This is a genomic window from Lyngbya aestuarii BL J (assembly GCF_000478195.2).
GTDB classification, from domain to species: Bacteria; Cyanobacteriota; Cyanobacteriia; order Cyanobacteriales; family Microcoleaceae; genus Capilliphycus; species Capilliphycus aestuarii.
Window position 1 is genome coordinate 1 of the sequence record NZ_AUZM01000009.1, and the last position, 115,343, is coordinate 115,343.

The following is a 115,343-nucleotide window of genomic DNA, read 5'->3' on the forward strand; positions in this document are numbered from 1 at the left end:
TGAGTAATCTTGAAACTTCTATGATCATTTTCTGCTCACTCCACCATTACCAATAGGCGCAAAACTGAAGTTCATTCTATATTTAGGGGGGATGAAACGGTACTACAGATTGTAGAGACTGTAAAGTTGTCATAGGGTAGGCGTACAAGATGCACATAACAAAGACCTTTGGGTTGAGTTATTACCATTGTGTATATCACAGTTGTGAAGCTGCAATGACTCTGCTGAAGGGAAGTTGAGGTGACTCTAGCAAGCAGATCTTAACAGAACTTTATAGAAGTCACTTGAAGTTGGGTGAAGTTTTTGCGTACAGTAGTAATAAATAAAAGCGCATTGGGGAATGCTCAACTCAACTTATGAATCTAGAAGAACTTGATATCTGGTTTTCTGGGGATCAGCGCCGAACTTTGACTTCTCTGTTGAGGAAGCGAGTCGGTTTAACTCGTATTAGAGCTGAGTATTTTGTGCGACTGTGGGTTTATTTATTAGTTAAACAAAAACAAGAACATCAACCTCACCTTAAACCCCCGCTGGCTGAGTTAGAATTTCCCCAAGAAGCGATCGCCTGTACTCAAAGAGAAGCAGCGAAATTATTTTATTGCGACTCAGAACGAGGAAGCGATCGCGCCGCAGGAATGATGTTAGATAAATTAGAACGACTAGGACTAATTAAAAAGTTTTTTGATGGGACAACCACTTGTATTGAAATTCAACCGATGTTGGATGTGATGAGTTTGTCTAATCCTCGACAACAACAACCACAGCAACCCGTTCAGGTTCAGCCAGATGCTTTTGATCCTCGTTGTGATACTATTCCCATCGCCAACCAATTAGCGCCCTATTACAACTGGATGTATGGAACAACGGATGCTGTTCCTCATCGTTTGGCTCAACATCTGCGTCATTTTGCTCAACAATATTCTACCGGAATGCGAGTATTGCGTCGTAGTGATAATTTACATCCAGTCGGTTTTTATCTATTATTTCCCACTGCGAAAAAATCTGAAAATTTGTTTTTTACTCCACCCAGTCGCAGCATTAGTTTAGCCTTTTCGGATGTGGATGCGTTTGAGATGGCAAAACCGGGTGATGAAAATTGTTTATCTATATTTATTCGGAGTTGGATGATTGATCGCGTCTATCAGCAAGATTATCAAGTCATATTTTTGCAAGATGTTCAGCAAGTTTTGGTCAAGATGCAGCAAGATTTTCCGAATATTTGTGATTTGTATGCGTTGTTAATTCATCCGAGTTTTGAAGGATTGATCCAAGCTTTGGGTTTTCAAAAATTGGGAGGAGATTCTCAATCTTCGATTAGTTGGATTTATTTACCTGTGGATCGCTTTTTAGCGTTGGATATTCAGCAAACATTAAAATCCTGAAACGCAGTTCATCAAGATTTACATCAATTCTATGAAGATTAGAAAATAAATATACGCCGAAAGTGAGTATTTTACTTGCAGTTACCAGAGGGAAAATACAACATTTGTACAAACTCTCTGGCGTTGAACGGGTTGCCGATTTCGGTGTTAGAAGAAACGTTAAAACGACTGGGCGAGGGAACTAATACCATTGCAGCCGCTTGGTTTACTCAACAAGTTGTTAACTGATCGAGTCCGAACAGTTAAAATAATAAACTGCGATGCCTTCTCTATTATTACTGTTAATGTTGGGGCGATCGCAATTTAAGTCTGATTCTCATTTAATACAAACTGCTATAATCAATTAAGTAAACTGTTCAGGAGATACAATCATGCAGGCATTTGAAGTCATGGGAACCGTTGATGAAAAAGGGCAATTGGTTTTAGATCAGTCCCTAGAAATAGGTCAGAAAAGTCGGGTGAAAGTCATTGTTTTAGTGACTCAAGAGGATGAATCTGAATCCGATCCGGATGATACACCTGTCGAAGAAATTAAAGCCAGTTTAAGACGCGCGTTAAAGGAAATGAAATCTGGACAAAGAATTCCTTTAGAAAAAATGTGGGAGGGGATAGATGCAGAATAATTCATCATTTGTTAGTATTGATTTAACGCCGGAGTATAAACGAAATTTAAAAGAGTTAGCCAAAAAATACCGAAATATTCGTTCTGATACTCAGTCCGTTATTACAGAACTACAAAAGGGGAATTTTCTAGGCGATCGCTTATCTGGCTTTGGGGAAAATTATTTCATTTATAAAGTCAGAGTGAAAAATAGTAATATCAAAAAAGGGAAAAGCGCAGGCTATCGATTAATTTATTGTGTTGAATCTCCCACTTCAGTTTTATTGTTAACAATTTACAGTAAATCTGAACAGGAAGATATTGGCGTTAATGAAATCAATTCTATTTTATATGAATTTGAATCTAATGAAATATCTGAACAATGAAAAAATCAAAGTACAGCTACTTGGTTTACTCAACAAATTGTTAATTTATCCAACCCTTCGCGATCGCCATATTTCATCAAGCAGGTAATATAGTTAAAGAGAGATAATGCTATCACAAAGTTGGAAATGAGGAGATGCGAACAATGGCTACAGACAAGGCATACCGCGAAGCAGAACAACGCATTGAAAAGGCACGGCAAGAGGGTGCAACCGAACTCGATCTTAGAAATCTGGGACTGACTGAGTTACCCGAGGCGATCGGTCAACTCTCCCAATTGCAGACGCTTGACCTCAATGACAACCAACTGACAACCCTACCGGAAGTGATCGGCAACCTCTCCCAATTGCAGTGGCTTAACCTCGATAACAACCAACTAACAACCCTACCGGAAGTAATCGGCCAACTCTCCCAATTGCAGTCGCTTAACCTCGATAACAACCCACTAACAACCTGACCGGAATCTTTCGGCAACCTCTCCAACATTAACTCAGACAGTCTTTGGATCAAGTGAAAGGTATTTACTTAATAATTCCAATGACTGCACTTACAAAACTGATTATTGCTACTATCGCACTTATAACTGGGTTCTCTTTGATCAATTCAACAAATGCTGCTAAATAATTTCCATAAATGTCTTTCCAGTTAGACTTAGTTTTAAGTGAGCCATCATCAACACGCTCAACGATTTTAGCAATAACATCTACTTTTCTCAAAGTCGATTGATGAAGTTTTACATATTCTTCATTGTCAAAAGCCTCAGCTTCGGCTTTTCCCTCTAAGAAGTCTTCACGTAACATTGAATTTTCTTCAGCTAGGCTTTTTAATCGAGGAGGTGGAATATAAGCATCACCATAGATATCTTTGAGTAATCGGGATAAGTCAACTAATTTGCTTTCATTAATTGGTTCAGGTTGACCACCGAGAACCTTGTAGCGATGAGCGATTGCAGGAAAACCATAGTTTATATCTCTCATCTTCCAGTGTAGCCAGATATAGGAACCATGACGGCGTACATAATCATAAAAATTATCCAACATTATTTTTTCTAGTTGATTATAATGTTGCCCTAAACCACTTGCTGAATATCCTTCGATTTCCGCTACTTGATGAATGGAAAAAGAGGTCGTCTGACCGGATTCTAGATTCCGAACGGCAATCGAAGTAATTCTTGGTGATGAGCCATCAGGTCTATCGTAGAAACTTTCACAAGAGTAGTGAATAACGATGACTTGATCCACTTTAGCCATCAAGTTATAAAGCTTACGTTTTGCCTGTCTATGCTTCTGTACTTTCTTCCAAGCCTGACCCATTGTTAGTATTTATCTTAAATTATTTTAATACATACTTTAACACAAGCTAAACGTTAGCGATTACTAAGAAAACGGATTATGGTCAAAGCTTATCACTGGCACTTGGAGACGGACTAGCTATTGAAGTAGCACCTGCTTTAAGTCAATAAATCCTCGGACAATAATCTTCCTTCAAGGGGTTCATATTCGTCCTCTAATAGCCACAATTTAGCACTTTCATAATTTTCGCTGGTAAAAATGACTTGATAACCTTTAGCGGGGTCATAGATTTGACATTTTCCCATTGCATCAGCTAACAGCAGTAACACATAGGGAGGCGTTAACATCGGATCAATCCAAACCTCAGTAAATTGCCAGTCATTCTGTACTAGGTTTTGTTCTTGGGATAACGTGATATTGGTCATGTTCATCTATTATCAACAGATATTTGTAACACAATTTGCCATCTAAATAACGAAATTTCTCTCAGTATGGAGAGTTGCGAATATTTCCACAAGAGAAAATAACCGTATTCCTGGCATCTACAAAGTTGGGGGGTTTATCGATACCATAATCAAAGATACCTATATGGAGAACATCAACTATGCTAGAAGCCTACCGTCAACACGCAGCTGAACGAGAAGCTTTAGGGATACCGCCGTTACCCCTCAACGCCGAACAAACCTCCGAACTCTGCGAACTCCTGAAAAACCCGCCAGAGGAGGAGAAAGAATTCTTAATGGACTTGCTACGCGATCGCATTCCGCCCGGAGTCGATGAAGCCGCCTACGTCAAAGCGGGATTTTTAACCGCCGTCGCCAAGGGAGAAATTAACTGTCCTTTATTATCCCATCAGGGGGCGATAGACTTGTTGGGAACCATGATCGGGGGTTATAACGTTCAATCTCTGGTGGATTTCCTCAAATCCTCTGATTCTAATACCGCCAGTGAAGCCGCCACCGCCCTCAGTACAATCACCCTAGCTTTTGACGCTTTTAACGATGTTCTCGCCCTTTCAGAAGTCAATCCCTACGCCAAACAAGTGATTGATGCTTGGGCGGAAGCAGACTGGTTTATTCGTCGTCCAAAAGTTCCTGAAACCATTACCGTTACTGTTTTCAAAGTTCCAGGCGAAACCAACACTGATGATTTATCTCCCGCCCCCCACGCCACCACTCGCCCCGACATTCCTCTCCATGCTTTGGTGATGTTAGAGTCGAGTATGCCGGAAGGAATTCAAACCATTGCTGAACTCAAACAAAAAGGTCATCCGGTGGCTTATGTTGGTGATGTTGTGGGAACAGGTTCATCACGGAAATCAGCAATTAATTCGCTATTATGGCATATTGGCGATGATATTCCTTGTGTTCCGAATAAACGGGCGGGCGGTTATATTTTAGGTGGAAAAATTGCCCCCATTTTCTTTAATACTGCTGAAGATTCTGGCGCTTTACCGATAGAATGTGATGTCACTTCTCTAAATACCGGAGATGTGATTACGATTCATCCCTACAAAGGCGAAATTACCAACGAATCGGGAGAAGTTATTTCCACTTTTGCGTTAAAGCCCGAAACCATATTAGATGAAGTTCGCGCCGGCGGACGAATTCCCCTATTAATTGGACGCAGTTTAACCGATAAAACTCGCGAAGCTTTGGGTTATCAACCCTCAACTTTATTCACCCGTCCAACGATGCCAGAAGATACCGGAAAAGGCTTCACTCTCGCCCAAAAAATGGTCGGAAAAGCTTGTGTTTTACCTGGGGTTCGTCCAGGAACTTCCTGTGAACCGATGATGACAACTGTGGGTTCTCAAGATACGACTGGACCGATGACGAGAGATGAGTTAAAAGAACTCGCCTGTTTGGGTTTTTCTGCCGATTTAGTGATGCAAAGTTTCTGTCACACTGCGGCTTATCCCAAACCGGTTGATATCAACACTCACAAACAATTACCCGATTTCTTCTCCACTCGCGGAGGGGTTGCATTGCGTCCCGGTGATGGGATTATTCACTCTTGGTTAAACCGGATGTTGTTACCCGATACTGTCGGAACTGGGGGCGATTCTCACACTCGTTTTCCGTTGGGAATTTCTTTCCCCGCAGGTTCAGGTTTAGTGGCGTTTGCTGCGGCTTTGGGCGTCATGCCGTTGGATATGCCAGAATCGGTTTTAGTGAAGTTTTCGGGCGAATTACAACCCGGTGTAACGCTGCGGGATATTGTCAATGCTATTCCTTGGGTGGCGATGCAACAGGGTAAGTTAACCGTTGGAAAAGAGAACAAACAAAATGTGTTCAACGGTCGAATTATGGAGATGGAAGGGTTGCCGGATTTAAAAGTTGAACAGGCTTTTGAATTGACCGACGCCACAGCAGAACGTTCCTGTGCGGGTTCTACAATTAAGTTAGGTGTAGAGACGATTTCTGAATATTTGCGGTCAAATATTGCGTTGATGACGAATATGATTGCCCGTGGATATCAGGATTCTAAAACCTTAACTCGTCGGATTGCTAAAATGGAACAGTGGTTAGCGAATCCCGAGTTAATGGAAGCCGATAACAATGCAGAGTATGCTGATATTATCGAAGTGAATTTGAATGAAATCAAAGAACCGATTGTTGCCGCACCGAACGACCCGGATAATGTTAAGTTAATGTCCGAATGTGCGGGGGATAAAATTGATGAGGTGTTCATCGGTTCTTGTATGACGAATATCGGCCATTATCGGGCTGCGGCGAAGGTGTTGGAAGGGGAAAAAGTGAAGGTTCGCCTGTGGGTTTGTCCTCCAACACGTATGGACGAACAACAGTTAAGAAATGAGGGGGTTTACGGTGTATTTGCCGCCTCGGGTGCAAGAACGGAAATGCCCGGATGTTCGCTGTGTATGGGGAACCAAGCAAGGGTTGAAGATGGCGCTACGGTGATGTCTACTTCGACTCGAAATTTCAACAACCGCATGGGTAAAGATGCGCGAGTTTATTTGGGTTCGGCTGAATTATCTGCGGTTTGTGCGTTGTTAGGACGCATTCCAACGGTTGAGGAATACAAGGAGATTATTACCAAGAAACTTGACCCGTTTGCTGCGGATTTATACCGTTATCTCAACTTCAATGAAATTGAAGGTTTTGAAGATGAAGGGCGCGTTATTCCGGTTGAGGATATGCCAAAAATTGAGGATATTTTAGGGATTCCTGCGTTGACCTAAACCTTCTAATCCCCCTCCTTATGATAGAATAGGGAGGGGACTTTAATTTTAGAATGGCTCTGTTTCAGTTGAGGTAGAAAGAAGAATGTTTTATCTTGAATCTATACAAAAAAGAATTATAGATATGTTGACAGTTTTGGAAGTTTCTCTAAGAAATAGAGGGTTTCTTAATCTTCACGATCAAAATATTTTTTCTCAACGATTCATCGCCGAATTGTTAAATATAGTATTTGGGTATAAGTTAGTAAATTTGGACTATCAAAAGAAAAATTACACAGCTATTGATTTGGGAGATTGGGAAAGAAAAATTGCTTTTCAGGTTACAGTAACAAAATCATCTTCTAAAATCAAAGATGCAATCACTAAATTTATACGTTCTCAACAATATGTTTACTTTGAAAACCTAAAAGTTTTCATTTTAGCTCAAAAGCAGAAAAGCTATCGTTCTAATTTTGAAACAGAAGGTAAATTCAACTTTGATCCTAAAGTTGATATAATTGACATTCCCGATATAATTAAGAGAGTTCCTTCCTTGTCTCCAGAACAATTACAAGAAATAAACTCATTAATTAATCATGATTTTTTTGGATATTCATCAAGTGATGATAGTAAACCTTTAACTAGAGAGACAAATACACAAAAAGAAAATTATCAAGTCTTAAGGACTGTCTATCGTACAGAAGTGCCTCTTTACTCCGATCCCGAATGTCAATGTATTAGATCAGGGGTTTCAGGTGTAATTCTTGAAATTAGAGAGCAACCAGGTAATATTCTAAATGGATACACAATTCATCCGACGACTCGCAAACATTTTAAAGCAGGAATACAGGTTGCTTGGGAATGGAACATACATAACCGTTTTGATAAGTTATGGTATCGTGATCCAGAGACAGGAGAAATACGTTCTGCTTGGACTCAATCAGCAGAATTTGTAGGTCGAGCAATCAATAATTGAGATCATCTTCAGTTAAATCAGTATTCCTCAGAATAACTTTTAATGTATTTTCATTGATTTTATCACAATTAATCTGAATTGGCATGGAGTTTAAAAATGTTGGGTTTCACTGCGTTCAACCCAACCTACAGGTTAATGAGTATAATGAGCTAAGAGCAATCATTATTTGTATCAACTTATGCTAAAAACGGTTGAAGGGTTTTATCGAGATGGACAAATTCAATTAAGTGAACTACCGCAAGACATTAGTAATACCCAGGTGCTTGTAACCTTTCTCGATCCCGACAAAATTGACCCGGTTAAGTTACGCCAATTGATTGAACAGTTGGAAACAATAGCGGGAATTCAACAAGGCTTTGAGGAAGTCAACAGGGGTCAAACTCGCCCAATGGGTAATTTTATCCAAGAAATGCAACATTTGAAGTAAGAGGTAAATTATAATTAAACTTAATCGGGAGTTTTTGAATAAAAATAGCCTCTTTAACCATTTCGATTAAATATTGGTAACTCTCACCCCAAGTATAAAAACCCGGTAACTCTTACGCGCACCGGGTTTTTTAATCGGTATTTAATCGTTGATTACAAACCGTTGAAACCTTCAAAATCTGGCAGGTTGAGAATAGAGCTACCGTTTAACAGCTGCATATCATTGCTGTCAAAAGTTTCGTCAGCGCTAACATACCAACCGCCGTCGCCATCTTCGATCAGATATTCATCCCCAATGGCTGCAACTACACCGGGTTGGTCTGAACCTCCTGCCATGAAATCAATATAATCCTCAACGCTTTCAGCTTCGGACTGATTGCCAATAGCGCCACCGAAAATCAACATATCATCGTTGTCAACGCTTTCGTTAGCGCTAAGATAAAAACCGCCTTCACCATCGCGAACAATATAGCTAGGACCAATATCTGCGACAGTACCCGGTTCATTGAAATCTTGGGGGACAGAATCAATCAAGCCTTCAATTCTTGCTTCCATAGAATCAACAAAATTGTCGATATTAAACCCAATTTCACCTGTAAGGCTGTCAATTTGACTAACAGGATTGCTAGAACCTTCGGGCGCTTCGGTTTCACCAAAAGGATTGCTAGAACCTGAAGAAGTTTCGGTTTGACCAAAGGGATTACTAGAACCTGAAGAAGTTTCGGTGCCAAAGGGATTACTAGAACCTTCGGGCGTTTCTGTGCTGGTTGTTGGTTCGTCTCCTTCACCAAAAGGATTGCTATCGGTAAGCGGGTCCCAGTTAGCAAAGGGATTACCGCTACCTACACCACCGCCACCGAAGGAACCGTTTCCACCACCGGCGCCGCCGACGTTACCAAAAATATCCTCAACGCCATCAACGCCATCAATATCCAACAAAGGACCAAAAGGACTGTTTCGCAGTTGGTCTAAAAGGGCGGAATCATCGGAACTCATATCGCTGTCAGAATCGGCTTGACCCTCTGTAGATTCTGAGGGTTGTTCCATCATACCTTCTGGGGAAGACTCTCCCATCATGTCGGGGATATCGGAGTCAGTAACCTCGTCTGGGTCTGATTCTTCAGATAATTCGCTCGTTGGGGTTTGTGTCGAAGACTCTCCCATCATGTCGGGGATATCGGAGTCAGTAACCTCGTCTGGGGCTGATTCTTCAGATAATTCGCTCGTTGGGGTTTGTGTCGAAGACTCTCCCATCATGTCGGGGATATCGGAGTCAGTAACCTCGTCTGGGGCTGATTCTTCCGACATTTCGCCGGTTGGGGTTTCTGTAGAGAACTGTTCGCTTTCGACATCCTCAACGTCAACATCGGACATCTCTCCAGAGGTTGGGATAAAATCTTCGGGGGTAAATGTCTCCGTGACGGGTGTGGAGTCGGCGCCGGAGTCGGAGTCGGTTTCTGTTGAGAAGGTCGCCATTACCCCGCCAAAACCTACATCACCGGTGTTAATCTCTGGGGAGTCACTACCCTCTAAACCGCTAAAGTCATAAGTGTAGTTGGGATCGCGAGCGGACGGATCGTCAACAAGTATAGTATTACCGTCGCTATCGGTTTGGAAATAGCGATCGCCGTTTCCATAGATACTTACATTATCTGCTGAGGTACTGACTCGGTTGCCTACAATGGTGGTACCAGTACCGGTTGGGCGATTGCCGTTTCCGGTAATGGTGTTTCCACTGCCGCTCGGACGGTTGCCGTTTCCGTTAATATTGTTGTTATCTCCGAAACTCCAGTTACCGTTACCTTCGATGGTGTTGTCGCCGCCGAAATTCCAGTTTCCGTTACCGTTGGTTTGATTGTTGCTGCCGAAATTCCAGTTACCGTTACCGTTGGTTTGATTGTTGCTACTTTCTTCTAAATCTTCAATATCAATCGGTACGCCCCCTTCTGGCGCTGGTGTACCGCCACCGGCAAAGACGGGATTGTTTCCGCCAATTGATCCGAGATCGATGGGAACATCGCTTCCGCCTTCGGACGGTTCTAACGGATTTTCTCGACCTTCAAAAATTTCGTTAAAACCCTCGCCGCCTTCGCCGAAGGAGCGGTTACCGTTACCTTCTGTTTGGTTGTTGCTGCCGAAGTCGGTGTTACCGTTGCCATTGGTAGAATTGCCATCCCCAAAAGCGTTGTTACCGTTGCCTTCTGTTTGGTTGTCGCTGCCAAAAGCAGAGTTACCAGTACCTAAATTTTCGTTATTTTCGCCTGTATCGATGTTACCGCCACTGTTGGGGGTGTTGCTACCAAAGCCACCGCCGCCGCCTGAGTTCCCGCCGCCGAAGGAATTTCCACCGCCGAAGCCGTCTGAGTTCCCGCCGCCGAAGGAATTTCCACCGCCGAAGCCGTCTGAGTTCCCGCCACCGAAGGAATTTCCACCGCCGAAGCCGTCTGAGTTCCCGCCACCGAAGGAATTTCCACCGCCGAAGCCGTCTGAGTTCCCGCCATCGGGTTCAACAGGCATGGGGGCATCATCATCAGAGTCAACAGGTACTTCGGAATCTTCGTCCATGTCGTCCATTCCACCGCCGAAGCCGTCTGAGTTCCCGCCACCGAAGGAATTTCCACCGCCGAAGCCGTCTGAGTTCCCGCCACCGAAGGAATTTCCACCGCCGAAGCCGTCTGAGTTCCCGCCACCGAAGGAATTTCCACCGCCGAAGCCGTCTGAGTTCCCGCCATCGGGTTCAACAGGCATGGGGGCATCATCATCAGAGTCAACAGGTACTTCGGAATCTTCGTCCATGTCGTCCATTCCACCGCCGAAGCCGTCTGAGTTCCCGCCACCGAAGGAATTTCCACCGCCCTCTGTCGGATTACCTCCGAAGGGGTTATCTTCTGGATCTAGATCTCCAAAGATGTCACCAAGATCATCAATATCCCCAACCCCAATTAATGGATCAAACGGGGTCTGAGGAGTCTCTGAATCGCTGCTGAAGTCGTACTCGTAGCCTTCTGCCGGGGCAAGTGGATTACCATTACCCATTCCACCTCCTGCTTGAGTCGTCTGATTGGACATATTTAGATCTTCAGTTGATGTATTTTCGGATGTTGCCATGGGATCTCTCTAAGTTTTACAGATGGAATAAAAAGCTTAAATTTTTACTGCGACAATTTTTCAGCGCAGACTAACACATTGGGTTTATTACCCAATAATTACGCTGTTAAAGTGAAAAGTTTTTTGCAGGCAAAAGCAAACGTTTTGAAAACGTATTACTACCCGCTCTGCATATAGATTAAAAAGATTTACTAATATTTGCTATGAATATTCTTTTGAATATCACACCGATCTTTCGCAGTCTGCTGATTGATATTATTTTTGGTTGATTAATTTTGTTATTGGGTAAAGTGGGTTTATATCAGTCAAAGATTACTCCGCCGTGAAACGACGGAGTAATCTTTGACCGTTGGTCTCCTCGGAACCCGTCGCCGGTGTTGGGACGGGTTCTTCCTAAAGATATATTTTTCCAAAAATTAGTTAAATCAACCCACCCAGACTAAAAATTTTTCTCTAATTATGATAGAAATAAACTATTTTTGTTGCAAATAGTCGAGTTTCTTTTTGAGGCGACTTCCTGCGGCTGCTATTGCTAATATACTGAGGCTAACCAGGAAAGAAGGTTCGGGGACGCTTGCCATTTTGTCGGTGATTTTTTCACCATTCAGGAGTGTGTCTGTTAGATTAACTCCAATCAGGTTAATTCCTGCTAGGTCAACTCCGGTGAGGCTGGCTTTACTGAGATTAACTCCTATAAAGTTACTGTCGGTGAGGTTAACTCCGGTGAGGTTGGCTTCACTTAAGTTGACTCCCACAAAGTTACTTTCGGTCAAATTACCCCCTAAAAAATTAGCCCGTATCAGGTCAACTCCGGCAAAGTTTGTATTGCTGAGGTTGACTCCCACAAAGTTAGTCTCGGTTAAATTAGCCCCGAAAAAATTAGCATCTATTAGGTCAACTCCGGCAAAGTTCGTATTGGTGAGGTTGACTCCCACAAAGTTAGTATCGGTGAGATTAACTCCAAAAAAATTAGCACCTATGAGGTCAACTCCGGCAAAGTTCGTATTGCTGAGGTTGACTCCCACAAAGTTAGTATCGTTGAGGTTTACCCCTTGAAAATTCGCCCCAATTAAATCAACTCCGGCGAAGTTAGCACCACCTAAGTTAACGCCAGAAAAGTTAGTATCGCTGAGGTTTACCCCTTGAAAATTTGCACCACCCAGGTTAAGCCCCGCGAAGTTCGCTCCAGCGAGGTTACACCCTACACAGTTATTCCCGTTTAAGACTCGCTCTAAGTCGGCGGGGTTAAAAGCGTGAGCGGGGGCAAAAAGCCCACCAATAAGGACAGAAAAAACTGTCGCTGATGCTGTTAGTATATTTTGCAGCTTCATTGATTTTATTAAGAAACTTCATCTGGGAATTTTTCAGACCAATCCTTGAAAATTTACCGAAATTTTCCCGATTGTTCAAGAGGTCTTTCTGAGTATAACTAAATTGGGGAAATTTGGCAATATAAAAAAATCGGGGCGTTCATTTTTACCCCGAATTTATATCTTTAGATAGATGATCGCACCCAAGACGATATATCAATTTTTTTTGTTTAAATGTGGGTTAATTAGTTAAAGATTTCTTTAAGAATCAGTTGGCTAATGTCTGTAGGTAACAGAGGGTTTTCTTCTGAAGGTTCTGCTTTTTGAGTAATAAAAACAGGATGATCACAGGTATTCGGTGGAATACAACCGTGAGAACCTTTCACGAGGTTAGCATCGAGTGGAATAACGTCTAGTAAATAACGAAAACCTAATTGCTTTCTTAACAACGTCGAGGCTATTTTTAGCTTGGGTAAAGGGATTTTTGGGTCGATAAACAGTTCAACGGGGTCAAAACCGGGTTTGCGGTGAATATCAACGGTGCGAGCAAAATCTGGGGCGCGTTTATCGTCTAACCAATAGTAGTAAGTAAACCAAGCATGAGGATCAGCGATCGCAACTAAATCACCGGATCGGCTATGATTAAGATGAAATGCTTTTTGATCTTCCTTGTCTAAAATGTAGTCAATACCATCAACATTTTCGAGGATTGATCGCACTTTAGAAATATTAGCATCAGATCGCACATAAATATGAGCAATTTGATGATCGGCGACAGCAAAAGCCTCACTAGCACCCATATCGAGCAATTCCAAACCCAATTCTTCTCGGACGGATAATAAACCCTTTTCCCTCAATAATCGATTCAGATGAATGGGCTGAGAAACTGGAGTAATACCATATTCTGACAATACCACAATCTTGGCATTTTTTGCAGTGTAGTAGTCAATTAAATCTGCACAAACTTGATCGATAGCTTGTAAATCTTTTTGAATTTCTTCGGGTTTTGTTCCCACACTTTGCAAACAGTAATCAAGATGAGGAAGATAGATCAATGTTAGCGTCGGATCTTGGCGAAGATCAACCCATTTTGCAGAATCTGCTATCCATTGGCTAGAGGCAATTGAAGTCGCTGGCCCCCAAAATTTAAACAGCGGAAACTGACCTAAATCGGATTGAATTTGCGATCGCAAATCACCGGGCTGAGTGTAAATATCGGGAATTTTTCGACCATCAGCCGGATACATGGGTCGAGGGGTAATTCCATAGTCTACCGACGAATTCATATTGTACCACCAAAACAGATTGGCGGTCGTACAATTGGGGGTAATTTCTTTAGCCATCTCCCAAATTTTCGGCGCCTGTACCAAACGGTTAGACTGTCGCCAAAACTTAATTTCATTTTCATCACGAAAATACCAACCATTACCAACAATACCATGTTCACTCGGCCATTTTCCGGTTAAATAGGTTGTCTGAGCCGAACAAGTCACCGCAGGTAATACAGGTTTAATGGTATTAACTTGTTTCGCCCATTTCGACAGGTTTGGCATTGCTTTTAACAACGCAGAGGTCAGACCGACAATATTAATAACTACTGTTTTTTGCATGGATTAATTGAGAATAAAACTACAATCTTCAAAAGAGATTAACTTGAAGCAGAAGAAACAGTCTGGTGTTGGTTTGAATAGAGATTAGAATGATCTTGGTAATGCTGAAGTACCCATTCATACTCTCTTTGAATAGAAGTGAGTAAATCAGTTTTGAGGTTTTCAGGAAGAACTTGAAACGTATAAGTTTCGATCTCTAGATGTTGACAAGGATAATCTTTCAACAAATCTAATACCGTTAAAATATCATCTTGGGTAGACTGTAAAACGCCGTAAGTTTTGTTAAATATCGGAATGTGAAAATGAGTCCGCCATTCTTGAGCCGTTGTTTCTCTTAACTCTTGAAGTGCTTCGGGTAAATCAATATAGGATTGTAAAATACCGTCTGCATGAGCAGCAACGACTTGATGAAGATAAGTAGAATCAACAAATTTCTGTAAATATTCAGCGAGGTAATCACGTTTAGATTGCTCTTGAGGAAGCTGATTTTTAATCGCTGCACTAATTTGAATTTTGCCAACTAAAATTCCGGCTTGTTTAAACTGTTCAAATACCTGAGATGGCTTTTCATAAACAACAGAAAAATGGCAAGTATCATAACAGATTTGAATATGTTGTCGCAGAAGTTTCTCGGCTGTATTCAAATCAAGACTCAGTGTATCAGCGAGTTGTTTTCCACCGACAGGTAACAGCCAGTTCTCAAAAAAATCAATCACTTCGGCTGAATTCTCAATTAACCCATTAGGTTCGGGTTCAAGGTCAACATGAATAAATTTACCCGTTTTCTGATGTAGTTTAATGAGTTCAATAACAACTTTAACCAGGTTAATTGTACTGTGTTTAAACACCTCATTGATATCAGATGAACTGTCAAACCAAGGCTTATAAGAAAGAGGCAGCGTTGAAATACTCCCATTTACACCTTCCGGTAACAGTTCGGCTAATATATAAGCAAGGTGCTTAGTGTAGTTAGTTCGTTCGGGTGTTGTCCAATCTGGTGCATAAACTTGATCTTTCACCACCTGATTATGAAACCCTCCATAGGGAAATCCATTCAGGGTAAAAACATAAAGATTATGTTTGGCTAACCAAGCCTTAAATTCACTCATTTCTAAGGCTTTAAGTTGCGTTGTTGCCTGATGAGAAAGTCTTAAACCAATCCCAAAATATTCAGTCTTCAAGCGACTTTTTAAAGCTGGAATATATTGTTTTAAGTTGTCAAAAACTTCGGGCCAAGATTCACCAGGATGAATATTTGTACAGTAGGTTAAGTGAGCGTTATTTTCAGTAAGCTGCATTATAAATCAGCCTCCTTTAACATCATAATAGCGAGGCGATATTTATCTAAATCAACTTGGTGAACTTCTAAGCCTTGACCAATGGTTGCGAGCAGCATTAAAGTCAACTCTCCGCCCAAATGTTCTTGAAATTCACTTAACCCTCGAAACAGAGAACGGGAATGTTCAGGTGAAGTGAAGTGAGAAGAAAGTTCAGCATCATAAAGACGAAATCCCAATGCTTTAAACAGGTTCAAAATTTCATTCAATTCTTGCTTGGTAATCAAACCTGACAAATAAGAATAAGTGCTGTCAAGACAAATTCCAATCGCCACAGCTTCTCCATGATAAAGACGGTAATTGCTGAGGTATTCTATCCGGTGTGCTGCCCAATGACCAAAATCTAGAGGGCGAGAACTTCCCATTTCAAACGGATCTCCGCCAGCAATATGATCAAGATGCAACTTAGCACAACGGTAAACAATTTGCTGCATCGTATCTAAATCTCGGTTGACTAATGCTTCTGTATGATTAGCAATAAAATCAAAAAAAGCAGCATCTTTAATCAGTGCAACTTTCACCGCTTCAGCAATACCGGATCGCCAATTTCGATCATCTAATGTGGTTAAAAAATTGGCATCGTTTAAAACCAAAGTTGGGGGTGCAAACGTTCCTAAAAAGTTCTTTTTACCAAAAGCATTAATCCCATTTTTTACTCCCACTCCCGAGTCACATTGTCCTAAAACTGTTGTCGGAACCCGAATTAACCGAATCCCTCGATGGGCTGTTGCTGCGGCGTAGCCCACTAAATCTAACATTGCACCGCCACCCACCGCAATCACATAAGAATGACGACAAAGTTCGGCATCTGAAATCAGTTTTTGTAAGTTTTCAACGAGTTGAGGATTATTTTTCGCCGCTTCTCCCCCGGCAATTAAAGTTGAACCAGGTTTGAGGTTTAACGCATAGGAATGGCATTTACTATAGGCTTGAATTTGAGCCAGAATTTCAGTCTGTTGAGGGAGTCCACTATCTACAAATGCAATTGCTTTTTTTGTTCCTTCTCCGGTTGCGAGTAACACCTGTGCGAGTAAAGGATTATCGGGGTTAAATAAATCCCGAGTAAAATGTACATCATAGTTAAATGTAACTTTTACCTCTTGTTTGAGAGAAGCATACTCAGTGGATGAACTCTTGGAAACAGCAGGTTGAGAAGCGGGCTTAGAAAGTGTAAAAGTCATTAAATTTTATCCTTTTTTATCTATTTTTTTATTGCCTATTACCTGTAATATTAAGTCATTGCAAACAAACGCACTAATCCCATTGACAAAAGCAAGAGTGCTAACACTAGCAAACCGTAAAGTCCGCCAGCAAAGCAAGAAGCAAGTGTTGCATTGACAATTACTAAAGATAATATTCCGGCTTGAACCGCACTGCGAATATGGTTAGCTTGGGGATGAGTCGCCGCTCGAACAAATGGGGGAAAAATGCGCCAAGTTAGTAACGCAACAAACAATAAAGCGCTAATCATATGAGCAGATGTAATTGCACAGCCCAACAAAATAGCAATAACAACACCCATCAGTACAACCGAAATTTGTCCGGTGCGACGACTTCCCCCATACACTTCACCTTGACTAATAGCGGTAATTGCACCAATGTACAAAATCGGAATAATGGCGAGATAAGTGGGATGAATTAATGAAAATCCATTCTCGAAAATATTGCTAAATACTGTCGGTAAAACGCTAATACCAAGTAATAAATTCCCCGCCCGACAAAACCCCATTGTTAACGGGCCGAACAAAGCGTGATGTTTTGCTATACTGTCGTAAATTAGGGTCGCCGCAGCAATTAGACTCGCCAATACTAGACTCAACCCCGAAACCTGGCTGGCTGCAAAAACTCCAACCGTTAACAAAAAACCGCCCAATATTGTCGCTTCTTGAGATGAAACTGTACCCCGAGGAATTGGCCGTTCCGGGCGTTCTTCTGCATCTAACTCGGCATCAAAAACATCATTGAAAACAACCCCGCCCCCATAAAGTCCAGTTGTTGCTAGGAGTAACCACAATAAAGAACTAATAGAGGCGCTACTCCCCGCAATGGCATATCCGGCTAGGATATCCGCCCAAGCTGTGGGAATATTGGGGGGACGCATCAGTTGAAAATAGCCTGCTGTACGATTGCTTAAAATTGTTGTATTCAAATCAATTCCCTTTTTGCTAGGATGAATAAATCTATATTTTTGGGGTTAAATCGGTTGTTTTTTGCATGAATCAATTGATATGAACCCGCCTCTACAATTGATGACGATTCAATCTGTCTCTACTGAATCACAACCGAATCACGCAGGGTTTTTGCATCTGGATTTTGCCCTCGCAATACGCTATTACCATCAAACTGTGCTGTATGATCAACAGGTTTAGGTGTTAACCAATCGCTTTCTTTAAATTGACCGCTTTGACTGTAAGCTTTGAGTGCATTTTGATAACAAACTGTTCGCACATCTGTCTCAGAAATGCCTTCATCAAGCATCAATTGAGCGGTTTTTGGTACGGCTAACGGATCACTTAATCCCCAATCAGCACTACTATCAACAATAATGCGATCAGTACCGTATTTTTTAACAACTTCTACCATCCGAGCATTACCCATTTTCGTCATTGGGTAAATCGTAAATGCAGCCCAAAATCCTCGCTCTAGAACTTCTTCAACGGTTTCTTCGTTGTTATGATCGATAATCACTTGAGACGGATCAAGACCATGTTCAATACAGCGATCCATACTGCGACTTGTACCCGCTTTTTTGTTGCGGTGCGGTGTATGAATCAGTACCAACATATCGAGTTCTTTGGCTAAAGCAAGTTGATCTTGAAAGTATTTATCTTCGGTTTCTGTCATGTCATCGTAGCCAATTTCACCAATGGCAACAACACCTTCTTTACAGGCAAATATCGGCAATAAATCCATTACAAGTTCAGCAACAGCCGAGTTATTAGCTTCTTTTGGGTTCAAACCAATCGTACAATAATGAGCAATGCCAAACTGAGACGCTCTAAACCGTTCCCAACCCACAAGACTGCTAAAATAATCTTTGAAACTGCCGGGGTTTGTGCGAGGTTGACCCAACCAAAAAGAAGGTTCAATCACGGCAACAATACCATACTCTCGCATCACGAGATAATCATAGGTTGTCCGTGCAGTCATGTGAATATGCGGATCGATAAACATGAGATTGGTAGATTCCATAGTGATAAAAATGTAGATGTCGGTATCTGTTTCTAGTTGGCTGTATTCGTGTTATTAGAATACAGATGATGTAATGTCCAAGTTTCCCAAGTCTGGGGTTTCTTACTCAGCATTTTAGGGCGAGACTCTAGCAACGACTTGATTTTTTCCGAATGGGAACTCATACAGGCTAAAGCACCTGCTTGTTGTTGCATCGGATCGGGGTGATCTAGCACTCTCTCCAAATCTTCCGTCATGCTGTCAGTCGTGAAAGCCCCCATCGCCCGCCAAAGTTCGGGGGTAACACTGCGATCGGCGGCCCAACGTTCGTGGGCGTAGTCGAGCAGCATTTGGGATAAATTGGGGTTAGTCCGAGTGTCTAGACCGATAATTTTGTGCAAGGGACTATCGATAAAAATCGCTTTCAAAACCATTTGGTTCCAGGCAAGTTCGGAAAGATAATTCGCCGGATAGGGGTTATGAAGTGCCACTGCATTGAAGACAACTGACATATTTGTGCGTATCCCTTCGGCTGCACGATCTTGGTATTTTTCCGGTGAGGGAAGTAGCGGCAACGTTTGATAAAGGGCGACTAACTCATCAATATCAGCAGCAGAAAAAAGCTGATCAAGAATGCTTTGATAGTCTTCGGAGTTGCCTTGAATTAAGGATAAAACGAACAATGTTCGAGCCAGCCCGTCAACTCGCCAGTGTTGAGGATGCCAACCCGGGCAAATTTCTGTTGCTGCTTTTAAATCTTCATCAGCTAACACCGAATTTGCTTTACCTAAACGACGAGGAACTAAGCTGAATGCGATGAAAAATGATCTCTGGGTTGCTCCCTTTAACAGTTCAGACTGCTTTTGGGTTAGCCAAGCAAGCTGTTCGTTATCGAGTTGATTTGAGAGCCACTCAAAGATTAGATTGATCGTCCGATTTAACTGAGTTGATTGATTGATAGATGCAAGAACCATGTCGCTAAATTTATTGATCGCTGTTCATCTTATTGTCTATTGTACAAAACTTAACAGCTTTATTTCAAGGTGTTTTAATGTACAAAATTTTTAACTTCAATGAATAAACATCAAGCTGTTTTTTTACTTAATTTTGACAGTTTTACCTACCTAAAAAGACGAGAATATTCTTAGGTAAAAAGATATTTTTGAACATTTGCACTTGACAAAATACTGCTTTTAACAGTCGTCTTACGCTTTTCTTAATATCAAGTTTTAATCTCCAAATAGCCTTCGGCGATTATTAAATGATTTAGTTTTTAAACTGTTAAACCCTGCCCTGTTTGTACAGTTGGACAATTAGTTTTGACTTCCCCAGACTTAATATAGATATTAACAGTTTTTTTAGATGCTAGCTAGAGATGCTATGTGCCTACGCTATTATAAACAAAGTTTATTTGAACAACAAATAAATTGCTCAAAAGCCCACACAATCAAGCGGATTGAGGGTGAGTCCCAACTTTGATCGGGCTTGGCATTTATACAGAAGTGCCTGAATAACAGCTTGATTAAGTTGTATCTGTCAAACACCTCTGTACAAATAAGACCATTAACGAGTTATTCTACGCTTTTTGAGGATCTTCGTTGCCATCAAACCAACCCCTCCCAAAGCTAAGACTGACATGGGTTCAGGTACTTTTTCCGCATCGTCATAATTAATGCTGAGTACCTGTACACGACCTTGGAAGAAATCTCCCACATAGAGTTTATCATCATTGAGTCCCGTGCCACCCGTCCAGTTAAATGCACCGGGTCGCAGGTCGAGTTCGGGTCCAAAAGGCCCAGTAGAACCATCAGGGGGAGGCGGAGGGATAATTTCCCCATCTGGGGTACGGGCGGGTTCTCCATACACCGTTAACAAATTACCTTCTTTATCAAAAACCTGTACACGGCTATTGATAGAGTCAGCAACATAAATATTTTCTTCCTCATCGATTTCCAAGCCAATTGGTTGTAAGAACTGACCCGGTTCTGTTCCTTGCATACCAAACGCTAGAAGGGGATTTCCGTCTGGGTCTAACACCTGAACCCGGTTATTAAACTGATCAGCGACGTAGATATTGCCACTAACCGAAGAAATGCGGATACCCGCAGGGCCTTGAAACTGTCCAGGTTCAGTTCCCGGAGTGCCGATGGTGTCAATAATTTCGCCCGATCCGTTAATTTTCAGAATGCGATCGTTACTAAAGTCGCCAACATAAACATTATTGTCGGCATCGAAGGTAATCCCAGAAGGGCCAAAGAAAGCGCGACCTTCAATCAGTCCGCCAAATTCACCATCAGCAATAGTTTGAATATAGTTCCCTTCAGGATCGTAAACATTCACTCGGAGGTTAAAAACATCACCCACATAGAGATTACCCGTTTTCGGGCTAAACTCCAATGCTCCAGGTTCATCAAACTCGCCCGGGCCGGTACCGCCAGATCCAACTGCACCAATATATTCACCCTCGGGAGTAAAGATAGAAACTTCGTTACCCACTTCAAAGTTTGTCGTCCCGTCGGGGTTTCGTCCGCGACCATTGCCGACATAAATATTGCCCGTACTATCTTGAACCGAGACGCCTTGAGGCACAAATAATTGACCGGGTGCAAAGCCAGGTTCACCAATTTGGCGATCAAATTCGAGAGTAACAGCCTTAACTTCAGTTGCGATCGCACCCAAAGAGATCAACGATCCCGCTAGTAGGGGTGTGAGGCTGGCGCCGACTGAGAATTTTTTGAGCTTCATAATAAGTCCTTAAGTTAAATTGACAATGGATGCTAGTTGCTTATCGGTCAATTGTCTTTTGTCACGGTGTAAAGTTTGCCTGTTTTCGAGCCGTCTTGAAAGCAAAAGAAAGCGTTCCCAGAAGACCCCAAACTAAAACGCCATAGGCTGAATTGGGTTCGGGGATATCAACAGCTTCCCCTTCGGGATCGATTTGGAAAATTGTTGAGTTCGGGCCATTACCTCGACCCGCAACATAAACCAAGCCATCTGTTCCGACGGTGAGATTTACTAACAACTCAACCCCATCTACCTGGTTCCCGTCTAAAATGGTGGTCACTTTGCCATCGGTATCAATCTCGACGACTTTTCCGCGATCGCCCCCGAATGCCAAAGATTCAGTTGCCAAAACCGTGGCGTAAGCCTTGCCAGTGGGCGCAAAAGCAATATCAGTTAGCTGAGTCAAACCGTTAGCAAATGTTGTTTGTTGACCGTTGGCATCAATTTGAGTAATTTCTGACTTCCCTTGCGGGAACGGAAACCCTCCAAACTCAGCAACATAAAGATTGCCATCACCACCGACCGCAACGCCTGTCGGCACGTATTGGAGAGGAAAGAGGGGTTCTTCCGTTTCCGGCGCCTGAGTAGGATCGTTCGGTGCGGCAGGGGGCGGCCCTAACCCCTGGGGAAACTCCAGACTCTCAAGAGCAACTATTTCCGGGTCAAAGATGGCATTGAGTTGAAGCTGGTTTTCTCTCCGACTGTAGGCAAACAAATTATTAGCACCCGAGTCGGTAATATAGACTGTATCGCCGTCGATCGCGAGGCTATTGGGGTTGCTGTCAATATCGCCCCCAGTGGGGTTATTTTCCAGTTCATACCGTGCCAAATCAGCCAATTGAGTCAATTGACCTGTGACAAAATTGGCTTGGTAGAGACTGCCCAACTCCGAGGTGTCTAAAACATCGCTTTCCAAATAAGGATTACCCGCTAAGAGATCGGATCAACGTTTGATCACGCCGAGCCGGATCGCCCACCGATCCATACAGGACGTAGGGCGTACCAAACGCATCAAATCCGATATCTTGTGGGCCGACAGCGTTGCTGCCATCTGCCAAAGCCAGAGAACTCAAGCCCGTTAGCACAGGTGTAACAGTGCCATCAGGGGAAACTTTACTGACGGCACCCGTATTGCCCAAATACAGGTCAAGACCAGGTATATTTGGCGAGGGGATAGAACTTGATGAAGTCGATCCTCCCCCAATTCCCGCTTCAGCAACGTAGAGTTCACCATCGGGGCCGAAAGTGAGTCCTCTGGCGTTTTGAAGACCCTCAGCAAAGCGAGTAAATGTTGCCGCTTGAGCGGTGTTAGTAATTGAAAAGAATAAACAGGTAACTGCTAAAGAGCAAACCGAGTGGTTGATATTCATCTGCGGAGGTAAAGTCGAGACGGTCAGATCGGGCTAGAAATTGCGACAGGATGCAATTAAAAATCACACCCTAACTGCTTCTAATCCGCTTTTTTCAGTCCGTCTCGCTTGCCTTTTAAACCGAAAATGCTGGCACCGCCAAAGAACAATAGACCCAAAATAGTACCGGGTTCAGGGACAGACTCAACATCGTCAAACCGGATCACAGAACCATTGGTACCGATACCATTATTAGCAACATAGATGCCACCATCGGGGCCAACTTGAATCCCTGTTGCTGAGAAGATGCCTTCTTGAGCGATTGTCGTGCGTTTACCATCCGGCGTGACTTTGACCACTGAACCGGGCAAATCTTTTAAGCTTCCTTCGACACTGTTTTTCCACTGGGCTTCATCGGCAAATTGCAGCACTAACAGGTTGCCATCCGCATCAAAGGTTAAATCTGTAATTTGGGTGAAACCCTCTGCAAAAACTTCCGGTTCTCCAGTTTCGGGGTTAATCCGGAGAACTCGGGCTTCGCCTTCAGGATAGGGATAACCCGTCAATTCAGCATAATAAGCTGCACCATCAGGCCCAATTGTGATTCCGGTCGGTACCGACTGCAAGTCTAACGGGCCTTCTGGAATTTCAAAAGATGGCTGTTCAGGTTCTTCGCCCTCGGGGGGAAGTTGGCTCGGGTCGCCCCCTAAAACTGGGTTATCTTCACCCGAATTTTGAGGCGGTTCAAAAGGAGAAGCAGGAGGAAATTCTACGTTTTCAACTAACTGAGTTGGGGCGGCAAAAGCATTCCGCAGTTCGCCATCAGCCAGACCGATATTGTAGATGACGTTAGCACCTGCATCAACTACAAAAGCTGAATCTTCTTGAATGGCGATCGCAAAGGGGTTACTAATGTAGTCGCCCCCGTCAAGGTTGTTCAACTGTTCGTATTGGGCAAAGTCAAACAGTTCGGTGAATTCTTGAGTGGCTAAATCGACTTTAAACAGTTTACCCAGGTTAGATACATTTAAAAGGTCGTTGGGATCTTCGGTCGGCGGGGCAATAAAGTCTTGTTCTGGGGGAAGTGAGGCATCTTGACTGAGTTCAAACAGACCGAGATCTCGGTTGCCTGGATATCCAGCATAGCCACTAACGAGGTAAGCATTACCCAAGAAGTCAAAGGCAATCTCTTGGGGGCCTGCACCTTGCTCTAAAGTCGGCTGAAGTGCCAAGGAGTCAAAGTTATCAATCACTCTTGTCTGAGTGCCACTGATTAGATCTACTTTTGTCAGTGATCCCGTCTGACCCGCACAAATATTGGCAAAAGCAGCACTTGGAGAAGGCTGACAGTTTCCGTCGCCGCCTGTACCTGTTTCTCCGACATATAGGCTACCGTCAGGGCCAAAAGTAATTCCGCTTGGATTGTTGAGTCCGCTAGCAACTGTTGTGAAATTTGCTGCTTTAGCAGGAGTTGCCGAAGCGAATACGGTGGTAATAGTTAGAAGTGTATAACCAATTTGCTTAAGTTTCATTGTTCCCGTGAAATAAATAGTCGTAGCTTGTAACCGATCAGAAGAAAATAGAAAATGCCGTTGATAGCCATCGAGTGACCGATCCATGATCAGTCCTCTAAACTTGGTACAAAATAGAAATAAAAGTCTGAACTAATCAGGATGAAAGCTTTGGAGCCATACTGATCCGGCAGAGTAAAAAATTTACTCTATACCCCTCATTTCTCAAACTCTTTATTGCAATGAAGTCTGTCTATCTTCCAGCTCTAAACCAGTCTAAACTCCCTGTCAGACTTGGTTTTCTTCTCTGACACCCAGATAACTTTAGATAAGCTAACACAGTAAAAGAGGTCAAAAGGTGTCATTTTTTTCGTAAAGATTTGACTTTTCTTACGAAAATTTACGGAGACAGATAAAAAAAATAGATCCATACAAGGGAGTTTATACTGAGAGTCTATCCTAAAAAAAGATAATAAAAATCGTTAAAAAAATCATGATCAATTTCAACAAAGTATGATATGAAATCTTCCAAAAATTAGACAGACAAATTCCTCAGTTTTTGATCGAACTAAAAAGACAAAGCCTGTTTAGTCATAAAAACCGAGGAACTGAATTCATTCAATTTATAAATCTTCAGCGAGCAGAGAGAATCTTCTCTAAACTGACGCTAGTGCTTTGGGCTGATAACTCATCCCTTGGGCGAAGCTCTCTAAGTTACCTGCTTTCGCTTCCAAGAACCGTTTGATATTCATACTCTCAGCCCCAAAGTCTTGAATTTGCAGCTTACCGTGACGTAGGGGTTTGTCTAGAGGCCAGAACGTGATCCGATGTTGAATAAAGCCTTCAGCATCGGGATCAGCAAACGCATAAGAACAAGGGATAATAATAGAAGGGCTGCGTTGAGTAAAGTTGTAATCAGGATAATAAAAATCCTGCTCAATCAGATAGTATTTACTCAGCGTGTGCGATCGCAACTCCACCTTCACCTTTTGATTATACTCATCTAAAAACTCACCCGAATTCGAGCCAATTTCTCCTTGAGGTCTGAGCAAATGCGCCCATTCATCCATCGTTCGCAGATCGCTGAGATACTCATATCCCATCTCTATTGGCGCATCCACAAAGATAGTATCAGTAACAATTTTATAACGACCGACAGCCGCTTCAGTTCGTCCAGCATTGCGCTCTAAAATCGCCTTGAGCGAACGACATTCAGAAGTATGAACTGTTTCAATCCCCTGCATAATCATCGGCACTCGTCGTTTCGGATCGACAAAACTTAACCAGTGAAAATAAACCCCCGACTCATCGGTTCCTGGCTCAATATATTCAGGCGGAAACAGCATCACCGGGTAAACCTGAAAATACTCTTGGTATTTAATCCCACAATGCCACTCAATCCCCTTAAAAAAACCATTGTCAATTTTTTTGACATGATAGTACAAATTATGTTGATAACCGGAAGCCGTTCCCAGCCAAGTATCTTCATCAACTTGTTCGATCATCCGACTAAATAGCGTCCAGTCATCTAAATTTTTCAGACTACAAAGATAGTCAAACGCAGTATCGGTATCTGTCGCAATATAAGCAGACGTAGCAAAGGTATTCTGTTCCATTTTTTCCTCTGGTAAAAATTTTCGGGTGTAGTTTTTCCGTATTTCTATTCGTTGAGGTTATGCACTCACCAACATTTGAGCTTGTTCAGCCTGGGTAATACGTTCTTCAGCAAGCTGCATAGAAGCTTTATGAGTCGTCATTCCGGTCGTTTCAGCTTTCTTGAAAAGTTCGAGCAAAGTATCGTAAATACTATGAACATGACTAATTGCTTTTTTCTCTTGGTAGCCAATCAACTCGTGATAGACATTAATTAGCCCCCCCGCATTAATCACATAATCCGGACAATACAAAATGTTTTGATCCGTCAGCATTTCGCCATGCACTTGTTCATCTAAAAGCTGGTTATTCGCCGAACCTGCAATGATAGACGCTTTCATCTGAGAAATTGTTTGAGTATTGAGAATAGCTCCCATCGCACAAGGCGCAAAAATATCAACATCAAGTCCATAAACCTGCTCAGGTTCAACCGCAGTCGCCCCATATAACCGAGCAACTTTAGAGACTTTAGCTTGATTAATATCACTAACAAACAGCTTAACTTCATTTTGGTGTAGCCAATCGCAAAGATGCTGTCCGACATTACCCAAACCTTGAACAGCCACCTTTAACCCTTTAAGATTATCAGAACCAAAACGGTATTTTGCGGCAGCTTTCATTCCGAGTAAAACACCAATCGCTGTCACCGGAGCAGGCCCACCCGATTTTTCTTGGGTACCGACAACATACTTCGTCTCCCGGTTAATTTGCCGAACATCTTGCGGCGTTAAATTAATATCTTGACCCGTGATAAATCGACCATTCAGGCGCTCAATGAATCGACCATAAGCCTGTAACAATTCGCAGGTTTTTTGCTCAGGCTTGGCGATAATTACCGCTTTACCGCCACCCATCGGAATATTGGCACAGGCGGCTTTGTAGGTCATGCCTCGGCTGAGACGCAGAGCATCGGTTAAGGCAGCAACTTCACTTTCGTAGGGCCAGAGACGAGTTGCCCCCATAGCAGCACCAAGTCGGCTGTCGTGAATCGCAATAATTGCTTTTAATCCAGAGGCTTGGTCGTTGCAGAATAAAACCTGTTCATGGCCGGCTGTGGCTGTTGTTTCAAATAGTTTCATTGTGGTTTATTTATGCTTGAGTAAAAGGAATAAAAGTTGAGAGTAGGGAGATGGAAAGACAAATCAAGTCAATTTGCCTTTTGCCAATTGGCTGTTCCCTAAAATTCTGTTTAAGTCATCGGAAAAGAGACTTGCTCTTTTGATGAACCATTGGTTGAGGTAGCCTCATCTAACGGATAGCCAATAGATTCAGGTTTTGGCTCTGCTTTCTCCGTTGAACGATTTGCTAAACTTTTGGTGCGTCCTTTCGAGGGGGCGTGGCGAGAAGGATCAATTTTGACATCAACCACAATCGGCCCATTGGCAGCCATCGCTTTTTGTAGAGCGCTTTCAAGCTGTGATTCTTCCAAGACCTGAATACTTTCGGCACCCATCCCCTGAGCAATCATGGTGAAATCAGTCTGAGGCATGAGTGCATCGGCTTTGAGTCCCAGCATTGCCATACCTTGGTAGCACATATTGTAGCGGGCATCGTTCAGCACAATCCAAACCGCAGGGATTTGGTATTTGACGGCGGTGCTGACTTCACTGTTCATCAACATCGAACCGTCACCAACAATCGCAACGGCTTTATGACCTTGACCGAGAGCCGCACCCAAAACCCCTGTTGTGGCATGACCCATCGAACCCACACCTGTACTAACCCGATAACGATTTGACTCAGAAAAGCGTAATAGGTGAGTAGACCAAGTAAATGAATTACCTGACTCTGCTAGTACGACTGCGTTACTGCCTTCAACGATAACTTTTTGAATCGTCTCCATCAAAATCTCGGGACGCACGAGGGTACTGGTCGCCTCTGCAATCGGTTCACGTTCAGGATTCGGTAAATTAACGATTGAGCGAGGATAGTGCGACAGATAGGGTAATAGTTGTCGCAGAAACGTACCGATATCAGCCTGAACTGGATAGGTTGGAACCGTTGGATAGCTGACTCCAATCACACTCGGGTCAATATCGACTTGAATAAATCCTCGACTCGGTACCAAGTCGGTACTCCAAAATGAGGTCGGTTCACCCATACGAGTTCCCAGTACCAACGTTCTTAATGGCTTCACCGTGTTTAAATAGTTCAACACTGAACTGTGACCGCCTAAGCCTGTAACACCGACAAACTGAGGATGGTCTTCTCGAAAGAGTCCTTTTGCTCGGGGTGAACACATGACAGCGGCACCTGTGACCTCAGCAAGCTGCATCACTTCTTGAGTGGCTAAACGAGCGCCATAACCAACCCAAATCGCAAAGGGGCCTTCAGAGAGAAGTTGAACACAGTGAGAAATGACAGAATCGGTGGCTGCGATTTTGTTCTCTGTGACAGTGGCTCTGGGCAACTCTTTGGGCATCGGCAATGATTGTACCCCTGTCGGAGTGCTGAGATGAGCGGTAAAGCCTCCAGGCTGAGAGACTCCCTGTGTGAGTCGTCTAGCAATTTGAGGAAGTTGCTCGGGACAATCAACGATAGTTGCGTAGTTATACAATGCTCCAGAGCTAAATAATCCATCTGTTGGCAGTGTTCGAGGGCTGGTTTCTTGAATTGCCCAACGCTCTCGCTGTGATGTTGATGTACAGGCCGACAGGTGAATGACTTTGGCTCCTTCGCCTCGGGCGGCAAAGAGTCCGGTTAATGTATTTGTAATCCCAGGGCCGGCTGTTGAAAAGACGACAACGGGACTGTTGCTGACGAGAGACGCTTCGAGAGCGGCAAAGGCGGCACCCGATTCGTGACGACAGTGAATCACTTGGATTTGACGGCTGTTAGATAAAGCATCCCATTGTGTTGCCATTGCACCGCCAGAAACGCCAAAAGCCCATACAACCCCCAAATCTTCCAATAGCTTGACGATTGCTTGAGAGACTGAGGTTTCTTTTTTTACTGCTGATGGGCTGTTGGTTAATGTGTCATGGGAACCATTGGCAGACTCTCTTACAGACTGTTTATGAGCGGTTTTTGTATGTTTCTCTTGAGTGATTATGGTCGTAGATTCAGGCGATTTCTTGATCATTGTTGCGTACTATTCTTGCTAGACTTTTAGCTTTAAATTTTTTGTAGCTGGCTGTATCTGACACACATCATAAAGACATTTTTAAGGACATCGCTATGCACATTATTTCGGACGAGGTATCAATTCTTTAGATTTTTATCAGTTCTATTCAATCTCTTAATCGGCTCTAAGTTAGCTCTGGCAATACAGTAGCAGGGCGGAATTGCACTCTCAACAGCCTGGATTTTATAGCACTACGCATTTAAGTTAGGACATTTCTAGATCCTAAAACCCTTTCACAGTCTACTGTTCCCTGTTCCCTAAGATTGCAAACTAAGTCTCGCCGGAAACCGCCGGGCCGCAAGGCAAGCGCTGTTCCCTGTTCCCGATTCAAGTAGCGCTATATCTTTATAAACTCTTTTTAACTTTTGCCTCTCAGCGCTTTTCTGATTTTAATTACTCTATCCTAAGATAGAGTTTTGTTAATCAGTCTATTTGCTGATATTTCAGGTTTAACACAGTATAAATGATGATTTCTGAGAAAATCTAAAGAAATGTAACAGCATCCCGAAAAAATATCATTGAACTTTCTCTAGCAAGTTCTTTAAGCTCTAGAACAGTAACCCGTAATTTCACGGATACCTATCGCTAAATCATGGAGATTTTCAAATAATGACCTACAAGCCCCAACAATATCTAACAGATGGTGGTATCGAAATATTTCGACAGGTCGAACTTCTGCCAATGGAGACCGCTCTGGATCGGATTTTACCGAAGTTGGATACTGTACGGGGTGGATTATTGACCAGCAGCTATGAATATCCAGGACGCTACAGACGATGGGCGATTGGATTTGTCAATCCACCTCTGGAAATAGCAACACGAGATCATTGTTTTACCATCACAGCACTCAATGAACGTGGAGAAATTTTAATCAAACAAATTTCGAGCGCTTTGTATGACTGTACTGATCTCAAAAATATTCAGCATAATCGTCAAAAAATAACAGGAACAGTCGCACCAGCCCATCGATTGTTCTCCGAAGAAGAAAGAAGCCAACAGCCCTCTGCATTCTCAGTTATTAGAGCCATTACGAATACATTTAAAAGCGATGAAGATGAACATTTAGGACTCTACGGAGCGCTAGGCTACGATTTAGTCTTTCAGTTTGAGCCAATCCCTCAAAAAATCAAGCGTCCCGACGATCAGCAAGATTTAGTGCTATATTTGCCGGATGAATTGATTGTCGTAGACTACTACCTCCAACAAGCCTTTCAACTTCAGTACGACTTTAAAACCGCCAACAATTCAACTGACGGACTGCCTCGAACGGGCGAGGTGATTGATTATCGCGGAAAACGTCAGCCCTTAACTCAAGTTGCTGACCATGCAGAGGGTGAATATGCTGACTTAGTAAAAACCGCCTTTGATTATTTCCGCAGAGGAGATTTGTTTGAGGTGGTGCCTTCTCAAAGCTTTTTTGAGAGTTGTGAAACCAATCCTTGTGAACTGTTCCATACCCTACAAACGATCAACCCCAGTCCTTACGGGTTTATCTTCAACCTGGGTGGAGAATATTTGATCGGGGCTTCCCCAGAAATGTTTGTGCGAGTAGACGGGCGACGGGTGGAAACCTGCCCAATTAGTGGCACCATTGAACGTGGTGATGATGCGATCGAAGATGCCACTCAAATTCGACATTTACTGAACTCGCTCAAAGATGAAACCGAGTTGACCATGTGTACAGATGTTGATCGCAATGACAAATCCCGAGTGTGTAAACCCGGATCAGTTCAGGTCATTGGTCGTCGTCAGGTCGAAATGTACAGCCATTTAATCCATACCGTTGACCACGTTGAAGGGGTTTTAGAAGACCAATACGACGCCCTAGATGCCTTTTTAACCCATACCTGGGCTGTAACCGTAACTGGGGCGCCCAAACGAGCGGCGATCGCTTTTATTGAACAGCATGAACGCAGCGCCCGTCGTTGGTATGGGGGAGCGGTGGGTTATTTCAACTTTAATGGCAACCTCAATACAGGCTTAGTCTTGAGAACCATTCGCCTCAAAGACTCAGTTGCAGAAGTGCGCGTCGGAGCAACGGTACTTCATAGCTCAGTCCCAGAAGCAGAAGCCAAAGAAACGCTCACCAAAGCGGCTGCAATGCTGCAAGCTCTAAAACAAACTCAGCGCGATAAACTCAGTCCTAGCGAGTTGATATCCCCCGCTCAGACAACCCAGCGTCGCCGCCCCAAAGTATTGATTGTTGATTATGAAGACTCTTTTGTTCATACATTAGCAAACTATATTCGTTACTGCGGTGCTGAAGTCGTCACCCGACGTCACGGCTTTCCCCTAGAAGTTCTAGATCAAGAGCAACCCAATCTGGTTGTACTTTCGCCTGGGCCTGGGTGTCCTGCCGACTTCGGCGTGAGCAATATGGTGAATGCTTGTGTTGAGCGCCATATTCCTCTGTTTGGAGTCTGTTTAGGGTTACAGGGTATTGTCGAAGCCTTTGGCGGTACCTTGGGGGTTTTAGACTATCCGCAGCACGGTATTTCTTCGCAAATTACAGTTGTAGATTCAGATTCGGTTCTGTTTAAAGAACTGCCTTCAAGCTTTGAGGCGGGACGATACCACTCACTCCACGCCTTAACCAAAGCAATGCCTGCTGAACTCAAGGTAACAGCATTTTCCTCCGATCAGGTGATTATGGCGATTGAACATCGAGATCTGCCGATCACTGCGGTTCAGTTTCATCCCGAGTCACTGATGACGATGACAGGTAGTGCAGGTTTGAAGATGATTCAAAATGTGGTTGATGCTTATGGTTCAATATCGGCTGATGGCGAGACTACTCAAGTCGAGAATTCCCAAGAAGAAGTTGAAAACAGCTTTGTTGAGGCATTTGTTCGCTGAGGTTTTTGGGGTCAATGCTCAGTTTTTTGACCTCAAATCGATACCGGGAAATTAGAACAAGTAGACTTATGAAGATTCGTCGTTTGACAGAACTAAATACGGGTTATGAGATTGCGCCCCAACACTCAATTCCAGACAATATTCTCGAAAAGATTATTTGGCAAAAAGAAGATGAAGTCTTGCAAATGAAGCAGGCGATGTCATCTTTAGAATCGGGTTCTGATTATGAAACATTGTTAAAGCCTTCTTCTGCTTTTAGCAAAGGGAGAGATTTTGCCAAAGCTTTAAAGCAAGGATCTCCGGCACTAATTGCTGAAGTGAAAAAGGCTAGCCCCAGCAAAGGTATTATCTGCCCCGATTTTGATCCCGTGAAAATTGCCCAAGCTTACGAACGAGGGGGCGCCGCTTGTTTGTCGGTTCTCACGGATGAAACCTTTTTTCAAGGGAGTTTTGAGAACTTACAACGGGTTAGAGACAGTGTATCGCTTCCTCTGCTCTGCAAAGAGTTTATCATCGACCCCTGCCAAGTGTTGATGGCGCGATCAGCCGGTGCGGATGCGGTGCTGTTAATTGCTGCGGTGTTGAGTGATGCTGACTTGAGTGCGTTCTCAATATTAGCTGATCGCTTGGGAATGGATTCTCTAGTCGAAGTTCATTCTTTAACTGAGTTAGATCGGGTGTTAGCACTTCCTGAAACAGGCAAAAGTATTCGTTTAGTTGGCATTAACAACCGTAATTTAGAAAATTTTACCGTTGATTTGGCGATAACTGAACAGTTATTAAAAGCCCGAGGTGAAGAACTAACCGCGAAAAATATTGTTGTCGTCAGCGAGTCGGGGTTGAAGACATCCGACGATCTGATTCGGGTACATCTTGCGGGCGCAAATGCCGTGTTAGTCGGTGAATCTTTAGTGCAGCAAACCGATATTACTCAAGCCGTGCGAGCGATTATTCCTAAACAATTAGAACTACAAAGATGAAAACCAAGACTCAAAGCATTTCTGAATGTTTCCAAACGTTAAAAGGGCGGGGTGAATGTGCATTAATTCCGTTTATTACCGCAGGCGATCCCGACCTCGAAACAACGACAAAAGCCTTACAAATCCTCGACCGCAGCGGTGCTGACCTGATTGAGTTGGGTATTCCTTACTCCGATCCGTTAGCCGATGGCCCGGTGATTCAAGCCGCAGCAACTCGCGCTTTAGCAAGAGGGGTGACATTTGACCAAGTGTTAGAGGTTGTCTCCGATGTGGTTCCGACTCTGAAAGCCCCGTTGATTTTATTTTCTTATTACAATCCCATCCTTTATCGGGGGATTCGGGCGGTTTTAACTCGGTTTGCCGATGCCGGAGTCAAAGGGCTAGTTGTTCCTGATTTGCCCCTAGAAGAAGCTCAAACGCTGCTTGATATTGCCGCCGAGGTGGGGATTGAAATTATTCTTTTGGTGGCTCCGACAAGCCGCTCAGAGCGCATCCAGGCGATTGCCGAGAAGTCGCAAGGATTCATTTATCTGGTGAGCGTGACTGGGGTTACAGGAGTGCGATCGCAGGTTCAGTCACGGGTTCAAACGTTAATTGCTGACCTGAAAAACAGCACAGATAAACCTATTGGCGTTGGTTTTGGCATTTCCGAACCGAAACAAGCCCAACAAATTGCCCAGTGGGGCGCCAATGCGGTGATTGTTGGTAGTGCTTTTGTAAGGCGTTTGGCTGAAAATTCACCCGCACAAGGACTCAAAGAGATCGAACAGCTAGCGCAAGATCTCAAAGCAGCAGTTTCCAGTTAAAAGGGAACAGGGAACAGGGAACAGGGAACAGGGAACAGGGAACAGGTAAGATCTCCCCACCTCCCCCGGAACCCCACCTCCCCACCTCCTGACTCCTGACTCCTGACTCCTAACACCTAACACCTAGAAAAAAAGGATTTTTTGACAATGGTTAGTTTGAATGAACGTCCAACGGTTTCTAACAGCAAAAATCAACGACCCGACGCACTCGGACGGTTCGGACGGTTTGGGGGTAAATATGTCCCCGAAACGTTGATGCCTGCCCTGGCTGAGTTAGAAACAGAGTTTCATCGCTATATTGATGACCCGGATTTTAACCGAGAATTAGACGGTTTGTTGAAAGATTATGTGGGTCGTCCCAGTCCGCTCTATTTTGCCGAGCGCCTGTCCGAACGTTATGCCAAAGCTGACGGTACCGGGCCGCAAATCTATCTGAAGAGGGAAGACCTCAACCATACCGGCGCCCACAAAATTAATAATGCTCTTGGTCAAGTGTTGCTTGCCAAATGTATGGGTAAACAGCGCATTATTGCCGAAACCGGAGCGGGTCAACATGGCGTCGCCACGGCTACAGTTTGCGCTCGGTTTGGTTTGGAGTGCGTGATTTATATGGGCGTACACGATATCGAACGGCAATCTTTGAATGTGTTTCGGATGCGGTTGTTGGGGGCGGAAGTTCGTCCGGTGGAAGCGGGAACGGGTACTCTCAAAGATGCCACATCGGAAGCTATTCGCGACTGGGTAACGAACGTAGAAACAACCCATTATATTCTCGGTTCGGCGGCAGGCCCGCACCCCTATCCGATGATTGTCCGAGATTTTCATGCGGTTATTGGTCAAGAGACTCGCGCTCAATGCTTGGAAAAATGGGGCGGTTTACCCGATATTTTAATGGCTTGCGTCGGTGGCGGATCGAACGCGATCGGTTTATTTAACGAATTTGTTGACGATACCAACGTTCGGATGATCGGCGTTGAAGCCGCAGGTGTTGGCGTCGAAACTGATAAACACGCCGCCACCTTAACTAAAGGCCAAATTGGGGTTCTGCACGGTGCGATGAGCTACCTACTGCAAGACACCGAAGGTCAAATTGTTGAGGCTCATTCGATCAGCGCCGGACTCGATTATCCTGGCGTTGGCCCGGAACACAGCTACCTCAAAGATCTCGGTCGCGCCGAATATTATAACGTCACCGACGAGCAGGCGTTAGAAGGTTTTCAAATGCTGTCGTCTCTAGAAGGGATTATTCCAGCATTAGAAACGGCTCACGCGATCGCCTATTTAGACACTCTTTGTCCGAGTTTAACAGGCAGTCCCCGCATTGTTCTCAACTGTTCTGGACGGGGTGACAAAGACGTGCAGACAGTCATTCAAGCCCTCGATCACGGTAAACAGTAAACACTGATCACGGTAAAATCCCATGACAACATTAATTTATCCCAAAACAAACCTCCCCTCGTCGCAGGAGGTGCCATCTGCCCCAACACAATACAACTGGCCGGAGTTACTGACTCAGCTATTAGATCGGCAGTCCCTCTCGGTTGAACAGGCATCTGTTCTCATGCGGGGCTGGCTAACTGAGGAAATTCCCCCCGTCATCTCTGGGGCAATATTAGCCGCCATTCAGTCGAAAGGGGTTTCGGCCAGTGAGTTAGTCGGTATGGTGAAAGTTCTGCGCCAACAAGCGCTTAAGTCGAATTCCCCGACCGATACTTTGCCGATGATTGACACCTGTGGCACGGGCGGTGATGGTGCATCTACGTTTAATATTTCCACAGCAGTGGCTTTTGTTGCCGCAGCAGCCGGGGTAAAAGTCGCAAAACATGGCAACCGCTCCAGTTCGAGTAAAGCGGGGTCTGCTGATGTCTTAGAAGCGTTGGGTTTAAACCTATCGGCTAGTCCCGAACGAGTAGAAGCGGCGGCCCGTGAAGTAGGCATTACCTTTTTATACGCCCCCGGTTGGCATCCGGCGTTTAAGGCGATTATGCCTCTGCGTAAAACTCTAAAAGTTCGCACGGTTTTTAACTTACTCGGCCCGCTCTTGAACCCGATGCAACCCACCGGACAGGTGATCGGGGTTTATGACTCGTCTTTGGTTGAGACGGTTGCCCTGGCTTTGACTCAGCTTAATATCCGTCGGGCGGTTGTGGTTCACGGACGCGAAGGACTCGACGAAGTGGGTTTGGCTGATCTCACCGATGCCGCTTTTGTCAGCAAAACCCCAAACGGCGCGAACAGCGAACACACGGTCAATCTTACTGTTATTTCCCCGACTGATTCTGGCATTGCTACTGTCCCGACAGCAGCCCTCAAGGGCGGCGATGTCAATACGAATGCTGAGATTCTCAAAGCAGTATTGCAAGGCAAAGGTACACAAGCCCAACAGGATGTGGTAGCCCTAAATGCGGCGATGGCGCTTTATGTGGGTGAATCTGTGTCCTACGCCGAAAGCATCTCAAAAGGTGTGGCTACCGCTAAAGAGATTTTAGCGAGCGGACAAGCTTGGAAAAAGTTAGAAGAACTCAGTCAATTTTTACAGGAAAGTTGACCGTTTGATTGACCACAAAACGACTAGCAAACAAGTACAAATCACAAATCACAAACAGGAGTAAATTATGATCGTTATTCTCAAACCCGGTATCCCCAGTTCTGAAGTTGAAATCATTAGCGAAGCCCTGTCTGAACAGTGGAACGTTAAAGTTGAAAAAAGTGTCGGTCAGCATAAAACCGTTTTGGGTTTGATTGGTGAAACGGCTTTGCTTCATAAAGACCAAATCCAAAATATGAATCCCTGGATTGAACAGGTTTTACGCATTGAAGAACCTTTTAAACGGGCAAGTCTAGGGTTTCGTCATGGGCAAGCCAGTACGGTAAAAGTGTCTACACCCAATGGTGATGTTGATTTTGGTAAAAATCATCCGTTGGTGATTGTGGCCGGGCCTTGTTCGGTGGAAAATGAAGAAATGATTGTCGAAACCGCCAAACGGGTGAAAGCCGCAGGTGCTAAGTTTTTGCGGGGAGGCGCTTATAAACCCAGGACTTCTCCCTATTCTTTCCAAGGTCACGGTGAAAGTGCTTTAGAGATGCTGGATGCGGCTCGTTCTGCCACTGGGTTGGGCATTATTACCGAAGTCATGGATACGGCAGATTTAGAGGCGGTTGCTGAGGTTGCGGATGTGCTGCAAGTGGGCGCCCGCAATATGCAAAACTTCGCTTTACTTAAAAAAGTGGGCGCTCAAGATAAGCCCGTATTATTGAAGCGGGGGATTTCGGCGACGGTGAAAGATTGGCTGATGGCGGCTGAATATGTGTTGTCGGAGGGCAACCCAAATGTAATTTTGTGTGAACGGGGGATTCGGACTTTTGATCGCCAATATACCCGCAATACTCTTGATTTATCGGTTATTCCCGTGTTGCGAACTCTGACTCATTTGCCGATTATGATTGACCCCAGTCATGGTACGGGTAAGTCTGAGTTTGTTCCTCCGATGGCGAAAGCTTCGGTGGCGGCAGGTACCGATGCGTTGATGATTGAGGTTCATCCCAATCCGGCGAAAGCACTCTCTGATGGGCCGCAATCTATGACCCCAAATCAGTTTGATGCGTTGGCCGCTGAACTTCTGCCTCAACGAGTTCCGGCTCTGGTTTAATTGGGCTTTGAGGAGTTTAGGAGTTTACAAGTTTAGGACTTTAGGAGTTGGGAGATTGTGATTAGCTGATAGAAGTTCAGGAGTTTACCAGGTCAGAATTCTCTAAAAAAAGTGAGAACTGAAAACTAAAATCTTTGCTGAATACTTCCTATTGACTGAACACTTTTCCCAACTCTCTTTTTTATATTCCCTGGAGTATATTTCAACTTAGCGATGAGGACAGAATTGTGTTTTGTTCAAAATCTACGGCAAAGTTAGCAGAAATTGACCGTCAGCTTGTCAAGTTGCTCGGAGAACGGATCGCGGCAATGGCTGACTCAACCGATGAGATTGATTCTACAACGCTCAAAACGGAGTTAGCGCGTGCGGGTGTACCGGAGTTTGTTTGGCGGAGTTTATTAACCAGTGCGGCAGCCGCAGCTACAATTACTCAGTCTGATGAGTTAACGTCTTCAACGGATTTCCCTAAAACGGATTCGCCTAAACGGGTGACGCTGATTGGCGGTACGGGTAAGATGGGTCTGTTTTTTGCCGATCAACTAATTGATGCTGGACATCGGGTGCGGATTATGGGTCGCGATGATTGGCAAGATGCCGAGGTGTTTTTGGGAAATGCTGATCTGGTGATGGTTTGTGTACCGACTGATCAGGCGGTGAGTGTGATTGAAAAGGCGGTACCTTACCTCAGACAGACGACAGCTTTGACGGACATTATTAGTATTAAAGCACCCATTTTGGAGGCAATGCTGACTCATCATTCTGGCCCGGTAATGGGACTACATCCGATGTTTGGCCCGGGGACTCGTTCTTTTTTATCTCAGAATGTTGTGGTTTGTCCGGGTCGAAAGGTGAGCGCTTTTGATTGGCTGTTGAAGTTGATTGAACGCAATGGTGGTAAGCTGAGAACCAGTGAGGCTGACGAGCATGATCGAATGATGGCGACGGTTCAGGGGATTCGTCACTTTATGACGTTTGGGTTGGGGGTGTTTTTGGCGACTGAGGATGTTGATGTTGCTCGGAGTTTGGAGTTGTCTAGTCCTCTGTATCGGTTGGCGATCGCGACGGTTAGTCGTTTTTTTGCCCAAAGTAGTTCTCTTTCTCTAGAAATTATGATCGGTTCCGAGCAGAGTCGTAGCATTTTACAGCGATTGTCTACAACTTATGCTCAACTTGCTTCTGCTGCAAGCTGTCATGATCTCGAATGTCTCAAAAGTGCTTTTGAAACTGCTCATCAAACTTTTCAGACGGTAATGCCTCACTCCCGACAAGAGACTGATCATATGATCGAAAGCCTGAGTGTATTTTTGGCGGCCTCCAAAGTTGAACCGCTTGAGGTTGATTGTGAACAAGAATCTATACAATGGTCTAGACCAGTAGACAGAATTGTTAACTGAATTCTTGACACATATATATAGGCTTGAAAAGAATACTATAGCAGTTCTCGCGCCTTGTGAGGTACAAAACTTTATGCTTTAGGCCATAGGCAAAAGCGCAAAGTGCGGCGATCGCGGTCACGCCTGCGTAGAGCGCGAACTCCGTTGCGCGGGTTCCCCGCGTTGAAGGAAGTTCGGGTATAGAGCAACTTTGCAATCTTAGGCGCTCTTGCAAAAGGTAAGAGGACAAATCTGTACCTCATGGATCTGAGAAACGTTATAGAATTGATCTGAATATAAGGGGTAATAACCCTCACCATTTCAGAAACTTTTGTCACTCCTAGTTTGTTAAAATAAAATTAAATATTTGAATTTTTTTGGTGATCAAATCATAAATTCAGTAAATCTTAAATCCAAATCTATGTTCGCCTATATCTTAAGCTGTTCTTAACTCTGGCTACTATACACAATTGTGATTATTTTTTCTAGCGTTGACTAATTTATGGGTAAAGCGTTACAATAATTAAGGATTGATTTTGATCGATAGTTTTGAAGTAAATTACTTCAGAAACCAACAATTATTAATCTATTCAACTGAAAGCCGCTTAATTTGAATGGCCTTTGACAGAATTAAGCCCATACTTTCAGGTGCAAACATCTGTCTTTTTTTGACTAAAAATAAGTCGAATAGACTGCTGTTATTATTAAGTAACTTACCTGAACCCATGACAACCATCCCAGCAAAAATAAGTGCATCTTCTAAAAGTGTATCTTCTGCAAAGGTTTTAATTGTTGAAGACGAATATCATGCTCGACAGCTATTTGTTAATAGTTTGGAAGCTGAAGGATTTTGTCCCATTGAAGCAGAAAATGGTGTGATTGGGCTTGAGCTTGCTCGTAAATATTTGCCTGAAGTCATTATCTGCGACATCATTATGCCAGAACTAGATGGTTATGGTGTTTTAAACTCTCTGCGAGAATGTCCTGAAACTGCAATTATTCCATTTATTTTTGTGACGGGTAAATGGGAGAAAGATAATATTAGGCAGGCGATGGTGCTTGGTGCAGATGACTACATAACAAAGCCTTTTAAAATTCAAGATCTAATCGAAGCGGTCGTCTCACAGATTAAAAAGCGCTCTATTTTAGAGGAGGGGTATGCTCTGAAATTTAGTAATACTCCAACTAGCAGTGAATCACAAAAAGTCGAGGACTCAGAAGAGGTTAACTTAGAAGAAACAACAGCTTTTAATTGTCCTTTTGAAGAATCACTTAACAAGGTCTTTAACTTTATTGAAGCCAACTATTGGCGATCCATTACCTTAGCTGAAGTCGCTGAGTATGCAGGCTATTCACCGGCTTATTTAACCAGCCAAGTGGGATCTTTAACTGGAAAAACAGTGAATCGCTGGATTATTGAGCGACGAATGAAAGCCGCACGTTCTCTACTCCAAGAAACCAGCTATACTGTAGAACAAATTGCTCGCAGGATTGGCTATCAAAGCTCTTGTCACTTTTCTCGACAGTTTCGTAAGCATCATGGAGTTGCTCCACAAATTTGGAGAAACCAACAAACCAATAGTGATCAGTAGAGTAAGTCTGAGATTATTCTAAAGCATTTCCTTCCGTTCAAAACGAAGTTTATACCCAAGTTATAGAACCTGTATCGATCACAAGTTTGGCGGTTGCCAAATCATAACTCTTCTTTAAATAAATTGAATAAGTTTTTGTTGATAGCTGTTTACAGTTTGATCAAAAATCTCTATCTTAAATCTCAGAATTCAGCCTTAAAATTAAATTAATTTTCCTTTAACTATTGAGCCGTTTTTTTGAATTCTAAATAAAAACTTTCTTTATAGAGGTTATTTTGGGATTTATTCGATAGATGAGTCATATAGCAATCCGATTGCGGTTGTGTAGAATATTTGCTTGTAAAAGCCAAGAGGTAAAATCATTTCAGACTTTTTATCTGTTTATAGATTTTTCACGCATCATTTAGGATTGCTATAGCCACTTAATCTGCGGAATTAGAACAGTTCTTTTCTTAATCCAGACTTCCCACCGATTGTGTACCAATATTCCCAATGTCCACCGCTAGCAGTAGACCAATCATTCAAATCAAAAGAACCACTTCCTTCTGGATCACCAGAAATTCGATAAACTTTTACAGCCTTTCCTGAGTTATTCCAAATCATTGGCCAGCCCGGTTCCATTTGTTCCGGTAAACCTCCATTTGTTTGTAAAAAGTAAGCATCTTGTCCAATATGTGTTCCATTTCCAAAAACTTTAGCAATGCCTTTTTCATCAATTGCCAAAAAAGCTCCTTCTTCTACGCCAATAGCATAATGATCGAGTTGACTGTTATCCTCATAAATCACCTTGGCGAGTAAGCCTAATAATCTTCCATATCTCGTTTCAGGATTAACCGAATTAATCCGATCCAAATGAGTATCAGTAATCACCCGTTTTAGATAAGGAACTTGAATAAAGTTACTTCGATGAATACTTTGAGTATTATAGTGAAAAGGATCATTGAGAATTTCTGAACTGATCACCCCCTGATGTTCAGGAGCATAATAATAGTCTCCTAGAATAGCCATTCCAGCACTCGTACCCGCGACGGGAATTTTCTTTTCATTAATCAAATAATTAAGAGCGTTCTCGGTTTCGGTTCCTTCCCAATATTCTTTATATTTATTTTGATCTCCCCCGGCTATGAACAGAGCATCGGCTTCTTTAATGTATTCGACAACTTCTGAGTCATTTGCTGCTTCCCGACTATTAATCGAAAGTTCAGCCGCCGAATGAATCCAATCTCGATAATGACGACAAATCCAGTCAGCTTGACTCCCTATTTTACCAACCCGAAGCACTAAGTATTTCCCCCCTTTTGCTCTTTCTAAAAACCATTGACTCGCTTCATGTTCACCTGATTTGTTCCCTTCTGCTCCCCCAATCAATAAAATCCCGGGTTGAGAATTGATTGAAACCCGTTCTCTACTTCCACAAGCAAAATAATAATCAAAATCGGATCGACTTGACATAATTAATACCCCTTTTTTGCTCAACTTTTTAAAAAGTTAAAAATCTTAGATATCATACTCCAAATTTATGGCTCTCAATGAGCCTCTTTTATAAATATTTATAAATCTGAGGCTCTAAACGAGAGTGTAGACTAACTTCCTCCCATGAGTTGTCCCCTAGTACATCCCGATGAGACAATTAAAAGTTTATACACTTTTCCTCTGATCCATTATTTTTCCTTGTTTAAATAAAGTCATCAACAGAAACCAGATGAGGATCAAATCACGGTTTTAACATCTGCTGAATTAAAATCATAAGGGAAGAATGAGTCATATTCACAAGGGAGAATTGGTCATTTGTAATTGAGTTGAGATCTAAATTGATACTGTATCTCAATCTTTAACTAACCTTGTTCTCATGATTTGATATGATGGGTGACGATGTTCAATTCTCAACCCAGAAGATCGCATGAGCGAAAATAATCAAGCTTCAAAGCCCAAAGGTGTTTTTGGTGTAGGAAATGCCTTACTCGATATTTTGGCATTAGTTGATGATAATTTTATCCAAAACCATAGTCTAAATCGAGGTGCAATGACCTTGATGGATGTCCAAAACCAGGGTAAATTATTACAAGAGTTGGAAAATCAATCTCTAGAATTGCGCTGTGGAGGGTCTGCGGCGAATACGATGATTGCGATCGCCCAAAGTGGAGGAACAGGCTACTATACTGGAAAAGTGGCTGAAGACACCAATGGCGAATTTTACCGTCAGGATATGGCGGCGTTAGGGATTGGGTTTGAAGTTGCTCCTCATCTTCACCCAGATAACCCCACTGGAACTTGTTTAGTGTTGACAACTCCTGACGCTGAACGAACCATGTGTACAAACCTGGGTGTTGCAACGCAGTTATCGGTTAGTGATATTAATCTCGAACATTTGAGTCAGTGTCAATATAGCTACGTTGAAGGTTATCTTTGGGATGCAGCCGATCCTCGTAAAGCCTGTATTGAAACAATGGAACAGTCTAAACGTCATGGCGTCAAGGTTGCGTTTACTTTCTCGGATGGGTTTTTATTAGATCGCTTTACTGACGATTTTCACAAGTTAACATCAGAATATTGTGATGTGGTCTTTTGTAATGCCGATGAAGTGCGTCACTTCTGTCAAAGTGAGTCTTTAGAAGATTGTGCCAGCAAACTGGGTAAAATTGTCGATTTAGCTTTTATTACCGATGGTGACAAAGGCTGTCTTGTTGTGGAGAAGGGACAAATCACCCCAGTTGCGGGATTTCCGGTTAAACCTGTTGATACTGTCGGTGCAGGAGATGCGTTTGCGGGTGGAGTTCTCTACGGACTAACCAATGGTTTAACATTACAACAAGCCGCCCGTTGGGGAAATTATTTCGGTTCGTTAGTCGTGCAAATTCATGGCCCCCGTTTACCGAAATCTCCAGTTGATCAACTGAAAACCGTAATTGCGGGATAATCAACTACTTCCCCCTCGCTTTCTAGGACATAGGGTTAGGGGGAGAGTTTGAATCTTATTCAGCCTTTACTGCAAAAAAGCTAAAGTGATAGGGTAAGGGTTTCCAAGGATGAGCCTGAACTTCATGGAGTACCGTTTTACCATTCCAGGATAGATGAGGAATGCTGAGTTCGATCACGGTTTTGTTGACTGTCGCAGTCTGCATTAACTGAATTGCCTTTTTTTGATCAAGGGTGAGTTCAATAGACTCCGTTCCCTGATGACCATACAAGACAGCCGGAATTAAACCCTCACGACGCAAGGCTTTGGGCTTAGTGCCTTCGGCTCGTTTTTGACATTCGATTGTAAGTGCCATTGTTCAGTAATCTCTATAAGCGTTAACATTATACGGGTCAGCCTGTAAAATTGTTTTCTGCAACGATAACGCGATCGTCTTTTATTTCAGACAGGCACAACCTACAACTATATCAACAATAGGGGATTGGTTGCAAATTGATCGCGATCTTTCTCAAAAAAGTAGAGTTAGGGTGCGTTAGACAAGCAAACGATTGGTTTAACCCGAAGGTTAATGTTCTGACGCAACACAGTATTCTAATGTGATTCTGCAAAAATTAAGAAAGAAATTTGGTAACTATTCCTGTCAAACTCTGGAAATCATTTATATCGGTTAATGCCAAATCCTTAAAAAGTGTTTTAGCCTGCTTATGATAGGTTTTGAATTTTGACTGTAACAGTTCTTCTTGTTCAAGTTTACCACCCTCAGAAAGTATAGAATTAACAGTTGCTAACATAGCCAGAGTAATAACAACTGCTACACCTGCTGCTGCGGCATCAACAATTCCTGTTGGGGGAAGAAAGGACTTAACAACCAAAAACAAATTGGAACCCACAGTCTGAGACAAAAATGTAGGAAGAATTGCAATAGCTGCCGTTTTAGGGAGAATCTGACCCTTATATAGATAATACAAAGATCCAATAGCTACTGCCTGCGTTGCTGTTATATAAACCGCACTACCCGGAATAAATGCTTCAGCCGCGACTGCTACTAAAGCCCCAGCAATGATTCCAACAGCATAAGACTTTTTCTCAGCCATGTGTCTTGCGAGCAATAAGTCCTTTCCCTTTTTTTCGAGGAACTCCTCAATATCCTTACGAAGCTGATAAACGCCTCTAATATCCATTTTGGGGAGACGACTTTTAGGATCATAACCTTTTGCACAAGTTGGATATATTTTATCTACTTTTAAGTCATTTTTCCACTGATTTATTACCTCATCAAGAACTGTTGAATCGAGGTCATCCCATTCATCAATCTTGTTGAGAACTACAAAAATTGAATCACAATGTTTTCTCAAATCATCTAGATTTTTTTTCTGAGAAGCATCTGATGATCCTGTGACGACAAAAACTCCTACATCAATATGCTTGAGGAAATTTCGAGTGACTTTACTATTTTCCGCACGGATATCATCAAGTCCTGGTGAATCAATCAGACAGACTTTTTCATCAAGTTTTAAGATGGTTAAATCTTTTGTAACTCCTGAAATTGCTCCCACTTTTGCCATTTCTAAACCTTGTCTTCGGCTGTGCTGTAATAAAGCATTGATTAAAGAACTTTTTCCCGAGCTAACTTTGCCAATAATAGCAATGTTTAAAGTCTTAGATAAATCGGGTGCTTTTTCAGTAAACTTGGCTTTAACTCTATCAAAGAAACTATTATCGTCTAAACCATCAAAAGCTGAAACACTCATTTCGTAGTAACTCCCACAACTAATGAAGTAGCAAATGACATCAACTTAATTGCTACTTCTACTATCAAGATTAAACTTTAAACATTTGATAGTCAAGAGAAGAATTACTGAACTTTTAGAAATATTTAAGTATCAAGCTACAAGATTTTTCTCCGTAAAAATACTGTTTTTGTATGTTTAGCTTTTAATATAATGACTGTACAGCGTGTTTGGAAAACTCAAACTCATTGTTAGCCATATTGCGATAAATTTCTTTAATTTCTAACGTCAAGTCGCTATCAGTTATTCAATTTCTGATCTCAGACTGAAAAAACATTGATACAAGAATCGGGTTAGGTGCATCAGACCACTAATTTTAACGGTAACGTTAAGAGTCTGACACACCCGATAAATTATTCGTCTTCTGAACCTGTCATAATTCTCTGAAGTAGATTGAGGCCCTTTTTGACGCGACGAGAAACCGTAACCGCACTAATTCCTAAGCGTTCGGCGGTTTCTTTTTGAGTTAAATCGTAAAGGAAGACAAACTCTAGAACTTTCCGAGTTCCTTCTTCTAACTTTGATAACCCTTGTTGTAAGCGAATTTGATCTTCTTGGGCGAGTTGAAAGCTACGGTAGCGGTTATCGGGAACCAGTTCTCCGAGACAGGTGGTGCCTTCGTTTTCATCTTGGACAGGAGCATCCAAACTCAAAAGGGAACGATTATAACCTGCGAGTTTGACTTGACTCCATTCCGTTTCTGAGATATTCAACCCTTCAGCGATTTCTGTATCAGTGGGCTGTCGCTTCAGTTTAACTTGGAGTTCTTGAGCCAGTTTCATTCCCTGTCGTTGGAGTGTCAACCAATGGCGGGGAACTCGAAGCGGAAGACTCTTATCTCTGAGGTAATGTTGGATTTCTCCGCGAATATACGGAATCGCAAATGAACTAAACGCATGACCCTTAGACAAGTCAAATCGTTCAATCGCCCGAATTAAACCAATACAGCCGACTTGTAGTAGGTCATCATAGTTTTCGGTACATTGATTAACCCAGTGGTGGACTTCTTTGCGAACAAGTCCGATATTAAGCTGTACAAGCTGATTACGGAGTTCTTTTGAGTGAGAACACTGATAGTCACGCAGTAGTTCTAGAGTTTCGCACTTGATGGTGTTGGTGGCTTTGGCTAACATAGGTAGTCCTCTCGTTGGTAGAGCAGGCTTCTGGTAAAGTTTCCAGATGATTTCAGTCTTGTGATCAAACTGATTGGTGAATTATTGTTTTTTTAATGTCCGTAAATTTACGGATATCAACTTTCTAAAGATTAGAAAATTTCCATAAATTCACGTAGGTATAACAGTGTTTATATACAACTGTCGATAAATGGAGTCCTCATTGATTCCTCCAATGTCAAGTATAAACCAAAACTTCGTCAGAGACAAGGATTAACTCAATTTTAACACATGAACATCAGCTAGGATTTGACCGATAAAATTCATAATCTCAACGCTTAAATTACGGTGAAAGCCGTTTATAAAACTCTAACTTTAAGCAAAGTTTATTTAATTATCACGTCAATGAAGTGGAAGTGAACAGATAGCTGAACATCAACTCAGTGAATCATTAAAAGCTGAGAACTGCGACAAAAAAGAGGGACAACTTGTCGTCCCTCCCCAGCTTGAATCTGATTTGTCGATTGAACAGCAAACCCCTCGGATTGGGGAAAAAGAAGCTGTTCAACCCCACTAATCGCTCTATCCGATTAGGTAGTCGGTTCTACACGAGCATAAAATAAACCGCGAATTTTTACTTCAACAGCCTCTTTCGCGCCTAAATCTGAATCTGAAGGTTGTTCGCTTTCAAAAACTCCGGCAATTTCTCCGGTCTCTCCATCCACCTTAGACACTTGTAGAGAAATCTTACCTGCATCAACTTGGGTATCTGCAAGCTTAATATTTGCTTCGGCGAAATCTTCCCCATCTGCGGTTGCAGGGAGAGCCACAGCGTTATCATAACCTGTCGCTAAACCTCTACCTTTAGGATCTAGGAAAGTAGAACCCCGATAGGAAGGAACATTAAATACTCCTTCTAGATCAGTAGACGTATTAATGCTCGATAAACCCGCTTGACTTTGAGCGACTAATCCTTTAATCGTAAACAAGAAAGGAACTTGTTCGCCACCGGGAAGCTGAACCGTAATCGGCTGAAAATCAATGCCGTATTTTTCTTGAAAGGTGAGAACACCGTTTTTATCAAACTTTAACGAGCCACCGACTTGATCAAGACTATAAGTAAATCGAGTTAACAATCGACCCGGAACAAATTCCGCTTCTTTGCGCTTGCTAGTGGGTTCTTCCTTGACAAAATAAGTCGTCGGTTGCAAACATAAACCCGAAATTTCATAAGAAGTGCTAGAATCCAGTGCTATCGAACCCCGAGCTGTTTCTGGTAAACTCGGACAGTTGACTGCTAAACCTGTGTTAACGATATCATCATAGGTCAGTAACTCTGGATTTTTTGTTTCTGGCCCTGACGAGCAAGCCGTTAATACACTCAAGCACAACGCTAAAAGTGTAGCAACTAAAGCACGATATTTCATTTTTAACCTCTATATCCCCAATCAATATGTGACATATATTGAGTGATCTGTCACCGTTGCCATTAACTTCTGAGATCACAATTGACACTCTCACCCACAGTAGAAGGATCTGTATTTTTAAGCTAGAACACTTCTGGTCTGGTTTTTGCAATTTTTCCCGAACAACGGGAAATCTGATCACAGACTTTATCGCTTGTGCAATCGGGACTTTCAATGATCGCCCAATAGAGAATTGTACATGGCTTGTGACTTTTTTTGTTGCTTAGAGTATGAATTTATAACAACCTAAGCTAAACTACTTAAGTTGATTTGCTTAGGGCTTTAGACTCCTAGAAAATTACCGACAAGCCGATCAAGCTGGCCAGATCTTCCCCAAAAACCCGAGAATTGAGAAAGAATTGAGCAACCTGTACCGAATCATGGAACACGAAATCGACTTTGAATCAGAACCCTTTAAGTCTCAGTTAGAATCACTCTCGCTGACGATTCGCGACTTGAGCCAAGAAGTTCAGGGGAATACCGTCGCACTGTTGGCGATACTTCGCACCTTAGAACTCTTGCATCGAGAAATTCGAGAGGGCTGGTTTCGAGATGCTTTACCTGATAATCGTCAGGCTCTTTATGCTTTACTGAAAGAAATCGAAACCTATGGAGGCTGGCCCTATATTCCCCGAGCTTCCTTGCGATCGCTTTCGGAAAAGCTCTCTGCTGAACCTGAAGATCCCCCGAGTTCCAATCAATAATGATTCAATTAAATCCCGACTCACTCATTAATCATTAATCGTGACTGTAGACCTGATTTTACAACGCTTTCAACGCTTTGGGGTACATCTCGGCTTAGAACGAATTCAAACCTTACTCGCCTGTTTGGGTAATCCTCATCATCAGGTTCCCATCATTCACGTTGCGGGAACCAACGGTAAAGGTTCTGTTTGTGCTTATCTTTCCTCGATTTTGACTCAGGCAGGCTATCGAGTCGGACGCTATACTTCCCCTCATTTGGTAGACTGGACAGAACGGATCTGTATCAATGAACAGCCTATTTCTCGAAGCGATCTCGAAGGAGTGCTTTTAGAAGTTGAAGCGGCGATTAATCCCAGTCAACCCTCTCCGACTCAGTTTGAGGTGATTACCGCCGCAGCATGGCTTTATTTCGCCCAGCAACAGGTGGATATTGCGGTGATTGAAGTCGGTTTAGGAGGACGACTGGATGCGACAAATGTTTGCGATCGCCCTTTAGTCAGTGCTATCGTTTCAATTAGCCGCGAACATTGGCAACGTCTAGGCCCAACTCTGGCTCATATCGCCACAGAAAAAGCAGGAGTTCTCAAAGCCAGATGTCCGGCTGTAATCGGTCAACTTCCCCCAGAAGCAAAAGCCGTTGTAGAACAGCGTATTGATCAATTAAATTGTCCGGCGGTTTGGGTAGAAGCAGCGACTCCAACTCACCAAAAAACATCAGACGGGTTAACAACTGCAATTTATCAAGAGATTGAATATCCTTTACCGTTGTTGGGACAGGTTCAACTGATTAATTCAGCCATTGCGATCGCGACGATCAAATTATTACAACAGCAAGGATGGCAGATTTCCCCCGCAGCAATTTGGCAGGGAATGACAAACACTCGCTGGTTGGGGCGGTTACAATGGACAAGTTGGCGCGATCGCCGATTGTTAGTTGATGGCGCTCATAATCCAGCCGCTGCTCAAGTTTTGCGTCAATACGTTGATAGTATAGACGTTCAATCTGCCGAAGATGTCAACCCCCGACAACCGATTACTTGGGTAATGGGAATGTTATCAACAAAAGATCATGCAGATATCTTTGAGGCTTTGCTACGTTCTGGAGATCGGTTGTATTTAGTTCCTGTCCCCGAACATAGTAGCGCCGAACCGGAACAATTAGCAGTTTTGAGTCGTAGCGTTTGTCCGAGTTTAGCGTGTTCTCAAGCTTATCCTGATTTGATTGTCGGTTTAGAGGCGGCGCTTGATCCGACTGCATCCTCCAATGACGTTGTTTTGTGTGGTTCTCTTTATCTCGTTGGTTATTTTTTCAGCCTTCAGAATTCGACTGTTTCTTTGGAAAATAGCTCTAAAACCTGATACTTTTGATTAAGTAGTGTTGTGTTTATTTCTCTATTTATTCTGATTATTGGCATCAGTCCAGCATTTATTTATTGGTGGTTTCGACGACAAATAGAAACCCGCACGATTAGTCAGATTTCAACAGTCGGAACGGGTGTTGCTGTTACCCACTGGCGTAGACCCGACTTACCTCCCGATGCCCAATATATCGAGGGAGTGGGTTATTTAATTGGTGATCTTTCTTGCCAGTATAATGCACGTTCGTCCTATGTTCGTTGTGCGGTGAATCCTTCTGGCCCTTGTGACAATTGTCGTTTTTATCAGGAAAAACAATCGGTTTCAGACGAAACAAATAAACCTTAAGCATTAAAGAGAACAATCAATATTCGGAAAAAATCACCTGAATGGGGGAAGTCTCTACCCCTGAAAATTTTGTATCTTCAAAGATGTTCAGACAGAATACGATTAAAAAAAAGGAGTAGAGACAAATGAATAAAGCTAAATCCATTCTAGTATTCACCATGCTTCTCACCCTAGCGTTTGTTCAACCCGGTTTCGCCTCTGAACAAAAAAGCAACGAGACTTCTAGAGAAACTCAATCTTCGACATCTTCTGACGAGAGAGTTCCCATACAATACTATCCGCCTCCAGGACATTATTAAAGCAAAATGTTCTCGAATGAGATCATCCAACTTAAATTAACTGGGAATGATGAGATCGATCCATTTGAATAATTGGTTCCCAATTCAGTACATCATGGAGTAAGCTTTGATAACCCATTGTGTTTGGGTGTAAACCATCTACACTCAAACGCGATTTCCACCAAGTTTCACCTTGTTTTAGCCAATGTTCAAAAATATCAAGATAGGGAATATTTCGCTCTAAACACGCTAAACGAGTCGCTTCTTTGTAGAGATATTGGTTTTCGTGATTGTAATACAAACAATCTTGAAATGGCATTTTCATTTCATCAACCGGAACCATTCCCACAAACAAAACCGGACAAAGATTTTGAGCGCTATCGAGTAAACTATTGATTACCGTTTGAAATTGTTCAAAATCAGTGTAATTGCGTCCTTGGGGAGATTGAATTCTCGCGCAGTCATTCACACCAACCGATAAAATAATCACATCAGGAACCCGGTTTCTCAGTTCACCGCGATGACGAAATTCATGTTCTAGGCGATCGCGAACCTGTACGACTCGATTTCCTCGAACTCCTAAATTATAAACCACATGACCCGGACTACCCGGTGACATCCATTGTCGTCGTAGTCGTTCAACCCAACCTCCACCTTCAGGATCACCATAGCCATAAACTAGACTATCGCCCAAAGCAACAAGCCTCAGAGAATGACGATGGACTTGGGGTAAGCGAATAATTGATGATTGGGAACTCCAAGCGACTGATGCTGGCATAGGTAATTTTAGATTCGGGTTTAACTGATCTACTTCAGAGAGCTATATACAACAGAATTGATCAACAGTCTATTACAAAAATTTAACACTTACCAGTGCAATATTAAATTAATCAGGAGTTTCAGAGGTATTCGCTTCTCGAAAAAGGGGATTGAGCTAGTCGATATCAAATCCCCCAAGTTGTTCGTTAGGATATAGTAGTATGATGATTAACTCAGAGTAAAACTAACTGTATGCAAAAACGTTCTACCATCGATTCTACCGAAATTACTTGTCGGGCGGCTGATTTAGTTAGTGCAGCTTCTAACCGTTATCGCATCACCGTACAAGTCGCCAACCGAGCCAAACGCTGTCGCTATGAAGATTTTGACAGTATAGACGAGAATATTATGAAGCCCGTGTTGCGGGCGATTATTGAAATGTCTGATGAACTCACTCAACCGGAGATTATTGTAGATCGTTAGTTGATTCATTTGAAGATAGAACTGACGGATTACGATCAATTCAGATAAAATTTAGCTAGTCCTGAATCAAAATGCTTAAGCATAAATTGAGAATGGCGATTATTCAATGTGATCAGCGATGGTATCGTTCTGTACTCTTGGCGTTAGGTGTTAGTGTTCTAACGGTGTTTGCTAGTGGGATAGAATTCAGTCACTTTCAGGGACTAGCTAGAATCAGTGGGTTAACAACTCCTGCGGCGATCGCCCAACAACCCCCAACTCGCGTTGTTAGAATTCGAGATGTTTGGCAACAAGTTTATCAACAATTACCCGATCTCCCCAAAGAAAATAATTATGTTTCCTTAGAAAACGGAGAAGTCGCCGCAGAGGATACATTAATTGGGCGATTAATTCGCTATCATGTTTATGTCAAAGGACGTTCTCCCTTATCTCGATTTGATTGGAAGCTAACATTAGCTGATTATTTGGGTGTTAATGAAGCAATGTTAGAATCTCAATATCCAGGGGCTGATTCATTGCAAAAAAATCCCCGTGATGGCGATCGCGAAACTGTGAGAACCTTTAACCGCAGCCAAAGACAGGAGTTAGTCGATACACTTGTTAATTCCTTTGATCCAAACTCTTCGGAGAATGCGTCAGATTCCCCCGACGGTTCATCAGAAGAAACTACTCAAACCTCACCCAAAAATGGAAGTTCGCCCTTACCTCCCCTCCCTCAACCTGGAGATGCCGAATTATTGCAACTCTAAAACAGTAAGGTTGTGAATCAGATTCTCAAAACGGGAGTAGGTTGGCGTCTGGGTTGGAATCCTAACGCTACAGAATATCAGGGGTTAGTGGGCGGTGATGATTGGGCGATCGAGTTAACCGAGGCGGAGTTGAATGATTTTTGTCGTCTGCTTACCCAACTGGCTGACACGATGACTCAGATGACGAGTGAGTTGATGGATGAAGAAAAAATTACCTGTGAAGCCGAAAGTGAGTTGATTTGGATGCAGGTTGAAGGTTATCCTGATGATTACAATTTGCAGTTTATTCTCAATACCGGGCGACGAGGAGAAGGAAGTTGGCCGGCTGAAGTTGTCCCCGCAGTCATTCAGACAACAAAAATATTATCTGTTTACTAATCTGTGTTCATCATGCTATACTAAGTGAATATGTTCGGGGCGTAGCGCAGCTTGGTAGCGCACCACTTTGGGGTAGTGGGGGTCGTGGGTTCAAATCCCGCCGCTCCGATTTCGCCTAACGGCGTAAATACGGCACTTGCAGCACTCTCATCTCCGACTAGCCTACTGGCTTCTATCTAAAATCTATCCAAATTCAAATTTAGCAAGAATGTAGTTAACTGCCTAGATTGCCTAGTAAATCAACGAGCATATAACTGTAATCCTGTCAAATCTATACTTCACTCTGTTTCTACTACTTACCCCCCCAACCTGAACTCTTAAGCCTACCAATGTCGCTCTATCTGTCAAGGTCAAGCCTACGGTGCTACGCAACCCTGACAGCCCTCACTAGCCATTGGTGTCTTGAGTTTGTCAGGTTATGGGGGAAGGTCTGTTAAGGGATTATTACAACAATCACATCACCACCTATTTTGAGAGTCACTAGCTCGTAACCTACCTTTTGCATGACCTCTCGATTTTTGGTTGTAACCTGGCAATAAAAACAGATTCTAGAGTCAAAGTCAGGTTTTAACTGCGATATCGTTTTGGAACAAAAATGAAAATCGACTAATTCTGTTATCTCGTGACTTAATTCTGTTTTTTTGATTTCTCTGTTGTTACATCTCTCTAACAGTTGATAGCTACACACACCAAAAACTCCCACAAGCTATGTTATATGGGAGTTCTGATGGTTATATAAGGTTGCTTATATAAGGTTGGTTAGTAGACTTTCATAGCTTTTCTTTTAACTTCGATTCTTTAGCAGGATACAAAACCTCTATTCTCTCTAGCCTGCCGACTTAACTAAATCAGATATCACGTTGTCAATTAGTTTCGAGATGTCGCACTCACCCCTAGCTTTTGCTAACTCTGAATCTTATATAAGAAATCCTATATAGGATGTGAGTTAAGGGGTGAGGAGTTGTTAAAGGGGTTAGTAGAACTCAAGTTTGAATTAAAAATTTGATTTTTAAGAGTCTTACTTAATTCTGACTACCTTATCGCTACCTTGTAGATTCTGAATTATCTCTTTCAGGTTCATATTTTCCCGCTTCGAGAAAGCTAACAGTTCTTGCAATCTAGCGTTCTCAGCTTTCAATCGTTCATTGTCATTCCTTAGCTGTTCTATCCCGTTGATATCCCTTGTCAGCAAGTCTAAGCTAGCGTCAATAGTCTTATGCTTGTTGTAACGCTCATTCATTGCCTTAGAGTGTCCTAGAGTTAAAGCTCGTTGGTCGTCTGTTAGCCCTGATAACGTACCGTGTAAGTTAGCTAGATGTCGAAGTGCATGGGTTTGACTGAAGCCTAGTCCGCATTGAGTTACCCATCGTCCTAATTTTCTTGACATACCTCTGAGGTAGCAATCTTTAATTGTTCTAGGTTTAGAAGTGCTTTTGGGATTTAATGTCGGTAAAGAAATATCAGGATTTTTGATGTCTAACATTTTAATCAAATTAGGGTAGTCAGGATGTACCATTGGACGCGCTAAACGACCCTTAGTTTTGATGGTTATTTTGTGAATATTACCACTGTCGTCTATGACCTCATGCCAATCATTCAGGACTAGAATATTGTTTTTATTGTTTGAGTCATACAGAGCCGGAATAACACGCTTCCCAACGGTTACGGGTTTATCAAGGTTAGCAATAGCTTTGAATTCTTGACCTCTGAATCCATAAATTAAATTGATTGATAACGCTTTAAACCATTGTTGTCTAGTTTCGAGGTTGTTGGCTTGTATCTTGCTTAAAGTGTAACCACCAAGTCCTAGTATTCGATTTCTGAAATCAAGAAATAAATTAATATCTATCTCTTGCACCTCTATTTTTTGTGTAACTTCTATCTTCCCATAGTGTTCTATCCATTTTTGAAGTTCTCCGTGTTGTTTCGTCTCTCTCAATAGCTTACAAATTGCAGCGTTAGCGTTCTTGTACCCCTTACGTCCCTTAAGGTGTCCCCAAATGCTGTCAAACTGAGTTATCAAGGCTGAAGCGTTACAGATTTTAGATTTGTCTAGCTTCTTATAGAACATCCCATAAGTGGTATCCCAGTTAGCCTCCGTGTTTGACTCAAACCCTTTCTCATTACGTTTTAAACTCCGTTTGTCAGTTGCCTCCATGTATCGTTCCTTCCAAAGCTTAATCGCATCCTCAATAGTTATTAGGTCATTTTTAATCTGACTTTTTTCTTCAATTTATTGACTGTACCATTGCCAAAAATCAGACTCATTCTCAAATTATTTAAGCTTGTCAGCAACCTTGAAAGATTTGATTAAAGCATTGATTAACCCATCTTTATTGAATATCTCGTTACACGGGTTATCCTTGTCCGCTCTTGGATGACTCGCAGTCTTGAATCTTAGATATAGTCGATTAGATTTTTTAGCACTGTAAGAAATACTTACACCCTTAGGGGTTGACTTTTTACATCCTGTAAGATATACTTGCAAGCTTTCAAAATAAACAAGCTTTGATGTGTCTATACCGTTTGATAAAAACCATTGGTTAAGGGTATCCAATGCTAGAACGCTATAATCCTTGTTCATTTCTACCTATTTTCTACCTAAAATCTGCATTCGGTAGACTAGGTGAGGTTTACAGCGTCTTCGTTGTGACCTCATTTTTTATGACTATGCGGTTCAAATCCCGCCGCTCCGATTGTTTTTAGGGATTCGGTCTAAACACCAGACCCATTTCAGTCCCAATATTTTAACATTTATATTTCTTCTGGTTCGCTTCCAGAAGGCTCTGATATCTGGCGATCGCTTTCTGATGAGCCATTTGGTCATGGCGGTTGGCCTGCCAGTCTCGCAGCAGTTCCAAGTTGTACCGGACGACACGGGAGTTGATCGGTATCCAGTGAATTCCTTCTATCCACTCCTCCCCGGCTCGATATCTTCGGATGGTGGCATCGCAGCAGGAAAGACATTCACAAGCTTGATGTTTATCTACGAACTGATACATTTTTTACCTGCAATCATCTTCTGGGTGGGCAATTATCCCCGCAGGGATTGTCCAAAAAGCATTCTGTGTTCTTGGCTAACCATTCGTTGGTAGCGGTCTTTTTTGCATGGCATTTGACCAAACCCTCTCATAGTTGGGCAAAGTTTGGAAGGTTGCAGCCAACGGTAGTTCCAAGACTTGACGGGTACATTGAACGTTCATCCGATGAAGAATATAACCCTTTTCCTCCGAGAAAAAATTGGGGCGAGGAAATAAGCGTTGCAATCTGAAGGGATTTTCCGATTCAAGAAACAAGAGTTGGGGGGTAACAAAATCTTCCTCCTGAATTTTTCAAAATTAATTAATGTGTAGAGTACACCCGATGAAGAGAAGTGCATTGTTAGAAAATATTCTAACATTTTTTTTTGCTACTGTGATGCCAATTCCCAAAGGAAATTGATAACCAATAGAAGATTGGACGTTGGATGATAATACTAATCGGCGATGGGAGACTTATCCATCTGTTTTTCAAATAAATTTTTGAGACTTGATTGAAAGATCAGACGGGCAACAAAGAAGCTTTCCCCAACTCTTAACGTTGAGAGTTTCCTAGTTGGGTTTTCTCAAGATTTAACGGGAAATATCCAAAGTCCGGGTTGGCTACCGCAGTGAATTTGGCTGTATTTTGGTGCGGATTGTCGGATTTGAGGATGAATAAAGGGTTGTTGATTCTCGCGCTTGTTAGACCGTTTAAGTCTAATATTTGAATTTCCAATTGGCAAGCTACCTCTAATGTTGTGTGAGTAATTGGAGGTGATTTGCTGTTGTTTTACTGCTAACTGTAAGCTGTAAATTTTGGCTGAAGGATAATACATAGTTTGGCTCCGGGTGAATGTTTGAGTCCGCTTTCATCCGAGTTCCCCTAAAAAATTGATCTTCGGCTTCGAGTTCTACTTCGATGTTAGTAATTGAGTAAAATTGAACCGATAAATTTGGATTATAGCCAATTTTTTAGGAAATCTGTCCGCTTTTAATTATGAGATTCTTCTCATTTGGGGTAAAATTGGGCAACTGCACGGTTTTCATGGCATTGATGTGATGCCGCTATTTTGGGAGTCCCGTTTAAATAGCCACGCTAAAAAATTTGCCCAAGATATTTCTCGTCGGGTTATCTACCGAATCCATTCTCATAAAAGTTGATTGATTCGCTCAAGATTGGGGATAAAGTTTTCACGCTTTGAAGCCTATTTAACTTCAATTTATATAGACCAATTGTGAAGGGAGAACGATGATAATTGATTGAAATCTCGACGGTTCGGGGTGCAGAGTGCATACCTCTTGGAACTAGAGACATATATTAAAAGTGAAGTAACATCTACCCCAACCCAAACTCCCATGTTGAACCCGAAAGCCCTAACCCTGGCGGTGGTGATTGGTGTATTGGCTCCCATTGTACCGATGAACGTTCTGTCTGAGTCCTCAGTTCTCGCCCAAATCCCTAATGAACGAAAAGCCGAAGCAGATCGATTATTACAGGAGGGTATTCAACAATATAAAACCAGCCAGTTTCAAGAATCATTACAATCTTTTCAAGAAGCCTTGAAAATTTATCGAGAAATAGGCGATCGCAGCAGTGAAGCTGATGTTTTAATTGCTGTGGGCATTGTTTACAGAATTTTAGGACAGTATCAGCAGGCGATTGAATTTTCTCAACAATCTTTAACCATCAGACAGGAACTTAATGATCGTGCTGGAGAAGGCGATTCTCTTCTGGGTTTGGGTCATGTTTGTTCACTTTTAGGGCAATATCGAAAAGCAATTGATTTCTATCAGCAGTCTTTAGCTATTTTTCAAGAAATTGGCGATCACAATGGAGAAGCCTGGACTCTAGGCTATTTGGGCGACACTTACTCTAGCTTAAGCCATTATCAGCAGACCATTGAATTCTATCAGCAGGCTTTAGCTATTTTTCAAGAAATTGGCGATTACAATGGAGAAAGCAGCTATCTGCATAGTTTAGGCGTAATTTACCAAAGTTTGGGGCAGTACCAAAAGGCAATTGAATACTACCAGCAATCTTTAGACATTGAAAAAGAAATCGGAAATCGCCAGAAAGAAGCTTTTTCTCTAAGTAGTTTGGGTAATGCCTACGCTATTTTAAAAGATTACCAAAAAGCAATTAAATTTCATAAACAATCTTTGGCGATTGCGCGAGAAATCGGCGCTCGTCATGGGGAAATTATTTATCTGCGTCGTTTAGGTAATACTTACTCCGACTCAGAACAATATGAACAAGCGATTGAATCCTATCAGCAATCTTTAGCTATTGCACGAGAAATCGGCGATCGCAAGGGGGAAGCAAGATCTCTGGGCAATTTAGGCTATGTTTACCATCGTTTAAAAGATGATCAAAAAGCGATTGAATTTCATCAGCAGTCTTTAACTATTGAGCGAGAAATAGGCGATCGCAGAGGGGAAGCTAATTCTCTAAGCAATATTGGTGAAGTGCTAGAAGAACAAAATCAACCACAGTTAGCAATTACCTTCTTGAAGCAATCTGTTAACGTAACAGAAGCTATTCGCCAAGATCTTCGAGGTTTATCAAGAGAACTTCAGCAATCCTATATAGATAGTATTTCTGGGAGATATCGCCGTTTGGCGGATTTATTGTTAAAAGAAAATCGGTTGTTAGAAGCGCAGCGAGTCTTGGATTTACTGAAAGTTCAGGAGTTGGAAGATTATCTCAAGAATGTTCGGGGAAATGCTAACACTGCTGGCGGAATCGAATTTTATCAACCGGAACAGGAAATTCTCGCCCGTTACAACGAACTGCAACAGAACGTGATTGAAATTGGGGAAGAACTGGCACAACTGCAACAGAAGGAAAATTTAACGCTCTCTGAACAACAACGGCGCAATCAATTGGATAAAATATTGACGGAAGTTAAACAACAATTTAACGAGTTTGCCCGAAGTTCAGAAGTTCGCGCATTAATTGAACAACTCAGTTTTGAAGCCCAAGAACAAACTTTATCTCTGGGTGCGTTAGACCGTTTGCGGGATAAATTGGGAGAGTTGGATGCGGTATTATTCTATCCTTTGATTCTAGAAGATCGCTTGGAATTAGTCATCACAACACCCAATTCTCCCCCATTACGCCGCACTGTTAGCGTAAGTCGAGAAGAATTATATCGGACAATTGTTCGGTTTCGTTTGGCGTTACAAGACCCAAGTAAAGATGCGGTTGCACCCGCCCAAAAACTCTATCGCTGGCTGTTTGAAGCCCTCGAAGATGACCTTAAAGCTGCCAATGCTGAGGTGATTATTTATGCGCCGGATGGAGTTTTACGCTATATTCCGTTGGTGGCATTGCACGATGGTGAAGAATGGCTAGCCGAACGTTTTCGAGTCAATAATATTACCGCAGCTTCCCTAGAAGAAATTGATACCCAGCCCCAACCCCAACCTCAAGTTTTGGCGGGGGCGTTTGCAGATGAGTCGTTAATACGTTCGGCAAAAATAGGTCAACGGGATGTACAATTTGTGGGTTTACCCTTTGCGGGAATTGAAGTGGCAGTATTACAAAATACCCTGACCAATACAACCGCTTATGTAGATGAAGCCTTTAATTTAGAAACGATGAAACCCAAAATGAACGGTTACAACGTGCTGCATTTTGCCACCCACGCGGCGTTTGTTCCGGGCGACCCTTCGGAATCTTTTATTGTGTTTGGTGAGGGGGAAAATCCGACATTGCGGGATGTGGAAAATTGGTCACTATCAAATGTAGATTTGGTGGTATTGAGCGCCTGTGAAACGGGGTTGGGTGGCTTTGATAATAACGGCGAACAAATTCTCGGACTCGGCTATCAATTCCAAAATCAGGGGGCGAGGGCTGTGCTGGCGTCGCTGTGGAAAGTTAGCGATGGTGGGACTCAAGTATTGATGAATATTTTCTATCATGCCCTGCAACAAGGATACAGTAAAACTGAAGCGTTACAAATCGCCCAACGGAGTTTAATTGCTAAAAATACCTCAACCGTTGTCAGTCAGCGATCGTCCGATGGTACAATGGTTTTTGTGAGTGCTGAAATTGAACTTCCCGCTAATATTCGTAATAATCTCGATCACCCCTATTATTGGGCATCGTTTATTTTAATTGGAAATGGTTTATAGTGATTTTAGGGTTTAGAATTACCTTGGGACTGAATAATAACAACTTAGCGCCCTTTTTCCTCGTAAACTTGTTCTTAACCTCGGCTAATTGGTAAATTCAGCCAGTCACTTAATTCGTGAGCAAGCCAATCGATTTCCGGAGGAGTTAAACCGTTTATAGTATTTGACGTGCATTTTTTTACCCCCACCCAAATATTAATCTTAGGATGAACTTTAACCGGATTTCCATCCGAGTCTTTTTGATAGGAAACCGGGGAGATTTCAACTTTTGTAATATCCGAGCGATGGCTGATAAAGGGTTGGCCGTATTGAACTCCAAATATTTTTGAAATTAGAGAAATTTTAGCCGGAGTAATCCGAAGTGTTGTGACTCCGAATAAACTAAAGGGAATGTATGCAATCATCGAAAGACCAGGTATTGAAAAAAACGTGAAAAACACTAAAGCAAAAAACAATCCTGTCCAACTAAAATTGGAAAGCATAGCCCACAATAAGGACGCGGTAAAAGAGTTCCATACAATTGCCAAGGGAATTAGGAAAATTAGAGACAGATCAAAACCTCGTGGCGGAATGAAAATCTCGAACATCTCCTCAGTCTTTGTAACTATGACCTTGCTACCAGTCGGTTTGGTCACGAACAACTGATTTTGTCGGAAGTTGGAATTTTCTAAAGCTTCTAATGCCTGTTTTGCAGATTGAAATCGGAGTTCAACACTGGGTTCGGTCATCAATTTCAGCCAGTCTATCATATTAAGACTGAGGTGAACTCGATTTTCAAACCCGATACGCATTTGCTGTTGGGGTAATTGATCGGGATGCTGTCCGGTTGCCAGATAAATTAGGGTAGCCCCCAAAGCATACAAATCCGAAGCCGATGTGGTGTGTCCGCCAAATTGTTCGGGAGGCATATAGCCATAAGTACCCACAATGGTTCGGGTGCCGCCATGTACCACCGTCTGAACCGAACCCAAATCAATCAGATAAACTTGCCCGACGTTATGACCACTGCGATCGCCCAATAAAATATTACTGGGTTTAATATCCCGATGAATAACTGGGGGTTTGCGGCGATGCAAATAATCCAAAATTTCTAATAGCTGTTTGGCGATCGCATCTGTATCGGCTTGGCTAAAAGTACGACCCGATTCTATCCACTTCAGCAACGATTTGGCTTCAATATAAGTTTGAACGAACGCAAACCCCTTTCCCCATTCCATCTCCACCTCGAAGTCATCCAAGTATTGAGGAATAGCGGGATGATCCAAAGATTTCAGCACTTCGGCTTCCCGTTCAAATAGTTTTAAATATTCCCAAGTGAAATCCGGGCTAAATAATAGTAATTTCACCACAACCGACAAACCCGTTTGTAAATCATGCGCCAGAAAAGTTCTACGACCGACTTGACCACCGAGTAGCGATTCAATGCGATAGCGATCGCCTAAAACCTGACCAATAAATTGCTCCATAACTGTTACCCTAAACTGATGGCTTGTCTGACTGAGAATCTAATCTCAAGCCAGACTGCGGCATTACTACTTATCTCGGAAGGTTATTAACTTATGCACTTTTTTTCTACACCCCAATAAATCCTGAAAACTCTCCCGACCATTCCGGGAGATTCTTAAACCTTGGTTTACAAGAAAGGATGTCTATAGGCTGGGTGAAGTAAGGGTAAATAAGTTAAAGCCGCATTCCACAAGACTTTTCGGGCAAGTTTCCGTTCTTGGCGGGTCAAAATCTTGTGCTTTTCTAATAAATTCAATGCCCATAGGGAAGTCCAGATTTCATCTAGAAAAATCCATAAACGACCCATCCAAATCAATACACCCAAAAGCATTATTAAACAGGCGACTAAAGCTCCAATAATCGGAACGACCAAGACGGCTATTTGGATTGAGAATAACTGACTGACCCCTTTCAAAAATAGGGGAATTAACATCGGAAATTCTCGGGCGGGTGAGTAGTATATGATTGGGGATTGTCTTAACAAATAACTCAGTTTTTTCAGGGGTTCTGGTTGATAGACGTGGCCGACTTCATGGGCGGCGATCGCGGAGGCAATAACGGAGCGAGAATAATAAATATCTTCAGATAAATTAATCCAATTTAACCCCGGAAGATAGGAGTTCTGCTTGTTTTGATTGAAACAGACCAGAACATTTTTGAGCTTACATTTTTTCAGAAGTGTTTGAGCAACTTCAGCACCCGTCATCTGAGACTGACTATCTTCAAGCAGAATACGCTTCTGGCTTTTCAGCAATTGAGGCATCAGTCGGTCAACCATTTTGTCAAGGTATCTTCTAGAATCCTCGATATTATATTTCCCGGAAACCGAAAAGTTAGACTCGCTCATCAACGTCCCCAATCAATCTCTATTGTTCTTCATCTGTTTCGGAGACAATTCTCATTTTTATGAAAAAATACTGATGTGGGGTTGAATGCAATAATTCAATTAAAAAATCCTACCCAACGCTGGATTATGACTCAAGCAGTTTCAGACAAAGGAGAATCATTTGATTGTGCTGAAACAACTCAACAAACGCCAATTTCTTGTGTTCTCCCATCGCGGGGAACTTATGAGGTTAAGTTATTTACAAATAATGAACGTTACGGTCGGTTTGACTATGTGGGAGCGCTGGAATTTAACAGAAAGTAGAATCGGGTTGTTTTTAAGTTAGTATTCTGTAGTGTTCAAGTTGAACCCTTGCGCCACAACTGGGCGTGGTCTGTAATGTAGTCTCGCACGTCGAGAGGCTTTCGACCTAAAAGCCGTTCTAGTGTAGGATCGACCGTTTCTGCTTGTCCGAAGCGCAGCCCCAGATGAAGAAGGGTTTGGACAAGAATTTGCGCCCCGGGCAGGTTCTGACGTTGAAGATGGCGTGCATAACCCCAGATACTTGCCGAGTCATAACGAATTTTACGACCCAACGACGAGGTTAGACACTCCGCCACCTCCTCAAAGGAAAATGCTTGAGGGCCTGTCAACGTATATGCTTTACCTTGATGAGTTTTCCATGAGACTAGGGCATCTGCGGCAACTTGTCCGACATCTCGCAAGTCTACAAAGGCAACTCGTCCCCGACCCGAAGGCAGGTACAGGCGATCCTCGTTCCTGATATCCGAACGGTATGCGCTACCGAGATTTTGAGCGAAGAAGCCGGGACGCAGAATTGTCCAGTCGCCCGGATGGTTTTGCAGGTGTTGTTCGACGGTATAATGAGGTATGATCGGATTGCGATCGGCTCCGGCTACCGACAGAAAAACGATTTGTTGAACTCCCACTTCACGAACCGTATCAATAAATCGGTTGAGAGTCGCCTTCATATTGCTGATGGCGGGGGGACGAAGCAAAAACACGGACTGGCATCCGGCGATCGCATTAAGATAGGTCGTTGGATCTTCAAAGTCAAGATAAACAGTGTTGGGGTTTTGTTGTTCCCCAAGCGGCACCGGAGAACGACTGGCAATGCGGATCGTTGCGGGTTTATCCTTCAAGCTGCGAAGGACTTCTCGACCGACGTTTCCCGATGCACCCGTAACCAGAATAGTTTGACTCATGTTCGCTTTCAAAAAGTAAATCAGCAATGCGCCCCAGAATCGTTTAAAGCCGGAGAATTAATCCCCCGACTCGTCTTTATTAATGGTACAGAAAACTTCAACTCATTGCGATCGTTTTCGGCTGTTGATGGGGTTCAAAAGGATTAACAACCTCAAGAAAATCCTTGGGTGGAGAGAGTACCGCATCAGAAGAAGGTGCGGGTTGAGTCGGACGAGCCTCACCCATTCCTAATTCTCCTTTCTCCAATGTTCCAACGACTAAAGAGCCAATATAATCGGCACTATTGTAAGCCGCTTCAATACATTGGTGAATATTTTCTAAATCTTCATCATCAACAATACCGTTACTGGTAGCCTTATAAAACTGCACGGTTACACGAATGGGGTAGCGTTCATCCCGTTCGAGTTTGTAACCGCCCAATTCTAAATGTTCCCCTTCATCTTCACCGTGTCCAATCACCGCATCTTCAACATCGCTAGACTCTACTGTTCCTATACAACGAGAAATTGTTAACATCTCTGTTGTCGAAAAATTGCTTTCAAACAAATATGAAAAATATTCAAGTTCTTGATGTTTAAGTGGCACCTGAACAATCATTACCATATTAACATCTTGGGAAACTGTCACTTGAGAGCGGGCTTCTTCTACCGAAATACCCCGTTGAGTTGCCATTTATACAGCCAGATTTTCTCGATAATCGCTCAAACGTTCTCCGGTTAAACAAGTTTTCTGACCTTGATTGTTGAAATAAAGATTTTGTCCCCACTCAGCCAAGTCTTGACCATTGTTAATAATGGTAGCACTACTGCCTTCGGTCGAAATTAAAATCGCCAGAACAGCAGGGCTTTCCGCACGGGATTGATAGTTAAATAAAACGGGATTGAAACTGCACTTCCCCTGCGCGCGGAATGGGGAGAAAACAAGCTTGTGCGCTAACTAAGACATGGGTATCTTTGGGGGTGAGTAGTAAGGAATCTTTCAACAGGTTGGGATAGCGTTTAGCTAAGGAAATGAGTACCCCAAGCATTGCAACAGTATCAGCACGCTCAAAGATGATTGATATAGAACGTTCGAGTGCTGCTTTGGTTGGACGACTGTAGAGCCATCCCTCTAATGTCATTAAGAAACAAGCAACAATATCTGATGATTCAATATATTGGCGATGCCAATATAAAGCATGACGACCCCCCTTGAAATATTTTCTTTTATTATCAATAAGCAAAATTACACCATCAGTATCAGTTGGGTGACTTCCCTCCAGTCTATTTTTTTTCCAGCGATGCTCATGCCAATAATCTGTGGCAACATTACAAAGGGTTGCAATTACATCAACAGCAAGCACTTCATTTACTTCAAGAAGATAAAATTTTCCATTGACGGACAATTCTCAGCAGTGTTTGAAGGAATTGGTATTCAAAACCGCTTAAAGCCCACTTCCCTCCCATGGCTCGTTTAGGTTGGCATTCTTCCCAAGCACTTATTAGCTTTTGAAGTTGAGAAAACAGATGAAGTGAGGAGGCTGCGATAGTTTGGCTTGTTGTTCCTCTATTAACCATGCCCAACTCTTCCTCAAAAATACTGGCATTTTTTGTTAAGAGTATTCATTATAATACGGGAAGATTAAAAAGTCAACAAAAGGGCTTCGCTCTAAAAAATCAAGATGTTCAAAACCGCTTCTCAAACAAAACTTTTATAGTTTTATCTCTCTCGGCTAGGAATTGGATCTGAGAGTTTCCCCCTCTATCCAATTTTTAGACAGAATTAATGCCACATTATTGATGAGATTTTTCGTGTGATCGCATTTTCCCACAAAGCTCGATCTATTGCATAGAGATGCTGCAACGTTACCTCTAATTTTTTCTATAAATTCAAGAGAAATTAGGGGGATACAAATAAAGCGATCCGGCTCAACCACGCCAATATTCCGCCTCAAAAAGCAAAAAAAATAGCGATACTATTTTGTATCGCCAATCGAGTTAAAGTCTTCAATTAGGTGTGTATATTTTCGGCAATATCAACTGTTAAAATTACCGCAATAAACTCAAAGCTTCCGTTTGATTGCTGCGTTCTACTTGTTCAACAACCTGCATCCAATCTCGTCTGAATTGAGTTAATTCTAACACCGAACCAAATTCATCAGGCCAGATATCAGAAGCAACTTCTTGTAAGAAAATTTGCCATTCATCTTTAACACCTTCAGCCCGTAACACCCGATCTACAAACTCCTCAACAATTGCAAAACCCGCTTGGCTTGGCTCTTTCAAAAGAGTTTTTAGCTCTTTTTCACAGTTATTCACCGCCTCCGCTTGTGCTTTCTGCAAATTCTCTCGGATTTTCTGAGTAGAACTCATTCCCCCGATAGGAATTGCTTGCGTCCAAAAATCATCCAATTTATATTTAGTTCGATTGGGCGTTAACACATCTAAATACTTGCGAATTCGATGTTGAATTAATCCGCGATACTGTAAATCAAAAGTGGCTAGAGTTTCAAATCCTAACCGCAGTCCCTCTAAATTGTCTGGAATCTTTGCAGCGATCACTTTCAAATACTCGCTTCCTTGACAATCCTCAGCTAATTTTCCTAACTTACCTTTGCTAATTAAAATCTGAACCACACGAGATTTAGCTGTTTCGAGAGAGTGCTTCAAAGCATCATCTAAATCCAAGAATTGCTTTGATAAATGAGTCCGAACTTCATGTAAACATTCTGCATAAGCACTTTGGTAAGCACCCGCAGCATAATTTTTTTGCTCAATCTCTGCCAAACTTGGAATCCCCGCCTTAGAACGACAATTTTTAATCGCCGCATCAACCGCAGTTTTAAAATTAGCGTCATCAGTATCCCGCTCAGAAATCATTGATGAGAGCAGTTTTTCCAGTTCTTGAGTTAAATTTTTCCACAAACTTCCAAACAGTTTTAAGAACTCGGGAAACCAGTCATTACTTGAACTGACTTTCCAAGCCTGTTGAGCTTTGTTGAGTTCAATATTGAGACTTCTTTGAATTTGAGTTATTCGCTCTTGACAAGCCGAAGCATATTGACGATCTAAAACTTCGATTCTTTGGGTTAAATAACTTAAAAATCGGTCTAAAATTGCAGTTTTTGATTCTTGAGCATCCGCACAATCAGCAATAATCACATCCTGAACATTGATGTGTTTATCCTGAATGGCTTCTGCCAAACTTTGACAATTCTTGTAATTATCAGTAATTCCTGAACTCTTAACATGATTTAGCACCATGAAAGACCATTCACGAATCGGCAAATCAGTTAAAGCCGTATTCGCCATATCATAAAGTTCTACATCTTCTTTCGCCCAAAAATCCCCCGTAGATTTGGGCATTCGCACGAACAAAACCGCATCAATATCCTGTCCTAAAGTTTTAATCATGCGTTCGGTGTCACCAATGCCCGTATCTCCCAAACCGGGCATATCTACTAACGCAATTTGTCCGATATCTGGGTTGGGAAACGGACAAACAATTTTAACTTCTCGAACGGCCAGATATTTAAAATAAATTCGCCGCCTGTCTATTGTATCTTGAGCAACATATTCTCGAATTTCATGTTGCGAAATCCGACGCGGAGAAGGTTCCGATAGACAACTAAAGTATTTAGGAAGATAAAGATGATATTTGAGAAGATGCTCGTATTTAGCAAATGCTAAAGCTTGGTTTTTAAGCTCTTGAGGAAGTTCTGGTAATGGAGAATCTGCAAATTCTTGAATAGAGTTGGGTCTTGAACCCAGACGAAGCTGCTCATAATAGGGAGTAATGACTTCATCCAAAAAAGTCCGTTCGGTATGGAAGAAAACTTCACCATAAGTTTCTACATCGCGATTATGATGAATGTTGCTGCGAACGCCCGTGCAGTGTTGGTCGTCACCGTCAGGAATTTCCTCAGCCGAAAGCCCTGTCAAACTTTGCAGCAAGCGGCTTTTACCCTGTCTGGCTCGACCGACAACTCCGATGTTGAGGGTATTGCGGGAAAATCTTGCTTTGAGATTATTCAGCACAGATAACTCATCGTTGATGCTTCTTTGAATTGATGTACAATCAATTTCTCTGAGCCTACCTAGGGTACCGGAGTCATCAACCCGAGTCAGTAATTGATCCCGTTGCTTTTCAAGTTGATTGAGCGCAACTGATAAAGTTTTTAGATTACTTTCTACACGTTCAATTCGTTGTGCAAGTGGGCGACGTTTCTGAAGAATTTGGATGATTTGATTTGCTCTGGAGGTGGCTCCGTTGTTGAGTTGAGCGGCTAGTACCATGAGTTTTAAACCTAGTCGTGTTTACCGAGAATTGGATTACTGACCGAAAACAATTTAATGTTTACCTGAATTGGGGTTGACCTTGAAAAACCGCAAAAATTCGTTTTGGGGTTGAGTTGTTGACCTCTGACGGGGTTGAGTGCATCTCTACTCTCAAGATTAAACTTGAAAAGCTACAGATAGCAATGTGGAAATTACTGATCTTTGAGATCTTTTTTGAATCATGCAGGTGCATTTTTCTCCGTATAAATACGTATATTCGGCATCAAACCCAGATGGGCTATGCTTCCCCGTCAACTATTGAATAAAAAATCACTTATTTTTTCAATCTATTCTTTAAACCTAGTGATGCTGTATGTAGATCTCGGAGAACTTGATGAATATATCTATTGTTATGGCGGTTTCGTGATCGTTGAGTTTTCTTCGGGTTCAGTCTTTATTTCAAAACTTTATTCAACTTGTCTGCATTAATAAAATTATCACAAAATTCTCTTAATAACGCCCGACGAGCCAAACGGCGATCGCACGTTCAAAAGTAGGATATGGGATTAAGTTCGGGTAGAATTTGACATGAATTTCCTCACATTTTGATAGGTGTAGATTAACTCCTGATGCGAGATTTGTCCGGCTAGAATTTGCAGCAATGTTGATTTTCCCACTCCGTTTGCATCGACTGGCGCCACGCGATCGCATTCGACTAGGCTTAACTGTACATTTTTGAATAACCTGCGGAAGGCGTGGAAATTCATAGGTTAAGTTATCAGCCAACAAATAGGGCTGTTGTGGCATACTGATGACCTGGAAGTGATCAAATCTGGAAGCTGTGAAGCGGAAATGGAGAACTTTAGATTGAGGGGTTTGGAGTCGTGGACAATTACCGATTATTTATGTTAATTATTTCAATTATTTTTGATTGATTTAATGATTATTTATTCAATAAGTTTGTGTAATTCATAACCGATCATGGATTGGGCTATCGGTTCAGTAATTTTACGGAGAACTATCTACTTTTTAAGTATGAGAAACTTTTCAAAGTTCCGTAATTCCAACATTGATATCTAAGGTTATTCGGCTTATTATTGAATATAGGAATAGAGGCGGCTGGGTTTAGGATTTTTTTGGGGGGTCGGCTTGTTCTATATCAAAACAGTTTTGTTTGCTTAATTTTCAAAAAACCAAACAACTATAAATAGAATGATTGACTCACTCATTAGCAAACGAATTTTGATTCCCTCACAGTTTACCGAGGCGGTTACGGTTGTTTCGGCAGACATTATTGATGACACGGTATTGCTACAAGTTCGTACCTCAACGGGCGAACTTCGCGAAGCCGGAGTCAGTTACAGCGAAATTGAAGAAATTATCACTCAACAACAAAATACTTCCACACTGGTTGATGGAGATTCACTTTTTCTATTTATTGAGTCAGCCCGCATCAAAACCGCCTTTGAGTATGACCCCCACTTTGCCGTAAGTTTAAGCGGTGTTCGACCCCTACCGCACCAACTTGAAGCCGTCTACGAACGCATTTTACCCCAAGTTCGACTGCGATTTCTTTTAGCAGATGACCCAGGTGCGGGTAAAACAATTATGGCGGGTTTACTTCTCAAAGAATTAAAACTTAGAAGCGCCATCGAACGGGTTTTAATTCTAACTCCCGCATCGCTAACCATACAATGGCAAGACGAACTCAAAAGCAAATTTGCTGAAACCTTTGAGGTGATTACTTCAACTTTAGCAAAAAATCAACTGGCGGGAAATCCTTGGGAACGCTTTCGTCAGTGCATCGCCTCCATTGATTTTGCCAAACGGGATGAAGTAATTTCAGGTCTTTTACAGGTAGATTGGGATTTAGTAATTATCGATGAAGCCCACAAATGTTCGGCCCGAACCCAAGGCGAAGACTTGCGACGAACCGGACGCTATAAACTTGCAGAAGAACTCTCAAACAATACCGAAAGACTGCTATTATTAACCGCAACTCCCCACCAGGGAGACATTGACCAATTTCACAATTTTCTCCGCTTGCTCGACCCCGACCAATTTATTTCCGACACGCACAACACCCAAATGCTGTGCTTGGAAAATAGCCCCTGGTTTCTGCGGCGAATTAAAGAAGAACTCCGCGACTTTGAAGGACAAAAACTGTTTAAACCTCGTCACGCCATCACCGTTCCTTTTAATCTATCTCAAGCCGAAGAATACCTTTATAACCAAATTACAACCTATATCAACCGCTATCTTGGTCAAACCACCGGACGGCGACAGGCTACTGTTGCTTTGGCGAGAACTGTTCTACAACGCCGACTCGCCAGCAGTTTAAACGCTATCTGGAATTCTCTCAAAAGACGTTATCAACGATTTTCTAACCTCTTAGAAGAATTAGAACAACTCTCACCCCAAGAACAGCGCCAGAGGTTGATGAATTTTGGCTGTTCAGTTAATACTGAAACTGACAACGAAGACCGTTCTGAAGATGAATTGGAAAATGTAGCAGTAGAGTCTACCATTGCCGAAAAAATTGAACAATTGCGCGAAGAATTGCAAGAACTCAAACGCCTGGTTAAACTCACCCAAGAAACTATTGAACTCGGAACCGAACGTAAACTCAACGAACTGCAAAATTTACTCAAGCGCTCAGAATTTGACGAGTTGAGCGAGGGAGAAGGGCGGCTATTAATTTTTACCGAACACCGGGATACTTTGGAATATCTCAAACAAAATCTGCAACAGTGGGGATATTCAACCTGTGAAATTCACGGGGGAATGAACGTTATTGACCGCAAAGCCGCCCAAAAAAACTTTCAATTTAACAAGCAAATTTGTATCGCCACCGAAGCCGCAGGAGAAGGAATTAACCTGCAATTTTGTCGGTTGATGGTTAATTATGATATTCCCTGGAACCCCAACCGTTTAGAACAACGCATGGGGCGCATTCACCGCATCGGTCAAAAGCGGGACGTTTATATTTTTAACTTTGTGGCGGTCAACACCGTAGAAGGTCGGGTTTTAGAGAAATTGTTGAAAAAACTCGATGAAATTCGGGCGGCGATGAACGACCGAGTATTTGATGTTATCGGCCAGCTATTGCAACTTAATGATATTCGTTTTGAGGAGTTGGTACGTCAAGCCACCTATTCCCAGGCGGACGAGGATGAAGCTATCGCCCAAATTGACCGTTTAAGCCCCGAACGTTTAAAAGACCTTGAACAAGCCACAGGACTGGCTTTGGCAACCTCCCACGTTGATTTTTCTCGGGTTCGTCTGAAAACCCAAACTCAAGATTTTCGTTCCGAAGAACGGCGGCTGATGCCCCGCTATGTGGAAGAATTTTTTAAGCGGGCTTGTGAATATCTGCACCTAAACTTGGAAGTGCGGGCCGATGGGTTGTGGCGCATTCCCTACTTGAAAGAGGAGTTTCGCTCGAACACTTTGGAAGCAGTGCGGCGGTTAGGAACCCCCGAAAAATATTATCCCAAATTGACGTTTTATAAAGAACAGTTGGAAGCTGCGGTTCACCAGGATGGGGAATTTCTTTCCCCTGGACACTGTTTGTTTGCCTCTATTGCTGAACGTTTGGACTACCAACTCGCCGAACGGGTGGGGTATCGCTGCGCCACGTTTGTCGATGCGGACGCCCAAGCGCCCTACCGCATTCATTTTTTCTGTGTGGAAATTCAAGGACAAACCACCCAGGGACGAGAACAGACCTTGAGGGCGAGGCTGTGTGCGGTAGCCGAATATCAGTCGGGAAGTTTTGTTTTGGTGGCGACGGACTGCTTGCACGACTTGGCACCGGCCGACCCCCCAACGACCGACGTTTTGAAACCCCTGGCTCCCACCGAACAGCAGCAGGTGGAGCGCTGGCTGAAGGTAAAAGTGCAAATGACGATGATGGACGAGGTTCGCGCCCAGCGTCAGAGGGAGTTGGATATTCGTCGGGACTACCTCGCTCAAGCGATGGAAGCGGCGATAAGGGAGGCGCAGTGTACCCAGATGAAGTTGGCGGCTAAGGTTGCATCTGGGGAGGAAACTTATCGGGTTGCCCGAGATAGCTCCCAAAACAAGGTACGAACCTTGAAAGAACGCTACAAGGCGAAGCAGGATGAACTGAAGGCGCTCAATATTGTCCGGTTGGGGCGGGTCGCTTACCTGGGAACGGCTTTGGTTTATCCGGCACCTGCGGAAGTGGCTGCTGGAGGGATGCGAAATGACCCCGATGTGGAAGCGTTTGCGATGGAGTACGTTATGGACTATGAACGACAACGGGGTTGGGAACCGGAGGATATCAGTCAAAACCGGGATGGTAGCGGGTTTGATATTCGCAGCGTCAAACCGGGGGATAACGCGACGGGTCTTGTTCCGGTACGACGCATCGAGGTTAAGGGACGGGCGCAGTTTGAACAGGATGTTTCCCTGACGGCGAACGAATGGCGTCGGGCGCAGCAGTTGGGGGACACTTATTGGCTGTATGTGGTTTGGGGGTGCAGTACCCCGACCCCGCAGTTATTGATGATTAAAAATCCTGCTAAAAAGTTAGCAGCAAATGTCAGGGAAGTCAAGGAGGTGACACGATATTTAATTAATGCCAAAACAATTGGTTCTTACGCACAGACATTAAATAGTTAACTTTAGGTATTCATCGAGAAAAAACAAAAGTAATTTATCGAGGAAAGAGATGTATAATTTAAGTGATGAATATTTTTTTGATAGATTCTAAGTAAATATTTTTTAACCAATTTTTTGAAAATAACAGGATAAACTCAAAATGACAGAAGACCGCCGCTTAATTGAAGATTTTATTCCCATCCGCGAGATTTCCGCAGAAGCCGCACGGGAAAAATCGATTAGAAAAGGTCACATTTCAACTTTACATTTATGGTGGGCAAGACGGCCTTTGGTGGCTGCGCGTGCTGCTGTTTATGCTTCTTTGGTGGCGGCGCCGGAAACCTATCAAAAGCGGACGGTGTTGAAAGAATTGATGATAGATTTGTGTAAGTGGAAAGTGGGAGAACCGACGTTAAATAAAGCGAGAGAACAGATTTTAGAAGCCCAACGTCAACGTCTGGGTTTACCGGAAAATACACCCCTCAAAGATGTACCGCCGCCGAAGGTTTTGGATATGTTTGCAGGTGGAGGCGCTATTCCTTTGGAAGCGTTGCGTTTGGGGTGCGAAACTCATGCAATTGATTTAAACCCCGTCGCCCACATTATCGAACTTTGTACTCTGGTTTATCCCCAAAAATACGGAAAAAAACTCGCAGATGAGGTTGAGAAGTGGGGAAATTGGGTGATTGAAAATGTACGGAAAGAAGTTGGCGACTTATATCCGGGGATTGGGGATTTGGATTTAGGGATTGGGGATTTGGAGGAAGAAAATGGAGAGTTACAAAGAACTACGAGTTTGGCAAAAGGCGATAGAATTAGAGAAAAGAATTTAGAAACGCAAGGACAACAATTGTCTTTATTTCCGTCATCTACTTCTCCCCAACCCCCAACTCCCAACTCCCAACTCCTAACACCCGTTGCTTACCTTTGGACGCGAACGGTTAAATGTCCTAACCCGGCTTGTGGGGCGGATGTTCCGTTGGTCAGACAAACGTGGTTGTGCAAGAAAAGTAAGAAGTATGTGGCGTTAAAGGTAACTCCCAATTATCAAACGAAACAGGTTGAATTTGAAGTGGTGGAGTCAACGACTGAAAAGGGTTTGGGTTTTAATCCGGCTTCGGGAAGCACACGCGGAAATTCACTTTGTCGCCACTGTGGAACAACAATTAAAACTAAACCTTATATTCAAAATGAAGGAAAAGCTGGCAGAATAAATCAGCAGTTAATGGCTATTGTTTGTACAACTCCGGGCGCTAAAGGAAAAACTTATTTGTCGGGAACTGATTATCAAAAGTATGTTCCTAATGAAGTCCAAATAAAAGAGCGACTAGAAAAGTTATGTGCAGAAACAGGTTTAACAATTCCAGATGAGCCAATTTTTTCCGGTAATAGTAGAGCATTTTTTACACATCTTTATGGTTTAGATAATTTTGGAAAACTATTCACCCCCCGACAACTGCTTTCTTTAATGACGTTTGTGAAGTGGGTTAGGTTAGCGCATGAGGAAATGTTAAAGCAAGGATATGATGAGGAGTTTGCAAAAGCTGTAACTACTTATCTTTGCTTAGGAATTACCAAAGTTGCTAACAGAGGCAGTAATTTAGGCGTTTATCACACAAAAGGAGAAAAAATAGAAAGCCCTATTGGTAGCGGAAGATTACCAATGGTTTGGGACTTTCCTGAAACAAATCCTATTGGTACAAGTTCTGGAAACTGGAGTGATGGGTTAGATTATACAATTAAAACGTTAAAAAATTTAACAGAAATAAATTCTTTTGCGGTTATTAAACGGCAACCAGCACAAAAGCTTGACATAGCAGATTCAAGTTTAGATGCAATTATTACTGACCCTCCTTACTTTGATGCCGTTCCCTATGCGGATTTATCTGATTATTTTTATGTCTGGTTTAAGCGTTCAATTGGGCATCTTTATCCAGAACATTTTTCGGGAAAATTAACTCCCAAAAAACAAGAAGCCATTATGGAATCCTCTAGACATGGAGGTGATAAAGCGAAAGCTGCAAAAGCTTATGAAGACATGATGCACCAGGCTTTTTGTGAAGCCAGTCGGGTGTTAAAAGATGGCGGTATGATGGTTGTTGTTTATGCTCACAAAACCACCGCAGGATGGTCAACATTAATTGATTCTCTCAGACGAGCAAAATTTACCATTACAGAAGCATGGCCTTTGGATACAGAACAACAAGGTGGGTTGCGTAGTCTTCGCGCCTCTCTTGCTTCTAGCATCTTTTTAATCGCCCGAAAACGCGGAACCCCAAAAACCCCACTAACTCCCAACTCCCAACTCCCAACTCCTAATCACCCAACTCCTAAAATTGGCGACTACGCAATGGACGTACAACCGCAACTGAGAGAAATCGTTCAAGACCGTGTGAAAACTCTCATTGCTGAAGGCGTTAGCGGTGCGGACTTGGTTATCGCCTGTATTGGTGCGGGGCTGCGGGCTTATACCCAATACGACTCGGTGGAACTTCCCAACGGAGACGAACTCGACGCCAACACCTTCCTTGATGAAGTGCAGAAAGAAGTTTTGGAAACCGTTCTTTCGGACGTGTTGCTGTGTGATAAACGGGGAGTTTCCGCAGTCGATAAACCCACCCAATATTACATCCTGGGACGTTATGAATACGGAGAAGCCGTCGTAGAATTTGACGAAGCCAATACTCTGGCGCGTGGCGTGGGTATCGAACTTGATGGCCCCGGCGGTTTGACCGATGGTAAACTGGCGTTAGTCACAAAAAACAAAAATAAAATTCAGTTGCGCGACTACAGCGAACGGGGCGAAAGCGAGGATTTAGGAATTCGGAGTTCGGAATTAGGAGGAAGAAAAACATTCAACACCCCAACGCCTAACACCCAAAACCCGACACTCATCGATATTTTACATCGGTTGTTGTGGTTATCGGAACATAAACCTCAAGATATTACCAACTTTCTCGCCCTAGCAATGCCCGATGCGTCTCAACTGCGGTTAGTCGCCCAAGCGTTAGCCGGACGCGCCCTCACCCCCGAAACCAAACAAGAAAATATTACCAGCCGCACTCGGGAACAGCAAGCCATTGATACACTTTTGGCTTCGTGGAAACGGATAATTGAGGACAACTTATTTACTCAGAGGGGTTAGGGGGTTAGGAGTTAGGGGGTTAGGGGGTTAGGGGTTAGGGGTTAGGGGTTAGAGGAAGTGCTTAACTCGACTATTCTCAAAACCCAATTCTCAATTCCCAATTCCCAACTCCCAATTCCTAAAACCCAATCCCTAAAAACCAATTCCCAATCCCTAAAAACCAATTCCCAATCCCTAAAACCCAATCCCTAAAACCCAACTCCCAATCCCTAAAACCCAACCCCCAACTCCCAACTCCCAACTCCCAACTCCCACTTCCTATGATTCAAAAAACGATTCAAGCCCAAGATGTAAACCTCCGATATCTTATCGATAACTTCAACTTGCAATGGATACGAGACGAGCAGTTTTTTCGAGAATGGCAAGAAGATTTACCAGAACTCACCGATTTAGAAAAGCAATTGTTAGACCAAGTTCAGGAAGGGTTTTTTAATTTATTGCAAAATCCTCCGGTTCTCGAAGATGTTGTTCGGATGGCAATTTTAGACCCGATTTTATTTATCGGAAAATTCTTTCTTTATCCCTATTACATTCGTTCGGAAGAATCCGTTCTCTTAGAGATACCGGAGGGAGAGAACTTAATTAAAGGTCGAATTGATACTTTAGTTCTCAAAGAGAAATTATGGGTAATGGTCATCGAATCCAAACGGGCGGAATTTTCCATAGAAGCGGGTCTTGGTCAACTGTTAACTTATTTGTTAGCCAGTCCGAACTTAGACCGTCCGAATTACGGTTTAATTGTTACCGGGAGCGATTTTATATTTGTTAAGCTGGTGAAAGTTGAAAATATTCCTCAATATGCAACCTCGAAAGTGTTTGTAACTCGCAACCCCGATAATGAACTTTATGATGTGCTGCGGATTCTCAAACACCTCAGTCAAATTGCAGTTAATGAAAATTCAACTTAATAATTTGATGATTTTTTGTTAAATAAATAGCTCGATTTTATTTTCACAAATTTATAAAGCTTAAACCGCAATAAAAATCAGATAAATTTTCTCACATATCCGATTAAAACCTTCTACATTAAACCCAAAAACAATGACAGCCTATCAACTCAAACCCTGGACACAAGTTGTTACCCCCCACGCCGATATTTTGGAGGGGAAACTAGATAATGCGACTTATGCAGCAAAATTGGGATCTGTAATTCGCAATGAAGATAGCTGTCCCTTAGTTTACCGCGATGCCCGGAAATTTTTCGAGGCAACCTACCTCACCGGAGAACTGAAAAACCTCTTAGAAAGCGTTTTAAAGCGATTGGCAGGAGAACCCGGCGATCGCGTTTTGCAGCTAAGAACTCCCTTCGGAGGCGGAAAAACCCACGCTCTCGTCAGCCTCTATCATATTGCCAAATCGCGATCGCAACTGCAAAACTTTCCTCTACTCTCCAATCTTCCCGACCCCGGTGAAGTCTCGGTAGCCGCATTTATCGGCTTGGATGTTAACGCCAGTACGGGGATACAAGTTGAAGATGGCCCCCGCATACTCACGCCTTGGGGGTATCTTGCTTGGCAGTTGGGCGGACAACAAGCGTATAATTTTGTCAAAGACAACGACGAAAACCGCATTGCCCCCGGAAACAACGAAATTCGACAAATATTAGGCGATCGCCCCAACCTGATTTTAATGGATGAGTTTCTAGTTTACGTCGAAAACGCGATGGGATTAACCGTCGGAGACTCTACTTTCGGGCGCCAAGTTCTCACCTTCATTCAAAAACTCACCGAAGTTGTTGCAGACCGACCCAAAACCGTTTTAGTCTATTCTTTGCAAGCCAGCGTCCAAGAAGCGGTGGGAAATGAAGGGTTGTTGAGTACCCTTGATAAATTAGTCGCCCGTAACGATGCCAAAAAAGAACCCGTTTCCGGCGATGAAGTGATGCAAGTCGTTCAAAAACGGCTATTTTCTGACATTGGCAACCCGGAAATTATTAAAGAAGTCGCCCGTCAGCAGGCGGAATTATTTCGCAAGTTTCGAGAAAGTTATGCCACGACCAAGCAAGAAAAACAGGAGGTCGAACACCAAGCCAATTTGTTAGCCGAACGCATTGAATATAGCTATCCTTTCCATCCCGACTTATTAGATTTAATGTATCACCGTTGGGGAAGTTTGCCAAGCTATCAGCGAACTCGGGGGGCGTTGCAGTTTCTCGCCTCGGTTATCTATTCCCTCAAACAAACCAATGATAACTCTTGGTTAATTACCCCCGGCAATATTGATTTTAACAACGAAGCAGTCCGCAACAATTTCTTTAGTCAAGTTGGGGAACGAGACGCTTACAATTCTGTTATAAATGCCGATTTAATTGGTCGTAAAGCAAAAGTCAACGCCATTGATAAACGCATCGCCAACGATTCGCCTGCGATCGCTCATTTGAATGTGGGAAGTCGTTTGGCTTCTGCCATTTTAATGTATTCTTTCGGTGCCAGAGGTGGAGAAGATCGGGGGGTGCTTGAACAGGATATTGCGGCTTCCTGTCTCGCATCGGGGTTAGACCGAATGACCATTACTGCGGTGTTAAGTGATTTGCGGGATGAATTGCTGTATTTGCATTATGTTGGCAAGCGATATCGATTTGAAACCAAACCGAATTTAAACAAATTAATAGCCGATGAGGAAAGCAAAGTTACGGGCGAAGAAGTTTTAGAACTGATTCGCAATTCTCTCAACCAAAATCTCCAAAATTCTCGCGGAAAAGTAGTTTTGTGGCCGAAGGATTCGGCGGCGATACCGGATAGAATCTCTCAGTTTATTATAGTGTATCTCGACCCCAGTTGGGCAGAAAAAAGTCAAGAAAAAGTAAAAGAAGATGCTTTAATTTGGTGGGAAAATCGGGGTAATGATAAGCGGGATTATAAGAATGGGTTGGCGTTTATAGTTCCCAATTTAGCGCAAATGGATAAGGCACGCAAGGGGGCAAGAACGGCTTTAGCGATCGCCTCTTTAGTGGCACAAAAGAAAAAATACAAATTCTCCGCAGAAGACGGGGAGGAACTGGGTACAAAGGAAAAAGAGGCAAATTCAGAAGTTGAAGCGGCGCTGCGCCGACTGTACGAATATATTATCTTACCCGTATTTAATCCCAATATTCAACCGCCGAATAAACTCGAAATTATTGACCTTCATTCCCAAATTAATACCAGCCATAAATTACAAGAACGTGTTTTTGAAGCGTTGAAAAACCATGTTTTTGATAGCTTAACGCCAAATAAATTGCTGCGAATTTCCCGTCTAGACGGCGAAGAAAAAGACTATATTCAAGCGGAAGAATTGGTCAGTTATTTTTTCCGTTTTCCCAATTATCCGAAGCTGCTGCGGGTTGAACCGATTAAAACGGCAATTCTTCAGGCGATTGAAAAGGGAAATTTGGGTTATGTTCCGGCGGGAACGTTTACTGCGGGAGAAACACCAACGGTTGAGAATGCAGAGTTAATCAGTTTCAACTGCAAAATTCCTGTAGATGAGTTAGATTTATCCGGTTATTTGTTATCTTCCGGGTTGGTAAACCGACTTCAAGAGGAATGTAAATCCGCCAATTCATCCGCAGAATTTATGGAAAATGCGGAGGATTTAGCGGAAGAATTAACGCCTGTTGATGAGAATTTATATTCGGTTTCTACGGGTCAAACTCCGGTGGCGAAAGAGGATATAAAAACCGTTGAATATAAGTCGGAAAGCAGTAGTATTGTTCGGCGCGTTTCGGTAGACATCAAAGACGGTAAAAAAGCGGCGAAGCACTACAAGCTGAGTTCAATTGCAAATAAAAACAATATTTTCCAACTGTTTGAAGTGTTGCAAACCCTTTCAGATAAAGCAGAAGATATGGTTATTGAAATTAAAGTGAAGGCAAACACAACCCACGAATTTGACCCCAGTTGGATTCGGAACGCTATTGAAGAACCTCTAGATGAAATGGATATTAAGGCTGAGTCTCATTTAGAATAAGCAATTGTTTTTGGAGAGGGGAGGGTTCAGGGGGTGAAAAGAGGGCTACAGCAGATGGCTTGGGTAGAAATATAATGCTTTCATAGATCCATAGATTTTTTGGGAACATAAGCAGAGGAAAAAACTCCAGACGGTTCACGAAAAACGTTATAACCTAGACAATTCAACAGTTTTAAATGTTGCTATTGGTGGAGTAGAAGTGATGATTAGATTGTGATCAAGTTTATTACCTAAGTCCCATTAAATATCCATGTTTTTTTACAATTGAAAGCTTTATGAATTTAAAAGCAAGCCTTTGATCCTCAATTGAGTTCATTCCCTTAATATTCATATATGTTTCAAGAGCATCCGTCGCTAATTTACAAATTTCATTGACAGATTGTGAATCTATAGGGCTTACTCCATGTGCATAGACACTTCTATTACGAATCTCAGCTATCTTCATAACCCTTCCTAAATTAATCTTAGGATTTTTAGCAATAGGGTCATCCAATGATCCTAGCAAACAAAGTGCGTCCACCATTGCCAATTTTTTCGGAAGACTATTATTGGCTGATTTACTATTATTTTTGGAATTACTATCACGAAATTCTATAAATTGATTTTGGAGATCATCAGTGTTGATATTGAATAATGAATAGTCAGGTTTATCAGCTTTAAAATCCTCGGATGATATATCTTGCAATGAATTATTAAAAACACTTTCTAACGTCCTATAATATAAAAGAGCCGCAATATCATTCTGACTATTTTCTTTATATCTTTCTGCGCTAAAATAAAAGTTGAATAAAATATGAATACGGCTTCCACTTGCTAATTGTTATAAACTTTCTAACTGACATTCAAAACGATATGAGTCAAATTCAAATATTGAAGAAAGTTGACCAAAAAAACTTCGTATTCTTTTGGAAAGCTCCCTGGATAATTTATATCCTTCTTGAAAATTAAAAGAGTTCCAAAGCATATATAATTTTGACAATTCAGAGCATAATTCGGCAGCACGAGGTTGTGTCATGCGGTTACTAGCTTGTTCAAATAGTGTCTGACTAATATCATATTTGCCTACATTGAAAAAATTAACAGCCCTATTAACCTCAACTTCTGAAAAAAGATCAACCGGGAGTTTTAATGGATTACCAACTAATTGAATATAAGTTGATTCAGGACGTGGCTTTCTAAATTCGCGCAGATATTCTTTGTAATCGATATATATTAAATTTATATCTAAAATGCCTGCCGCAATTGCCAATGCTCCACCCATAGTTTTCTTACCACCTGTAAGTTCAATAACAATGCGTGATCCTTTTGGGAATAGCCTTAAAGCCGCTTCCAATGCACGGTATATATCAGTGTTTGGTTTTTCAGAGAATGAATGATTCATAAAAATATGAATAAGATGGTATATTAGCATATGTTTTAACTGTGTCTAGTAGATCTTTTGTTTCTTCTGTGTGAATTACAACTATCTTTTCTGGCTGGATAAATTGATGGGATAAAATTACTGTCTCTGGAGTAAAACCCAGAAGTGAAATTAATCCATCATATTGAGGTTCTTGATCATAATCTGCTTTAAATTTTTCTCGTATAAGTGGCAATAGCTCAGGCATAATCTTGCGACAATAAAAATCTAGAGGAGCATCTGGTTCTTTAGCTGTTTTAAGCAAATTAATCCATTCATTTGTTAAATCAGAAATGGAGCTAGTATCTGTCATATGTAAACTCCTATTGTATGCAAATCCTATACGTTCTGTGATCTTATCATCCAGATGCTTTTTAAGCAAGCGAAATTAATTATATAAATAACCGGAGTTCTGGTTAAGCTTAGTTATAGCGGCTTGTAAACAAGTCAATTTTCGGCTCACATTATGGGGTCAAACTAGCATTGCTGTTACGAGGGACAATAAACAATAATGCCCGCAGCATTGGGCAAAAGTCTACACCGTGTTAAAGCCGAAGTGTCCCTAATGCCCCCTTCATTCCCGGTGTCTTTACGGTCGGGCAGTTCTGGAAGGGTGAGAGAAAATCTTAAAAAATATCCTCAAAATTATCACGATTTGACTTGGAGTGCCAACTGGTGAAGTTGAAAATTGCGATCGCAGAATTTCCCATCTTCTACGTTATTATGTCCTCGTCGATCGCAATTCAAATGCTATTGCAATTTGGGGATGAAGATCGCCCAACGAATTAATAGTGGTTAAAACAATGCTGAAGGATAATTGATGATCGAATCGGGATTTAATTTACATTCTCATTAATAATTAGAAGATAAACCCTTGAAATTGTGAAGTTGTATGAGTGACTTGAAACGCTATTGGATTGTCGTCCACTATGAAACCGAGTTGACCGCAGAAACGGAGTGGGATGCTTGCCATAATATTCGTCTGGGCAATACGATTGTTGAAGAAGCGAGTATTGCTGCCCAAGAAATCCCGTCCGATGCCGATATCAAAGCGTTGATTACTCAAACGAGGCTTACCGTTCGCGATCAATGCGGCTCTGGCTATTATTCTTAAGCAATTGTATTACAAATTTCAGGATTTTTCCTTACTCAGACTAACTGCAAGTTGCCGACCCGTCTCTCAACACAACCAACGTGTCGGCGATCGCTATCCGCCCCCAACTTCTTCTCAAACTGCGATCGCTTCAATGGGTTTAGAATGAAGATGGATACTCCTAAATCATTTCAATCCCATCGACACGGTTAGGATAAAAAGCGAGGTACTCTTTGATTTGTTCAACCGCCTGATCGGGATTTTCATAAGACCAAATGGCATTTTCGGCCGTTTTACCATCGACCGTAATGCTAAAATAACTAGCATCTCCCTTGAAAGGGCAATGGGTGGAACGTTGGGTTGGCTGTAACCGTTCCATTACCACATCACTGCGAGGAATGTACTGCACGGGTGGTGACATTCCTTCCCTCAGTTCCAAAGCTTGGGTTGTTTCTGCTATCGTCTGTCCGTTAAAGGTGACTTTGACTCGCTTCGGTTGAGGAGCGATCTTGATTAGATGATTTGCGCCTGGAATTTTCATTGGCTTATTAACTACAACATTTTCAAGATATCAGATTGGGGGACGCTGAGAATATTAAGCATTCAATTGGTTTGATTTAGAGTTTGATACCCGTTACATTTAAGGTAAAGCACCTGTCTCAGTAGCCTTCTACCGTCAAAAAGTGGATAATCCATTCCCAATTAAAATAAAAGGCGCCCAGTAATAAGGATGACTAAAACTATTGTCTTGAGTTGAATTTTGACTCAAATTTACTTGTGCTTGTCTCAAGGCTTCCGCTTTGGTATATTTCCCCGACAATAAAGCATTATAAAACGCTTCCATAAACACCTGCGTTCCTTGGTCATCAACTATCCATAATGACGCAATGGTTGCCAACACTCCCGCCTGCTGCATCTGATAGCCAAGTCCCAAAATTTCTTCTCCATTTCCTAACTGTCCGCCAACTGCGGTTTGACAAGCACTCAGAATAACTAATGTCACATTGGGTAAGTTTAACGTCTCAATTTCTCGTAACGTTAAGCGATCGCCATCTCCAAGTAAAATAAAAGAATCTTCAGGCTGACCCGGAACAAATGCGGCGTGAGTTGCTAAGTGTACGATAGTATGATCGTTGAGAAAAGGAATCACCGCATTCCGATTAAATTCTCGATTAATTAATGTTGTGGTTTGGGGAACTCGTTTGGCAATATTTTGAACTTCTAACCCTGCATAAGTTAGTCCATCAAAAGAAAATTGCCGATTTCCCACCGTAACTTGATAATTTCCACTGCTAAATGCCCCCGCCAAAACTCTTAATTCTTTGGAGTCTTGAGAACTTAGATCCGTCAGAGAAGCAGCCGTTATATTATTAATATTAAATCGTTCAATTAACCATTCATTTCCATCGTGAAGGGCAGAAATTGGAATATATCGCAATACACTATCCGGCGCATAAATAATCGTTTGAGCATTGGCTTGAGCCAGATCGCCTGCCAGGGGTTTAATTAAAATTTCATAAAGGCGTTGAGCGGAAGTTTTTACTTGATTTAAAGGTACTGATGGACGCAAAATATCTAAGCGAAAATCTACAATCGCTTGATTTAATGCTTTTCGTTCAATCGTAACAGAACGATGAATGGGTGGATTAAAAGGCGTAACTAAAATCAGTTCAACTCGGTTCTCTAAAATAAGAGGATAAAGAAGTACAGCAGTTGGTTCAATTTGACGCAGTTGACGTTGTAATCGATTAAGATTGGGTAAGTCTAAGTTCTGACCTCCGGTGGTTTGGGAAAGTTGTTGTAATTTGGCTTGAACTTCTGGATTTTCGATAAAGTTATTGAAGCTTTGACGAACTTGCTGCTGAATATTTTCTAATTCAACAATGCGCCGATTTTGTTCCGGTGAACGTTCTTCTGGAGAAATCATCCGCAGTTCATTGAGTTCTGTTCCCAATTGAACGATTTGATTTTGAATTTGGGTATATTCTTGATAGGCTTGTTGTTCTTGGGGAAGAAGTTCAATTCCTTCGGACGTTTGATTATTTCCTCGAACATTATTTAAGTATTCATCTAATTCTTGAACTTTTAATAAATCTAAAACTTGCTGTGCTTCCAAAACTCGATTTTGTTGTAAGAGTAAATCCGCCAAGCGGCGATAGATATCCGCCACCGTTCCGGTGTAAGACTGTTGCTGTTCTGTTGAAAGTCCGGAAATATTTTGACGAATTGCTTCGGTGACATTGACCGACTTTTTATAAAAGATAATCGCCAGTTCTACTTTATTTTGTTTTTCAAAAATTGCCCCCATACTGCTGAGGGTTGAACGTTCCCCTTCGGGATTACCAATTTCCTGAAAAATTCCCAGTGCTTGTTGATAGGCGACTAAAGCTTCGGTTTCATTTCCTGAATTTTTATAAGCTAATCCTAGATTATTATAGGTCGTGGCTTCTCCAAAGCGATCACCTATATTCTGACGAATGATTAATGCTTGTTGGTAGACCTCAAGAGCTTGAGTATACTCTTGGTTAATATTGTAGATAAATCCAATATTATTTAGGCTATTTCCCTCTCCGGGTCGATCTCCAATCTCCCGCCGAATCTTTAAAGCTTGTTGATAAAATTCAAGGGCTTTGTTATACTGTTGTTGAACTTCATAAACCAATCCAATATTATTCAAAGCCTGTGCTTCGCCTGCGCGATCGCCTATTTCTTCACGCAGCGTTAAAGCCTGTTGATAGAATTTTAGGGCTTCATTGAACTGACCCAACGTATAATAAATAGCCCCAATACTATTAAGTGTATATCCTTCTCCCGCACGATCGCCTATCTCCTGTCGAATCTTTAAAGACTGTTGATAAAAGTTCACGGCTTCTGTGTACTGACTTTGTGCTGAAGCGACTCCACCAAGATTCATTAAAGCAGAAGCTTCACCGGGACGATCACCAATTTTTTCACTGATAGCTAAAGCTTGGTGATAATAATCTTGTGCTTGAAAATATTCACCCCTATTTTGATAAACTAACCCGATGTTACTCAGAGTAATTCCTTCCCCAATGCGATCGCCAACGGAACGACGAACTGCCAAAGCCTTCTGATAAATTTCTAAAGCTTGAGAATATTCACCAAGATTAATATAAGTTCCACCTAGATCGTTTAAAACTCGACCAATTCCTATTTTATCACCAATTTCCTCTTTAATTTTCAATGATTGTTGCAACAACTTTTGCGCTTGAGAATATTGGCTAAGATTTTGATACACAACACCCAAACTGAGAAGAATGCGAGATTCAATATAGCGATCGCCAAACACTCTGCTGATAGCCAGCGCTTTTTGATTGTATTCTAAGGCTTTAGAATAATTTCCTTGCCTATTGTAAACGATACCAATATTATTCAAAACAACCGCTTGAGGAGATTGTTGATTAAGTTCTTGCAAAATTGCTAACGCTTGTTGATGTAAAGACAAAGCTCTATTATAATCTCCTTGTCTTCGATAAACAACTCCCATATGATCCAAAGTTCGTCCTTCCGTATAGCTATCGCCAATTTTTTGACTCAGTTCAATGGCTTGCTGATAATATTTTAACGCTTCGGGAAATTGACTCAAACTATAAGCAATCACTCCCCGTTCGCTCAACGCAGAGGCGATCAAATTTTGGTGATTTAAAGACTCTGCAATTTCTAAAGCTTGTTCAATTAATTCTGTGGCTTGAGAATATTGACTGAGTACGCGGTAAATCACTCCAATATTGAATAAGGTTTCGGCTTCACCCCTTTTATTATTGGTTTGTCGAAATAATTCGAGCGCTTGTTGGTAGGTTTTAAGAGCAGCCTGAAATTGACTGGTTTGAAATTGTCGCTCACCCGTTTCTAGTAATTGCTGAGTTGTCGGGTTGAGAGAAAGTTTTTCTCCCTGAATCCATGAACTTTCTTGTTCGGTTATCGAATAAGTTTCTATTTTTGGTTGTAAAGATTTAGATAAGATCAGGATTTTATCTTGAATTAAACTCAACTCAAAAACTCCCGCAAAAATAACAATATTCAATAATTTCATAAGCTTGTTTTGATGGATTGGTGTAGAATTTTATCGACTTCCACCATCAGGGGTATGAGGAATACGTTGGTCTGCTGGTCGAAAGCCGGGAGGATTATGGGGGTTAAATTGGGTGTCACTTGTGACTTGATTTGGTGTTGTATTTAGCTCCGAACTTTCAAGAGAATCTTGTGTTTGGTTTTGATAAGTTGAAGCTTCAATTAATAGCAGAGGTACATCGGCAATTTTTTCGAGTCTAACAAAATGAAGCAATTCTTTCCATTCCTGAATTAAAGTTGTATCGTTAGGATTGGTACGGCGTAACTCAAATAAAGTGTATAGGGCTTCATACCAGATTCCGTTTTGATTATAGAGATTGAAACGTTCTTGAAGGTTGGCTTTTTCTAGAGCTTGAGATAATTCATCGTTAGGGCTAATTCGCGTTATTGGTACTTCTATATAATCAGAATATACCCGAGTAGAATAAATATACCAGCGATAAGTTTTGTTGGGTTCTAAAGAAATAGATGTTTCATCTTGTTTGAGATTAATAGCTATGATACTTTCTTGAGGAGGAAGTTGAATAATAGTTTTATAAATTACACGATCTTCTTCATCTTTCAAACCCATCTCAACGGGGGAGTTGGTTAAGGATTCTTTGGGTTGAGGAACGTAAACCAATAAGGTAGGATATTCAGCAACCGTTACTCCTCCTCTCACTGGAGTTAAGGCGATTAAACTCGAACCCTCCTTGAAAACACTTCCTCCTCGTGAACCTCCTCCTTCTCGATCAGCGGGTTTTGTGGTATCTGCGGGACGGAACTGACTGAGTTGCATGGAGATATTTGCTCGAACCTCTGTCCCCAGTCCCGTTAGGCTGAGTAAGGCGATCGCGCCAATGACCTTAAATCTCATAGTTAACAATTACTTTTGATATCTTATCAATCATAAATGATTTTATGGGATTCACAATCTTACTCTAAAAAGGGCAATATTTTGTAGCTTCAGATCTGACTGTCTCAGGTTTTTAGGGTTACGGATCAAAAAGAGTCTATCGAAAACAAACAAAGATATTCCATTGTGGGGTTTCGACTAGCACCGCCTCACAAATCCCCGCATCCAGAAACTTTTGTTCCATTTGCAAGGTCTTAAAATCCCCCGTCGAGTCGGTATCAAGTTGGGTTAAATCAACCAATCCCCCCTTACCAAAATACCTCACACGGGCGAGAAAACCCAGTGACATCAACTCTTGAATAGTCGGCCCATTAACAATCGTATCAAACCATTCACCAAAGTATTGTTTATGGGGTTTGAGTCGCCAGGGGGAAGCGGTGAACCCAATTTGAATGGAATTATTCAAGCTGTTTAAGAGTTTTTTATACTCGGAATACCAGCAAATTGTATGGGCTTCATCCCCAATAACAATATCAATATTTTGTGGATGTTGGCGACGGCTAAGGGATTGAATCCCCGCTAACTGAATGGGTCTATCTCGATTCTCCGAATATCCAGCTTTGATAATGCCAATGGCTTCCGTCGGTACACCAAACCGCATTAAAGTTTTAACGGTTTGTTCGATTAAAAATTCCCGGTGCATCAGCAACAGAACCCGATGACGGGATGCCAACAAGTCGGCAATCATCGAGCAGAAGGTAGCCGTTTTCCCCGAACCTGTAGGGCTATAAACGAGGATGCGGTGAATACCCTGGTTGAGTTGATTGTAGACCTCATCCTTAATGGTTTGTTGATAGGGTCTGAGGATAATTGGGCTTTCTATTTGTGGGGAAGATAGCAAACTCAGTTGAAAATCTACGGGAATATCTCCGGGTTTAAAGGCTGCTGTCATGGTTAATGTCCTGGTAGATTCTTTTTAATTTATGTGCAGTTTTTATGAGGTTAGGGAGTGCTTGTTGGGGTAAACAATCCCATAGTGTATTTGAGGTGTATTGGGTCGCATCGCTCAATGTATGCGATCGCCACAACAAAAAAGCTCTACTGTAATTCTGTTGCTGCAAATGCACAGGGAATGCCACCAGAGCAATTTTTATCAATTAACTCTTGCCTAGACCTCAATGACCCTCCCGAATTTGAGAGACGAATTGATAGAGTCTCAGCAGGTGAGACACTTAGAAATTATGAATACCAGGCGTGGCGTTGGTATTTTGATCCCAATGCGGGACGCTTCCGAACCAAGCGAATGAGTTTTGTTTCTAACTTTCGTTTGATTCAGTATGCAGGTCAGCCATGTTGGTTGGGTCAAGTCTTACAAGCTGATGAAATGTCCGAACGTCGAGGTTAACGACCTGATTAAAATTTCCACAGCGTCGCCAATGCAGAACCCAGAACTTTTCTCCATCACAGCGATAAATTTGGAGTCCGGCACTTTCTAGTATAGGAGTTGCCAACACAAAGTAGCGTAGGATATACAGGATGAGGTGAAACTTTGCTGACAGGAGAAAGGTAATGGCGGCACGACTGGTAAAATTTCAGTTAGATGACGACGAACAATCCTTTGTCTATATGGAAGTAGATGAGAAACTTCCTATCCCTGAAAGCGTTGATGAGGATGAAGGGCTGATTGGACTTGGAGATGAGACGGTGATACAAGCCAAACAAACACTCGCGAAAGCCCTTTCTAGCATTCAGCCTGTTGCCAACGCAATTATCAAAAAAGTTAAGGATTTAAACCAACCCGCAGATGCAGTTGAAGTCAAATTTGGGGTGAAGATGAGTGCGGGACTGGGGGCGGTCATCGCATCGGGTAGTGCAGAAGTGAATTACGAGATTACCCTGAAATGGAATAACACACAGAAGAAACCCTAGCTAGACATAAACCCCAAAGTTGATCATCTGTTATGGCTTCGGCACTAGAATTAGCTGTTGTTAGAGTATTTAAGTCGGCAGGGAACATTGCTGGATCGGGATTTTTAGTTTCCCCTCAGTACATCTTAACCTGCGCTCATGTTGTTGCTTTTACGACCGAAGGAATATCTTCTAAGCAGGAAGAAAAACCAACTCAAATCATTGAAATTGATTTTCCGGTTCTTGAAATCGGTAAAAAACTCAAGACAGAAGTAGCGTTCTGGTGTCCTTTAAAAACCGATGAAAATATACAAGATATTGCGGTATTAAAACTGCTCAACCCCGATCAACTTCCTGAACGTGCCGAACCCATTAACCTAATTTTGACAGGAAATGAAAGCCTTTGGGGACATCGTTTCCGAGCATTAGGTTTTCCCGAAAAAGGGAGTAATGGAGAATGGGCAACAGGAATCTTGCGAGGACGGGTGGGCAAAGGTCGTATTCAGGTTGAGGATATCAAAGAAACAGGACTTCGTTTGGAAAAAGGGTTTAGTGGCACAGCAATTTGGGATGAACAACTTCAAGGTGTTGTGGGTATGGCAGTCACGGAAGATGGTAAACGACCGGAAGCCAAAGTTGCATTTATCACCCCAACAGACCTATTACTAAAAGTTGGAGATTTGGCACAAGTTTGTCAAGTTAATGGAAGAATTCAGAAGGCGATCGCTATATTCCAAAATTATTTTAAAAGCCTTGAGAAAGAGATCCGTTATGCTTATTATCAATCTTTGCCTCAAAATTCAATTCCGCTAAGTTCGGGTAAATCTTTATCCGAATTTCCCGAATCTCCAACTGAGATGATTCAAAATTTGGAAAATTATGAATTACTTGATAAATTCATCGGTTACTTATTTTTGCACCTCAAAGATTTGAAACATTCTCCTGAACTTCACTCACAGTTAACCCAATGGCTCAAGTTTTATTTAAAAGATGAACCTGAAAATTTTTTGAATCCTTTAAAAAAGGAGCGGGCTATTAAAGAACAACAGAGAACTGAAGCCGGAGAAAAAGAACCCTGTTTATTGGTGGGAATTTTTGAACAAAGTAGTTCTTTAGTCGTCAGGGCATGGCTGATTAAAGATGCACAAAAATATACTCCCGTCCAGATCGAAAGCTGTCATCTCCTGACTGATCAGGATAATTTTTGCATTAATGAAAAGGGCATTCTAATTAACAAAACCGCTATTTATAGCGGAAAGTCACCCCAAAATCTATCTGAACTCCTACAGTTAATTTTTGCCCAAGCTTCTTCCCTGTGCCAATGCAACGTTAAGAAAATCCAACTCTTTCTTCCCTACAGATTAATTGACCGGGAGAGAAAATCCATCGATCAATGGTCGATTGATGATAGCGTTCCCGAACACTTAAAAACTATATGGGGTGTCGAATGTGAAGTGGCAGTAAGATTCTCGGAACGTCTCAAGCTTCCCGAAAATTCAGATATATATGTCAACAAATCGAGAACAAAATGGCAAGCACTGACTGGAAAACCACGCAAACAAGCTATTGATATTTTGCATCTTTCAGATTGGGGAAGCCCCAAAAAATTGTTCAAGCAAATTAATTCGGATGATGTGGTGGCAGTCCGATTAAAAGAAGTGCTTCAAGCCTCAAAACAACAATCAATTATGGAAACTTTTTACTATGCAGGAATTCCCGTAGCACTGTGGATCAGGTCAGAAGCGGAAAGTCTGATGTGTAATGGAGAATTGGATAAAATCTGCCAGTCTTGTTGCTGGAATGAACTACCAAAGAGTATTAGAAACCAGCGCTATGAAGCTTGGGAAAAAGAAAGTGACACACACATCGGCCACTTATCATTGCTTTGGGATGATTTCAATCTCGTACCCCCTGCCCAACAACTGGGAATGTCGAAGCCATGAGTGACTGGGAAATTTTCAAACAGAATGCAGAACCTCACGATGGTATTAAAAATTTGCCACCCCCTCCCAGTTGGCGACCGTTTGGCCAGGAAAGCCAACCCGGAGAAAGTCGCCTGAAACGAAGGGGTGAAACTTTTCAGGTGCGTCCCGATGAAGTAAAAATGATCAACGCCGCTTTGTACCTGCGACGACCCCTACTCATCACTGGAAAACCGGGAACGGGCAAATCTTCCCTCGCCTACGCCGTAGCAAGACAGCTTAAACTGGGGGAAGTGCTTTACTGGCCGATTACCACCCGTACCAGCCTCAAAGATGGACTCTACGATTATGATGCCATTGGTCGGTTACAGGAAGCCAAACAGCAGGAAACCCCAAACAATCAAACCCTTTCCCCAGAAGAACGCCGAAAACAACTTCAACAAATAGAAAAATACATCACTCTCGGCTCTTTGGGAACCGCTTTGCTTCCTTCAAAACGTCCTCGGGTTCTTCTAATAGACGAAATTGACAAAAGCGATATTGACCTCCCCAATAACTTACTAACAATTCTCGAAGAAGGATCATTTGAAATTCCCGAATTGGTTAGAATCAAAGAAGAAGTTAATACCGTAACCGTTCGCACCGCCTACAGTGACGAATACGAAGAAATCACTCGCTCCGATATCAGCGCTCAAATTCACAACGGACGAATAACCTGCACCGCTTTTCCCTTCGTGGTGATGACCAGCAACGGAGAGCGGGATTTTCCGGCTCCCTTTTTGCGGCGGTGTTTGCGGTTAACCATGAAGCCGCCAACAAAAGAAGAACTCACGAGAATTGTAGCGGCTCATTTAGATGAAACAATAGCACAGGAATCACAAGATTTGATTCATCAGTTTATTGAAAAGCGGGATGAAGGAACCCTGGCAACAGATCAACTTCTCAATGCCGTTTTTATGGTTGTTAGGGGTCGCATTTCCACTAAAGATGAATTGATCGAACAAATCTTAAAAGACTTGGGCAGAGTTGAAGATGAGGACTAAATGAAGTCAGAAGTTTGAAGTCAGAAGTCAGAAGTTAGGCTGGATAAATACTGAAAATGAGCGATTCCAATCTTCATTATGCCGTTAAACGTTTAATCGACCGATTTGAAAAAACCGGACTGTTAAAACGCCTCGAACTCAGCGATGAAGATCTCGCCGATAGTATTTGGTTAGCGCTGCAAATGGGTGAGGTACAAACTTCCCAAAAACCCGAAGACAAACTAGAAACCGACCCTGACCCAACAGTTGAAATTGTAGAGGGTGAACTTCCAGAACCCCCAACGGAAACCGAACCCACCGTTTCAATTATTACCGAAGACTCCCCCCAACAAACCCCCGAACAAGCCCCCATCAAGAGTTTACCCCTGCAAGTTCCGGCCGCCCCCGCCCTGCTGAACGCGCTAGAATTGGGGCGATCGCTGCGTCCCCTGATGCGGAAAGTTCCCTCTCCAACGGGAAACGTGTTAGACGAAGAAGCAACGGTGACTCGAATAGCCGAGCGGGACCTGTGGATGCCCGTCACCCAACCCGAACCCGAGCGCTGGCTAGACTTGGAACTGGTTGTCGAAGAATCCCGCTCCGCCTTCATCTGGAAAGAAACCGTCGGCGAACTCCAACAACTGTTTGAAACTCACGGCGCCTTTCGCAACGTGCGGGTGTGGAGTTTGTTCGGTTCCGACGCCCAACCCCAATTAGTCCGGCGACATCGAAGCGGAAAACCCCGTCAGTGCCAACACAGCCACCGGGAACTGATCCATCCCAACCAACGGGGAGCCGTTATCCTCGTCAGCGATTGTACCTCAACCGTTTGGCAGAACGCCAGCATCCACAAGTGGCTGAAAACCTGGTCAGAACACGGCCCGACAACGGTGTTACAACTGTTTCCCGAATGGCTTTGGGATAGCACCCAACTGGGAACCGGACGCCAACTGTTCGGCACCGCGATCGCTCCCGGAGTTGCCAACCCTCGCCTCATCCTGGAGAACCTTCCCGCCTGGATACCCGTAGACGGTCAAAACGCCCTAGTTTTACCCGTTATCCGACCCGAACCTGAACTTTTAAACAATTGGTGTCGGGTGGTGTCCGGGTCAAGCAACGCCCGAATACCCACCTTTTTATTTGATTTGGAATTTGTTCGGGAACAGTACCAAAGCCAATCGACAGAAGTTGAAGATCAGCGCGAATATTCAGCCAAAACCCAAGTTAGTCGATTTTTAGCAACCGCTTCTGTCACTGCTCAACGACTGGCGGGAATGATGGCAGCCGCACCCGTGAACCTGTCCGTCGTCAATCTCATTCGCAAAACCCTATTACCAGAAGCCACCCCGGTTCATGTGGCGGAAGTTTACATGGGGGGACTGCTAACCCCAACCGACTCCAACGGCACCGAACCAGTCTATGATTTTCTTCCAGGCGTGCGACAGGCGTTGAACGAGGCAATGGGACGCAACGAAACCACCGCAGTCCTTGATGCCATTTCGAGTTACATCGCCAAAGAAATAGACCGACCCATTCGCAGTTTTCGGGCATTGCTGGCATTGTTGCCGGACTATGAAGAGGGAGAGCGGGAGAAAATATTACCCTTCGCCGAAGTTGCAGTCGAAGTATTGGAAAACATGGGCGGAGAATATGCCGAATTTGCCCGGGAAATAGCCGATGATGTGGAGATTTCCAACAACCGCAACAGAAAAACCGATGGCCCAGACGGTCAAGACGATCAACCCCTCCCAGAACCCCCAATTCAAACCGACACTTTTGAAGTTGCCTTTATTGAGGTTGAAGAAACCGTAACCTTTGAATTTGATGTGGCAACGTTGAAACGTCAGCCCCGCTCATCGAAGGGAAGCAAGCATGAATATGAATGGGTCATTCAAAAAGAGAAACAGCAAATCTCAGGGGTAATAGAAGACTTGGGAAATGGCATTCAACTCGAACTGGTCAGAATCCCCGCAGGTAGGTTTCTGATGGGTTCCCCGGAAGATGAATTAGAACGCTCGGAACGTGAAAGTCCGCAACATGAAGTCAATGTTTCTACTTTCTTCATGGGTCGCTATCCTATTACCCAAATTCAATGGAAAACCATTATCACTCAGGTGCCAAAAATTAAACGAGATCTTAATCCTGACCCATCCAGATTTAAAGGAGATAATCGACCTGTAGAACAAGTGTCCTGGTACGATGCGGTTGAATTTTGCGCTCGACTCTCCCAATATACAGGTCAAGTTTATCGTCTACCCAGTGAGGCGGAATGGGAATATGCCTGTCGTGCGGGAACCCAAACCCCATTTTACTTTGGAGAAATCATCACAACCGAACTCGTCAACTATCACGCAAACCACACCTACAATAGAAGTCCCAAAGGCGAGTATCGAGAACAAACGACAGATGTGGGGAGTTTTCCCGCCAATGCTTGGGGACTCTACGATATGCACGGCAATGTTTGGGAATGGTGCTTAGATGACCATCACGAAAGCTATGAAGGTGCGCCAACAGATGAAAGTGCCTGGATAGACGAAGACCGTACAGAATCAACAGGGGTAGCACTGCGGGGCGGCTCATGGGTCGACATTCCTTGTGATTGTCGTTCTGCCTACCGCGACTACTATCTTCCGCGCGACTTCATCTTCAGTTTCGTTGGTTTTCGTGTGGTGCGTGTTAGATGAAGTCAGAAGTCAGCAGATTGTAATTTGCTTTTTCCGCATAACTTTGCAACAGTCGGACAACTTTTTGAGCTTCAATCTTTTCAGTAATAGCACTCAGCAACCACTGCTCGATATAGATTTTATTTTCTTCGGCTAGACGTTCAATTTCCTTCAGCAACGTCTCCGGTAATTGTAAAGGATAATGACTCATTAGCGAACTTTCAGGCTTTGAGAAACTCTATATTGGTTTTGTGACCACTGCATCATCTTGTACATTTGTATCATACACTTGGCACGGTAATTTACACTATGGCAAAAATAACAATTCGCAAGCAAACGCGACAGGCTGAATACTATGTCGAAATGTTGGGTAATAATGTTGAACTGGCGATGGTGAAAATTCCCGCAGGAAGGTTTATAATGGGTTCGACCGAGGATGAATTGGAACGCTTAGACCGGGAAAGCCCCCAACATGAAGTTACCGTTTCAGAGTTTTTTATGGGGCGTTATCCCATCACTCAGGGTCAGTGGAAAGCCGTTGTTGAAACCACCGAGAAGATTGAACGGGATCTCAAGCCCGACCCCTCAGAGTTCAAAGATGCCTACGAAAATTATGACCGTTGGAGTCGTCCCGTTGAGCAAGTCTCCTGGTTAGATGCCAAAGAATTCTGCGCCCGATTGAGTCAAAAAACGGGCAGAGATTACCGCCTCCCAACTGAAGCCCAGTGGGAATACGCCTGTCGCGCCGGAACCGCAACACCCTTTCACTTTGGAGAAACCATCACCACAGACCTGGCTAACTATTGCGGAACGGATCGAGAAATTGGCGGCGAGACCTACAGCGGTTCCTACGGCAGAGGCCCCAAAGGAGAATATCGAGAACAAACCACCCCGGTCGGCTACTTCAAAGTGGCGAATCCCTTCGGTTTGTGCGATATGCACGGCAACGTTTGGGAATGGTGCGAGGATGATTTCCACGACAACTATGAGGGCGCACCCGATGATGGTAGCGCGTGGTTGTCACAAAATACAAAAACTACAGATACTACAGGTTATAGTAAAATCCTTCGTGGCGGCTCCTGGCTCTACTATTCGAGGCACTGCCGCTCCGCGTACCGCAGTATCAATAACTCCGGCATCGACTACCGCTATTTCGGGTTTCGTGTGGTGCGTGTCAAATGAAGTCAGAAGTCAGAAGATCTACAATTTAATAGAATACTATAGCATTAAAGTTAGTTCCTAAACTTTGGGAAGGAGCTTGGGTAATTCTGGATAATTGTTCGATTCATAAGGGAGAAAGGATTAGACAATTAATTGAGAAAGCTGGAGCTAAGTTACTGTATCTTCCGACCTATTCTCCCGAGTTTAATCCTATAGAAAATTGTTGGCGCGTCTGGGCGCCGCTCCGCAGGCACTTGAATTTAATTCAAGTGAACGGAGCGGTCAAAACTGAAAAGTATTTGGCGTAAGATTGTTGCGAGAACATATCCTGACTTATCTGAAGCTATTGAATTTGCTTTTAATGAAGTGTCTACAGAAGATATTCGTAACTGGTTTACTCATTGTTGTTATTGTACCTCATTAGATTGAAAAACGCTATAACCAAATTCATCGGCAGTAAAAGAATTGGCTGTGCGGGGATAAATGTTGATTATTTAGATGACGTTGATCAGGGGAAAATTAAACTATTAAAACCTATTTTGGAGAATACTTTAAATCAAATAGAAGCCGAAATATTGACTCTAAAAGATGATGCTGCGGGTGAAAAATTTAAGTGGCACACTTACACCGTAAAGCGCAAACGCATCGCTAAGGGATAAAAAGTGACTGATTCTAAAGTTATTGAACTGTTTAACGAACAATTTAAGGATAAAAAGAAGGAGACAAACTTAGCGATGGTTTATTCGGGTTTTTGTTGGTCAAATTCCGGTGAACTTCATTATACCGTCCCTGCATACGAAGAATATCAATATCTAAAAGTGGTTGAATAAATTGAGGGAAAAAAACGCCACCATCATATTAAGAATTACGGCTCTAAAACCGAACGAGGGTCTTATGCCAACAGCCCCGACTATCAGGAATGGGTGGAAAAATTTGCCGCCAGAGACGCCATGCGGGAGTTGACCAAGATGGCAAACCGCATAAGAGATTTGTTATCTGACTCTTGAAGACAATCTCCTGAAATTCCCGATAGACAAGGGTTTGTATCGGTTTCCTGTTTGTTCTAGCAATTTACAATTTACATTTACTAGAACAAATAGATAGCAATTTCCCGCCTAAGTTTGGGTGTCAAGTCCCGGTGTGGTGCGTAACGGATGTTTCAGTGATTTCGCTTGAATGCTTGTCAAGACCTGCTCAAATATTGAAAGCTGCAATATTATCTAGATTGCCCTCAGTCACAGTAACGCTAGTTTTGCCTCAAGTTGCTTTACCCATTTTGCTGATGATATACAATCTAGGGCAGAGAAAATTGAGAAAGAATCAAAAAACAGCTTATGACTAGTAATTTTGTTGATGTTGGCTTTGTAGAAGCGGGCTTTGCTGGCGAGGTTGATCCTGCGCGTCAAGTCGCATTCGGAACAGAGCTAAATGATTTAGTTGGTTTTCCTACTTCTATACGAGATAGTGATGGTGTAGAGTCCAATGCAGATATTAGCCAACTAGAAATCTCACTGCTGGATGGAAACGATACTTTAAATGGTTCCAATGTCGATACATCTGCGGTCGGGAATGGAACAGCATTAATTGTACTGGGTAATACAGGTAATGATAACCTGACGGGAACAAGTAGTACCGATAGTTTATTTGGTGGCCAGGATCAAGATGAGATTGATGGTTTTGGCGGCAACGATCAGGTTTTTGGTAATCTCGGTGATGATACCCTAGCGGGGGCGCTGGGAGATGACTTTGTATTTGGCGGCCAAGGTAATGATGTTGTTTCTGGTGGCCCTGGGAATAACGTTGTATTTGGCGATTTGGGGGATGATACTTTAATTGGGTCAACGGGTGTTGATACCCTCACAGGGGGACCTGGAGTGGATCGATTTTTCATTGCCGAACTTCCCAACACCACTGACCCGGCTGCTGTGAGTTTAATTACAGACTTCTCCACTGTACCCGGAGAGACAGATGGAATTCAATTTATTGTTCCCTCTGTTGCGTCGTTCATTTCCATTAGTCCTCTACAAACAATACAAACAAGTGGTGGCCCAATTGAAGGGTTCTTGATTTCTGATATTACTGGAACAAATGCCTTATTAGTGGTGCAAAATAATCCTAATATTACTCGTCCCCTAGAGATTAACGACTTTCTCAATTTTTAAGAATAACGAGAGCTACATCTACTTACTTTAGCAAAAACACAATTGCAGACATACAAAGCGTATCAAGCCTCAATCTTCATATTCTTTGTGTCTCTGTAATGGTGTAGCAATCCGATCCCAATTTTTTAAAAATCTCATCTTGAAGGAAACAGTAAGCTATTAAGCATTTAAACTGTGATACGATGAAGTAAACTTAAATCAGTAATTAGGTTAGTAATTGGGTCAAGAGGCTTGCCCCAAATGACTTAAAGCCAGAACAAAAAGAAAAGCTGCTTTTGGAATTAAAGCGAGAAGATAATAGCGGAATTCGAGAAATAATTCTAATTCTACTCTTGCTGAATAATGGAAAAACGCAAAAAGAAATAGCAGAATTTTTAGGAATTTATGTAGATAAGATCTGCTATTTGTGTGGTGGGGGGTTGAGTAGCAACTGATACTGTTGATCAACTTAACAAAGGAGAGAGTATTCGCGTATATAGTTTGCGAATACTTCCGGATAATTATTGGGATGAGGAACGCTTGTCATAACCAATATTCAGCAAAGCCTGCTCTAAAGTAGGGGTAAAGCCGAGATATGTGCAAACTAGGACATGATGTAAATTTTTATAAAAGTTGGAAAAATTAACAGGACTAAAACTTTACCTTATTCGTTCTCTTTTCGGTAATATTTTAATCTTAAATCCTGAATTTTTTTAGTGCATACAAAATTGTAATAGTGAGTCGATTAAACAGAAATTTAGTTACTCTGAATCTCCTATTATTTAGCCACGTTATCTTTAAACCATTGTTCAAGATTCGGGTTGATTTTCTTCCACATAATTCCATAATAGGACGGACGTTGACATTCAATAACTATTATTACGATGCCAATTAATAGCCCTATTGTTCCCCATAGCACAATGCTTAATTCATACATTAATCCTACGAGGCAAATTAATACATATAAAGAAGCCCAAATTAATTCAGGTATTCGGGAAACTCTAAATACATTGCAAAATAAAAAGAATTGAATAGCTGAACTCAAAATCATTAAAGATAATCTTTCATGTACTGACCACAAGCGAAAGCTCAACAAAGCAATACAGATGGCAAAACCTGTATCTACAATAAAAAGTCGAAACCCTGGACTAAATTTTGCAGTCATTGTATTTATGGATAACGAATTTATAACTATTTTATCCCTAAGTAATTATTTAATGTTACAATTTTTTGTTTTAGTTTGTTGTAACATTAAAGGATATAAGCTTACAGTTTCCACCAGGGAAATAACTTAAAGAACTCCCGCGAAACTTTCTGATAAACCCGCAGTTGGGGAGTTTTAATATGGGCGACTCCTTCTAACCCCGGTTGCAGTTGGCGGTCATCATTATCAATCGTAATCCGAATTTGCAACACCGAGTTTTGTCCCGACTCGTCGGATTTAATCACAGGTTGAATATCTTCTATTTTAGCTTGATATTGGTCTACCGTCGCCTGACGGGGTTTAAACGTTACGGGTAGGCTTTGATGAATTAAATCAATTTCCTCCTGTTGAATTTCAACCAACCCGGTTAAACTCGATAAATTAACAACGTTCAAAATTTCTCGTCCCGCTTCCAAGGTTTGGTTATTCAATAAATCCAAATCCGTTGTTGTAATTGTACCGGATACTGTGGCTTGAATTGCTAACTGTTGCTGTTGCTGTTCTAAACGGTTGAATTCCGCTGACTGCTGGGATAATAAATACTGTTTGTCCGCAATTTCCGCCAGTGAAGCATCTACTTCCCGCTGTGCCGATATTCGTTCAATCGTTTTTTGTTCAACAAAGTTTTCCGCTTCTTCCAACTGTTGTTCTAAGCTTTCAATAATTTCATTAACTCCTTCCGACTTCACCCCGATTTGCTGTCGGCGTTGGTTAATTAACTGTTGAGTTTGTAAAATCTGGTTCTGTTTTTGATTAATTTTTTGTTGATAAGTTTCTATCGAATTTTCTTCCCTTTTTATTTGAGTTTTTAACTCGGATGCTTGCACTTCTAAACTCATTAATTCTGGAGAAGCCGAACCAATTAATCCTTCCGTTACCAATCCCTGTCGCTTTTCTAAAGCCGACTCAACAATTTCTAATTGCTCATTTAATCCTTCAATATTATTCTCAATTCCAATAATTTCATTTTCTAACCCCGCCCTTTCATTTTCCAGTCCCAAGATTTGGTTTTCAATCCCTTTAATTTCGCTTTCAATCCCCGCTTGTTCCCGCTCTAACGCCCTCATTCTTGCCGCCCCCGAAGAAAATTGTGCTTGATTTAATTCTTGCCGTTTACTGTTCCTTTGTTCGAGGGCAATTGATTCTAAACTCTTGGCAACTTCCAGGCGGGTTTGAGCCAATATTAATTGCTGTTGAGCCGAATTAACTGCGGTTTTTGCTTCCCCAATTTTTTGTTGTGCTGCTGCTTTTTTATCCTCCAAACTGGAACTCGAAACTGTTGCTAAAATATCTCCGGGTTTTACCGTTTGATTTGAACGAACGTGCAGGGTTAACGTTCCCGTTTCCGGCATTGTAACCGATTGACGTTCGCCGACTGTTGGTGTAATAATTGTTTTGCCGCTAATCGAATGGTTGACTGGAATCATCCCAATTCCACCCAGTCCCAATATTATAACTCCCCAGGCTATCCATTGCCTTGGAAAGGTGGATTTTTTGGGAGTTTGTTCAATGGGAGCTTGAACGGGTTTCTCTTGGGGTTTGGCAGGTTCAGGAACCGCAGGCGGAACGACTTTTAGACGGGGTTGGGAGGAGTTTTTGGGTGTAGAAGTCATGGGAGTTGAATCAATAAACAACAATTCAAAATTTAAGTAAAAACTTTTTAGTTCAATGAATTTAAAATTAATTTATAATTTGAACTAACAAGATAAAAAATCAATAATTATTACAGTGTTTGCCCGATAAACACCAATTAAGATTTTGGTTCGGGTAAAACTGAATAAATTCCCCAAATCAACAGTAAAATTAAACTCAGGGTGGGGATATTGGTAAATGACCAATCTGCAACTCGCAACAGCAGAAACCCAAACACAAAGTAGATGTATACCAAACTAAAGGGAGCGTAACAGGCTAATATTAATGTGTCCCGTCGATTTTCTAAGTTAGGTTTTCCGGTGAAGAATTTTTGGTACAATTTAAAAGAACGGCTTCTGAGGTTGTTAATTCCGGTTGTTGCCGAAGCCAGATAGTAGCCGTCAAAACGGGCTAAAGGGTTGAGGTTCAATGCAACGGTAAATAAAGCCGCAGTCATCAATAAATAGCTGGTTGTGTGTAGCCAACTGCTCGGGTTTGACCAATTCCACAACAGCAGTGCGATCGCCGAAATGGTAAACTGTACTAAGACCCCGGCTGCTATCACCAAAACCCGTTGATGGCGTTTCACCAAACAGTAACTATCTGTGGTATTAGTATAAGCGGCAGGCATGAACATCATAATTAACAACCCAATTTCGGGTACAATACCCCCATATTGTTTTAGGGTGAAAGCGTGTCCGAGTTCGTGAAGGGTGACGACAAACATCGCCAAAAGTCCAAAGGGAACCAACATTGAACCCCCCGCATTGCTTAACAGTTGAAGTCCCGTGTAGAGAATTTCATCTTTTTGAGAATAGCCAATAGTGGCGGAAGTTATGATAAATATTGTGAGTAGAAAAGCAACAGGTTGAGTCCATATCCATCGCAGTTTGTTGATATGTTGGCTTAACCATTTGTCGGGGTTAAACAGGGGAATGCGAAAGAATAATAACTGCATGGGGTTAAACTTGCGTTTGGGTGGTTTTGGGGGTTTAGTTCCCTCCAACATTGCAGTTACCGTTAGTTTTTGCAGCAGCAGTTTGATGTGAGTTTGAGATACACAAAATTCCGCAGCGACAACCGAAACGGGTTGATATTTGAGTTGGTCTATAATGGTTTTGTCTTGCTGTCCGACTTGCAGAAATTTAACGTCTTCGGGGTTGCGAAGTATCCAATAACCTTCGGGGTGTTCTATCCAGTGAACGCAGTCTTTTAGTTTGAGTAAGATTTTTTCTTCATTCTCCCCCTTTTTTAAGGGGGGTTGGGGGGGATATTCTTTTTCATTCTCCTCGTTTTTTAAAGTTGAGTTATTGGGATATTCTTCCCCGTGATCCCAAGCTAAAATTTGCAGTGCTATCAGTTTTTGTAGAAGGTTCGATACAAAATCTTCGGGGAGATGATTGAATTGTTTTTGACAGGCTTTTTGAACCTGCGGGATTGTAAATTTTCCGATAAAGTGCCGCAGTGCAAAACCTTCTTCGGGGGTTAACTGATGAGTGATTGAACTGTTTTTGGCTTTGAGAAGGATGGAGTTGGAGGTTTTGGTTTGGGTCAATTTCCAATAAGGCGTTAAGTCGGGTAAGATTAACTCGGACTCATCGGAGTGAACCCTTTGACCGTTTGATTTCATGGTGAATAAGTAGATGCCTTGTGTTTATTTTATTCGCAAGTCTAGGGATTAATCAATCCGTAATGTTAACGATATTTGCAGTTCAATAATTTTCGGTTTCCGTAAAAATACTGAGGTTTGATAGTTGATAGTTTTGGGATGAGGCTGGATTCTATATGGGCGTATGCAATACGCCCCTACGGTTAAAATACCAAATCCAGATCATTTTTTTTAAAATTAGAATTACATTGAGGATTGTCAATATCTTCGCCCCAAGATAGAGGATTATTTTGAATATATTCTCGAATCTGATTCAATCCTTTTTCATCTCGGATAATTGATTCATAATAATTCCGTTGCCAAATCGGAATAGAATTGTTGTTACAGCATTGATTAATTCGCCTTGTGACAGCCCCTTTAAACCCACCAATAAACGAAGCCAAAGAATTACCCTGACGCCGAAATCCCCCCCGTAGGGGCGTATTGCATACGCCCGTATTAGATAATTCCGTATTAGATAATTCCGTATTAGATAATTCCGTATTAGATAATTCCGTATTAGATAATTCCGTATTAGATAATTCCGTATTGGATAAACCCGTATTAGATAATTCCGTATTGGATAAACCCGTATTAGATAATTCCGTATTGGATAACCTATCCTCAGATTTAATCTCCAATCCCGATTGAACAATCCATACAATTACGTGTAAATGATTTGGCATAATAATCCATTCATCCAATTTTATATTGGGTCGCATTTGAGCCGATTTTAACCATTCTTGTTCGACAATTTTACCAATTTGATTGAGGTGCATTTGGGCTTGACGAATTTCTCCAAACCAACATTGTCGTTGATAGGTACAGAGGGTAATAAAATAAGCTCCGGGTTGCGAATAGTTATATCCTTTGAGGCGAATAGAGCGTCGGTGATGGATTTTTGGATTGTATTTCATGATAATGTCGGTGTATGCAATATTGGGCGTATGCAATGGGGGCGTATGCAATACGCCCGTACGAGATTGGATTCTAAAGCTTCGTTTATGGTATCAACTGATTTAATTTGTTTGATGTTTGGCAAAATCAGACACCTCGGTTTCGGTTTGCTAATGAATGATTTTGAGAGGAAATACGTCGGGGCGTATTGCATACGCCCTTGCATTGGAGAATGGTTAAGATGCGATCGCTGTTTATAGGGTTAAAAATCCCTACCTATTCTTAAAAATCAATATAGTTTCTTGGATTTTGAGGTACGCCATTCACGCGAATTTCAAAATGTAGATGGTTGCCAGAAGAGTTGCCTGTACTTCCTACATTACCAATTACTGTTCCAGCACTTACGTTACTTCCTTGCTGGACAGAAACATTTGATAAATGAGCATAACGAGTTTCAGTTCCATCACCATGATCGATCTTGACATATTTGCCATAGCCATCATTCCATCCATTACCATTATAAGCAATTACAACTTTGCCGCCTTTTGCAGCCTTAATAGGAGGGGTACTATTTCCCGTGGACAAATCTATACCATTATGAGTTCCACTGATTTGTCGGGGAGTCCCAAATTCGTTCAGGGGATATATGTAATACAAACTGCCGGCTAGAGGATTTTGCCATGCACTACTCCCACCAGGACGACTTTGCTTTAAATTAAGAACCAATTGATAGTTTGTAGCTTGGTCTGGTCTAGACTTGACCAACACATAATAATCGCTATTAGGAGCCAAATTGTAAGTGTCATAAATTGAAGCTTTGTTTTGAGAAATCGCCAACTTCAAATTCTTACCACTTTTATCATAGAGAAAAACTCCGACATCACCATCGAGTTTGGCATCACCATCACCATTTTCATTGCGAACTGCAAACTGTAAGATACGAGGAGCTGAATCAGTTGAGAATTTGTAGTAGTCGTGATCGACACTCGGAATACCCACATGATCGTTGACTGTAATCCGTTTTCCTCCAATGTGACCCAAATTCCGAGCCGTTGAGAGACTTCCTCCCGCCTGATCCAAATTAAAGACCGTCTCATAAGGGAGTAATTTTTTGCCATCTTTGACTTTGATTTTGGCAACATAGTTCCCTTTCTGAAGATTGTTAAATGCAAAGAAGTTGTCACCCAGATCGCGAATATCGGGAGTTATTAGCTGACCGTTAGCTTTCTGAAGTTCAAACTCAAAATCCTGAGAGTTTAAAGCTGTATTCGTGAGAGCTAAATTTAAACTCCCTTGATTCTCCATTGTAAAGCGATATTCACTGTTCCCTTTGAGATCATAAGTATGCCGTCCTGCTGGAACGTTTATCGGGCGATAATTAAGTAAGTTGAGAACGAGGTGATAGTTTGTAGCTTGACCTTCTCTTGCTTTAATTTGCACATAATAATCGCTGTTGGGAGCCAAATTGTAAGTGTCATAAGTTGAGGCTTTGTTTTGAGAAATCGCCAACTTCAAATTCTTACCACTTTTATCATAGAGAAAAACTCCGACATCGCCATCGAGTTTGGCATCACCATCACCATTTTCATTGCGAACTGCAAACTGTAAGATACGAGGAGCTGAATCAGTTGAGAATTTGTAGTAGTCCGAATCACCACTTGGAATACCCACATGGTCATTGACAGTTTGACGTTCTCCGCCAATATTGCCTAAATTCCGAGCCTTTGAGAGACTTCCTCCCGCCTGATCCAAATTAAAGACCGTCTCATAAGGGAGTGATTTTTTGGCATCTTTTACTTTGATTTTGGCAACATAATTGCCTTTCTGAAGATTGTTAAATGCAAAGAAATTGTCACCCAGATCGTGAAGATTGGGAGTGATTCGTTGACCGTTAGCTTTCAGAAGTTCAAACTCAAAGTCCTGAGAATTTAAAGCTGTATTCCTGAGAGCCAAATTTAAACTCCCCTGATTCTCCATTATAAAGCGATATTCACTGTTTCCTTTAAAATTATAGGTATGCCGTCCTGCGGGAACATCGAAAGTAGTATTTTGCGGACTATAAAAACGGTCGAATGCTCGCTGCAAGAAATTCAACCAATTTGGACTAGAATAACCCCCAAAAATTCCCAAGAAAGAATCCCAAGTAACTTGCTGAATCGAATTCGCTGTTGAACTAGCGGGGCTTAATGAATTGGGATTGGCAGCCCGCTCCATTGGGGTAACTAAACCTTCGCCACTCCAAGTTAAAGGAATAAATTGTAAATCCTGGGTGGATTCTTCCTCTGGTTTAGTCGTCTTAGCCAAATGAATTGCAGCAGCAATATTGAGTAAACCCGCCCCCGTTTCAACATCCGGGTTGGCATCTTGAAGATCCGTCGCCGTTGCTTTGATAATATCAATAACTTGGCGATAACTTAACTCGGGATTAGCCGCCCAAACTTGAGAAATAGCCCCCGTAACTTTAGCGGTGGCGACAGAAGTTCCATCCATTGCCCCAATACCATCGCCAACGGTAGAAATCACCGGATTTTCTAACGTTCCGCTATCGGCAACAATATCCAAACCGCTGCCATAGTTAGAATATTCCGCACGGTCAAAGCCTTGCCAAGCAGAAGTTTCACCATCAATTTGTTGAGCCGAACCAACGGTAATAATATTATCAAACTGTTGGGAAGCCTGACCCAAAGCCGACATCACGCCGCCCTCATTTCCGGCTGCAACCGCAACCAAAACATTGTTTTGACGGGCATATTCTAACGCCGCCATTTCTAGGGGTGTAAACTCATAACGAGTCGTGACATTTCCTTCCGCATCAATTTGGGTTAAATCCAAACTCAAATTCACCACCGCATTGGGTTGTCCAGACTCGACAGCAGCATCGACAAACTCCACCAAAGATTCCGCCCATCGTCCCGAACCTATCGCCCGTCCCGCCCAAATAGGGGCGTTATTGTTAATCCCATCGATGCCAATTCCGTTATTTTGTTTGGCCGCAATTAATCCCAAAATATGGGTGCCGTGTTCGTTGCCTTCTCCGGGTGTTAAAGAGGGGTCTAAATCCCCGTCTACTTTATCGCTTCCCCAGGTAATTCGGGAGTAGTCAATATCAGGATTATCCCCGCTAAAACCCGTGTCAATTATCCCAATTAACGGTTGATTTTCCGCAGGGAATTCAAAGTCAACGGACGGTTCAACAAATGTGGGAAGAACGGGTTGGGTAATTAATTGAGTTTCCAGGCGTTCGATTAACTGCAAAGTTGTCGAACTCACCGGAGGATTTGGATTGAATTCAGCTTGAGTTTTCAAACGGTCAGTCAACCGTTCCAATTGTTGAATTAAATTGCTGTTGACCGGGGTTTCTGAAAGGGTTTGATTTTGTAAATTGTAGGTCAGGTTTTCTAAGCGATTAACCAGAGTAACCGTTGGGGATTCAGAAGTTGATGTTGGCGAAGTTTCCGAGAAACTATTTTCAACGTCTTCAAATTCCGTTGTATAAACGGGTAAAATTGAAGTTTCGGAACTATTATCGATATCAATAAATTCCGTTTCTTCGGATTCTTCAACGCCAGGATTATCTAAATTATTCTCAACTGCAACAATTTCGGACTGTTCAACTTCTTCAATCAAGGAAGCTTCCGAAGTTTCCTGAAGTTCGGTTTCTTCTAATTCCTGTGAGGATTCTTCGGCGGGGATAGTTTCTAAACTGTTTTCAGCTTCCTCAACAACGGGAGTTTCAGAATTGTCCGCAATTTCAATAACTTCTAATTCTTTAGTTTCCTCACCAGTTGAATTTTCTGAATTATCTTCAATAACTGTTTGTTCGGTTGGGGAGGTATCACTTTCATAATTTTCCTCAGATTCGATAACTCCCGTTTCTTCAGCTTCCTCCACAGTAGGAGTAGATAAGTTTTCCTCTACAACAGAAGTTTCAAAATTGTCTACAAGTTCAACAGCTTCAGATTGTTCAGTTTCCTCTACAATAGAAGTCTCTAAATTGTCTTCTATTTCAATAACAACGGATTCTTTAGTTTGTTGAACGATAGAAGTATCTCCACTATCTTCGATTTCAACAACTGATAATTCTTCAGTTTCCTCTACAACAGCAGTAGATAAGTTCTCCTCAACTTCGGTTTCTTCTAACTCCGGTTCGGTTGATTCTCCGATAGAAGTCTCTAAATTATCTTCGATTTCAGTATCAACAGATTTTTCTACATCGAGAGTTTCTAAATTATCTGCAATTTCAACAATTTCGGATTCCTCAACAACGTAAGTTTCTAAGTTCTGTTTGCTTTCAGTAACAACAGATTCTTCAGTTTCCTCAACAATGGAAGACGCTAAACTCTCCTCAACCTCAATTTGTTCTGACTCCGTTGCGGTTGATTCTCCGACAGAATAATCCAAATTATCTGCAATTTCAACAACAACAGATTCCTTAATAACGGGATTTTCTAAGTTCTCTTTGTTTTCACTAACTTCTGATTCCTCAACAACGGGATTTTCTAAACTGTCTTCGATTTCAACAAATTCGGATTCTTCAGTTTTCAATTCAGTAGATTCTACCAATCCAGTAGATTCGTCTTGAGATTTTTCCTCCTCTGAAACTTCAACAATTTCATCGAGAACTTCAGTTTCTACAACTTCCGAATTAGATACTTCCTCATCAATTTCTATTTCGGTTTCAGATTCTCCCTCATCCAGTAAACCTTCCAAATCAGTCAGGAGATTCGATAGATTATTTTCAATTTCAACAATCGGTTCATCCGGGGTAATATAAGGTTGAGCGTATTCAATCAATGCTTGACCCATATCGGAAGAACGCCAATCTTTATTCGGATTGATAACTTCATCTAAATTAACGGCTTCTCCGCTTGCTCCCCGCACTTGAAAGATGATATCATTGTAATCGTGATCGCTTGTATTATCTACTCGCAAATCTTCAAATACAAAGGTATTCCCATCTCCGGTAACATCCGCAATTTGTCCGAGTTGAAAACCATCTTCGGGATTGGCGGTTGACAATGAAAATAAAGGGCGAATGGTTCCTTCTACACTGGGATTATCGAATACTTGCTGAACTTTTCCATTCGGAATCAACATCATTGCAAATTTATCCCCCGGACGCATATTAAAGGTTTTTACACCTAAATATTCTCCCCGGTTAACATCTGCTTCTCCACCCATTCCTCCACTAAATTTTGCACCTTCGTGTCCATCGGAAATCACCACATGACCGAGTTCCGAATCACTCAACGCACGGTTGGAGGCTTCTTTGATAAATTCTTCTAAACTTAGGTCTAACTCCTCCATTCCTTCTAAGCTGAAGATGGCGACTTCACCCCAACCAAATCCTCCACCGTCAAACAAATAATCAATTCCGATTTCTCCATTTTCTCCAACGGTAAAGATACCAGAATCAAAGTTAAAGTCAACGGGAGAACTGACGATTTCTTCGATAATTTCGGCGTTGCTATCAGTGTCGTTTTCGCTTTCGTTTACTGTATCGGTGTCGTTAGAGTGTTCAGTTTCAGAATGAGTTGATAATTCAGTTTCTTCTGTTGATTCATCCAATTCTGTTTCTATAGTTGTTTCTGTATTTTTTATCTCAGATTCTTCTTCTAAAGTTGACTCATCGAAAATTTCTTCAAGTTTGGATGCAGTTTCTTCTGTTTGAGATTCTTCTAAAGTTGAATCTTCAGAAGTTTCTTCAGATGAGGATGCGGTTGCTTCTGATTCTACTTCTGTTTCTGCTAACGTTAAATCTTCGGAAGTCTTTTCTAACTCAGATTCGGTTTCAGTAATATTTTGAGTTGAACCTTCCTCAACTTCTGATGAAGATTCTAAGTCTGCTTCTAAATCTTGATTAATTTCGGAATCATTGTCGGAACTTGATTCTGTTATTTCAGTTTCAGAATTTGCAGGTTTTTCTAATGAAGATTCAGTGTCGTCGGATGTAATTTCTTGATTAGATTCTGCTAAGTTATCTTCGGAAGTCTCAGAATTATCTTCAATGTCTAATTCTTCGAGTTCGGTAATGAAAGAAATTTCAACTTCATCAACTTCATCAAGGTTAGAAACTTCGACGGGGGTTAAATCTTCTTCCGATTGGGTTTCAACCTCCGAGTTTAATTCGCTTTCGATTTCATCTAGTAATTCACTTTCAATAATAATCGGGTCAGGACTGTCATCTCCTCCATCGACCAAACCACTTGGAGTCAATATTGGTTCTAGTATAAACGTTTCTTGGGAGGGAGGTTTTTTAGATTGAGACTGAAAACCTAATGTGGATTGACGTTTACTGGAAGAAAAACCGAATCCTTTTTTGAATAAACCCATAAAAAATTAGCACACCCTATAGGTGAGTAGTAGTAGTACCCTGTTGCTGTATTACCCCTTTGTTAGAAGACCCAGAAGTTAGAATTAGATACTCAAATACAATATCTGTTGGGAATTCTTAAGTTTTTCAAACTTGATTAACTTTATTTAAGCATATTCACCAGAAAAAAAGTACCGTAAATTTATGGATTTTTAAGGCACTTTAACTCTCAGTAAATTTACTGAGTTTAGCCGGATTTTTAGTGAAACTAAATTTGTGAATGAGTAAATTAATGAGTTGAACGCAAGAAAAACTATTCTTCGGTTTTTATATTAGTCCAACATTAGTTATATAAATAAATATTGATTAACTAGGCTGTCTCAAATTTACCTCATTAATGGTAGTATACTCAAAGCACACTCAATGAATTAACGCTGCTGTAGTCACGAAAAACATTAGAGCCGTTACCTATCTCCCCCCGAAATACTATCAAAAAATCAAGAACTTTGCCAAACAACAGAACTTAACTGAGAGTGCTGCATTAATTCAAATTATCAAACAATTCTTTGACGGAGATTCCCAACCCGACTTTTCCGACAAAGCAATCATTGAAAAAATAGTCAAAGAAAAACTAGCCGGAACGGAAGCGGAAATTGTAGCTCTCAAAGCTCAAATGGAACAAATGCAACAACTTCTGGGGGGGATGATGTCGGGAAAAACAACCGCTCGAAAAACTCGTTCGACCCCTTCTTTCAATAAACCCAAACTGCAACCGTTGAAAGCCGGAGATTTAGCCAATAGACTGGGGGTAACTCCCGAGACTGTGGAGAAAGAAGCCCACCTGGGAAACGAACACTTCATTGTTTGGAGTAAAAGTAAAGATATTGGGCGAGTCTCCTGGGAAAAACGGGGCGAACTTTATTATCCCCTCAAACCCTAGTTAAAAACTTAGACTTTTTCAGCAACTCAAAAAACGCTTCAACCCGAAATCATTGTTGGCTAATTGCCTGAGTCTTTACTTGTGGACTGTGGGACTTGCTTACCCCTACGAACGATATAAGAGTGACTGTCCATCGTGGGATGCGGTTGAACGAGCCGGAGAATATGCGATCGCTAATTCGTTGGGTGTGTGGGGCGATAGAAATGCGGTTAAGCCCTGGGATTATCGACGTAGTAAATGATTGAAGTTGAGATTCAATGGTGATTGGAGAGTTAAGAAATAGTTAAAGCTTCATGCCAAATCCGGTTCATATACCACCCGAACTTATCAAGCAGAAGTCAACTCATGAGAGGGAGTTTAATTTCTAGTGTTTGTCGGTATTAGAAGTTGTTTTTTTTCGAGGTTTTGTTGAGAGATTTACGGGATTAAATGTAGGTTGTAACAACCGGATTGGGTCTGATATAGCAATCGAATAAAAGCTTAGGACAACTTACCTGTTCCCCTCACTGTATTGTAAACTTTGCCCCACCTAACGGAAAAACAAGGTTTTCAGTCTCTGGGGACCTGATTTTGTTAAATAGACACTCCTCGTTAGTTATGTTAAGATTAAACTTAGGTTAAACTTAGGTTAAAAGATTAGGTGTCTTCATCCTGTCATTTTTCGACTTGAGTTTATCTTTCGGACAATTCTATTAGCTATGGCAAAAATTAATTATTGGATTTATAACTACATGCCTTATTGGGAGGCTGCTTCTAAAGAAGTGAAGAGACTCACGGAATTATTTGGGATACAGAATGAAACATCGCTCATTAGCCTTGGGAATAGAGACAAGTCATTTGTGTGGCAAAAATATTTCAAAAAAATGCCGTTGTTATTAGGTCTTGGGTGTCGTCCTTACTTTAAGCACACAATGAAATCCATGAACCTAAACCACCTTTTTGCCTCTTTTTCAGACCCATTTTTTATGCCGATGCTGGCTCATTCTACAAAGCCTTGGGTCTTGACGATTGCAAAGGACTCACCAAATTTGGGTTCCATTGAAAAAAATATCCAATTTTTGCAAGGCGCTTCCCATATCGTCGTTGAATCTTTTCGCCATCAAGAACTGTTATTACAAATTGGTCTTCCTCAAGAAAAAGTGAGCCTAATTCACCCCGGCATCCAATTTGACGAAAATACCCCTTCCAACAAGGAAAAACCGTTTGAAATCTTATTTGCGACTGCTCCACTAGGCAAAAGAGATTTGATTAATCGCGGTGTTTATATGATGATTGCTGCTGCTAAAAATTTGCCGAATATACAATTTACTTTGGTTTGGCGTAAAAAAAATTTAGAACAACTCAACAGTATCCTTGCCGATAATAAGATCACGAATATTAATGTTCACAGTGGCGTGATCAAAGATATGACCTCTTATTATAAAAGTTGTGATGCTGTTATCTTGCCCGCTATGGAGTATGCTAGCCTCAAACCTTGTCCTCACAGTGGCATAGAAGGATTAGCCCAGGGAAAACCGCTTTTGGTGAGTACGCCATGCTCCTTAGCCCCTTTAATTAAAGATTATCGCGCAGGTCTTGTTTTTGAACCCATCACGAATGCCTTGTCTGAAGCGATCAAAAAACTACAAACCAACTACGATCAATACCAACCTAACTGTCAAAAGTTAGTTAACGAACAATTTTCACCTGAAGTCTTTTTTAAGCGTTATCATAAAATTTATAGTCGTCTTTTAGATCAGGCAGCGTAAAGGGAGTTAAAAATACTAAAATTTAGTTGCCTAAAATCGTCACTGATGCTGCAAACTGAAAAGACAAGATAGCACAATCTTCTTGGGCTTCAATGACGATTATTTTATTTCAAAATCACTTCATCTATGATCCCTTCTCTCAAATCGATTTTTAATAGGCTAGATTTTTCCTATATTTATGCCTTTCTGAGTGAATTCACTTTAGGTTTTACTTTCCTTTTTTATCTTATCCTAGCTCGTATTCTTGGGCCAGAAGACTATGGAATTTTTGCAGCGGCTACTGCTTTAGGTGGAATCCTTTCTTTATTTATTCGGTTTGGATTATCTAATTTAATTACCAGAGAGGTTGCTGCTAATCCCCAAGAAGGGCCAAAATCAACCCTCAAGTTTCTTGTCCTTGAAATTTTAAATTCTGTACCGATTCTTTTGTTACTTTTTCCTCTAGCTAATGCTCTAGATTTTAAAGGAACAGGACTAATTGTTTGTTATTTAGTAATCTTAGCTGAGATTTGCCGTAGTGCTAAACTCACCATTAGAGGAGTATTTCGAGGTTTAGGAAGATTCAAAACGGAAACAATTTCTGTCTCTATAGAAAGAACTATGGTTGTCATATTGGCAGGTTTAGTTTTAGTTCTAACGAAAAATATTATCTTAGTTGTTGCTACCCTTGTTCTAGTCAGAATATTAGATATTTTAAGCTTAATCTATTATTTAAGTAAACAAACTTCTATTTGGTCTTCGATTAACTTAAAAAGTCTCTGGGAATCTTTAAAGATGGCTGCGCCATTTGCTTTAGCTGGAGTTCTTTTAATTCTCTACTATCAAATTGATCTAGTCATGCTGAAAGGACTAGCACCATTAGAAGAAACCGGATATTATAGTGTTGCTGTGAGGACAATAGAAATTTTATTTGCTTTACCCAGGGTCATTTTTCTCGTTAGTTTTACTAAATTTGCCCGATGCTATGCTCAAGAACCAGATCGATTACCCAAGGAAATCTATAAATCAACCTGTCTTCTTGTGGTCTTTGTTCTCCCTGTCCTTATTGTGACTGGATTTGGTCAAACTTTTCTAGTTGAAATCGTTTATGGCAAAGCTTTTCTAGCTTCTATTAACTCTCTTCTCATTCTAATTCCTAGTCTTGGGATGAAAATTTTTGGTACTTTAGTCGAAAATTTTTTTAAATCTACCGGAAAAGAAAAGATTCTCACTCCTTTGCTCTTGAGTACTGTAATTATTAACATCATCTCAAATGCCATTCTTATTCCTTATTTAGGCGCAGTAGGAGCTGCGATTGCGACATTAATCAGTGAAGTCGTTCTCGCAATGGTTGGTTTAAGCTTAATGATTCGTATGGGATACCCCAAAATTGGGAAAAACTTAATTGTACTCGCTATTTTGAGTCTGATAGTCGCAGCAATTCCCTCTCTTATTTTAAACGGACTGCAATTATCTCTAGGAATAATCATAATGACTCTTAGTATTGCTGGAATTGTTATCGTCATGCGTCCTAATTATTTTTATAAACAAGTTGGATAAAGATTGGGGTTGAGTTATTCCGGTGCTTCAGGAGTTAATCTGCTTAACTATTAGTTGTAAACAGGGAATCGTTTAAGGCGCAATCAGCAAAGATGAGCGATAGGTCTTAGTTCAAGTAACTAGAAGAAGTTCCACCTCAATTCCAGCTAATCTAACCGAGGGATATGGACGAAGATATAGAGGAGAATATTAAAGATTTTTACACCTATAAAAAGAGTCTATGAATCAATAGTAAAATTACCTAATTTTATTGAAAATAGTAGGAAAATCTGAAAAAAAAGAGATAGAAATGATGATCAATTAATGAAAAGAGGAAAGCAAAGTGATGATTAGTCTCATCAAAAAACAAGAAAATTATAGCAATCGAAGTATAGCTTAGGACGCTAATTTAACAGCATTATCTACCCTCTCTCGGAAATCTTCTACACTTCCTTTTGATTTTCTGACTTGGTTTTTAATCGGAAACCAATAATGCTCTATTTTGTTTAAATCTGGAGAATAAGGAGGTAAATATTGCAACTCACATCCAGCCTTTTCGACTATCTTCCTAATATTTTCTCCTTTATGAAAGCTGGCATTGTCTAAAATCAGGATTTTCCAGTTGGGATTTGAGGTAAGAGTTTTTCTTCTAGCTATTTCTCAAATCCCTTTCTATTACAACTTCCCTCAAAGGTTAATGGAGCTATCAATTTTCCTTGCCACAGACCACTCATTATACTTGCCCTTATACTTCTTTTTCCCGACTTGAGGCTATAGAACCGTTGACCTTTTTCATTCCATTCATAACCATAATCTTCTCGATTATCCATTCCTGATTCATCTAAATAAACTAGGTCTTCTTCTCGATATTGACTCAAGTGCTTTAAGAATTCTTTTCTTTTTTCTTCATCTCTTTCCCGATACCCATAGGTTTTTTTACGGGTAAATTTTATTTTCTTCGACAGAAATCACCTAAGTTAGATTCAATTTAGTAGCAATTTCTGGGTGCAAAATTCATTTATTATTTTGCTTCAGAAATAGTCGAAAGGAAAGTTCAGCAATATTTCGGTGTAGTAACGCTAGGGCTTATTTCATTCTTTAGAGTTGAAAATAGAAAAAGCGATAATAACAGACGCAGATAACCCCCTCACAATCCCAACTTCTGAACGACCCCTCGCCCCCTCCCCTCACCCCGTCTACAATGTTGGTTATAGTCTAGTCAACTAGATTATTTTTAACCATTGGATCTATGATTTCCATAGAACAACTCAACCAGGCTGAACAGCAAATTGAGTCCCTCCTGACTCAGAACGAATCCAACTGGAAAGCTATTGCCAAGATTGCCCGAAGTGGTTCAGCAGAGGGAATTATTCAAACAAGCCGAACTCAACTCATTCACCGCTTGGGTCAATACTGTAGCTAAAAAGTGTGATCGCCAACCCTCTCTCATCTGGCGTTATATCAAAGCCGCAAAATACTATCTGAAAAGTGTTAACTCCGACGACATCGAACAGGTTGATGAAGCCAAGGCACCACCGGAGGCGCTAGAAAAATTGGAGAAAGTTGAACGGAACGCACCCCAACCCGTATTTGAGAAGCTGCGAGAGAAAGTGTTGGCTGGAAAGGCAACGGTTAAGGAATGTCGAAAAATTGAGCAAGAATATCGGCCCGAAGGAGAACAGTTGAGACGCGGACGGCCACCCAAAGGACAGGAGG

Annotated in this window: 95 protein-coding genes, 1 tRNA gene and 2 pseudogenes (1 of these 98 running past the window's edge); 49 read left to right on the top strand and 49 right to left on the bottom strand. The window is 42.0% G+C overall.

The genetic code is table 11. From position 1 onward, the window contains the following. The first annotated feature begins 356 nt into the window (after positions 1 to 356). The 5 genes from M595_RS05760 to M595_RS05775 all read left to right on the top strand — a co-directional run bounded on the left by M595_RS05760 (position 357) and on the right by M595_RS05775 (position 2,824). The gene (locus M595_RS05760) at positions 357 to 1,382 is read left to right on the top strand and encodes a hypothetical protein (RefSeq protein ID WP_023065198.1); all 1,026 of its coding nucleotides are present in this window, start codon (positions 357 to 359) and stop codon (positions 1,380 to 1,382) included. 75 nt (positions 1,383 to 1,457) lie between these two features. After that, positions 1,458 to 1,610 (top strand): hypothetical protein, encoded by a 153-nt coding sequence (locus tag M595_RS31025; RefSeq protein ID WP_023065163.1) that lies wholly within the window; start codon positions 1,458 to 1,460, stop codon positions 1,608 to 1,610. A 143-nt stretch (positions 1,611 to 1,753) separates the two neighbouring features. Continuing rightward, entirely contained in the window at positions 1,754 to 2,005 is a 252-nt protein-coding gene (locus M595_RS05765) for a type II toxin-antitoxin system RelN family antitoxin (protein WP_023065239.1), read from the top strand. Beyond that, a complete protein-coding gene (locus M595_RS05770; protein ID WP_023065243.1) occupies positions 1,995 to 2,369 on the top strand; it encodes a type II toxin-antitoxin system RelE family toxin in 375 nt (124 codons plus the stop codon). The genes M595_RS05765 and M595_RS05770 overlap by 11 nt, the downstream gene beginning before the upstream one ends. A 143-nt stretch (positions 2,370 to 2,512) precedes the next feature. Next, on the top strand, positions 2,513 to 2,824 hold the full coding sequence (locus M595_RS05775; protein ID WP_023065251.1) for a leucine-rich repeat domain-containing protein: 312 nt from the start codon (positions 2,513 to 2,515) through the stop codon (positions 2,822 to 2,824). 64 nt (positions 2,825 to 2,888) lie between these two features. Here the strand turns inward: M595_RS05775 and M595_RS05780 are convergent, their stop codons facing one another. Further along, a complete protein-coding gene (locus M595_RS05780) occupies positions 2,889 to 3,680 on the bottom strand; it encodes a hypothetical protein (protein WP_040483647.1) in 792 nt (263 codons plus the stop codon). A 137-nt stretch (positions 3,681 to 3,817) separates the two neighbouring features. Then, positions 3,818 to 4,084 (bottom strand): hypothetical protein, encoded by a 267-nt coding sequence (locus M595_RS05785; RefSeq protein WP_023065246.1) that lies wholly within the window; start codon positions 4,082 to 4,084, stop codon positions 3,818 to 3,820. A gap of 179 nt (positions 4,085 to 4,263) precedes the next feature. Between M595_RS05785 and acnB the strand changes: the two genes are divergently transcribed. From acnB to M595_RS05800, 3 genes are all read left to right on the top strand, one after another. Further along, entirely contained in the window at positions 4,264 to 6,864 is a 2,601-nt protein-coding gene (gene acnB / locus M595_RS05790) for a bifunctional aconitate hydratase 2/2-methylisocitrate dehydratase (RefSeq protein WP_023065195.1), read from the top strand. An 85-nt stretch (positions 6,865 to 6,949) separates the two neighbouring features. Further along, entirely contained in the window at positions 6,950 to 7,819 is an 870-nt protein-coding gene (locus M595_RS05795) for an SMEK domain-containing protein (RefSeq protein WP_023065184.1), read from the top strand. 178 nt (positions 7,820 to 7,997) lie between these two features. Continuing rightward, the gene (locus M595_RS05800; protein WP_023065237.1) at positions 7,998 to 8,246 is read left to right on the top strand and encodes a hypothetical protein; all 249 of its coding nucleotides are present in this window, start codon (positions 7,998 to 8,000) and stop codon (positions 8,244 to 8,246) included. Positions 8,247 to 8,398: 152 nt separating this feature from the next. On the opposite strand, the gene M595_RS05805 is transcribed toward M595_RS05800, so the two are convergent. From M595_RS05805 to scyA, 15 genes are all read right to left on the bottom strand, one after another. Continuing rightward, positions 8,399 to 11,353: a hypothetical protein gene (locus tag M595_RS05805; protein WP_052001705.1), complete on the bottom strand. Its 2,955-nt coding sequence runs from the start codon at positions 11,351 to 11,353 to the stop codon at positions 8,399 to 8,401. A gap of 473 nt (positions 11,354 to 11,826) precedes the next feature. After that, positions 11,827 to 12,684, bottom strand: a complete 858-nt coding sequence (locus M595_RS05810; RefSeq protein WP_023065173.1) for a pentapeptide repeat-containing protein — start codon at positions 12,682 to 12,684, stop codon at positions 11,827 to 11,829. 224 nt (positions 12,685 to 12,908) lie between these two features. Continuing rightward, a complete protein-coding gene (locus tag M595_RS05815; protein ID WP_023065155.1) occupies positions 12,909 to 14,273 on the bottom strand; it encodes an alkaline phosphatase family protein in 1,365 nt (454 codons plus the stop codon). Between the two features lie 38 nt (positions 14,274 to 14,311). Further along, on the bottom strand, positions 14,312 to 15,571 hold the full coding sequence (gene eboE, locus M595_RS05820) for a metabolite traffic protein EboE (protein WP_023065222.1): 1,260 nt from the start codon (positions 15,569 to 15,571) through the stop codon (positions 14,312 to 14,314). After that, positions 15,571 to 16,791: a 3-dehydroquinate synthase gene (locus tag M595_RS05825; RefSeq protein WP_023065178.1), complete on the bottom strand. Its 1,221-nt coding sequence runs from the start codon at positions 16,789 to 16,791 to the stop codon at positions 15,571 to 15,573. The genes eboE and M595_RS05825 overlap by 1 nt, the downstream gene beginning before the upstream one ends. Positions 16,792 to 16,841: 50 nt before the next feature. Continuing rightward, complete coding sequence (gene eboC, locus M595_RS05830; protein WP_040483649.1) at positions 16,842 to 17,759, bottom strand: UbiA-like protein EboC; 918 nt, start codon at positions 17,757 to 17,759, stop codon at positions 16,842 to 16,844. A 119-nt stretch (positions 17,760 to 17,878) separates the two neighbouring features. Next, the gene (locus M595_RS05835; RefSeq protein WP_040483650.1) at positions 17,879 to 18,802 is read right to left on the bottom strand and encodes a TatD family hydrolase; all 924 of its coding nucleotides are present in this window, start codon (positions 18,800 to 18,802) and stop codon (positions 17,879 to 17,881) included. A gap of 32 nt (positions 18,803 to 18,834) precedes the next feature. Beyond that, positions 18,835 to 19,755, bottom strand: coding sequence for an EboA family metabolite traffic protein (locus M595_RS05840; protein ID WP_023065248.1), 921 nt, complete (start codon positions 19,753 to 19,755; stop codon positions 18,835 to 18,837). Between the two features lie 589 nt (positions 19,756 to 20,344). Further along, the gene (scyF, locus tag M595_RS05845; RefSeq protein ID WP_023065191.1) at positions 20,345 to 21,526 is read right to left on the bottom strand and encodes a scytonemin biosynthesis PEP-CTERM protein ScyF; all 1,182 of its coding nucleotides are present in this window, start codon (positions 21,524 to 21,526) and stop codon (positions 20,345 to 20,347) included. A gap of 61 nt (positions 21,527 to 21,587) precedes the next feature. After that, a complete protein-coding gene (locus tag M595_RS05850; RefSeq protein ID WP_023065194.1) occupies positions 21,588 to 22,481 on the bottom strand; it encodes a ScyD/ScyE family protein in 894 nt (297 codons plus the stop codon). A 7-nt stretch (positions 22,482 to 22,488) separates the two neighbouring features. Continuing rightward, complete coding sequence (locus tag M595_RS05855) at positions 22,489 to 22,935, bottom strand: ScyD/ScyE family protein (protein ID WP_023065210.1); 447 nt, start codon at positions 22,933 to 22,935, stop codon at positions 22,489 to 22,491. Positions 22,936 to 23,015: 80 nt separating this feature from the next. Then, positions 23,016 to 24,533, bottom strand: a complete 1,518-nt coding sequence (locus tag M595_RS05860; protein WP_023065175.1) for a ScyD/ScyE family protein — start codon at positions 24,531 to 24,533, stop codon at positions 23,016 to 23,018. Between the two features lie 548 nt (positions 24,534 to 25,081). Further along, complete coding sequence (gene scyC / locus M595_RS05865; protein ID WP_023065154.1) at positions 25,082 to 26,041, bottom strand: scytonemin biosynthesis cyclase/decarboxylase ScyC; 960 nt, start codon at positions 26,039 to 26,041, stop codon at positions 25,082 to 25,084. Positions 26,042 to 26,098: 57 nt separating this feature from the next. Continuing rightward, on the bottom strand, positions 26,099 to 27,157 hold the full coding sequence (scyB, locus tag M595_RS05870; protein WP_023065257.1) for a tryptophan dehydrogenase ScyB: 1,059 nt from the start codon (positions 27,155 to 27,157) through the stop codon (positions 26,099 to 26,101). 110 nt (positions 27,158 to 27,267) lie between these two features. Next, positions 27,268 to 29,160, bottom strand: a complete 1,893-nt coding sequence (scyA, locus tag M595_RS05875; protein WP_040483651.1) for a scytonemin biosynthesis protein ScyA — start codon at positions 29,158 to 29,160, stop codon at positions 27,268 to 27,270. Positions 29,161 to 29,811: 651 nt separating this feature from the next. Between scyA and M595_RS05880 the strand changes: the two genes are divergently transcribed. From M595_RS05880 to M595_RS05915, 8 genes are all read left to right on the top strand, one after another. After that, positions 29,812 to 32,058 carry an anthranilate synthase gene (locus tag M595_RS05880; protein ID WP_023065221.1) on the top strand — a complete coding sequence of 749 codons (2,247 nt, stop codon included), beginning with the start codon at positions 29,812 to 29,814 and terminating at the stop codon, positions 32,056 to 32,058. 68 nt (positions 32,059 to 32,126) lie between these two features. After that, positions 32,127 to 33,038, top strand: coding sequence for an indole-3-glycerol phosphate synthase TrpC (trpC, locus tag M595_RS05885; protein WP_023065196.1), 912 nt, complete (start codon positions 32,127 to 32,129; stop codon positions 33,036 to 33,038). Next, the gene (trpA, locus tag M595_RS05890) at positions 33,035 to 33,844 is read left to right on the top strand and encodes a tryptophan synthase subunit alpha (RefSeq protein WP_023065253.1); all 810 of its coding nucleotides are present in this window, start codon (positions 33,035 to 33,037) and stop codon (positions 33,842 to 33,844) included. Before trpC ends, trpA begins: the two co-directional genes overlap by 4 nt. A 147-nt stretch (positions 33,845 to 33,991) precedes the next feature. After that, positions 33,992 to 35,242: a tryptophan synthase subunit beta gene (gene trpB / locus M595_RS05895; RefSeq protein ID WP_040483652.1), complete on the top strand. Its 1,251-nt coding sequence runs from the start codon at positions 33,992 to 33,994 to the stop codon at positions 35,240 to 35,242. 22 nt (positions 35,243 to 35,264) lie between these two features. Beyond that, entirely contained in the window at positions 35,265 to 36,392 is a 1,128-nt protein-coding gene (trpD, locus tag M595_RS05900) for an anthranilate phosphoribosyltransferase (protein ID WP_040483653.1), read from the top strand. 67 nt (positions 36,393 to 36,459) lie between these two features. After that, complete coding sequence (gene aroF, locus M595_RS05905) at positions 36,460 to 37,494, top strand: 3-deoxy-7-phosphoheptulonate synthase (RefSeq protein ID WP_023065181.1); 1,035 nt, start codon at positions 36,460 to 36,462, stop codon at positions 37,492 to 37,494. A 227-nt stretch (positions 37,495 to 37,721) separates the two neighbouring features. Next, positions 37,722 to 38,888 (top strand): prephenate dehydrogenase/arogenate dehydrogenase family protein, encoded by a 1,167-nt coding sequence (locus M595_RS05910; protein WP_023065156.1) that lies wholly within the window; start codon positions 37,722 to 37,724, stop codon positions 38,886 to 38,888. A gap of 704 nt (positions 38,889 to 39,592) precedes the next feature. After that, positions 39,593 to 40,459, top strand: a complete 867-nt coding sequence (locus tag M595_RS05915; protein WP_023065185.1) for a response regulator — start codon at positions 39,593 to 39,595, stop codon at positions 40,457 to 40,459. A gap of 435 nt (positions 40,460 to 40,894) precedes the next feature. Here M595_RS05915 and M595_RS05920 read toward each other — a convergent pair whose 3' ends face one another. Next, positions 40,895 to 41,911: a cyanophycinase gene (locus tag M595_RS05920; protein WP_023065158.1), complete on the bottom strand. Its 1,017-nt coding sequence runs from the start codon at positions 41,909 to 41,911 to the stop codon at positions 40,895 to 40,897. A 448-nt stretch (positions 41,912 to 42,359) separates the two neighbouring features. On the opposite strand from M595_RS05920, the gene M595_RS05925 reads away from it, so the two are divergent. Further along, the gene (locus tag M595_RS05925) at positions 42,360 to 43,376 is read left to right on the top strand and encodes an adenosine kinase (protein WP_023065161.1); all 1,017 of its coding nucleotides are present in this window, start codon (positions 42,360 to 42,362) and stop codon (positions 43,374 to 43,376) included. Between the two features lie 55 nt (positions 43,377 to 43,431). On the opposite strand, the gene rplY is transcribed toward M595_RS05925, so the two are convergent. The 4 genes from rplY to M595_RS05945 form a co-directional block, all read right to left on the bottom strand. Next, entirely contained in the window at positions 43,432 to 43,731 is a 300-nt protein-coding gene (gene rplY, locus M595_RS05930; RefSeq protein ID WP_009783091.1) for a 50S ribosomal protein L25, read from the bottom strand. Between the two features lie 256 nt (positions 43,732 to 43,987). Continuing rightward, positions 43,988 to 45,127 (bottom strand): GTPase, encoded by a 1,140-nt coding sequence (locus tag M595_RS05935; RefSeq protein ID WP_023065162.1) that lies wholly within the window; start codon positions 45,125 to 45,127, stop codon positions 43,988 to 43,990. 392 nt (positions 45,128 to 45,519) lie between these two features. Beyond that, entirely contained in the window at positions 45,520 to 46,299 is a 780-nt protein-coding gene (locus tag M595_RS05940) for an RNA polymerase sigma factor SigF (protein WP_023065207.1), read from the bottom strand. A gap of 569 nt (positions 46,300 to 46,868) precedes the next feature. Next, positions 46,869 to 47,705 carry a photosystem II manganese-stabilizing polypeptide gene (locus M595_RS05945; protein WP_023065168.1) on the bottom strand — a complete coding sequence of 279 codons (837 nt, stop codon included), beginning with the start codon at positions 47,703 to 47,705 and terminating at the stop codon, positions 46,869 to 46,871. 419 nt (positions 47,706 to 48,124) lie between these two features. Between M595_RS05945 and M595_RS05950 the strand changes: the two genes are divergently transcribed. The 4 genes from M595_RS05950 to M595_RS31030 all read left to right on the top strand — a co-directional run bounded on the left by M595_RS05950 (position 48,125) and on the right by M595_RS31030 (position 50,452). Then, complete coding sequence (locus M595_RS05950) at positions 48,125 to 48,448, top strand: hypothetical protein (protein WP_023065231.1); 324 nt, start codon at positions 48,125 to 48,127, stop codon at positions 48,446 to 48,448. 40 nt (positions 48,449 to 48,488) lie between these two features. Beyond that, positions 48,489 to 49,808, top strand: a complete 1,320-nt coding sequence (locus M595_RS05955) for a bifunctional folylpolyglutamate synthase/dihydrofolate synthase (protein ID WP_023065245.1) — start codon at positions 48,489 to 48,491, stop codon at positions 49,806 to 49,808. 21 nt (positions 49,809 to 49,829) lie between these two features. Then, positions 49,830 to 50,153 (top strand): DUF6464 family protein, encoded by a 324-nt coding sequence (locus tag M595_RS31530; RefSeq protein ID WP_023065204.1) that lies wholly within the window; start codon positions 49,830 to 49,832, stop codon positions 50,151 to 50,153. A 125-nt stretch (positions 50,154 to 50,278) separates the two neighbouring features. Further along, positions 50,279 to 50,452, top strand: a complete 174-nt coding sequence (locus M595_RS31030) for a hypothetical protein (RefSeq protein WP_161809806.1) — start codon at positions 50,279 to 50,281, stop codon at positions 50,450 to 50,452. A 31-nt stretch (positions 50,453 to 50,483) separates the two neighbouring features. Here the strand turns inward: M595_RS31030 and M595_RS05965 are convergent, their stop codons facing one another. Continuing rightward, positions 50,484 to 51,209: a GDSL-type esterase/lipase family protein gene (locus tag M595_RS05965; RefSeq protein ID WP_023065203.1), complete on the bottom strand. Its 726-nt coding sequence runs from the start codon at positions 51,207 to 51,209 to the stop codon at positions 50,484 to 50,486. A 233-nt stretch (positions 51,210 to 51,442) separates the two neighbouring features. Here M595_RS05965 and M595_RS05970 point away from each other — a divergent pair, with 233 nt between their 5' ends. The 4 genes from M595_RS05970 (at position 51,443) to M595_RS05985 (ending at position 52,909) form a co-directional block, all read left to right on the top strand. Further along, positions 51,443 to 51,673, top strand: a complete 231-nt coding sequence (locus tag M595_RS05970; RefSeq protein ID WP_009783100.1) for a DNA-directed RNA polymerase subunit omega — start codon at positions 51,443 to 51,445, stop codon at positions 51,671 to 51,673. Between the two features lie 71 nt (positions 51,674 to 51,744). Next, complete coding sequence (locus M595_RS05975) at positions 51,745 to 52,422, top strand: hypothetical protein (protein ID WP_238987029.1); 678 nt, start codon at positions 51,745 to 51,747, stop codon at positions 52,420 to 52,422. 12 nt (positions 52,423 to 52,434) lie between these two features. Further along, positions 52,435 to 52,800, top strand: a complete 366-nt coding sequence (locus M595_RS05980) for a DUF1818 family protein (protein ID WP_023065188.1) — start codon at positions 52,435 to 52,437, stop codon at positions 52,798 to 52,800. A 35-nt stretch (positions 52,801 to 52,835) separates the two neighbouring features. Further along, positions 52,836 to 52,909, top strand: a tRNA-Pro gene (locus M595_RS05985). A 909-nt stretch (positions 52,910 to 53,818) separates the two neighbouring features. Here the strand turns inward: M595_RS05985 and M595_RS05995 are convergent. From M595_RS05995 to M595_RS30515, 4 genes are all read right to left on the bottom strand, one after another. Further along, the gene (locus tag M595_RS05995; RefSeq protein ID WP_023065230.1) at positions 53,819 to 54,958 is read right to left on the bottom strand and encodes a hypothetical protein; all 1,140 of its coding nucleotides are present in this window, start codon (positions 54,956 to 54,958) and stop codon (positions 53,819 to 53,821) included. Between the two features lie 589 nt (positions 54,959 to 55,547). Further along, the gene (locus M595_RS06005; protein ID WP_040483656.1) at positions 55,548 to 55,802 is read right to left on the bottom strand and encodes a hypothetical protein; all 255 of its coding nucleotides are present in this window, start codon (positions 55,800 to 55,802) and stop codon (positions 55,548 to 55,550) included. Positions 55,803 to 55,877: 75 nt separating this feature from the next. Then, positions 55,878 to 56,066: a hypothetical protein gene (locus M595_RS30510; RefSeq protein ID WP_023065208.1), complete on the bottom strand. Its 189-nt coding sequence runs from the start codon at positions 56,064 to 56,066 to the stop codon at positions 55,878 to 55,880. A 338-nt stretch (positions 56,067 to 56,404) separates the two neighbouring features. Continuing rightward, complete coding sequence (locus M595_RS30515) at positions 56,405 to 56,656, bottom strand: hypothetical protein (RefSeq protein WP_152983538.1); 252 nt, start codon at positions 56,654 to 56,656, stop codon at positions 56,405 to 56,407. A gap of 520 nt (positions 56,657 to 57,176) precedes the next feature. On the opposite strand from M595_RS30515, the gene M595_RS06010 reads away from it, so the two are divergent. Then, complete coding sequence (locus M595_RS06010; RefSeq protein ID WP_040483657.1) at positions 57,177 to 59,957, top strand: CHAT domain-containing protein; 2,781 nt, start codon at positions 57,177 to 57,179, stop codon at positions 59,955 to 59,957. A 74-nt stretch (positions 59,958 to 60,031) separates the two neighbouring features. Here the strand turns inward: M595_RS06010 and M595_RS06015 are convergent, their stop codons facing one another. Both M595_RS06015 and M595_RS06020 read right to left on the bottom strand, forming a co-directional pair. Beyond that, on the bottom strand, positions 60,032 to 61,423 hold the full coding sequence (locus M595_RS06015; RefSeq protein ID WP_023065153.1) for a serine/threonine protein kinase: 1,392 nt from the start codon (positions 61,421 to 61,423) through the stop codon (positions 60,032 to 60,034). A gap of 167 nt (positions 61,424 to 61,590) precedes the next feature. Next, positions 61,591 to 62,310, bottom strand: a complete 720-nt coding sequence (locus M595_RS06020; RefSeq protein WP_083492781.1) for a zinc metallopeptidase — start codon at positions 62,308 to 62,310, stop codon at positions 61,591 to 61,593. Positions 62,311 to 62,436: 126 nt separating this feature from the next. Here M595_RS06020 and M595_RS31035 point away from each other — a divergent pair, with 126 nt between their 5' ends. After that, positions 62,437 to 62,613 (top strand): hypothetical protein, encoded by a 177-nt coding sequence (locus tag M595_RS31035; protein WP_161809807.1) that lies wholly within the window; start codon positions 62,437 to 62,439, stop codon positions 62,611 to 62,613. Positions 62,614 to 62,648: 35 nt separating this feature from the next. Here the strand turns inward: M595_RS31035 and M595_RS06030 are convergent, their stop codons facing one another. From M595_RS06030 to M595_RS32140, 6 genes are all read right to left on the bottom strand, one after another. Next, positions 62,649 to 63,515 (bottom strand): SDR family oxidoreductase, encoded by an 867-nt coding sequence (locus tag M595_RS06030; RefSeq protein WP_023065254.1) that lies wholly within the window; start codon positions 63,513 to 63,515, stop codon positions 62,649 to 62,651. Positions 63,516 to 63,612: 97 nt separating this feature from the next. Continuing rightward, positions 63,613 to 64,188 (bottom strand): hypothetical protein, encoded by a 576-nt coding sequence (locus tag M595_RS06035; RefSeq protein WP_023065180.1) that lies wholly within the window; start codon positions 64,186 to 64,188, stop codon positions 63,613 to 63,615. 193 nt (positions 64,189 to 64,381) lie between these two features. After that, a complete protein-coding gene (locus M595_RS06040; RefSeq protein ID WP_056041117.1) occupies positions 64,382 to 64,900 on the bottom strand; it encodes a hypothetical protein in 519 nt (172 codons plus the stop codon). Further along, a complete protein-coding gene (locus M595_RS31040; protein ID WP_023065176.1) occupies positions 64,869 to 65,072 on the bottom strand; it encodes a hypothetical protein in 204 nt (67 codons plus the stop codon). Before M595_RS31040 ends, M595_RS06040 begins: the two co-directional genes overlap by 32 nt. Before the next feature lie 471 nt (positions 65,073 to 65,543). Beyond that, positions 65,544 to 67,790, bottom strand: coding sequence for a hypothetical protein (locus tag M595_RS06045; protein WP_023065213.1), 2,247 nt, complete (start codon positions 67,788 to 67,790; stop codon positions 65,544 to 65,546). A 492-nt stretch (positions 67,791 to 68,282) separates the two neighbouring features. Further along, positions 68,283 to 68,579 carry a hypothetical protein gene (locus M595_RS32140; RefSeq protein WP_023065189.1) on the bottom strand — a complete coding sequence of 99 codons (297 nt, stop codon included), beginning with the start codon at positions 68,577 to 68,579 and terminating at the stop codon, positions 68,283 to 68,285. Between the two features lie 405 nt (positions 68,580 to 68,984). Here M595_RS32140 and M595_RS06055 point away from each other — a divergent pair, with 405 nt between their 5' ends. The 4 genes from M595_RS06055 to M595_RS06070 all read left to right on the top strand — a co-directional run bounded on the left by M595_RS06055 (position 68,985) and on the right by M595_RS06070 (position 79,491). Next, complete coding sequence (locus tag M595_RS06055; RefSeq protein WP_023065214.1) at positions 68,985 to 72,419, top strand: helicase-related protein; 3,435 nt, start codon at positions 68,985 to 68,987, stop codon at positions 72,417 to 72,419. 139 nt (positions 72,420 to 72,558) lie between these two features. Then, positions 72,559 to 75,543 (top strand): DUF1156 domain-containing protein, encoded by a 2,985-nt coding sequence (locus M595_RS06060; protein ID WP_023065217.1) that lies wholly within the window; start codon positions 72,559 to 72,561, stop codon positions 75,541 to 75,543. Positions 75,544 to 75,803: 260 nt separating this feature from the next. Next, positions 75,804 to 76,451, top strand: coding sequence for a hypothetical protein (locus M595_RS06065; protein ID WP_023065262.1), 648 nt, complete (start codon positions 75,804 to 75,806; stop codon positions 76,449 to 76,451). Positions 76,452 to 76,584: 133 nt separating this feature from the next. Beyond that, a complete protein-coding gene (locus M595_RS06070) occupies positions 76,585 to 79,491 on the top strand; it encodes an ATP-binding protein (protein WP_023065229.1) in 2,907 nt (968 codons plus the stop codon). A gap of 226 nt (positions 79,492 to 79,717) precedes the next feature. On the opposite strand, the gene M595_RS32975 is transcribed toward M595_RS06070, so the two are convergent. The 3 genes from M595_RS32975 to M595_RS06085 are packed head-to-tail and all read right to left on the bottom strand — an operon-like array spanning position 79,718 to position 81,203. After that, positions 79,718 to 80,290 carry a hypothetical protein gene (locus M595_RS32975; protein WP_083492782.1) on the bottom strand — a complete coding sequence of 191 codons (573 nt, stop codon included), beginning with the start codon at positions 80,288 to 80,290 and terminating at the stop codon, positions 79,718 to 79,720. Positions 80,291 to 80,311: 21 nt separating this feature from the next. Next, a complete protein-coding gene (locus M595_RS32980) occupies positions 80,312 to 80,872 on the bottom strand; it encodes a hypothetical protein (protein WP_040483659.1) in 561 nt (186 codons plus the stop codon). Beyond that, complete coding sequence (locus M595_RS06085; RefSeq protein ID WP_152983539.1) at positions 80,853 to 81,203, bottom strand: hypothetical protein; 351 nt, start codon at positions 81,201 to 81,203, stop codon at positions 80,853 to 80,855. The genes M595_RS32980 and M595_RS06085 overlap by 20 nt, the downstream gene beginning before the upstream one ends. 579 nt (positions 81,204 to 81,782) lie before the next feature. Between M595_RS06085 and M595_RS06090 the strand changes: the two genes are divergently transcribed. Further along, positions 81,783 to 82,004, top strand: coding sequence for a hypothetical protein (locus tag M595_RS06090; protein WP_023065252.1), 222 nt, complete (start codon positions 81,783 to 81,785; stop codon positions 82,002 to 82,004). A gap of 4 nt (positions 82,005 to 82,008) precedes the next feature. Beyond that, the gene (locus tag M595_RS31045) at positions 82,009 to 82,152 is read left to right on the top strand and encodes a hypothetical protein (RefSeq protein WP_023065190.1); all 144 of its coding nucleotides are present in this window, start codon (positions 82,009 to 82,011) and stop codon (positions 82,150 to 82,152) included. A gap of 12 nt (positions 82,153 to 82,164) precedes the next feature. Here M595_RS31045 and M595_RS06095 read toward each other — a convergent pair whose 3' ends face one another. From M595_RS06095 to M595_RS06110, 4 genes are all read right to left on the bottom strand, one after another. Further along, complete coding sequence (locus tag M595_RS06095) at positions 82,165 to 82,524, bottom strand: DUF427 domain-containing protein (protein ID WP_023065233.1); 360 nt, start codon at positions 82,522 to 82,524, stop codon at positions 82,165 to 82,167. Between the two features lie 135 nt (positions 82,525 to 82,659). Beyond that, entirely contained in the window at positions 82,660 to 86,037 is a 3,378-nt protein-coding gene (locus tag M595_RS06100; protein WP_023065209.1) for a CHAT domain-containing protein, read from the bottom strand. 30 nt (positions 86,038 to 86,067) lie between these two features. Beyond that, on the bottom strand, positions 86,068 to 86,931 hold the full coding sequence (locus M595_RS06105) for a DUF928 domain-containing protein (protein WP_023065148.1): 864 nt from the start codon (positions 86,929 to 86,931) through the stop codon (positions 86,068 to 86,070). A 136-nt stretch (positions 86,932 to 87,067) separates the two neighbouring features. Continuing rightward, on the bottom strand, positions 87,068 to 87,862 hold the full coding sequence (locus tag M595_RS06110) for a DEAD/DEAH box helicase (protein WP_023065164.1): 795 nt from the start codon (positions 87,860 to 87,862) through the stop codon (positions 87,068 to 87,070). 117 nt (positions 87,863 to 87,979) lie between these two features. Between M595_RS06110 and M595_RS06115 the strand changes: the two genes are divergently transcribed. The 5 genes from M595_RS06115 to M595_RS32860 all read left to right on the top strand — a co-directional run bounded on the left by M595_RS06115 (position 87,980) and on the right by M595_RS32860 (position 94,446). Continuing rightward, positions 87,980 to 88,315, top strand: a complete 336-nt coding sequence (locus M595_RS06115; protein WP_023065165.1) for a hypothetical protein — start codon at positions 87,980 to 87,982, stop codon at positions 88,313 to 88,315. A gap of 164 nt (positions 88,316 to 88,479) precedes the next feature. After that, the gene (locus M595_RS06120) at positions 88,480 to 88,839 is read left to right on the top strand and encodes a CU044_2847 family protein (protein WP_023065218.1); all 360 of its coding nucleotides are present in this window, start codon (positions 88,480 to 88,482) and stop codon (positions 88,837 to 88,839) included. Between the two features lie 32 nt (positions 88,840 to 88,871). Next, complete coding sequence (locus M595_RS06125) at positions 88,872 to 90,761, top strand: VMAP-C domain-containing protein (protein ID WP_023065244.1); 1,890 nt, start codon at positions 88,872 to 88,874, stop codon at positions 90,759 to 90,761. Beyond that, positions 90,758 to 91,783, top strand: a complete 1,026-nt coding sequence (locus M595_RS06130) for an AAA family ATPase (protein WP_023065192.1) — start codon at positions 90,758 to 90,760, stop codon at positions 91,781 to 91,783. The genes M595_RS06125 and M595_RS06130 overlap by 4 nt, the downstream gene beginning before the upstream one ends. 56 nt (positions 91,784 to 91,839) lie before the next feature. Next, a complete protein-coding gene (locus M595_RS32860; protein ID WP_023065259.1) occupies positions 91,840 to 94,446 on the top strand; it encodes a formylglycine-generating enzyme family protein in 2,607 nt (868 codons plus the stop codon). Here M595_RS32860 and M595_RS06140 read toward each other — a convergent pair. Then, positions 94,439 to 94,636, bottom strand: a complete 198-nt coding sequence (locus M595_RS06140; RefSeq protein ID WP_023065179.1) for a hypothetical protein — start codon at positions 94,634 to 94,636, stop codon at positions 94,439 to 94,441. The genes M595_RS32860 and M595_RS06140 overlap by 8 nt on opposite strands. A 98-nt stretch (positions 94,637 to 94,734) precedes the next feature. Here M595_RS06140 and M595_RS06145 point away from each other — a divergent pair, with 98 nt between their 5' ends. The 5 genes from M595_RS06145 (at position 94,735) to M595_RS06155 (ending at position 97,748) form a co-directional block, all read left to right on the top strand. Beyond that, positions 94,735 to 95,607, top strand: a complete 873-nt coding sequence (locus M595_RS06145; RefSeq protein WP_023065234.1) for a formylglycine-generating enzyme family protein — start codon at positions 94,735 to 94,737, stop codon at positions 95,605 to 95,607. Positions 95,608 to 95,645: 38 nt separating this feature from the next. Next, complete coding sequence (locus M595_RS29075; protein ID WP_203419022.1) at positions 95,646 to 95,894, top strand: transposase; 249 nt, start codon at positions 95,646 to 95,648, stop codon at positions 95,892 to 95,894. Between the two features lie 117 nt (positions 95,895 to 96,011). Continuing rightward, positions 96,012 to 96,245 (top strand): hypothetical protein, encoded by a 234-nt coding sequence (locus M595_RS06150; RefSeq protein ID WP_071809879.1) that lies wholly within the window; start codon positions 96,012 to 96,014, stop codon positions 96,243 to 96,245. Between the two features lie 3 nt (positions 96,246 to 96,248). Beyond that, positions 96,249 to 96,416 carry a hypothetical protein gene (locus tag M595_RS31050; protein WP_023065232.1) on the top strand — a complete coding sequence of 56 codons (168 nt, stop codon included), beginning with the start codon at positions 96,249 to 96,251 and terminating at the stop codon, positions 96,414 to 96,416. 504 nt (positions 96,417 to 96,920) lie between these two features. After that, on the top strand, positions 96,921 to 97,748 hold the full coding sequence (locus tag M595_RS06155; RefSeq protein WP_023065201.1) for a calcium-binding protein: 828 nt from the start codon (positions 96,921 to 96,923) through the stop codon (positions 97,746 to 97,748). A gap of 757 nt (positions 97,749 to 98,505) precedes the next feature. On the opposite strand, the gene M595_RS06160 is transcribed toward M595_RS06155, so the two are convergent. The 5 genes from M595_RS06160 to M595_RS06180 all read right to left on the bottom strand — a co-directional run bounded on the left by M595_RS06160 (position 98,506) and on the right by M595_RS06180 (position 109,441). Further along, positions 98,506 to 98,892 carry a hypothetical protein gene (locus M595_RS06160; RefSeq protein ID WP_040483662.1) on the bottom strand — a complete coding sequence of 129 codons (387 nt, stop codon included), beginning with the start codon at positions 98,890 to 98,892 and terminating at the stop codon, positions 98,506 to 98,508. A gap of 101 nt (positions 98,893 to 98,993) precedes the next feature. After that, a complete protein-coding gene (locus M595_RS06165) occupies positions 98,994 to 100,544 on the bottom strand; it encodes an HlyD family secretion protein (protein ID WP_040483663.1) in 1,551 nt (516 codons plus the stop codon). 137 nt (positions 100,545 to 100,681) lie between these two features. Next, positions 100,682 to 102,193 carry a zinc metalloprotease gene (locus M595_RS06170; protein WP_023065206.1) on the bottom strand — a complete coding sequence of 504 codons (1,512 nt, stop codon included), beginning with the start codon at positions 102,191 to 102,193 and terminating at the stop codon, positions 100,682 to 100,684. 182 nt (positions 102,194 to 102,375) lie between these two features. Further along, a complete protein-coding gene (locus M595_RS06175) occupies positions 102,376 to 103,128 on the bottom strand; it encodes a pentapeptide repeat-containing protein (RefSeq protein ID WP_023065152.1) in 753 nt (250 codons plus the stop codon). Positions 103,129 to 103,390: 262 nt separating this feature from the next. Next, positions 103,391 to 109,441 (bottom strand): S8 family serine peptidase, encoded by a 6,051-nt coding sequence (locus M595_RS06180; protein ID WP_023065193.1) that lies wholly within the window; start codon positions 109,439 to 109,441, stop codon positions 103,391 to 103,393. A 653-nt stretch (positions 109,442 to 110,094) separates the two neighbouring features. Here M595_RS06180 and M595_RS32155 point away from each other — a divergent pair. The 5 genes and pseudogenes from M595_RS32155 to M595_RS32985 all read left to right on the top strand — a co-directional run. Next, entirely contained in the window at positions 110,095 to 110,361 is a 267-nt protein-coding gene (locus M595_RS32155; protein WP_023065149.1) for a hypothetical protein, read from the top strand. Between the two features lie 55 nt (positions 110,362 to 110,416). Beyond that, entirely contained in the window at positions 110,417 to 110,602 is a 186-nt protein-coding gene (locus M595_RS30525; RefSeq protein WP_152983540.1) for a hypothetical protein, read from the top strand. 457 nt (positions 110,603 to 111,059) lie between these two features. Then, a complete protein-coding gene (locus M595_RS06190) occupies positions 111,060 to 112,109 on the top strand; it encodes a glycosyltransferase (protein ID WP_083492784.1) in 1,050 nt (349 codons plus the stop codon). 126 nt (positions 112,110 to 112,235) lie between these two features. After that, positions 112,236 to 113,648: a flippase gene (locus M595_RS06195; RefSeq protein WP_023065171.1), complete on the top strand. Its 1,413-nt coding sequence runs from the start codon at positions 112,236 to 112,238 to the stop codon at positions 113,646 to 113,648. Between the two features lie 124 nt (positions 113,649 to 113,772). Further along, positions 113,773 to 113,841: pseudogene (locus M595_RS32985) on the top strand (four helix bundle protein); the annotation flags it as partial. Positions 113,842 to 114,023: 182 nt separating this feature from the next. Here M595_RS32985 and M595_RS30535 read toward each other — a convergent pair. After that, positions 114,024 to 114,568: pseudogene (locus tag M595_RS30535) on the bottom strand (IS630 family transposase); the annotation flags it as partial. A gap of 390 nt (positions 114,569 to 114,958) precedes the next feature. Here M595_RS30535 and M595_RS31745 point away from each other — a divergent pair. Next, a protein-coding gene (locus M595_RS31745) for a hypothetical protein (RefSeq protein WP_203419020.1) crosses the window boundary here: on the top strand, positions 114,959 to 115,343 show its 5' portion. 206 nt of this gene lie beyond the right edge of the window; 385 of the gene's 591 nt are visible here — the first part of the coding sequence; its start codon is at positions 114,959 to 114,961; the stop codon falls past the right edge of the window.

What these genes read in the sequence shown, in the direction of transcription:
- M595_RS05935 (WP_023065162.1), bottom strand. Translation starts at nt 45,127, where the DNA reads ATGAGTGTTTCAGCTTTTGATGGTTTAGACGATAATAGTTTCTTTGAT.
- eboE (WP_023065222.1), bottom strand. Translation starts at nt 15,571, where the DNA reads ATGCAGCTTACTGAAAATAACGCTCACTTAACCTACTGTACAAATATT.
- aroF (WP_023065181.1), top strand. Translation starts at nt 36,460, where the DNA reads ATGATCGTTATTCTCAAACCCGGTATCCCCAGTTCTGAAGTTGAAATC.
- M595_RS06140 (WP_023065179.1), bottom strand. Translation starts at nt 94,636, where the DNA reads ATGAGTCATTATCCTTTACAATTACCGGAGACGTTGCTGAAGGAAATT.
- M595_RS06090 (WP_023065252.1), top strand. Translation starts at nt 81,783, where the DNA reads ATGAGTGACTTGAAACGCTATTGGATTGTCGTCCACTATGAAACCGAG.
- M595_RS05805 (WP_052001705.1), bottom strand. Translation starts at nt 11,353, where the DNA reads ATGGCAACATCCGAAAATACATCAACTGAAGATCTAAATATGTCCAAT.
- M595_RS32860 (WP_023065259.1), top strand. Translation starts at nt 91,840, where the DNA reads ATGAGCGATTCCAATCTTCATTATGCCGTTAAACGTTTAATCGACCGA.
- M595_RS05940 (WP_023065207.1), bottom strand. Translation starts at nt 46,299, where the DNA reads ATGTTAGCCAAAGCCACCAACACCATCAAGTGCGAAACTCTAGAACTA.
- M595_RS05945 (WP_023065168.1), bottom strand. Translation starts at nt 47,705, where the DNA reads ATGAAATATCGTGCTTTAGTTGCTACACTTTTAGCGTTGTGCTTGAGT.
- M595_RS06055 (WP_023065214.1), top strand. Translation starts at nt 68,985, where the DNA reads ATGATTGACTCACTCATTAGCAAACGAATTTTGATTCCCTCACAGTTT.
- M595_RS32140 (WP_023065189.1), bottom strand. Translation starts at nt 68,579, where the DNA reads ATGCCACAACAGCCCTATTTGTTGGCTGATAACTTAACCTATGAATTT.
- M595_RS05970 (WP_009783100.1), top strand. Translation starts at nt 51,443, where the DNA reads ATGCAAAAACGTTCTACCATCGATTCTACCGAAATTACTTGTCGGGCG.
- M595_RS32980 (WP_040483659.1), bottom strand. Translation starts at nt 80,872, where the DNA reads ATGAATCATTCATTCTCTGAAAAACCAAACACTGATATATACCGTGCA.
- M595_RS06130 (WP_023065192.1), top strand. Translation starts at nt 90,758, where the DNA reads ATGAGTGACTGGGAAATTTTCAAACAGAATGCAGAACCTCACGATGGT.
- M595_RS06095 (WP_023065233.1), bottom strand. Translation starts at nt 82,524, where the DNA reads ATGAAAATTCCAGGCGCAAATCATCTAATCAAGATCGCTCCTCAACCG.
- M595_RS06190 (WP_083492784.1), top strand. Translation starts at nt 111,060, where the DNA reads ATGGCAAAAATTAATTATTGGATTTATAACTACATGCCTTATTGGGAG.
- M595_RS05965 (WP_023065203.1), bottom strand. Translation starts at nt 51,209, where the DNA reads ATGCCAGCATCAGTCGCTTGGAGTTCCCAATCATCAATTATTCGCTTA.
- M595_RS06105 (WP_023065148.1), bottom strand. Translation starts at nt 86,931, where the DNA reads ATGAGATTTAAGGTCATTGGCGCGATCGCCTTACTCAGCCTAACGGGA.
- M595_RS06160 (WP_040483662.1), bottom strand. Translation starts at nt 98,892, where the DNA reads ATGACTGCAAAATTTAGTCCAGGGTTTCGACTTTTTATTGTAGATACA.
- M595_RS05760 (WP_023065198.1), top strand. Translation starts at nt 357, where the DNA reads ATGAATCTAGAAGAACTTGATATCTGGTTTTCTGGGGATCAGCGCCGA.
- M595_RS05770 (WP_023065243.1), top strand. Translation starts at nt 1,995, where the DNA reads ATGCAGAATAATTCATCATTTGTTAGTATTGATTTAACGCCGGAGTAT.
- scyA (WP_040483651.1), bottom strand. Translation starts at nt 29,160, where the DNA reads ATGATCAAGAAATCGCCTGAATCTACGACCATAATCACTCAAGAGAAA.
- M595_RS05815 (WP_023065155.1), bottom strand. Translation starts at nt 14,273, where the DNA reads ATGCAAAAAACAGTAGTTATTAATATTGTCGGTCTGACCTCTGCGTTG.
- M595_RS05915 (WP_023065185.1), top strand. Translation starts at nt 39,593, where the DNA reads ATGACAACCATCCCAGCAAAAATAAGTGCATCTTCTAAAAGTGTATCT.
- M595_RS06085 (WP_152983539.1), bottom strand. Translation starts at nt 81,203, where the DNA reads ATGACAGATACTAGCTCCATTTCTGATTTAACAAATGAATGGATTAAT.
- scyF (WP_023065191.1), bottom strand. Translation starts at nt 21,526, where the DNA reads ATGAAGCTCAAAAAATTCTCAGTCGGCGCCAGCCTCACACCCCTACTA.
- M595_RS06010 (WP_040483657.1), top strand. Translation starts at nt 57,177, where the DNA reads ATGTTGAACCCGAAAGCCCTAACCCTGGCGGTGGTGATTGGTGTATTG.
- M595_RS05785 (WP_023065246.1), bottom strand. Translation starts at nt 4,084, where the DNA reads ATGACCAATATCACGTTATCCCAAGAACAAAACCTAGTACAGAATGAC.
- trpB (WP_040483652.1), top strand. Translation starts at nt 33,992, where the DNA reads ATGGTTAGTTTGAATGAACGTCCAACGGTTTCTAACAGCAAAAATCAA.
- trpA (WP_023065253.1), top strand. Translation starts at nt 33,035, where the DNA reads ATGAAAACCAAGACTCAAAGCATTTCTGAATGTTTCCAAACGTTAAAA.
- M595_RS06100 (WP_023065209.1), bottom strand. Translation starts at nt 86,037, where the DNA reads ATGAAATTATTGAATATTGTTATTTTTGCGGGAGTTTTTGAGTTGAGT.
- M595_RS05765 (WP_023065239.1), top strand. Translation starts at nt 1,754, where the DNA reads ATGCAGGCATTTGAAGTCATGGGAACCGTTGATGAAAAAGGGCAATTG.
- M595_RS05995 (WP_023065230.1), bottom strand. Translation starts at nt 54,958, where the DNA reads ATGGAGGCAACTGACAAACGGAGTTTAAAACGTAATGAGAAAGGGTTT.
- M595_RS06015 (WP_023065153.1), bottom strand. Translation starts at nt 61,423, where the DNA reads ATGGAGCAATTTATTGGTCAGGTTTTAGGCGATCGCTATCGCATTGAA.
- M595_RS05855 (WP_023065210.1), bottom strand. Translation starts at nt 22,935, where the DNA reads ATGAATATCAACCACTCGGTTTGCTCTTTAGCAGTTACCTGTTTATTC.
- M595_RS05810 (WP_023065173.1), bottom strand. Translation starts at nt 12,684, where the DNA reads ATGAAGCTGCAAAATATACTAACAGCATCAGCGACAGTTTTTTCTGTC.
- M595_RS05825 (WP_023065178.1), bottom strand. Translation starts at nt 16,791, where the DNA reads ATGACTTTTACACTTTCTAAGCCCGCTTCTCAACCTGCTGTTTCCAAG.
- trpC (WP_023065196.1), top strand. Translation starts at nt 32,127, where the DNA reads ATGAAGATTCGTCGTTTGACAGAACTAAATACGGGTTATGAGATTGCG.
- M595_RS06120 (WP_023065218.1), top strand. Translation starts at nt 88,480, where the DNA reads ATGGCGGCACGACTGGTAAAATTTCAGTTAGATGACGACGAACAATCC.
- acnB (WP_023065195.1), top strand. Translation starts at nt 4,264, where the DNA reads ATGCTAGAAGCCTACCGTCAACACGCAGCTGAACGAGAAGCTTTAGGG.
- M595_RS06125 (WP_023065244.1), top strand. Translation starts at nt 88,872, where the DNA reads ATGGCTTCGGCACTAGAATTAGCTGTTGTTAGAGTATTTAAGTCGGCA.
- M595_RS05925 (WP_023065161.1), top strand. Translation starts at nt 42,360, where the DNA reads ATGAGCGAAAATAATCAAGCTTCAAAGCCCAAAGGTGTTTTTGGTGTA.
- M595_RS05975 (WP_238987029.1), top strand. Translation starts at nt 51,745, where the DNA reads ATGCTTAAGCATAAATTGAGAATGGCGATTATTCAATGTGATCAGCGA.
- M595_RS06180 (WP_023065193.1), bottom strand. Translation starts at nt 109,441, where the DNA reads ATGGGTTTATTCAAAAAAGGATTCGGTTTTTCTTCCAGTAAACGTCAA.
- M595_RS05795 (WP_023065184.1), top strand. Translation starts at nt 6,950, where the DNA reads ATGTTTTATCTTGAATCTATACAAAAAAGAATTATAGATATGTTGACA.
- M595_RS06035 (WP_023065180.1), bottom strand. Translation starts at nt 64,188, where the DNA reads ATGGCAACTCAACGGGGTATTTCGGTAGAAGAAGCCCGCTCTCAAGTG.
- M595_RS31040 (WP_023065176.1), bottom strand. Translation starts at nt 65,072, where the DNA reads ATGGTTAATAGAGGAACAACAAGCCAAACTATCGCAGCCTCCTCACTT.
- scyC (WP_023065154.1), bottom strand. Translation starts at nt 26,041, where the DNA reads ATGGAACAGAATACCTTTGCTACGTCTGCTTATATTGCGACAGATACC.
- M595_RS05780 (WP_040483647.1), bottom strand. Translation starts at nt 3,680, where the DNA reads ATGGGTCAGGCTTGGAAGAAAGTACAGAAGCATAGACAGGCAAAACGT.
- M595_RS05880 (WP_023065221.1), top strand. Translation starts at nt 29,812, where the DNA reads ATGACCTACAAGCCCCAACAATATCTAACAGATGGTGGTATCGAAATA.
- M595_RS05840 (WP_023065248.1), bottom strand. Translation starts at nt 19,755, where the DNA reads ATGGTTCTTGCATCTATCAATCAATCAACTCAGTTAAATCGGACGATC.
- M595_RS06065 (WP_023065262.1), top strand. Translation starts at nt 75,804, where the DNA reads ATGATTCAAAAAACGATTCAAGCCCAAGATGTAAACCTCCGATATCTT.
- M595_RS06155 (WP_023065201.1), top strand. Translation starts at nt 96,921, where the DNA reads ATGACTAGTAATTTTGTTGATGTTGGCTTTGTAGAAGCGGGCTTTGCT.
- M595_RS06115 (WP_023065165.1), top strand. Translation starts at nt 87,980, where the DNA reads ATGTATGCGATCGCCACAACAAAAAAGCTCTACTGTAATTCTGTTGCT.
- trpD (WP_040483653.1), top strand. Translation starts at nt 35,265, where the DNA reads ATGACAACATTAATTTATCCCAAAACAAACCTCCCCTCGTCGCAGGAG.
- M595_RS06030 (WP_023065254.1), bottom strand. Translation starts at nt 63,515, where the DNA reads ATGAGTCAAACTATTCTGGTTACGGGTGCATCGGGAAACGTCGGTCGA.
- M595_RS06045 (WP_023065213.1), bottom strand. Translation starts at nt 67,790, where the DNA reads ATGGTACTAGCCGCTCAACTCAACAACGGAGCCACCTCCAGAGCAAAT.
- M595_RS06005 (WP_040483656.1), bottom strand. Translation starts at nt 55,802, where the DNA reads ATGTATCAGTTCGTAGATAAACATCAAGCTTGTGAATGTCTTTCCTGC.
- M595_RS31035 (WP_161809807.1), top strand. Translation starts at nt 62,437, where the DNA reads ATGACTCAAGCAGTTTCAGACAAAGGAGAATCATTTGATTGTGCTGAA.
- M595_RS06145 (WP_023065234.1), top strand. Translation starts at nt 94,735, where the DNA reads ATGGCAAAAATAACAATTCGCAAGCAAACGCGACAGGCTGAATACTAT.
- M595_RS06170 (WP_023065206.1), bottom strand. Translation starts at nt 102,193, where the DNA reads ATGAAATCAAACGGTCAAAGGGTTCACTCCGATGAGTCCGAGTTAATC.
- rplY (WP_009783091.1), bottom strand. Translation starts at nt 43,731, where the DNA reads ATGGCACTTACAATCGAATGTCAAAAACGAGCCGAAGGCACTAAGCCC.
- M595_RS06020 (WP_083492781.1), bottom strand. Translation starts at nt 62,310, where the DNA reads ATGAGCGAGTCTAACTTTTCGGTTTCCGGGAAATATAATATCGAGGAT.
- M595_RS06175 (WP_023065152.1), bottom strand. Translation starts at nt 103,128, where the DNA reads ATGAAATACAATCCAAAAATCCATCACCGACGCTCTATTCGCCTCAAA.
- M595_RS31030 (WP_161809806.1), top strand. Translation starts at nt 50,279, where the DNA reads ATGAATAAAGCTAAATCCATTCTAGTATTCACCATGCTTCTCACCCTA.
- M595_RS06165 (WP_040483663.1), bottom strand. Translation starts at nt 100,544, where the DNA reads ATGACTTCTACACCCAAAAACTCCTCCCAACCCCGTCTAAAAGTCGTT.
- M595_RS06110 (WP_023065164.1), bottom strand. Translation starts at nt 87,862, where the DNA reads ATGACAGCAGCCTTTAAACCCGGAGATATTCCCGTAGATTTTCAACTG.
- M595_RS06195 (WP_023065171.1), top strand. Translation starts at nt 112,236, where the DNA reads ATGATCCCTTCTCTCAAATCGATTTTTAATAGGCTAGATTTTTCCTAT.
- M595_RS32155 (WP_023065149.1), top strand. Translation starts at nt 110,095, where the DNA reads ATGGAACAAATGCAACAACTTCTGGGGGGGATGATGTCGGGAAAAACA.
- M595_RS05835 (WP_040483650.1), bottom strand. Translation starts at nt 18,802, where the DNA reads ATGGAATCTACCAATCTCATGTTTATCGATCCGCATATTCACATGACT.
- M595_RS05860 (WP_023065175.1), bottom strand. Translation starts at nt 24,533, where the DNA reads ATGGATCGGTCACTCGATGGCTATCAACGGCATTTTCTATTTTCTTCT.
- M595_RS05920 (WP_023065158.1), bottom strand. Translation starts at nt 41,911, where the DNA reads ATGTCAAGTCGATCCGATTTTGATTATTATTTTGCTTGTGGAAGTAGA.
- M595_RS06070 (WP_023065229.1), top strand. Translation starts at nt 76,585, where the DNA reads ATGACAGCCTATCAACTCAAACCCTGGACACAAGTTGTTACCCCCCAC.
- M595_RS05950 (WP_023065231.1), top strand. Translation starts at nt 48,125, where the DNA reads ATGGAACACGAAATCGACTTTGAATCAGAACCCTTTAAGTCTCAGTTA.
- M595_RS06060 (WP_023065217.1), top strand. Translation starts at nt 72,559, where the DNA reads ATGACAGAAGACCGCCGCTTAATTGAAGATTTTATTCCCATCCGCGAG.
- scyB (WP_023065257.1), bottom strand. Translation starts at nt 27,157, where the DNA reads ATGAAACTATTTGAAACAACAGCCACAGCCGGCCATGAACAGGTTTTA.
- M595_RS30515 (WP_152983538.1), bottom strand. Translation starts at nt 56,656, where the DNA reads ATGTATTATCCTTCAGCCAAAATTTACAGCTTACAGTTAGCAGTAAAA.
- M595_RS05775 (WP_023065251.1), top strand. Translation starts at nt 2,513, where the DNA reads ATGGCTACAGACAAGGCATACCGCGAAGCAGAACAACGCATTGAAAAG.
- M595_RS05800 (WP_023065237.1), top strand. Translation starts at nt 7,998, where the DNA reads ATGCTAAAAACGGTTGAAGGGTTTTATCGAGATGGACAAATTCAATTA.